This window comes from Micromonospora citrea (genome assembly GCF_900090315.1).
GTDB classification, from domain to species: domain Bacteria; phylum Actinomycetota; class Actinomycetes; order Mycobacteriales; family Micromonosporaceae; genus Micromonospora; species Micromonospora citrea.
The window spans coordinates 3531991-3645513 of the sequence record NZ_FMHZ01000002.1; the positions used below are offsets into that span (position 1 = coordinate 3531991).

Annotated in this window: 103 protein-coding genes and 3 pseudogenes (1 of these 106 only partly in view); 47 read left to right on the forward strand and 59 right to left on the reverse strand. The window is 73.7% G+C overall.

Translation table 11 applies throughout. The features are described from left to right. Positions 1-93 precede the first annotated feature (93 nt). The 9 genes and pseudogenes from rpmH to GA0070606_RS16225 all read left to right on the forward strand — a co-directional run. Positions 94-231 carry a 50S ribosomal protein L34 gene (rpmH, locus tag GA0070606_RS16185; protein WP_091100492.1) on the forward strand — a complete coding sequence of 46 codons (138 nt, stop codon included), beginning with the start codon at positions 94-96 and terminating at the stop codon, positions 229-231. A gap of 36 nt (positions 232-267) precedes the next feature. Then, the gene (gene rnpA, locus GA0070606_RS16190; RefSeq protein WP_091100495.1) at positions 268-684 is read left to right on the forward strand and encodes a ribonuclease P protein component; all 417 of its coding nucleotides are present in this window, start codon (positions 268-270) and stop codon (positions 682-684) included. 44 nt (positions 685-728) lie between these two features. Further along, positions 729-968, forward strand: coding sequence for a membrane protein insertion efficiency factor YidD (gene yidD, locus GA0070606_RS16195; protein WP_425413099.1), 240 nt, complete (start codon positions 729-731; stop codon positions 966-968). A 3-nt stretch (positions 969-971) separates the two neighbouring features. Further along, positions 972-1961: a membrane protein insertase YidC gene (gene yidC / locus GA0070606_RS16200; RefSeq protein ID WP_091100502.1), complete on the forward strand. Its 990-nt coding sequence runs from the start codon at positions 972-974 to the stop codon at positions 1959-1961. 214 nt (positions 1962-2175) lie between these two features. Continuing rightward, entirely contained in the window at positions 2176-2766 is a 591-nt protein-coding gene (locus GA0070606_RS16205) for a Jag family protein (RefSeq protein ID WP_091100505.1), read from the forward strand. A gap of 4 nt (positions 2767-2770) precedes the next feature. Beyond that, complete coding sequence (rsmG, locus tag GA0070606_RS16210; protein WP_091100509.1) at positions 2771-3631, forward strand: 16S rRNA (guanine(527)-N(7))-methyltransferase RsmG; 861 nt, start codon at positions 2771-2773, stop codon at positions 3629-3631. A gap of 273 nt (positions 3632-3904) precedes the next feature. Then, positions 3905-5209: a ParA family protein gene (locus GA0070606_RS33715; RefSeq protein ID WP_091100513.1), complete on the forward strand. Its 1305-nt coding sequence runs from the start codon at positions 3905-3907 to the stop codon at positions 5207-5209. Positions 5210-5236: 27 nt separating this feature from the next. After that, positions 5237-6256, forward strand: coding sequence for a ParB/RepB/Spo0J family partition protein (locus tag GA0070606_RS16220; RefSeq protein WP_091100517.1), 1020 nt, complete (start codon positions 5237-5239; stop codon positions 6254-6256). 1703 nt (positions 6257-7959) lie between these two features. Further along, positions 7960-8742, forward strand: a pseudogene (locus GA0070606_RS16225) (hypothetical protein); the annotation flags it as partial. A gap of 222 nt (positions 8743-8964) precedes the next feature. Here the strand turns inward: GA0070606_RS16225 and GA0070606_RS16230 are convergent. Then, positions 8965-9963, reverse strand: coding sequence for a D-alanine--D-alanine ligase family protein (locus tag GA0070606_RS16230; protein ID WP_091100521.1), 999 nt, complete (start codon positions 9961-9963; stop codon positions 8965-8967). Positions 9964-9970: 7 nt separating this feature from the next. After that, positions 9971-11284 (reverse strand): aminotransferase-like domain-containing protein, encoded by a 1314-nt coding sequence (locus GA0070606_RS16235; RefSeq protein WP_091100525.1) that lies wholly within the window; start codon positions 11282-11284, stop codon positions 9971-9973. Positions 11285-11577: 293 nt separating this feature from the next. Here GA0070606_RS16235 and GA0070606_RS16240 point away from each other — a divergent pair, with 293 nt between their 5' ends. Continuing rightward, positions 11578-12243, forward strand: coding sequence for a GNAT family N-acetyltransferase (locus GA0070606_RS16240; protein ID WP_091100528.1), 666 nt, complete (start codon positions 11578-11580; stop codon positions 12241-12243). Between the two features lie 46 nt (positions 12244-12289). Here GA0070606_RS16240 and GA0070606_RS16245 read toward each other — a convergent pair whose 3' ends face one another. The 7 genes from GA0070606_RS16245 to murJ form a co-directional block, all read right to left on the reverse strand. Further along, entirely contained in the window at positions 12290-13453 is a 1164-nt protein-coding gene (locus tag GA0070606_RS16245; protein WP_091100532.1) for an N-acetylmuramoyl-L-alanine amidase, read from the reverse strand. A gap of 150 nt (positions 13454-13603) precedes the next feature. Next, positions 13604-13927 carry a thioredoxin gene (gene trxA / locus GA0070606_RS16250; RefSeq protein WP_091100536.1) on the reverse strand — a complete coding sequence of 108 codons (324 nt, stop codon included), beginning with the start codon at positions 13925-13927 and terminating at the stop codon, positions 13604-13606. A gap of 32 nt (positions 13928-13959) precedes the next feature. After that, the gene (trxB, locus tag GA0070606_RS16255) at positions 13960-14913 is read right to left on the reverse strand and encodes a thioredoxin-disulfide reductase (RefSeq protein ID WP_091100540.1); all 954 of its coding nucleotides are present in this window, start codon (positions 14911-14913) and stop codon (positions 13960-13962) included. Between the two features lie 181 nt (positions 14914-15094). Further along, positions 15095-16072 (reverse strand): hypothetical protein, encoded by a 978-nt coding sequence (locus tag GA0070606_RS16260; RefSeq protein ID WP_091100543.1) that lies wholly within the window; start codon positions 16070-16072, stop codon positions 15095-15097. Continuing rightward, positions 16069-16905, reverse strand: coding sequence for an RNA polymerase sigma factor SigM (sigM, locus tag GA0070606_RS16265; RefSeq protein WP_091107803.1), 837 nt, complete (start codon positions 16903-16905; stop codon positions 16069-16071). Before sigM ends, GA0070606_RS16260 begins: the two co-directional genes overlap by 4 nt. A 43-nt stretch (positions 16906-16948) precedes the next feature. Continuing rightward, on the reverse strand, positions 16949-18559 hold the full coding sequence (locus GA0070606_RS16270) for a protein kinase family protein (RefSeq protein ID WP_091100547.1): 1611 nt from the start codon (positions 18557-18559) through the stop codon (positions 16949-16951). Between the two features lie 450 nt (positions 18560-19009). Further along, on the reverse strand, positions 19010-20761 hold the full coding sequence (murJ, locus tag GA0070606_RS16275) for a murein biosynthesis integral membrane protein MurJ (protein ID WP_091100550.1): 1752 nt from the start codon (positions 20759-20761) through the stop codon (positions 19010-19012). Positions 20762-20893: 132 nt separating this feature from the next. Here murJ and GA0070606_RS16280 point away from each other — a divergent pair, with 132 nt between their 5' ends. Beyond that, positions 20894-22354: a CCA tRNA nucleotidyltransferase gene (locus GA0070606_RS16280; protein ID WP_091100554.1), complete on the forward strand. Its 1461-nt coding sequence runs from the start codon at positions 20894-20896 to the stop codon at positions 22352-22354. 331 nt (positions 22355-22685) lie between these two features. Here GA0070606_RS16280 and GA0070606_RS16285 read toward each other — a convergent pair whose 3' ends face one another. The 4 genes from GA0070606_RS16285 to GA0070606_RS16300 all read right to left on the reverse strand — a co-directional run bounded on the left by GA0070606_RS16285 (position 22686) and on the right by GA0070606_RS16300 (position 28090). Continuing rightward, positions 22686-24203 carry a flotillin family protein gene (locus GA0070606_RS16285; RefSeq protein WP_091100557.1) on the reverse strand — a complete coding sequence of 506 codons (1518 nt, stop codon included), beginning with the start codon at positions 24201-24203 and terminating at the stop codon, positions 22686-22688. A gap of 28 nt (positions 24204-24231) precedes the next feature. Continuing rightward, positions 24232-24744, reverse strand: coding sequence for a hypothetical protein (locus GA0070606_RS16290; protein ID WP_425413052.1), 513 nt, complete (start codon positions 24742-24744; stop codon positions 24232-24234). A 213-nt stretch (positions 24745-24957) separates the two neighbouring features. Further along, on the reverse strand, positions 24958-27234 hold the full coding sequence (locus GA0070606_RS16295; RefSeq protein ID WP_091100565.1) for a S9 family peptidase: 2277 nt from the start codon (positions 27232-27234) through the stop codon (positions 24958-24960). A gap of 190 nt (positions 27235-27424) precedes the next feature. After that, on the reverse strand, positions 27425-28090 hold the full coding sequence (locus tag GA0070606_RS16300) for a DUF4097 family beta strand repeat-containing protein (RefSeq protein ID WP_091100567.1): 666 nt from the start codon (positions 28088-28090) through the stop codon (positions 27425-27427). A gap of 328 nt (positions 28091-28418) precedes the next feature. Here GA0070606_RS16300 and GA0070606_RS16305 point away from each other — a divergent pair, with 328 nt between their 5' ends. Both GA0070606_RS16305 and GA0070606_RS16310 read left to right on the forward strand, forming a co-directional pair. Then, the gene (locus tag GA0070606_RS16305) at positions 28419-28823 is read left to right on the forward strand and encodes a hypothetical protein (protein ID WP_091100571.1); all 405 of its coding nucleotides are present in this window, start codon (positions 28419-28421) and stop codon (positions 28821-28823) included. Positions 28824-28891: 68 nt separating this feature from the next. Continuing rightward, complete coding sequence (locus tag GA0070606_RS16310) at positions 28892-29371, forward strand: methylated-DNA--[protein]-cysteine S-methyltransferase (RefSeq protein WP_091100575.1); 480 nt, start codon at positions 28892-28894, stop codon at positions 29369-29371. Between the two features lie 82 nt (positions 29372-29453). On the opposite strand, the gene GA0070606_RS16315 is transcribed toward GA0070606_RS16310, so the two are convergent. Next, on the reverse strand, positions 29454-30533 hold the full coding sequence (locus GA0070606_RS16315) for an inositol-3-phosphate synthase (protein ID WP_091100579.1): 1080 nt from the start codon (positions 30531-30533) through the stop codon (positions 29454-29456). Between the two features lie 23 nt (positions 30534-30556). Continuing rightward, positions 30557-31195 carry a PadR family transcriptional regulator gene (locus tag GA0070606_RS16320; RefSeq protein ID WP_091100583.1) on the reverse strand — a complete coding sequence of 213 codons (639 nt, stop codon included), beginning with the start codon at positions 31193-31195 and terminating at the stop codon, positions 30557-30559. A gap of 174 nt (positions 31196-31369) precedes the next feature. Here GA0070606_RS16320 and GA0070606_RS16325 point away from each other — a divergent pair, with 174 nt between their 5' ends. From GA0070606_RS16325 to GA0070606_RS16335, 3 genes are all read left to right on the forward strand, one after another. After that, positions 31370-31837 (forward strand): DUF5318 domain-containing protein, encoded by a 468-nt coding sequence (locus GA0070606_RS16325; RefSeq protein ID WP_091100588.1) that lies wholly within the window; start codon positions 31370-31372, stop codon positions 31835-31837. A gap of 197 nt (positions 31838-32034) precedes the next feature. Continuing rightward, positions 32035-34908 (forward strand): transglycosylase domain-containing protein, encoded by a 2874-nt coding sequence (locus tag GA0070606_RS16330; protein ID WP_091100592.1) that lies wholly within the window; start codon positions 32035-32037, stop codon positions 34906-34908. Positions 34909-35026: 118 nt separating this feature from the next. Continuing rightward, a complete protein-coding gene (locus GA0070606_RS16335; RefSeq protein ID WP_091100595.1) occupies positions 35027-36526 on the forward strand; it encodes a glycosyltransferase family 87 protein in 1500 nt (499 codons plus the stop codon). 180 nt (positions 36527-36706) lie between these two features. Here GA0070606_RS16335 and GA0070606_RS16340 read toward each other — a convergent pair whose 3' ends face one another. Together GA0070606_RS16340 and GA0070606_RS16345 are read right to left on the reverse strand one after the other, a co-directional pair. After that, complete coding sequence (locus GA0070606_RS16340) at positions 36707-39154, reverse strand: hypothetical protein (protein WP_425413053.1); 2448 nt, start codon at positions 39152-39154, stop codon at positions 36707-36709. Beyond that, positions 39151-39942 carry a deoxyribonuclease IV gene (locus GA0070606_RS16345; protein ID WP_091100599.1) on the reverse strand — a complete coding sequence of 264 codons (792 nt, stop codon included), beginning with the start codon at positions 39940-39942 and terminating at the stop codon, positions 39151-39153. The genes GA0070606_RS16340 and GA0070606_RS16345 overlap by 4 nt, the downstream gene beginning before the upstream one ends. Before the next feature lie 639 nt (positions 39943-40581). Between GA0070606_RS16345 and rpsF the strand changes: the two genes are divergently transcribed. The 4 genes from rpsF to rplI all read left to right on the forward strand — a co-directional run bounded on the left by rpsF (position 40582) and on the right by rplI (position 42225). Continuing rightward, on the forward strand, positions 40582-40872 hold the full coding sequence (gene rpsF, locus GA0070606_RS16350; protein WP_076468436.1) for a 30S ribosomal protein S6: 291 nt from the start codon (positions 40582-40584) through the stop codon (positions 40870-40872). 80 nt (positions 40873-40952) lie between these two features. Next, positions 40953-41483: a single-stranded DNA-binding protein gene (locus tag GA0070606_RS16355; RefSeq protein WP_176737336.1), complete on the forward strand. Its 531-nt coding sequence runs from the start codon at positions 40953-40955 to the stop codon at positions 41481-41483. A 41-nt stretch (positions 41484-41524) separates the two neighbouring features. Further along, complete coding sequence (gene rpsR / locus GA0070606_RS16360; protein ID WP_007073789.1) at positions 41525-41764, forward strand: 30S ribosomal protein S18; 240 nt, start codon at positions 41525-41527, stop codon at positions 41762-41764. Positions 41765-41778: 14 nt separating this feature from the next. Further along, positions 41779-42225, forward strand: a complete 447-nt coding sequence (gene rplI, locus GA0070606_RS16365) for a 50S ribosomal protein L9 (RefSeq protein ID WP_091100601.1) — start codon at positions 41779-41781, stop codon at positions 42223-42225. A 72-nt stretch (positions 42226-42297) separates the two neighbouring features. Here the strand turns inward: rplI and GA0070606_RS16370 are convergent, their stop codons facing one another. Next, positions 42298-43806: a hypothetical protein gene (locus GA0070606_RS16370; protein ID WP_091100605.1), complete on the reverse strand. Its 1509-nt coding sequence runs from the start codon at positions 43804-43806 to the stop codon at positions 42298-42300. A 377-nt stretch (positions 43807-44183) separates the two neighbouring features. Here GA0070606_RS16370 and dnaB point away from each other — a divergent pair, with 377 nt between their 5' ends. Then, complete coding sequence (gene dnaB, locus GA0070606_RS16375) at positions 44184-46772, forward strand: replicative DNA helicase (RefSeq protein ID WP_245724709.1); 2589 nt, start codon at positions 44184-44186, stop codon at positions 46770-46772. Positions 46773-46789: 17 nt separating this feature from the next. After that, entirely contained in the window at positions 46790-47716 is a 927-nt protein-coding gene (locus GA0070606_RS16380) for a hypothetical protein (protein ID WP_141721707.1), read from the forward strand. A 31-nt stretch (positions 47717-47747) separates the two neighbouring features. Here GA0070606_RS16380 and GA0070606_RS16385 read toward each other — a convergent pair whose 3' ends face one another. The 5 genes from GA0070606_RS16385 to GA0070606_RS16405 form a co-directional block, all read right to left on the reverse strand. After that, positions 47748-48431 (reverse strand): maleylpyruvate isomerase N-terminal domain-containing protein, encoded by a 684-nt coding sequence (locus GA0070606_RS16385; protein ID WP_091100612.1) that lies wholly within the window; start codon positions 48429-48431, stop codon positions 47748-47750. A gap of 139 nt (positions 48432-48570) precedes the next feature. Next, a complete protein-coding gene (locus GA0070606_RS16390) occupies positions 48571-48993 on the reverse strand; it encodes a TFIIB-type zinc ribbon-containing protein (protein WP_091100616.1) in 423 nt (140 codons plus the stop codon). A 22-nt stretch (positions 48994-49015) separates the two neighbouring features. Continuing rightward, complete coding sequence (locus GA0070606_RS16395) at positions 49016-49648, reverse strand: phosphoribosyltransferase (protein ID WP_091100620.1); 633 nt, start codon at positions 49646-49648, stop codon at positions 49016-49018. 9 nt (positions 49649-49657) lie between these two features. Beyond that, the gene (locus tag GA0070606_RS16400; protein ID WP_176737337.1) at positions 49658-50959 is read right to left on the reverse strand and encodes a glycosyltransferase 87 family protein; all 1302 of its coding nucleotides are present in this window, start codon (positions 50957-50959) and stop codon (positions 49658-49660) included. Between the two features lie 44 nt (positions 50960-51003). Continuing rightward, a complete protein-coding gene (locus GA0070606_RS16405; protein WP_425413054.1) occupies positions 51004-53520 on the reverse strand; it encodes a putative bifunctional diguanylate cyclase/phosphodiesterase in 2517 nt (838 codons plus the stop codon). A gap of 727 nt (positions 53521-54247) precedes the next feature. Between GA0070606_RS16405 and moaC the strand changes: the two genes are divergently transcribed. From moaC to GA0070606_RS16425, 4 genes are read left to right on the forward strand one after another with little or no spacing between them, the layout of a single operon-like run. Further along, entirely contained in the window at positions 54248-54739 is a 492-nt protein-coding gene (gene moaC, locus GA0070606_RS16410) for a cyclic pyranopterin monophosphate synthase MoaC (RefSeq protein ID WP_091100624.1), read from the forward strand. Next, on the forward strand, positions 54736-55206 hold the full coding sequence (locus GA0070606_RS16415) for a MogA/MoaB family molybdenum cofactor biosynthesis protein (protein ID WP_091100627.1): 471 nt from the start codon (positions 54736-54738) through the stop codon (positions 55204-55206). The genes moaC and GA0070606_RS16415 overlap by 4 nt, the downstream gene beginning before the upstream one ends. 36 nt (positions 55207-55242) lie before the next feature. Continuing rightward, complete coding sequence (locus GA0070606_RS16420; protein ID WP_091100631.1) at positions 55243-56502, forward strand: molybdopterin molybdotransferase MoeA; 1260 nt, start codon at positions 55243-55245, stop codon at positions 56500-56502. Next, the gene (locus tag GA0070606_RS16425; protein WP_245724710.1) at positions 56499-56984 is read left to right on the forward strand and encodes a molybdenum cofactor biosynthesis protein MoaE; all 486 of its coding nucleotides are present in this window, start codon (positions 56499-56501) and stop codon (positions 56982-56984) included. Before GA0070606_RS16420 ends, GA0070606_RS16425 begins: the two co-directional genes overlap by 4 nt. A 15-nt stretch (positions 56985-56999) precedes the next feature. Here the strand turns inward: GA0070606_RS16425 and GA0070606_RS16430 are convergent, their stop codons facing one another. Then, complete coding sequence (locus tag GA0070606_RS16430) at positions 57000-58439, reverse strand: glycosyltransferase 87 family protein (RefSeq protein ID WP_091100634.1); 1440 nt, start codon at positions 58437-58439, stop codon at positions 57000-57002. 214 nt (positions 58440-58653) lie between these two features. Next, positions 58654-59199: a DoxX family protein gene (locus GA0070606_RS16435; protein ID WP_091100638.1), complete on the reverse strand. Its 546-nt coding sequence runs from the start codon at positions 59197-59199 to the stop codon at positions 58654-58656. 133 nt (positions 59200-59332) lie between these two features. Between GA0070606_RS16435 and GA0070606_RS16440 the strand changes: the two genes are divergently transcribed. Further along, entirely contained in the window at positions 59333-59878 is a 546-nt protein-coding gene (locus GA0070606_RS16440; RefSeq protein WP_245724711.1) for a GNAT family N-acetyltransferase, read from the forward strand. 141 nt (positions 59879-60019) lie between these two features. On the opposite strand, the gene GA0070606_RS16445 is transcribed toward GA0070606_RS16440, so the two are convergent. From GA0070606_RS16445 to GA0070606_RS33330, 3 genes and pseudogenes are all read right to left on the reverse strand, one after another. Next, on the reverse strand, positions 60020-61261 hold the full coding sequence (locus GA0070606_RS16445) for an ATP-binding protein (RefSeq protein WP_091100646.1): 1242 nt from the start codon (positions 61259-61261) through the stop codon (positions 60020-60022). Positions 61262-61413: 152 nt separating this feature from the next. Then, positions 61414-61842: an LppU/SCO3897 family protein gene (locus GA0070606_RS33885; RefSeq protein WP_091107814.1), complete on the reverse strand. Its 429-nt coding sequence runs from the start codon at positions 61840-61842 to the stop codon at positions 61414-61416. 638 nt (positions 61843-62480) lie between these two features. Then, positions 62481-62984 (reverse strand): annotated as a pseudogene (locus GA0070606_RS33330) (LppU/SCO3897 family protein); the annotation flags it as partial. Positions 62985-63421: 437 nt separating this feature from the next. On the opposite strand from GA0070606_RS33330, the gene GA0070606_RS16465 reads away from it, so the two are divergent. Continuing rightward, positions 63422-64348 (forward strand): EamA family transporter, encoded by a 927-nt coding sequence (locus GA0070606_RS16465; protein ID WP_245724713.1) that lies wholly within the window; start codon positions 63422-63424, stop codon positions 64346-64348. Positions 64349-64358: 10 nt separating this feature from the next. After that, positions 64359-65369: a prepilin peptidase gene (locus GA0070606_RS33335; protein ID WP_245724714.1), complete on the forward strand. Its 1011-nt coding sequence runs from the start codon at positions 64359-64361 to the stop codon at positions 65367-65369. 161 nt (positions 65370-65530) lie between these two features. Here the strand turns inward: GA0070606_RS33335 and GA0070606_RS16475 are convergent, their stop codons facing one another. From GA0070606_RS16475 to GA0070606_RS16500, 6 genes are all read right to left on the reverse strand, one after another. Continuing rightward, the gene (locus tag GA0070606_RS16475; RefSeq protein WP_091100656.1) at positions 65531-68731 is read right to left on the reverse strand and encodes a UvrD-helicase domain-containing protein; all 3201 of its coding nucleotides are present in this window, start codon (positions 68729-68731) and stop codon (positions 65531-65533) included. A gap of 87 nt (positions 68732-68818) precedes the next feature. Then, positions 68819-70063: a metallophosphoesterase gene (locus GA0070606_RS16480; RefSeq protein ID WP_091100661.1), complete on the reverse strand. Its 1245-nt coding sequence runs from the start codon at positions 70061-70063 to the stop codon at positions 68819-68821. A gap of 13 nt (positions 70064-70076) precedes the next feature. Next, the gene (locus GA0070606_RS33340; protein WP_176737546.1) at positions 70077-70274 is read right to left on the reverse strand and encodes a MoaD/ThiS family protein; all 198 of its coding nucleotides are present in this window, start codon (positions 70272-70274) and stop codon (positions 70077-70079) included. Between the two features lie 200 nt (positions 70275-70474). Beyond that, positions 70475-71488 (reverse strand): GTP 3',8-cyclase MoaA, encoded by a 1014-nt coding sequence (gene moaA, locus GA0070606_RS16490; protein ID WP_091100667.1) that lies wholly within the window; start codon positions 71486-71488, stop codon positions 70475-70477. Then, on the reverse strand, positions 71485-72399 hold the full coding sequence (locus tag GA0070606_RS16495; protein WP_091100671.1) for a fructosamine kinase family protein: 915 nt from the start codon (positions 72397-72399) through the stop codon (positions 71485-71487). Before GA0070606_RS16495 ends, moaA begins: the two co-directional genes overlap by 4 nt. 17 nt (positions 72400-72416) lie before the next feature. After that, positions 72417-73805 (reverse strand): MFS transporter, encoded by a 1389-nt coding sequence (locus GA0070606_RS16500; RefSeq protein WP_091100676.1) that lies wholly within the window; start codon positions 73803-73805, stop codon positions 72417-72419. A 167-nt stretch (positions 73806-73972) separates the two neighbouring features. Between GA0070606_RS16500 and GA0070606_RS16505 the strand changes: the two genes are divergently transcribed. The 5 genes from GA0070606_RS16505 (at position 73973) to GA0070606_RS16525 (ending at position 80126) form a co-directional block, all read left to right on the forward strand. Then, positions 73973-74554 carry an NADPH-dependent FMN reductase gene (locus tag GA0070606_RS16505; protein WP_091100680.1) on the forward strand — a complete coding sequence of 194 codons (582 nt, stop codon included), beginning with the start codon at positions 73973-73975 and terminating at the stop codon, positions 74552-74554. Between the two features lie 20 nt (positions 74555-74574). After that, positions 74575-75171: a DsbA family protein gene (locus GA0070606_RS16510; protein WP_141721709.1), complete on the forward strand. Its 597-nt coding sequence runs from the start codon at positions 74575-74577 to the stop codon at positions 75169-75171. An 11-nt stretch (positions 75172-75182) separates the two neighbouring features. After that, the gene (locus GA0070606_RS16515) at positions 75183-77876 is read left to right on the forward strand and encodes an AAA family ATPase (protein ID WP_091100687.1); all 2694 of its coding nucleotides are present in this window, start codon (positions 75183-75185) and stop codon (positions 77874-77876) included. A gap of 99 nt (positions 77877-77975) precedes the next feature. After that, entirely contained in the window at positions 77976-79016 is a 1041-nt protein-coding gene (locus tag GA0070606_RS16520; protein WP_091100691.1) for a DUF4192 domain-containing protein, read from the forward strand. Positions 79017-79169: 153 nt separating this feature from the next. After that, positions 79170-80126, forward strand: coding sequence for an acyltransferase domain-containing protein (locus GA0070606_RS16525; RefSeq protein ID WP_091100694.1), 957 nt, complete (start codon positions 79170-79172; stop codon positions 80124-80126). Here the strand turns inward: GA0070606_RS16525 and GA0070606_RS16530 are convergent. Further along, a complete protein-coding gene (locus GA0070606_RS16530) occupies positions 80123-80338 on the reverse strand; it encodes a DUF397 domain-containing protein (protein ID WP_091100697.1) in 216 nt (71 codons plus the stop codon). The genes GA0070606_RS16525 and GA0070606_RS16530 overlap by 4 nt on opposite strands. Next, positions 80326-81073: pseudogene (locus GA0070606_RS16535) on the reverse strand (DUF5753 domain-containing protein). The gene GA0070606_RS16530 and the pseudogene GA0070606_RS16535 overlap by 13 nt, the downstream one beginning before the upstream one ends. Before the next feature lie 218 nt (positions 81074-81291). Here GA0070606_RS16535 and GA0070606_RS16540 point away from each other — a divergent pair. The 3 genes from GA0070606_RS16540 (at position 81292) to GA0070606_RS16550 (ending at position 82569) form a co-directional block, all read left to right on the forward strand. Continuing rightward, positions 81292-81498, forward strand: coding sequence for a hypothetical protein (locus GA0070606_RS16540; protein WP_091100701.1), 207 nt, complete (start codon positions 81292-81294; stop codon positions 81496-81498). Continuing rightward, on the forward strand, positions 81495-81743 hold the full coding sequence (locus GA0070606_RS16545; RefSeq protein WP_091100704.1) for a flavin reductase: 249 nt from the start codon (positions 81495-81497) through the stop codon (positions 81741-81743). Before GA0070606_RS16540 ends, GA0070606_RS16545 begins: the two co-directional genes overlap by 4 nt. Before the next feature lie 115 nt (positions 81744-81858). Further along, positions 81859-82569 (forward strand): GAP family protein, encoded by a 711-nt coding sequence (locus tag GA0070606_RS16550; RefSeq protein WP_091100708.1) that lies wholly within the window; start codon positions 81859-81861, stop codon positions 82567-82569. On the opposite strand, the gene fdhD is transcribed toward GA0070606_RS16550, so the two are convergent. Beyond that, positions 82559-83413: a formate dehydrogenase accessory sulfurtransferase FdhD gene (gene fdhD / locus GA0070606_RS16555; protein WP_091100712.1), complete on the reverse strand. Its 855-nt coding sequence runs from the start codon at positions 83411-83413 to the stop codon at positions 82559-82561. The two genes, GA0070606_RS16550 and fdhD, sit on opposite strands and share 11 nt — an antisense overlap. 6 nt (positions 83414-83419) lie before the next feature. On the opposite strand from fdhD, the gene mobA reads away from it, so the two are divergent. The 3 genes from mobA to GA0070606_RS16570 all read left to right on the forward strand — a co-directional run bounded on the left by mobA (position 83420) and on the right by GA0070606_RS16570 (position 85616). Next, on the forward strand, positions 83420-84166 hold the full coding sequence (gene mobA, locus GA0070606_RS16560) for a molybdenum cofactor guanylyltransferase (RefSeq protein ID WP_245724958.1): 747 nt from the start codon (positions 83420-83422) through the stop codon (positions 84164-84166). Beyond that, on the forward strand, positions 84163-84429 hold the full coding sequence (locus GA0070606_RS16565) for a DUF6457 domain-containing protein (RefSeq protein WP_091107822.1): 267 nt from the start codon (positions 84163-84165) through the stop codon (positions 84427-84429). The genes mobA and GA0070606_RS16565 overlap by 4 nt, the downstream gene beginning before the upstream one ends. Positions 84430-84509: 80 nt before the next feature. Then, the gene (locus GA0070606_RS16570; protein WP_091100715.1) at positions 84510-85616 is read left to right on the forward strand and encodes a T3SS (YopN, CesT) and YbjN peptide-binding chaperone 1; all 1107 of its coding nucleotides are present in this window, start codon (positions 84510-84512) and stop codon (positions 85614-85616) included. A 79-nt stretch (positions 85617-85695) separates the two neighbouring features. Here GA0070606_RS16570 and GA0070606_RS16575 read toward each other — a convergent pair whose 3' ends face one another. Beyond that, on the reverse strand, positions 85696-87567 hold the full coding sequence (locus tag GA0070606_RS16575; protein WP_091100718.1) for a beta-propeller domain-containing protein: 1872 nt from the start codon (positions 87565-87567) through the stop codon (positions 85696-85698). Between the two features lie 76 nt (positions 87568-87643). Then, positions 87644-88102, reverse strand: a complete 459-nt coding sequence (locus tag GA0070606_RS16580; RefSeq protein WP_091100723.1) for an Lrp/AsnC family transcriptional regulator — start codon at positions 88100-88102, stop codon at positions 87644-87646. Positions 88103-88161: 59 nt separating this feature from the next. Here GA0070606_RS16580 and ddaH point away from each other — a divergent pair, with 59 nt between their 5' ends. Beyond that, positions 88162-88995 (forward strand): dimethylargininase, encoded by an 834-nt coding sequence (gene ddaH, locus GA0070606_RS16585; protein WP_342672167.1) that lies wholly within the window; start codon positions 88162-88164, stop codon positions 88993-88995. 63 nt (positions 88996-89058) lie between these two features. On the opposite strand, the gene GA0070606_RS16590 is transcribed toward ddaH, so the two are convergent. Beyond that, positions 89059-90255, reverse strand: coding sequence for an ABC transporter substrate-binding protein (locus tag GA0070606_RS16590; protein WP_091100730.1), 1197 nt, complete (start codon positions 90253-90255; stop codon positions 89059-89061). A gap of 80 nt (positions 90256-90335) precedes the next feature. Continuing rightward, entirely contained in the window at positions 90336-91133 is a 798-nt protein-coding gene (locus GA0070606_RS16595) for an alpha/beta hydrolase family protein (protein WP_091100733.1), read from the reverse strand. 83 nt (positions 91134-91216) lie between these two features. Here GA0070606_RS16595 and GA0070606_RS16600 point away from each other — a divergent pair, with 83 nt between their 5' ends. Beyond that, on the forward strand, positions 91217-91822 hold the full coding sequence (locus tag GA0070606_RS16600) for a bacterial proteasome activator family protein (protein WP_091100736.1): 606 nt from the start codon (positions 91217-91219) through the stop codon (positions 91820-91822). A gap of 55 nt (positions 91823-91877) precedes the next feature. On the opposite strand, the gene GA0070606_RS16605 is transcribed toward GA0070606_RS16600, so the two are convergent. Both GA0070606_RS16605 and GA0070606_RS16610 read right to left on the reverse strand, forming a co-directional pair. Then, a complete protein-coding gene (locus GA0070606_RS16605; protein WP_091100740.1) occupies positions 91878-92690 on the reverse strand; it encodes an HAD family hydrolase in 813 nt (270 codons plus the stop codon). Next, positions 92690-93511 (reverse strand): HAD family hydrolase, encoded by an 822-nt coding sequence (locus GA0070606_RS16610; protein WP_091100744.1) that lies wholly within the window; start codon positions 93509-93511, stop codon positions 92690-92692. The genes GA0070606_RS16605 and GA0070606_RS16610 overlap by 1 nt, the downstream gene beginning before the upstream one ends. A gap of 195 nt (positions 93512-93706) precedes the next feature. On the opposite strand from GA0070606_RS16610, the gene GA0070606_RS16615 reads away from it, so the two are divergent. Next, entirely contained in the window at positions 93707-94228 is a 522-nt protein-coding gene (locus GA0070606_RS16615; RefSeq protein WP_091100747.1) for a GNAT family N-acetyltransferase, read from the forward strand. An 836-nt stretch (positions 94229-95064) separates the two neighbouring features. Here GA0070606_RS16615 and GA0070606_RS16620 read toward each other — a convergent pair. Then, positions 95065-95823, reverse strand: a complete 759-nt coding sequence (locus tag GA0070606_RS16620; protein ID WP_091100751.1) for a hypothetical protein — start codon at positions 95821-95823, stop codon at positions 95065-95067. Between the two features lie 111 nt (positions 95824-95934). Between GA0070606_RS16620 and GA0070606_RS16625 the strand changes: the two genes are divergently transcribed. From GA0070606_RS16625 to GA0070606_RS16635, 3 genes are all read left to right on the forward strand, one after another. After that, the gene (locus tag GA0070606_RS16625; RefSeq protein WP_091100754.1) at positions 95935-96366 is read left to right on the forward strand and encodes an OsmC family protein; all 432 of its coding nucleotides are present in this window, start codon (positions 95935-95937) and stop codon (positions 96364-96366) included. Between the two features lie 105 nt (positions 96367-96471). Further along, complete coding sequence (locus tag GA0070606_RS16630) at positions 96472-96816, forward strand: metallopeptidase family protein (protein ID WP_176737547.1); 345 nt, start codon at positions 96472-96474, stop codon at positions 96814-96816. Between the two features lie 250 nt (positions 96817-97066). Continuing rightward, positions 97067-97789 (forward strand): AIM24 family protein, encoded by a 723-nt coding sequence (locus GA0070606_RS16635; RefSeq protein ID WP_091100760.1) that lies wholly within the window; start codon positions 97067-97069, stop codon positions 97787-97789. Between the two features lie 127 nt (positions 97790-97916). Here the strand turns inward: GA0070606_RS16635 and pheA are convergent, their stop codons facing one another. From pheA to GA0070606_RS16660, 5 genes are all read right to left on the reverse strand, one after another. Further along, the gene (pheA, locus tag GA0070606_RS16640; protein ID WP_091100763.1) at positions 97917-98873 is read right to left on the reverse strand and encodes a prephenate dehydratase; all 957 of its coding nucleotides are present in this window, start codon (positions 98871-98873) and stop codon (positions 97917-97919) included. Between the two features lie 9 nt (positions 98874-98882). After that, complete coding sequence (locus GA0070606_RS16645) at positions 98883-99395, reverse strand: hypothetical protein (protein WP_091107824.1); 513 nt, start codon at positions 99393-99395, stop codon at positions 98883-98885. A 154-nt stretch (positions 99396-99549) separates the two neighbouring features. Beyond that, positions 99550-99939: an ACT domain-containing protein gene (locus GA0070606_RS16650; RefSeq protein ID WP_091100767.1), complete on the reverse strand. Its 390-nt coding sequence runs from the start codon at positions 99937-99939 to the stop codon at positions 99550-99552. Positions 99940-100014: 75 nt separating this feature from the next. After that, a complete protein-coding gene (locus tag GA0070606_RS16655; protein WP_091100771.1) occupies positions 100015-100473 on the reverse strand; it encodes a hypothetical protein in 459 nt (152 codons plus the stop codon). A gap of 173 nt (positions 100474-100646) precedes the next feature. Further along, complete coding sequence (locus GA0070606_RS16660; RefSeq protein ID WP_091100775.1) at positions 100647-101387, reverse strand: hypothetical protein; 741 nt, start codon at positions 101385-101387, stop codon at positions 100647-100649. 160 nt (positions 101388-101547) lie between these two features. On the opposite strand from GA0070606_RS16660, the gene GA0070606_RS16665 reads away from it, so the two are divergent. Continuing rightward, the gene (locus tag GA0070606_RS16665; protein WP_091100778.1) at positions 101548-102789 is read left to right on the forward strand and encodes an arginine deiminase; all 1242 of its coding nucleotides are present in this window, start codon (positions 101548-101550) and stop codon (positions 102787-102789) included. Positions 102790-103008: 219 nt separating this feature from the next. Here the strand turns inward: GA0070606_RS16665 and GA0070606_RS16670 are convergent, their stop codons facing one another. The 10 genes from GA0070606_RS16670 to GA0070606_RS16715 form a co-directional block, all read right to left on the reverse strand. Then, positions 103009-103893 carry a DUF5926 family protein gene (locus GA0070606_RS16670; protein ID WP_091100782.1) on the reverse strand — a complete coding sequence of 295 codons (885 nt, stop codon included), beginning with the start codon at positions 103891-103893 and terminating at the stop codon, positions 103009-103011. A gap of 61 nt (positions 103894-103954) precedes the next feature. Then, complete coding sequence (locus GA0070606_RS16675; protein ID WP_245724959.1) at positions 103955-104371, reverse strand: ATP-binding protein; 417 nt, start codon at positions 104369-104371, stop codon at positions 103955-103957. 67 nt (positions 104372-104438) lie between these two features. Further along, the gene (locus GA0070606_RS16680) at positions 104439-105896 is read right to left on the reverse strand and encodes a sensor histidine kinase (protein WP_091100788.1); all 1458 of its coding nucleotides are present in this window, start codon (positions 105894-105896) and stop codon (positions 104439-104441) included. A 125-nt stretch (positions 105897-106021) separates the two neighbouring features. Beyond that, positions 106022-106813, reverse strand: a complete 792-nt coding sequence (locus GA0070606_RS16685; RefSeq protein WP_091100792.1) for a glycerophosphodiester phosphodiesterase — start codon at positions 106811-106813, stop codon at positions 106022-106024. Positions 106814-106823: 10 nt separating this feature from the next. Continuing rightward, complete coding sequence (locus tag GA0070606_RS16690; protein ID WP_091100794.1) at positions 106824-107159, reverse strand: rhodanese-like domain-containing protein; 336 nt, start codon at positions 107157-107159, stop codon at positions 106824-106826. A gap of 52 nt (positions 107160-107211) precedes the next feature. Continuing rightward, positions 107212-108150, reverse strand: a complete 939-nt coding sequence (locus GA0070606_RS16695; RefSeq protein ID WP_091100799.1) for an LCP family protein — start codon at positions 108148-108150, stop codon at positions 107212-107214. A 311-nt stretch (positions 108151-108461) separates the two neighbouring features. Further along, positions 108462-109655 (reverse strand): LCP family protein, encoded by a 1194-nt coding sequence (locus GA0070606_RS16700; protein ID WP_091100802.1) that lies wholly within the window; start codon positions 109653-109655, stop codon positions 108462-108464. Positions 109656-109889: 234 nt separating this feature from the next. Then, complete coding sequence (locus GA0070606_RS16705; protein WP_091100806.1) at positions 109890-111131, reverse strand: LCP family protein; 1242 nt, start codon at positions 111129-111131, stop codon at positions 109890-109892. Positions 111132-111209: 78 nt separating this feature from the next. After that, a complete protein-coding gene (locus tag GA0070606_RS16710) occupies positions 111210-112187 on the reverse strand; it encodes a UDP-glucuronic acid decarboxylase family protein (RefSeq protein ID WP_091100809.1) in 978 nt (325 codons plus the stop codon). A gap of 103 nt (positions 112188-112290) precedes the next feature. Continuing rightward, positions 112291-113523, reverse strand: the 3' portion of a protein-coding gene (locus GA0070606_RS16715) for a solute symporter family protein (protein ID WP_091100811.1). Its footprint extends 441 nt past the window's final position; the window shows 1233 of its 1674 coding nt (coding positions 442-1674); its start codon lies off the right edge, out of view; its stop codon occupies positions 112291-112293.

The following is a 113523-nucleotide window of genomic DNA, read 5'->3' on the forward strand; positions in this document are numbered from 1 at the left end:
AGCACCGATCGGGGGCCACCGTCGAGGTGGCCTGGACCGCCACACGACCCCGGCGACCCCTTGCCCGGGGCGTACGAAAACGGAGAGCCTGACGTGAGCAAGCGCACCTACCAGCCGAACACCCGCCGGCGCGCGAAGACCCACGGCTTCCGGCTGCGCATGCGCACCCGTGCCGGCCGCGCCATCATCTCGACCCGTCGCTCCAAGGGCCGCGCCCGCCTGTCGGCCTGAGGCCGACCGGGTCCGGTCCGGGGGACGTGGGCAGTCGTGCTGGGGGCCGCACAGCGCCTGCGGCGCAGCACTGACTTCGCCGCAGCGGTCCGGGGTGGCCGCCGCGCCGGCCGCGGCGCGGTCGTGGTCCACCTGAGCCTGCCGTCGACCCCCGACGCCGCGACAGCAACCTCGCCGGAGCCGGCGCGGAGCAACGGTGCGGAGCAACCCTCCGTGCCGGCCCGTGCCGGCTTCGTCGTGTCCAAGGCCGTCGGGAACGCCGTGGTCCGCAACCGGGTCCGACGCCGACTGCGACACCTGGTCCGCGAGCGGCTGGCGGAGCTGCCCCCGGGGAGCACCCTGGTCGTACGCGCGCTGCCGGCCGCCGCCGAGGCGTCGTACCCGCGGCTCGGCACCGACCTGGACGCGGCGATCGCGGCCGCGCGGGCGCCTCGCGGGCGGCGGTCCCGGTGACCGCCGGACCCGCCGCGCCGCGGCCCTCCACGATCGGTGCCCGGGTGCTGACCGGGCCCATCATCGCGTACCGTCGGTGGATAAGTCCGGCTCTGCCGGCCCGCTGTCGGTTCTATCCGTCGTGCAGCGCCTACGCCCTGGAGGCGGTGGGCCGACACGGCGCGATCCGGGGAGCTGGCCTGACGGTCCGGCGGTTGTTGCGCTGCCACCCCTTCCACCCAGGTGGACACGACCCGGTGCCGGAGCCGGGCGGCCGCCGCCGTGCCGATGTGACTGGAGCCTGAGAATTGAGTCTCGACTGGATCTACTACGCGATTTCGTGGATCCTGCTGGCCTGGCATGGGGCCTGGGACGCCATCGGGGTGCCGGACGCGGCGGTGATCGGCACCAACTGGGCCTGGATCCTCGCCATCGTCTTCCTGGTGGTCACCGTCCGGGTGATCCTCTTCCCCGTCTTCGTCAAGCAGATCAAGTCGCAGCGGGCGATGCAGGCGCTCCAGCCGCAGGTCAAGGCGCTGCAGGAGAAGCACAAGGGTGACCGGGAGACGCTCCAGAAGGAGATGATGGAGCTCTACCGGAAGGAAAAGGCCAACCCGCTCATGGGCTGCCTTCCGATGGTTCTCCAGATCCCGGTCTTCCTCGGCCTCTTCCACGTGCTCCGCCGACTCGACCCGGGAAAGAGCGAGAGCGGCAAGACCCTCTACGGCTGGACGGTCGGCCAGTTCGAGAGCGCGTCGGCCGCGAAGCTCTTCACCGCCCCGATCGCCGGCAAGTTCGGCTCGACCGCCGACGAGCTGGCGGCGCTGAACGCCAACGGCACCACCGTCAAGGTCATCGCCGGCATCCTGGTCTTGTTGATGATGGGCACGACCTACCTCACCAGCCGCCAGATGATCCTCAAGACCGGCTGGGCCGAGGACCCGCAGCAGCGGATGATCCAGAAGCTGATGCTCTACGGCATCCCACTGTCGCTGCTCATCTCCGGTGCCATCTTCCCCATCGGCGTGATCATCTACTGGGTCATCAACAACCTCTCCACCCTGGCGCAGCAGCAGTGGGTGCTGCGCAAGTTCCCGCCGCCGCCGAGCGCCACCAGCAAGCCGGGCACCTCGCCCCGCAGCCCGGTGCAGCCGGCCAAGACCGGCGGCCTGCTGGGCCGCGCCAAGCCCGCCCCCCAGGCCCCGGCCAAGCCCGCCGCGCCGAAGGTCGCCGGCCCGAAGCCGGGCGCCAAGCCGGTCAACCCCAAGAAGGGCCGCCCCGCCAAGCGGCAGGGCTGAGGACCTCCGGGCCGCCGTCGGGAGACCGGCGGCGGCCCGTTCCGCACCGCGCAGCCGCCGTACGGCCGGCGCCGGGCGGAATTGCCGCGCACGGCGCGGTCACGGGCGACACTGCCCGTACGACAGACGTGCCCGTGGGCACCGGCGACCTCCCGCCGACCCCGGGAAACCAGCGGACCCGACGGTCCGGCCGAGCGAGTACGGAGATGAGACCGTGACCGACACCAGCACCCCCCGCGCTGACAAGTCCCTGGACGACGAGGGGACCGAGCCGACCGCGGTGAACGGCGAGATCGAGGAGGCCGGCGAGGAGCCGGGCGCCAAGGAGAAGAAGGCCGTCGGCGAGAGCGAGCTGTTCCGGCAGAGCGAGATCGCGGCCGACTACGTCGAGGGTCTGCTCGACATCCTCGACTACGACGGCGACATCGACGAGCTGGTCTCCGGCGGCCGTCCCGTCGTCGAGGTGGTCGGCGGCCGGCTGCAGAACCTGGTCGGCCAGCGCGGGGCCACCCTGGAGGCGCTCCAGGAGCTCGCCCGCCTCGCCGTCTTCCGGCAGACCGGCACGCCGAGCCGGCTGCTGCTCGACATCGGCGGCTACCGGGCGAACCGCCGCAAGGAGCTCGCCGCCGTCGCCAAGAACGCCGTCGAGAAGGTCAAGGAGCACGGCGAGCCCGTGCGCCTGGAGCCGATGTCGGCGTTCGAGCGCAAGTGCGTGCACGACGTCGTCAACGCGATGAGCGGCGTGGAGAGCGAGTCCGAGGGCGTCGAGCCGAACCGGCGCATCATCGTCCGGCCGGCGGACTGACCGGGTGACCCACGACGACACCGCGGCCGGTGCCGCGGCCGGCCCGGGTGGCACGCCGCCCGGGCCGCCGCCTTTCCGGCCCGACTCGCCCGTACCCGCCGACGACGCCTCGACGGTCGTCGACGGACGCGCCCCCTCGCCGGCCGACGCGGTGCTGCCGCCGGAACTGGCCGGTGCCGCACGCACCCTCTTCGGCGACCGACTCGACCTGGCCGCCGCGTACGCCGAACTGCTGGCCACCGACGGCGTGGTGCGCGGCCTGATCGGGCCGCGCGAGGCGCCTCGGATCTGGGACCGGCACCTGCTCAACTGCGCGGCGGTGGCCGAGCGGATCCCCGAGGGCGCGACGGTTCTGGACGTCGGCTCCGGCGCGGGCCTGCCCGGCCTGGTGCTGGCGATCGCGCGACCGGACCTGACCGTGACCCTGATCGAGCCGCTCGCCCGACGCACCTCCTTCCTCATCGAGGCGGTGCAGCAGCTCGGGTTGGCCAAGATGGTCCGGGTGTTCCGGGGGCGGGCCGACGAGGCGGCCACCGGCTCGTCGGGCGTTGCCCCGCTGAGCGGGGACGTGGTCACGGCCCGCGCCGTCGCGCCGCTGGACCGGCTGTCGGCGTGGTGTCTGCCGCTGGCCGTGTCCGGCGGTCGGCTCATCGCCCTCAAGGGCGCGTCGGCCGCCGACGAGATCGCCGAGCACGCGGAGACGGTGGCGCGGCTCGGCGGCGGCGAGCCGCAGGTGCACCGCTGCGGCGAGGGCGTCATCGACCCGCCGACGATCGTGGTGGAGATCGTGCGGGAGCGGATGGTCGGCCCCGCCCGGCCCAAGGCGCCGAAGCGGTCTCGCGGTGGTCGGTCCCGGCGGCGCTGACTCCACTTCGGAGGCGGCGCCGGAACGGGCGTCCCGGCCGATGGTTGGCTCGTTGAACCGTGCGGGTGGACGGAAGGGATGTGAACCCGACGTGGACCGGCCGCGCCCGTGAGCCGTAGGCTGGCCGCGCGTCGATAGTGTGGAGCGGGCGGCAACGGACGTTCACCGGGTCCCGACCGCTCCCGCCGGGCCGTACGCTCCGCGGTGCGAGCGCACGTGCGGGCCGGTTGACGGGGATGCGGGCCGACCATCCGAAGCGGGCAGGGATGACAGGTGCATGACGACGGCAGGTACGACGATCCACGCGTGACCGGATCAGCGGGCGATCCCGTTTCACGTGAAACCGACTACCCGAGCTGGTCGCCCGCCGGGCCGTCCCGCGGCCCGTCGACCCGACCGCCGGACTGTGACCCGGTCGTCGGACGGGACAGCGGCCCGGCACTGCCCACCGCGCGGCCGGCTGCGGACGGCTCGACGCGCACCGGCAACTCGACCGGCCGGGTGATCCCCATCCGGCGCAACACCTCGGCTTCGGCGCGGTTCGAGCCCTCGGTGCCGCAGCAGCCGACCCCCGATGCGGTGCCGGACGTCGCTCCCGAACCCGTGCCCGTCACCGACACGCCCGCGACCCCGGCCGGAGCCTACGGGCCCACCGTCACCGAGGCCGCGTACGTTTCACGTGAAACCCCGACGCGCGAAGAGGATGACCCACCGTTGGCTATGGAGGCGATGCGCGCCGTGCAGATCCTGAATCCGAGTGGCGAGGTGACGATGCCTCGGCCGGAGCGGACCCGGGTCATGTGCGTCGCGAACCAGAAGGGCGGCGTGGGTAAGACCACGACCACGGTGAACCTTGCGGTGGCGCTCGCCCTGCACGGCAACCGGGTGCTGGTGGTCGACCTGGACCCGCAGGGCAACGCCTCCACAGGGCTGAACGTCCCGCACCACACCGGCGTGCCGGACGTCTACGACTGCCTCATCAACAGCGTGCCGCTGGAGGAGGTCGCCCAGGGCGTGGAGGGCATCCCCAACCTCTGGTGCGTGCCGGCCACGATCGACCTGGCCGGTGCGGAGATCGAGTTGGTGTCGGTGGTCGCCCGCGAGTCCCGGCTGGCCCGGGCCATCGCCGCCTACCCAGGCCACTTCGACTACGTCTTCATCGACTGCCCGCCGTCGCTCGGCCTGCTCACGGTGAACGCGCTCGTCGCCGCGCAGGAGGTGCTCATCCCCATCCAGTGCGAGTACTACGCGCTGGAAGGGCTGAACCAACTGATCAACAACATCAACCTGGTTCGGCAGCACCTCAACCCGAGGCTCGAGGTCTCCACGATCCTGCTCACCATGTACGACCGGCGTACGCGGCTGGCCGACGCCGTGGAGCAGGACGTCCGGAACCACTTCGGCGACAAGGTGCTCCAGGCCGTGATCCCGCGGAACGTGCGCGTCTCCGAGGCGCCGAGCTACGGCCAGTCCGTGATGACCTACGATCCGGGATCGCGGGGGGCCACGAGCTACTTCGAGGCCGCCCAGGAGATCGCCGAGCGCGGCGTCAAGGAGCCGGTGAGCCGGAATGCGTAGTGCGGAACAGTCGCTGGGAGGCGTGGCATGAAGAACCGTCCTCGGGGCGGCCTGGGTCGGGGCCTGGGGGCCCTCATCCCGACCGGACCGGCGCCGACCGCCACCACCACGGCTGAGGCGGCACCCGCCGCCGCCGCCGTCGACGCCTCGCCGGAGCCGTCGCCGCCGGTGGCCGGTCCGCCCGCCACGCCACCGGTCGAGCCCGAGCCCGCGCTCAGCCCGGTGCCGGGTGCCCGGTTCGCCGAGATCCCGGTCGACGCGATCGTGCCGAACCCGAAGCAGCCCCGGCAGATCTTCGACGAGGAGGCACTGGAGGAGCTGAAGACCTCCATCCAGGAGGTCGGCTTCCTCCAGCCGATCGTCGTACGGCAGCTCGACGACGAGAAGTACGAACTCGTCATGGGCGAGCGGCGCTGGCGGGCCGCGCAGGCGGTCGGGCGGGAGTCCATCCCCGCCATCGTCCGCGACACGCGGGACGACGCGATGCTCCGGGACGCGCTGCTGGAGAACATCCACCGGGCGAACCTCAACCCGCTGGAGGAGGCCGCCGCGTACCAGCAGCTGCTGGACGAGTTCGGTGCCACCCACGAGGAACTCGCCCGTCGGATCGGGCGGAGCCGCCCGCAGATCTCGAACACGATCCGGCTGCTCAACCTCCCGGCGCCGGTGCAGAAGCGGGTCGCCGCAGGCGTCCTGTCCGCCGGGCACGCCCGGGCGCTGCTGAGCCTCGACGAGCCGGAGGCGCAGGAGCAGTTGGCGCTCAGGATCGTCGCCGAAGGGCTCTCTGTCCGGGCGACGGAGGAGATCGTCGCCCTGGCGCTGAGCGACGGCCCGACGAAGAAGGAGACGGCACGTCGTCGTCCCAAGCCGCACGCACCCGCTCTGACGGATCTGGCTGACCGGCTATCCGACCGCTTCGACACCCGCGTCAAGGTCGACATCGGTCGGAGCAAGGGCAAGATCACCATCGAGTTCGCGACGGTCGACGACCTGGAGCGGATTGTCGGCATCATCGGCGTCGGCCAGGAGGAGGAGCCGGAGGCCTGAGCCCGGCACCACCGGCCGCGTGACCCATCCAGGTCGCGCGGCCGTGCCATGTGGCGATCGGACGCTCCTCCCGCCGGCACTGCCGTTCTGGGTATGGCGGTCGGGGTCCGGGTTTCGCTGGTGTTCGGACCTGGCGGCCGAGGTTCGGGTCGGGCTGTCGTTCCGGGTATGGCGGTCGGACTTCCTGTTGCGCTGACGGCCCGGGGCCGGGATTCGGGTCGCCCTGGTGTTCCGGGTCTGCCGGTCGGCACCGATCCCCTCCAGCTCCGTCGGTACGCGGCGATCGGGCGCCGAGCCGTTCGACAAGGGTGCTCTGCTCCGGATTCGGCTGTCGGTGCCGGGTGGACTGTCGCTTCGGAGCGGCGGTCCGTCACCGTCCGGCGGCCCGCCCCTGCTTGGCGGCCGCGACGTGCTGCCGCTGTGCTTCACGCCGGACGACTGCACCTCGTCGAACGGCGCGGGCCGGCCAGCCGCCCGCCGGCCCGCTCCCGGTGGCCCTCATTCGGCCGCTGACGATCCGTCTGCGACCGCCCCACTTCACCCGACACTGACGGCGCGTGTCGCCCCTGAGTGGCCGTAGAGAGGCGTTTCCGATGCATCTCTCCTGTGGGTCACTCGGTGGGGCGACGCGGGCCACGCCGGAATGACCGGCGGCTCCGTTTCTGGGCCTGCTCTTGTCGAGCAGCAGCACACCGCTCCGCCACGAGCAGATCGACGTTTACGCGGAACGAGCGTCGGGCGGCTTGGCCCCGGGGAGACGAGAGCTGTGATCGGAACGCGCCCTCGCGCACCTCGTTGGTGGGCGAAACCGTCGAGGCGTCGGCGTTTCACGTGAAACTGGAACCGCCCCCCTCTCGCCCTGCCGGGTTCGTGGTCCAGGCCGGGAGACCGCCGGTCATGCGGAGGCCACTTGCGCACAGGCCTCCGGAACCTGCCCCACGCGCCGCGCCCCAGCCACCCCAGTGCTCAGCCGACCCCTGTCCCGCCGACGCACGCGCTGCACCTGGACGCCCCACAGCCTCACCGATGCCACGAAGCACCGAAGGCCCGGCGGCACGGTGACTCAGGTGCTGAGGTGCTCGGCGACTCGGTGGCACGGCGGCGACTCGGCGGCGCAGCGAACCCGCAGCGCCTTGCCCGAGCTACTGACCGCGCGGCGGCACGGCGAACCAAAAAGCGTCGCGCCCCAGGCACTGACCGCACGGCGGCGCGGCGAACCCGCAGCGCCGCGCCCCAGCCACTGACCGCCGCATGGACCCTCCAGCCCGCGATCACAGGCCGTCCGCTCCCAGCGAAGCGAGCGGTCGGCGCGTGGGTGAGCAGGAGGCGCGAGGTTGACGGGTCGGCTGGGAAGAAGGCCCCGGCCGTGAACATCCAAGTTCCGACGAGGCGTCCCGCTTTTGGCAGGGAGGCGCCCTCGCCCATGGGCGGTCAGGCGGAACGGTTGTTTCACGTGAAACGGCGGGCGAGACTCCTCGGCGCCCCCGAAAAGTTATCCACACGAGTTATCCACAGGTCCACCTGGTTTCACGTGAAACCCCGCGTGAAACCAGGTGCCGACCTGTGGATGACGGGGTGTGGCGGGCGTCTCAGCAGCCTGTGGATGCCTGTGGAAAACGTGTGCGGTCCGACCGCTTGGACGGACTGGTCGGCCGATCTCTCGGGTAGGGACAGCAGTGCCGGAAGCGGTTAGTGTCAGCGGCGTGCGCGACACCCCTCCCTCAGTCCCGGACTTCACCCAGTGGCCGTCCTTTCCCTTCGAGGGCGACCTTCGTGTCAAGCAACTCGATGACCCGGTCCCCGTCGAACCGCCCCGCCGGGGCGAGGGGCACCGGGAATGCACCGCCTGCACCGCCCCCGACGACGCCTACATCTGGGTGGGCGAGCGCTGGCGGGTGCGCGCCATGGACCGCCCCACCGGGCTGCCGATGGTGCTGATCCTGGAATCACGTTCGCATCTGGATCTCGGGGACCTGCCGAACCTGCTCGCCGCCGAGCTGGGGGTGATGACCGTCCGCCTGGAGCGGGCGATCCGTTCCCTGGACGGGGTCGCCCGGGTCCACGTCAACCGTTGGGGCGACGGTTCGGCGCACCTGCACATGTGGTTCCTCGCCCGGCCCTACGGCCGGCTCCAGCTTCGCGGAACCTTCCTCTCCCTGTGGGATTCGATCCTGCCGCCCATCTCCGAGGCGCAGTGGCGAGAGAACCTCGCCCTCGTCGCCGCGTGGCTGGCGGAGTTCGGAGGGCGGCCTCTCGCCGAACCGTCGCGTATTCAGTGGCAGGCCCCGTCCAGCTTTACCGGACAGCTTTCCGTCGACCTAGAGGCGCCGGAAGGCGAGGCCGTTTCGGTGATCGGGTCCAGCGAGGAGACGCCCCTCCCGCCGGTCGAGCACCGGGCGGACGAGACCGCCGAGGACCGGGTCGACGGAACCACGGAACACCGGGCAGAAGAGACCGCCGCCCCGGACGGCCGACCGCCCGGCGACTGACGCGCCACGGGCGGCCGGGTTGCGGCCGGATGGAACGCCGGACGACAACTCGGATCCGGTCGGCCGTCCGGCAGGTGACGCGGCACGGGCGGCCGGGTAGCGGTCGGGTGGGATGCCGGTGCGGCCACCCCGCATCCGGTCGGCCGTCCGGCGAGTGACGCGGCACGGGCGGCCACCGGGGATCCGGCTGGCCGCCCGTGGCGGAGGAACGGGGTCGGGTCAGTCGTGGCGCTTCGCCGCGCGTCCCACGAGCGTGCCGATCAGCGTGCCGAAGTCCAGCCCGGCCGCCTGCACTGCGAGCGGCAGCAGCGAGGTCTCGGTCATCCCCGGCGAGACGTTGACCTCCAGCACGTGCGGCCGCCCCGCGGAGTCCACGATCAGGTCGACGCGACTGAGGTCACGCAGACCGAGCGCGGTGTGTGCGGCGAGCGCGACCTCGGCGACCGCGTCGGCCACCTCCGGCTCCAGCCGCGCCGGCGTGTGCCAGGTCGTCCGGCCGGCGGTGTAGCGGGCGGCGTAGTCGTAGACGCCGTTGCGGGGCACGATCTCCACCGCCGGCAGGGCGCGCGGTCCGTCGCCCAGGTCGACCACCGAGACCGCCACGTCCATGCCGGGCACGTACCGCTCGACCAGCGCCGTCTGGTCGTACGCGAAACAGCCGACCATCGCGGCCGGCAGGGACGCGGCGTCCCGGACCACGGCGGCGCCCAGCCCCGAGCCGCCCTGGGCGGGCTTCACCATCAGCGGCAGCGCCAACCGGTCGACGATCCGGTCCAGCACCGCCACCGCGCCCAGCTCGGAGAAGCGGTCGTGCGGGAGCGCCACCCAGTCGGGGGTGGGGATGCCGGCCTCGCGGAGCACCGCCTTGGCGGACGGCTTGTCCCAGGCGAGCCGGGAAGCGCGGGCGTCGCACCCCACGTACGGGACGCCGCACAGGTCGAGCACGCCGCGCAGCGATCCGTCCTCCCCGGTCGCACCGTGCAGGGCGATGACGACGGCGTCCGGCGGGTCGGCGCTCAGGGCCGGCAGCAGGCTCACGTCGGCGTCCCGCAGCTCGGCGTCCATCCCGACGGCGCGCAGGGCGTCGAGCACCCGACGACCGGACCGGAGCGAGACGTCACGTTCGTAGGAGAGGCCGCCGGCGAGCACCAGCACCCGCAGGTCGGCGGTGACGGCGGAGTCGGTCACGACGGAACGGTCGGCAGCGGTGGGAGCCATGCCGAAATCATGCCAAGTCGGGACCCGGGGCGTCCGAGCCGGCCTGCCCGCGCCGCGTCCCGGGACGGCCGACGGCGCCGAACACCCGCCGCATGGCGATGTCCTGCTCCATCACGCCGGCCAGCCGGCGCACCCCCTCGCGGATCCGCTCGGGAGGTGGGAAGGAGAAGTTGAGCCGCATGTTGCCGCTGCCGGTGCCGTCGGCGTAGAAGCCGGTGCCGGGCACGTATGCGACCCGGGCCGCGATCGCCCGCGGCATCATCGCCTTGGAGTCCAGGCCGTCGGGCAGGGTCGCCCAGACGAAGAGGCCGCCGCCCGGCGTCGTCCAGGTGGTGCCCGCCGGCATCAGGTCCTCCAGCGCGGCGAGCATCGCGTCGCGCCGCTCCCGGTAGACCTCGCGGTAGACCTTGAGCTGCTCCCGCCAGGGCATCGTGCCGAGGTAGGTCGAGACGGCAGCCTGCGCGTAGCCGCTCGGGCAGAGGATCTGCGCCTCGCTGGCGATGACCAGCTTGTCGCGGACGGCGTGCGGCGCGAGGATCCAGCCCACCCGCAGCCCCGGGGCGAAGGTCTTGGAGAAGGTGCTGAGGTAGAAGACGCCGTCGCGGCGGCGCGCGCGCAGCGGAGCCGGCGCCTCCCCCTCGAAGCCCAGTTGGCCGTACGGGTCGTCCTCGACGACCAGCAGGCCGGCCCGCTCGCAGATGTCGAGCACCCGCTCCCGGCGCTGCTCGGTGAGCGTCACGCCGGTCGGGTTCTGGTAGGTCGGGATGGTGTAGAGGAACTTCACCCGCCGGCCGGCGCGGGCCTGCTCGGCGATGGCCGTCTCGAGCGCCTCCGGGATCAGCCCGTCGTCGTCCATCGGCACGTGCACCACCTGCGCCTGGGCGGCCTGGAACACCCCGAGCGCGCCGACGTAGGTCGGGCCCTCGGCGAGCACCACGTCACCCGGGTCGAGGAAGAGCCGGGCCACCAGGTCGAGCGCCTGCTGCCCGCCGACGGTGACCACCACGTCCTCCGGGGAGGCCCCGCAGGCGGCGTCGATGCCGGAGAGCGCCATCACCTCGCAGATCCGCTCGCGCAGCTCTGGGGTGCCCTGGCCGATGCCGTACTGGAGGGTGGTGGCGCCGTGCTCGGCGCCGAGCCGGCCGAGCATCTCACCGACCGCGTCGAGCGGCAGCGCGGCGATGTAGGGCGCGCCGCCGGCGAGCGAGACCACCTCGGGACGGCTGGCCACCGCGAAGAGCGCGCGGATCTCCGAGGCGGTCATGCCCCGCACGCGGCGGGCGTACCGGTCGGTGTAGTCGTCGAGCGTCGTGCCGGTCATGACATCACCTCGATGGCTGCTCGGGTGGCTCCCGCCCCTGCGTGCCCGGGACACCGGCGGCCATGGCGACGCGGGACGCCGGATGTCGATCCTAGTCGCTCCTGACCAGGACAGTCGCCGCGGCGTGACCGGCGTCCACATCCCGGACCGTCGGTGGGTGCCCCGGAGGCGGGCATTCGCGCGTCCTCTCCCGTGGCGTCCGCAATCCGCGTACGATCGCTCGTCGGGGGCAGGAAGGCGGCGTTGTCGTTCCGTGCCGGTCTCACCTCCGAGCCTAATGTGGGGATGCGCCAATGTCGCGACGTCTGGTCAGCTTGACCCTCGACACCCTGGAGGATCTGCCTCGCCCGTGCCGGCAGTGCGTCTACTGGGAGCTTGATCCGGTCTCGGCGGACCGCGCCTGCGCCACGGGCGACCCGGGGCTGGAGAAGGAGGCGTGGGTCTCCCAGACGCTGCTGGAGTGGGGCTCCTGCGGCAAGTTGGTCTACGTCGACGGCATGCCGGCCGGGTTCGTCCTGTACGCCCCGCCGGCCTACGTGCCCCGCTCGATGGCGTTCCCCACCTCGCCGGTCTCGGCCGACGCGGCGCTGCTGATGACGGCCAACGTGGTGCCCGCGTTCGCCGGTGGCGGGCTGGGCCGGATGCTGGTCCAGGGGGTCGCCCGGGACCTCACCAAGCGCGGGATCAAGGCGATCGAGGCGTTCGGCGACGCCAAGTTCGGCGACGCGGCGGATCCGGCCGGCACCTGCGTCGCCCCGGCCGACTTCTTCCTCTCCGTGGGCTTCAAGACCGTCCGCCCGCACCCCCGCTTCCCCCGGCTCCGCCTGGAGTTGCGCACGGCGCTGAGCTGGAAGTCCGACGTCGAGTACGCGCTGGAGAAGCTGCTCGGCTCGATGAGCCCCGAGACGCTGCTGCGTCCCGTCCGCCCGGCCCCGGCCACCCGCTCCACCGCCGGCTGACCCGGCCACCGGCCACCTTGGGCTGCGGGCTCCGGGCGGCAGCGGCTCAGTCCACCACCGTGCCGGCGGCCACCACCGCCCGCAGCTCGCTCACGTCGATCGAGCCGGTGGGCACGTCCCGCTCGATCGGGAAGTACATCCGCTGCACCGCGGCCACGACCGCCTCGGCCACCCGGTCCCGGAACCGGGGGTCGACCAGCCGGGCCCGGTCGTCGGGCGAGGTGAGGTAGCCGACCTCGACGCGTACGGCCGGCATCCGGGTCAGCCGGAGCAGGTCCCACGCCTTGGCGTGCGTACGGCAGTCGCGCAGTCCGGTCCGCGCGACGATCTCCCGCTGCACGAGCCCGGCGAGCCGTTCCCCGGTCGCCGAGGTGACGCCGTTGTCGGTGCCGTAGTGGTAGGTCGCCACGCCCTCGGCCGCCGGGTTCGCGTGCCCGTCGAGGTGCAGCGAGATGAACACGTCCGCCCCCAGCGAGTTGGCCAGTTCCGCCCGCTCGACGTCCGGCAGGCAGGCCTCCGGGGCGGGACCGCGGGTGAGCTGCACCCGGACGCCGGAGGCGGCGAGGCGGCCCTCCAGCCGGCTGGCCAGGTCGTGCACCAGGTCCGCCTCGGTCCACCGCAGCCGCCCGTCCGGCACCACCACGCCCGGGTCGGTGCCCCCGTGGCCGGGGTCGATCACCACGGTCCGCCCCACCAGCGTCGGGCCGGACTGCCGGATGGCGTCGGACTCGCGCAGCCACTGCGGCCGCCCGCCGACGACCTTGCGTCCGAGCCGGCGCAGCGCGTTCATGGTGTGCGGTCCGCACGAGCCGTCGGGGGTCAGCCCGACCTCGCGCTGGAACTGGGCGACCGCCCGGGAGGTCCGTACGCCGTAGATGGCGTCCGCGCGCCCCACGTCGTACCCCATCTCCAGCAGCCGCTCCTGCAGCGACCGGACGTCCTCGCCGGTGAGCGGCTCGGGGACCGCGTGGTAGAGGGTGCGGGCGCCGAGCCGCCAGCGGGCGGCGTCGAGGGCCCGCCAGGTCTCCGCACCGACCCGGCCGTCCACGCTGAGCCCTCGCGACTGCTGGAAGGCCCGTACGGCGCGTTCGGTGTGGGCGTCGAACTCGTCGGCGTCGGGTGCCGCCGGCGGGAGCAGGTCGAGGCCGGTCAGCACCGTACGGATCTCGGTGACCGCCGGTCCACGGTCACCGGGTCGGATCGGACGCACGCACGACCCCCTCTGCACGGACGCTGGCTGGCCGGGCGGCCCCGGGTTGAGGCTATGCGCTCCCGGGGCCCGAGGTGCGGGGTGCCGGGAAAAAGACGTCGACCCCGCACCCGGCGGACCGGCTACGGGGTCGACGTGTGAACGCCCTGTTCAGAGTGCCGATTCGATGAGCTTGACCAGCTCGCCCTTCGGCTTGGCGCCGGCGATCGACTGCACCGGCTCGCCGTTCTTGAACACGGTGAGGGTCGGGACCGACATCACCCGGTAGGCACGGGCGGTCTCCGGGTTCTCGTCGATGTTGACCTTGACGATGGTGACCTGGTCGCCCATCTCGCCGGCGATCTCCTCCAGCAGCGGCGACACCTTGCGGCACGGCCCGCACCACTCGGCCCAGAAGTCCACCAGAACCGGCTTGTCGGACTTCAGCACGTCCGCGGCGAAACTCGCGTCGGTGACCGACTTCGTTGCTCCCACTATGACCCTCCTCCGGAATGTGTTTCGGTTGTTCAGCCCTGCAGCGTGGCGATGAAGCGCTCGGCGTCCAGCGCGGCGGCGCAGCCCGTACCGGCGGCGGTGATCGCCTGCCGGTAGGTGTGGTCCACCAGGTCGCCGGCGGCGAAGACGCCGGGCACGCTGGTCCGGGTGCTCGGCGCCTGGACCTTCACGTAGCCCTCGTCGTCCAGCTCCACCTGACCCCGGAAGAGCTCGCTGCGCGGGTCGTGGCCGATGGCGACGAAGACGCCGGTGACGTCGAGGACCTTCGACTCGCCGGTGTGCGTGTTGCGCACCCGTACGCCGGAGACCTTGCCGTCCTCGCCGAGGATCTCCTCGACCACCGTGTTCCACTCGACCTTGATCTTGTCGTTGCCCAGCGCCCGCTCGGCCATGATCTTGCTGGCGCGGAAGGAGTCCCGGCGGTGGATGATCGTGACCGACTCGGCGAACCGGGTGAGGAAGCTGGCCTCCTCCATTGCCGAGTCACCGCCGCCGACGACCACGATGTGCTGGTTGCGGAAGAAGAAGCCGTCACAGGTCGCGCAGGACGAGACGCCGTGGCCGAGGTATTCCTGCTCGCCGGGGACGCCCAGCGGGCGCCACGCGGAGCCGGTGGCGAGGATGACGGCCTTGGCCCGGTAGGCGGTCTGACCCACCCAGACGGTGCTGACCGCGTCGGAGCCCACGCTGCCGGTGTCGGTCAGCTCGACCCGCGTCACGTCGTCGGTGAGGAATTCGGCACCGAACCGCTCGGCCTGCTTGCGCATGTTGTCCATCAGCTCGGGGCCGAGGATGCCGTCGGCGAAACCGGGGAAGTTCTCCACCTCGGTCGTGGTCATCAGCGCGCCACCGGACTGCACGCCCTCGATGATGAGCGGCTTGAGATTGGCGCGCGCCGCATAGACCGCCGCCGTGTAGCCGGCCGGCCCTGAGCCGATGATGATCAGGTTGCGGACCTCGTCCACTGCCGTCTCCCGATAGTGTTGTTCGCCATCGGCGCGCACCGATGCCGATCCGATGCCGGTGCCCCTTCGCGAGTGCCGGCAGCCTGATGTGCAGAACGTCATCGTACGAACCGGGGATTCCCGAGCCGGTCATCCGGTGGGTCAGGTCACGTGGACGGTCGAACGCCCCGTGGCCGCGGATTCACCCTACCCGCGTGCGGTAGCGGCTGTCCGAGCCGGATCCGGGGACGCCGCACTCCGGCCCGCTCGCCCACGCCCAGCGCGCGCCGGCGGCGTCGGTGAACCGGACGACCAGCGCCGGCAGGCCCTGGAACCGGGCGTACTCCACCACGTCGACGACCAGCGGCCCGCTGCCGTGCTCGGCGCCGATCTGGCGGATGCAGGCGCCCAACGCGGCGGGATCGGTGAGCCGGTCGAGGCCGGCGGCGCTGCCGGGCAGCCGCCCGCCCTCCGCCTGGACGCCGGGCTGCGAGCCGGGCGTGAACTGCCCCGCCTTCCTCGTCGGCGACAGCTGGGCCAGGGACTGTGGCGTGTAGTCCGTCTCGCTGCGCACCGTGGGCTCGCCGGCCCGGAACGGCGTGGCGGCGGGGCCGGCGGGGCCGGGATTCGTCGGTCGCGACATCGCCGTGTCCGCGACGCCGCTGTCGGCCTGCTGCTCCCGGGTGAACTGGTTGACGCCGAGCCCGACCGCCGCGATCGACACCGCGGCGAGCGCGACCGGGCCGGCCACCCGGGACCAGCGGCGGCGCCGTCGGCCCGGCCCCGTGGTCCCGCCACGGCCGGGATCCGCCCGGGGTACGCCGGCGGGACGTCGCCCGGTCCCGCCGAGCGGCTGTGTCGGCACCCCGCCCGGCGTGCCCGCCCCCGGCTCGGCCGGTATCGGGTCGTCACCCGGGTCGGGCAGGGGGGCGGTCGCCAGGGCCGCGAGGAGGCGGTCGGTGACGTCCGCGGGCATCTCCGGCGCGGGCGCGGCCCAGGCGGCCAGGTCGGCGCGTACGCCCGCCACGGCGGGAGCCAGCAGCGCGTACGCCGCCGCCCAGGCCTCGTCCTCGTCGACCAGGCGGGCCACGACCGCCTCGTCCGGGGTGCCGTCGAGCGCCCCGCCGACATAGTCGGCGAGCAGGTCGTGGTCGACCTCTCCGAACCCCCGGGCCGTCACGCGTCCTCCTGGTGGGCACCCTGCCGAGACCGTCCCGACCCTGATCGGACGCCCTCGGGCGGCCCCGGGTTCCCTCGGGTGACGGCCGGCACGTCCGGACCCGCCGCCGGGGCGGGCTGTGACGCCGTCCGTTCCCGCGACGACTCCTGCTGTTGCGGTGAACCCTGCTGTTGCGGCGACTCCCGCCGCTGCGGTGCGGCTCCGGGACGGAGGTGTCCGAGCTGCGCCGCCAGGCGGGCCCGGCCCCGGGCGCACCGGCTCTTGACCGTCCCCTCGGCGACGCCGAGGATCCTGGCCACCTCGGCCACCGGATAGCCCTGCACGTCGACCAGGATCAGCGCCGCCCGCTGCTCGGCCGGCAGCCCGGCGAGGGCCTGGCGGACGACGAGCGCCGTGTCGTGGTCCTGGACGGGCGCCGCGGGCTCCACGCCCCCGGTGGCGGAGTCCGGACCGCCGTCCCGGACCCCGTCCGGCAGCGGCACCGTGGGATGCGCCTGCCGGCGGCGGATCCGGTCCAGGCAGGCGTTCACGACGATCCGGTGCAGCCAGGTGGTGACCGCAGACTCGCCCCGGAACCGGCCGGCGGCGCGGTGCGCGGACAGCAGCGCGTCCTGCAGGGCGTCGGCGGCCTCCTCGCGGTCGCCGAGCGTGCGCAGGGCCACCGCCCAGAGCCGGTCGCGGTGCCGGTGGAAGAGCTCGGTGAAGGCGTACCGGTCGCCGGCCACGTGGGCGTGCAGGAGCTCGACGTCCGTCGCAGGCACCGACGCCGCGACCGGTGGGCCGCTCGCTCCGCCCACCGGCCCGCCGGTCGTCCGTCTGCCGCCTTCGCCCATCACCACGTCCGTCGGACGGGGTGGCCGGGGCGTGGCGGTCGGCTCACGACCCGTGGACCGTGATCTCCTGGACGCCGAGCTTGTAGCCGCCGTCGCTCGGCGGCAGCTCGGTGATCCAGAACAGCAGGTAGCGGTATTTCGTGTCGGCGTCGAAGCCGTTGAAGGTCATCTTGGTGCCGTCGTGCTCCTCGAACGGCTGTCCGATCAGATTGCCCTTGTATGCGGCGTAGAGCTGGCCGTCGCCCTTGGACGAGGAGGGCGGGTTGGACGTTCCGGTCAGCAGCCGCGCGGAGGCGCCCCGGGCGGAGAGGAGCACCTGCACGGACTTGACGGTGTGCTCGCCGCCGAGGTCGATCCAGACCCCCATGCCCTGCTTGATGTTGCCGAAGTTGGCGTGCCCGACGTAGGTCTGGGTCTCCCAGCCCTTGTCCTCGTCGCCGTCGTGCACCCGCTCGGCGTTCCGCAGCTCCTCCCGATCACCCTTCGGATCGTCGATGATCCGCGCGGCGCTGATCTTCAGCTCCCGGACCGCGGCGGCGGCCGGCGTCGCCCCGTCGGCCGGCGGGTTGGACGAGGGCGCGGCGACCGGGTTGGTCCGCGGGCTCTCGTCGCCGCCGCCGCGCAGGGCGCTGATGCCGATCAGCAGGCCGACCAGGGCCACCGCCAGCAGGCCGGCGATGCCGATGGCGACCTTGCGGCCGCCGGCCGCCGCCAGCGGGGACGGCTCGTCGCCGGTGTCGGCGGCGAAGCGCAGCGGGCCGCTGTTGTCGAGGAACTGCTCGTCGGCCGGCACGTCGAGCCGGGCCAGCTCGGCGGCGAGCACGTCCGACGAGGGCGGCGCGATCTCGGCGTCGAGCAGGTCCATGGTGAGGTCGTCGAGGTACGCCGGCACGCCCGCCCGGACCTGCCGGGGAGCGGCGATCCTGCCGTCGGCGTCGCGGACGGCGTCGGGGATGGCGGCCCGGCCGTGGCCGGCGGTCGCGCCGCGCAGCGGAGCCTCGGCGTGCGGCCAGTGCCCGGTCAGGGCGAAGTAGAGGATCCCGCCGACCGCGCGGACGTCGCTCTGCTGGGTGTCGTCGCCGTCGGTGCGCGCGTCGGCCAGCACGACCCGGCCGTCATCGCTGATCATCACCGTGCCGGGGTGGACGTTGCCGTGCACCATGTCGGTGGCGTGCACGGCGGCGAGGGCGCTGGCGACGGCGTTGCCGATGGTGGTGGCCCGGGCCGGGTCCAGCGGGCCGTCGGCGGCCAGCTCGCGCAGGGACTGCCCGTCGACCCACTCGCGCACCACGTACGCCCGATCGGCCTCGTCGATCGCGTCGTAGACGCCGACCAGGTTGGGGTGGATGACCCGGCTGGCGGCGACGGCCCCCTGGAGCATCTCGGTGGCGGAGTCGCCACCCGGGTAGCGCAGCACGACCGCGACAGGGCGGCGCAGGATGACGTCGACGCCCCGCCAGACCAGCCGACCCGCGCTGTCGTTGTTGATGTGCTCGACCAGCTCGTAACGCTCGGCGAGGATCTCACCGGCCGTGGGAGCACCGAAGGTCATGACCTGCGGAGCGCTCTCCTCCGCCTCCTGACCCTCGCCGACCTGGGTCACCCGTCCTCCCTCGGTGATCGTGTCGATCGATGGACCCGCGCTGCTGGGCATGTGGCTTCCCGCTCTGCCTTCGAAGGAACCGGCCGACCGGTGTCGACGCGGAGCGTCGGCGCCTGCCGTACCCGTCGAGAGCGACCTTACCCGGGTTGGCCGTCTCCCCGACATGTCATCTTCGCGCCGCTCTCGGCCCGGGCTGCCGGCAGGTGATCGACTTGTCCGGTTACGACCGTTGTCAGCCACGTTGCTGGCACATGTACTAGCCAATCTAGAGGTTGACCGCAAGTGCCCGCCGGTGGGGCCGGGCCGGTGTGCCGGCGACGCCGACGTCCGCCGGCTTTCCCCCCGGCCGTGCCGCCCATACTCAGCCGTACGGCTGGTTATCCACAGGGCCGTCCGGCGGCTGAGCGGCGAATCGCGAAGTTATCCACAGGCGCATCCCCAGGCTGGTGATCCTCGTTCACAGAGCGTGTGGACCATCCACCGGGCCGCCGGCGGCCTCCGTCAGCGGCCCAGCCGGCGGCGGACCATCCCCACCACCTCGGTGATCTCGCCGATCCGCAGCGCCATCGCCAGCCCGAGGTACGTCCCGCCGATCACCGCGCCGCCGACCACGAGCTGGACGATGGCCTCCAGGCGGGTCGGCGTGTCGTCGCCGGGCAGCAGCTTGACCACGATCAGGCCCGCCACCGCCGCGCCGAGCGCCGCGACCACCACCCGGCCGAGGGTACGCATGATCCCGCCGAGCCCGATCCGGCCGACCCGGGGCCGGAGCAGCCAGGCCGAGGCGATCGCGGCGGCCACGTACGAGACCGTGTTTCCGATCATCATGCCGGCGCCGGCGAAGCTCGCCGAGAAGGCCACGAAGAGCACGACCTGCACCCCGATGCGCAGGGCCACCACCGGAATGTTGATCAGCGCCGGCGTGCGGGTGTCGGGCAGCGCGTAGAAGGCGAAGGTGAACAGCTGGCTCACCGCGAAGGGCACCAACGCCAGCGCGGCGGCCAGCAGCACCACGGAGGTGGCGGCGGCGTTGTCCTCGTTGAAGGCGCCGAACCGGAACAGGGTGAACGCGATCGGGGTGGCGAGGACGGCGTAGCAGACCGCGATCGGCGCGAGCACCGCGGTCACCGTCCGGGTGCCCCGGGACAGGTCGGCGGCGAGGTCGGCGTACCGGCCGTCGGCGGCGGCGGCGCTCATCCGGGGCATCAGCGCGGTGATGATCGAGACGGCGATGATGCCGTGCGCCATCATCAGCAGCAGGAAGACGTTGTTGTAGATCAGCGGGCCGGCGGCGTTCTCCCGGCCGGCCCGGTTCAGCAGGTTGAACAGCACGATCAGGCCGATCTGGCTGACCGCGACGTAGCAGAACATCCAGGCCCCGAGCCGGCCCAGCTCGCGCAGCCCGAGCTCCCGGAAGTCGAACCGGAACCTCCACCGGAAGCCGACCTTGCGCAGCGCCGGCAGCAGGCCGGCGACCTGGATCGCCACGCCGAGCAGGGTGCCGCCGCCGATCAGCAGGATCCGCCCGGCGGTCATCTCGCCCGGCTGCACGATCTCCGCGCCGAAGACCGCGATGTAGAGCCCGGCGGTGGCGATCACCACGAGGTTGTTGAGGATCGGCGCCCACATCGGGGCGGCGAAGTGCCCCCGGGTGTTGAGCACCGCGCTGATCAGCGCGCTGAGCCCGGAGAAGAAGATGATCGGCAGCATCAGGCGACTCAGCGCCGTGACCAGAGCCGAGTAGTCGTTCGTCGACTCGCCGCTGCCGTAGAGCCAGGTCAACTGCGTGGCGAAGAGGACGGCGAGCAGGGCCGCCGCGCCGAGCGCGAGCACCGCGAGGGTGAGCAGCCGCTGGGTGTACGCCTGGCCGCCGTCGGCGTCGGCCTTGCGCCGGCGCACCAGCACCGGGATCAGCACGCTGGTCAGCACGCCACCGAGCAGGAACTCGTAGACCATCCCGGGCAGGATCTGCGCCGTGGTGTACGCGTCACCGACCAGCGCGCCGCCGAGCGCCGCCGCGATCACCAGGTTGCGCAGGAAGCCCGTACCCCGGCTGACGAGGCTGCCGATGGCCATCACCGCGCTGTTGGTCGCGGCGCTGGCCTCGCCCACCTGCTCCTGCGGCGGCGCGGTCGACTCCATGGCCGGCTGGTTCAGCGGCTCGGCGGAGATGAACGTGGCGCCGTCCGACGGCCGGCCGGGCGCGGCGCCGCCCTGTGCGGCGTTCGCGCTGCGGTAGAGACCGCCGCTCATCTTGCGCCTCCAAGGCAGAGGGGTAGGTCCGAGCCGGGCACGGCCCGCACGTCACAGACGATAGTCAACGGCCACCCGTTACCCGCGCCCGGCGGACCGCATCCCCGCCGGGACCGATAGTCTGGCGCTCCCATGTCCGAAGCCTCCGCTCCCCACGCCGCCGACCGCCGCGAGCTCACCGCCGCGCAGCGCAACGCCGTCGCCGAACTGCTCCGCGTCTCCCCGGTCGCCGACGAGCTGGGCCGCCGGTTCGCCCGGGCCGGCCACGAGCTGCACCTGGTGGGCGGCTCGGTACGCGACGCCCTGCTCGGCCGCCTCGGCGACGACCTCGATTTCTGCACCGACGCGCACCCCGACGAGACCCTGCGCGTCGTGCGCGGCTGGGCCGAGTCGATCTGGGAGACCGGCCGCGAGTTCGGCACCATCGGGTGCCAGCGCGACGGGCTGCGGCTGGAGATCACCACCTTCCGCGCCGAGTCGTACGACCAGGTCAGCCGCAACCCCGTCGTCGAGTACGGCACCGACCTCGCCGAGGACCTGCGGCGGCGCGACTTCACCATCAACGCGATGGCGGTCAGCCTGCCCGAGCACCGCTTCACCGACCCGCACGGCGGCCTGGACGACCTCGCCGCGAAGGTGATCCGCACCCCGGGCACCCCGGCGGAGTCGTTCGGCGACGACCCGCTGCGGATGCTGCGCGCGGCCCGGTTCGCCGCACAGCTGCGCTTCGCGGTGCATCCCGAGACGTACGCGGCGATGACCCGGATGGCCGGCGACCTGGACCGGATCACGGCCGAGCGGATCCGTGACGAATTCACCAAGCTGCTCTGCGGCGCCGACCCGATCACGGGTCTGCGGCTGCTGGTCGACACCGGTCTCGCCGAGCGCTTCCTGCCCGAGCTGACCGGGCTCAAGCTGGAGATCGACGAGCACGCCCAGCACAAGGACGTCTACGAGCACACCCTCACGGTGGTCAGCAACGCCGTCTCGTACGAGACGGAGGGGCCGGACTTCATCCTGCGGATGGCCGCGCTGATGCACGACGTCGGCAAGCCGGCCACCAAGGCGGTCGGCACGGACGGCCGGGTCAGCTTCCACCACCACGAGGTGGTCGGCGCCCGGCTGACGAAGGCCCGGATGAAGGCGCTGCGCTACCCGAAGGAGATCACCTCCAAGGTCACCGCACTGGTCGCACTGCACCTGCGCTTCTACGGCTACGGCCGGGGCGAGTGGACCGACTCGGCGGTGCGCCGCTACGTCGCCGACGCCGGCGACCTGCTGCCGCGCCTGCACAAGCTGACCCGTTCGGACTGCACGACCCGCAACCGCCGCAAGGCGGCCCAGCTCGCCGCGGACTACGACGCGCTGGAGGAGCGGATCGCCCGGATCGCCGCCGAGGAGGACCTGGCGAGGGTCCGGCCCGACCTGGACGGCAACGCGATCATGGAGCTGCTCGGCGTGCCGCCGGGGCCGGTGGTCGGCCGGGCCTGGAAGCACCTCAAGGAGCTGCGACTGGAGCGCGGACCGCTGGACCGCGACGAGGCCGAGGCGGAGCTGCTGCGCTGGGCCCGCGACGAGGGCATCGTCGGCTAGTCCGGGCCGTGGTGGCCGCCGAGCCGGGGCTCGGGCGGAGGGTCGTATGACGACGCTGTCGAGCTGAGTCGTCTGTGACATCAGGCATCGTCCGGGCCGCTCCGGCACCGGCCGGCGGTGAATCGTCTGCGACATCAGCTCGACAGCGGCCCCGAGTGTGGATCCTCGCCGACGGACACCGTGACGATCCTGGTTGCGCCAGCGGTTACCCGATCATCGGTTGAAGACGAAGCACTGGGTAGGTCCGACCCAACCGTACGAGCAGGGCGCCGCCCTATGGCGGGGACGGCGCCCTGTCGTGCTCAGCGGACCGACCGCTGCCCGGGTGGCGTCAGCGGGTCTCGACCGCCGTGCCGTCGACCGGCGGCTTGCCGTTGCCGGGAGCCGACGCCGCCGAGCCGAGCTTCGCCAGCAGGCCGGCCAGGTCGATGCCGGTCAGGTCGCTGCCGAGCTGGAGCCCCTGGGCGACGTTGCCCGCCACCGACTTCGTCAGGGACGAGGCGCCGTCGGTCGAGATGACGGTCATCTTGTCGATCGCGCCGATCGGGGCGCTGGCCGCCTCGACGACCTGCGGCAGCACCTTGACCAGCAGGTCCAGCACGGCGGCCTCGCCGTACGCCGCGAAGGCCTCGGCCTTGCGGGCCATCGCGTCGGCCTCGGCCTGGCCCTTGGCCAGGATGGCTGCGGCCTCGGCCGCACCCTCCCGCTCGACCGCCTCGGCGATGGCGGAACGCCGGCGCTGCTCGGCCTCACCCTCCTTGGCGCCCTCGATCGCGTTGGCCTCGGCCAGCGCGGCCCGGCGGGCCCGCTCGCCCTCACCGGTGAGTTTGGCCTGCTCGGCGGCGGCCTGGGCGGCCGCGATGACGGCCTGACGTTGCGCGTCGGCGTTCAACACGGCCGCGTTGCGGGCCGCCTCGGCCTCCTGCTCCACCTTGTAGCGGGCGGCGTCGGCCGGCTTGCGCACCTCGGTGTCGAGCTGACGCTGCTTGAGTTCGGCGTTGCGCTCAGCCACCTTCTGCTGCTCGGAGAGGATCGCCTGGTCCCGCTCGGCCTGGGCGAGCGGCCCAGCCGCCGCCGACCTGGCCTTGGCCGCGTCGATCTCGGCCTGGATGGCGGCCTGCTTGAGCGACAGGTTCCGGTTGGCCTCGGCGATGGCCTCCTCGGCGAGCAGCCGCTCCTGCTCGGCCTGCTGGCGGGCGCGCGCCTCGGCGATCGCCGCGTCCTTGAGCACCCGGGCCGCCTCCGGCCGGCCCAGGTCCTGCAGGTAGGAGCCCTCGGTCAGGATGTCCTGGAGCTGGAAGGTGTCCAGCACCAGGCCCTGGTTGGTCATCGAGTGCTCGGCCTCCTCGGCGACCGCGCTGGCGAACGCAGCCCGGTCTCCGATGACCTCCTCGACGGTGAGCCGGCCGACGATCGAGCGCAGCGCGCCGGCGAGCACCTCCCGCGTGAAGTCCTCGATCTCGTCCTGCTGGTGCAGGAAGCGCTGGGCGGCGGCCCGGATCGCGTCCTCGGTGCCGCCGACCTTGACGATCGCGACGCCGTGCAGGTCGGCGCGGATGCCCTGCTTGCTGACCGCGCCGTGGATGTCGACGTTGATCCGGCGGCTGGACAGGTCGAGCGACTGGAGCTTCTGCACCACGGGCAGGACGAAGACCGAGGCGCCGAGCACGACCTTCTGCCCGGACATGTCGGTCGACCTGCCGCCGTCGGCGGTCTGGGTGGTGCGGCCCTTGCGGCCGGTGACGATGAAGGCCTCGTTCGGGCCGGCGACCTTGATCCGGGAGAGCACGAAGAGCACGAGCAGGAGGACGAGGAGGACCGCGCCGCCGATGGCGATGAGCAGGGGCATGTGACCGTCCTGTGTTCTATGAGGGGGTTCAGTAGGTTTCGACGTGCACGCTGGTCTCGCTGAGCGCCTCGACCACGAAGATCTGGGCGCCGACCGGGATCGGCCGGTCGGCGCGGGCGTTGAGCTTGACCGGCTGGCCGGCGACCCGGACCCGGACCTCGCCGTAACCGTCGGCGGGGACCGGGGTGACGACGAGGCCGAGGGCGCCGACCAGGTGGTGCCGGGTGGGGGTGGGGTCGGTGCGCATGTCGCGGGCCGCCCGGCTCAGCCGGGACGCCGCCCACGCGGTGGGCACGCCCGCGACGACGCCGCCGGCCACCGCCGCCGCGATCATCGCGGGGGTACGCCCACCGAGCAGTTCGTTGACGATCGCGGCGCCGAAGCCGAGCGCGCCCGCGAACCCGGCGACCGCCTCCACCGACACCGGGCCGTCGAAGTCCGGGTTGCCGAGGTGGAACAGCTCGGTGCCGAGCAGGGCGAACGCGAGCACCGCGACGCCCGCTCCGCCGATGATGAGGAAGATCAGTGTCCCCGTGGCCACGCCCGGCACGGTATCGACACCGCGCAACGTGCCATCACCGAACCGCAGGTGAGCGCGCTCGGGTCCCGCCGACGGCGCCTACCTCGTGGGCGGGCCGGCCGGTGCACGCCGACGGGGCGGCGCAGGCCGACGCGGTGTCGGCGTGCGCCGCCCCTGGGCGGAACGAGCTGCTGGAGGGGCGTGGCGCCCCTCGGCGTGCCAGCGGTGTCGCGCTCAGGCGAACATCTCGCCGAGCATCTCGGGGTCGATGGCGATGGGAGCGGGACGGTATGCGGGCGGCTGCGCGCCCGTCAGCTCGCGTACCAGGAAGTCCCAGGCGCGCTTGCGGACGTAGTGCAGGCAGTCGATGAAGGTGTGTTCGGCGCCGGGCACGATGAGCAGCTCGAAGTCCTTCTCGGCGGCGATCAGCCGGTCGGCCAGCCGCAGCGTCTGGTCCGGGTGGACCTGGTCGTCCAACGCGCCGTGGACGAGCAGCAGCCTGCCCGCCAACCGGTCCGCCCGGTCCACGTTCGAGGAGCGGGCCCAGGCCTCGGGGTTGTCCGCGCCGTCATAGGCCTCCACGAAGCCCAGGTTGAAGTGGCGGGCGTCGTGCGAGCCGGCGAGGGCGACGCCCGCCTTGTAGACCTCGGGGAAGTCGAGCATCGCCCGTACGGCGGCGAACCCACCGCCGGAGTGGCCGAACGTCCCCACCCGGTCCAGGTCCATCCACGGGCGGGTCCGGGCCAGCTCCCGCAGCGCCGCGACGTGGTCGGCCAGGCCGCCCGCGTCGGCCAGGTGGCCGTACGAGGCGTCGTGGAAGGACTTGCTCCGCCCCGGGGTGCCTCGCCCGTCGAGCGCGATCACCACGAAGCCCAGGGCTGCGAGAGGCTCCGCGTCGAGGCCCATCCCGCCGGGGTCGAAGCCGGGGGCGACCCGGGCGACCTGCGGGCCGGGATAGAGGGTGTCCACTACCGGGTAACGCCGGGAGGGGTCGAACCCCCGCGGCCGGTACAGCACCCCGTAGACGTCCGTAACCCCGTCGGCCGCCTTGACGCGGAACCGTTCCGGCGGCGTCCAGCCGGTGGCGGCGAGCCCGGTGATGTCGGCGCGCTCCAGCTCGACCAGCACCTGCCCGGTCCAGTCCCGGACGCGGGACACCGGCGGGGTGTCGACCGAGGAGGCGGAGTCGATGAAGTACCCGGCGTTCTCCGGCATCGTGACGACGTGGTCCAGGCCGTCGTCGGTCAGCGTGGCGAAACCGGAGCCGTCCAGACCGACCCGGCACACCGTGCGCCGGTACGGGTCCTCGTCGACCAGCCCGGAGGCGGTGAAGTAGACGACCCGCCGGGCCTCGTCGACGTGCAGGATCTGCCGCACCGCCCACTGCCCGGCGGTGACCTGCCCGAGCAGCGCCCCGGTGTGCAGGTCGTAGCGATAGAGGTGACCCCAGTCGTCCCGCTGCGAATACCACAGCACCTCGTCGGCCAGCACCCGCACGATCGGCGGCTCGTACGCCCACTGGTTGGGCTCCACGCGGGTGGGGCCGGTCTCGCTGATCACGGTGGTGACCTCGCCGGTGCCCGGGTCGAGGCGGCGCAGGGTGAGCGTGCGTCGGTCGCGGGGCTGGTCGAGGTAGTACACCGCCGAGCCGTCCTGAGCCCACCAGGCCCACCTGGTCGCGATCGGCGACATCTGCGGCATGAGCAGCGGCTCGGCCTGTGCGCGGACCATCGTGCCCTCGGCCACGTCCAGCACGACCAGTTCCGCCCGCGGCACGTTCTCGTCCCCGGGGTACGCGTACCGCTGGGTGCGCAGCAGGGGCGCGTCGCCGTCGGCGGGCCTGGCCTCGACGAGGTGGGTCTGCCGGACGCCGCGTTCGTCGGTTCGATGCGTCAGCACCTTGGTCGAGTCGGGCGACCAGGCCACCACGGGCGGCAGGTGCGGCAGGCCGAACTTGCGCAACAGCGTGCCGTTGCTCGTGCAGTCCGGTCCGGAGCCGTACCGGTGGTCGGGCTCGCCGTCGGTGGTCAGCGCCCACTCGCGGCCGTCGACCAGCGAGCGCGCCCAGAGGTCGTGCCCCCGCAGCGACACCGCGACCTTGCGGTCGGGTGAGGGCACCTCCAGCGGGTTGCCCGGCGGCGTGGCCTTGGCCCGCTCGCAGGAGTAGCCGTCCAGCTCGCAGCGCCAGTGCTCGCCGTACGCGTCGAACTCCACGGCGTTTCCGGCCAGCTCGATGGCCATGAACGGCAGGGCCTCCGGGTCGACCTCCTGCCCGGTGGCGGTGGCGAGAGCGGCGGCGAGCCGGGCGTGGTCGAACGCCGGGCGGCGGGTGCCCGCCGTCGGGTCGACCAGCACGAACCGCCTGCCGACGCCGTTGCTCACGGCGTACCAGAAACGGGCGCCTCCGTCGATCCATCGCGGTCTGACCCTGTCGCCCACGACGAGTTCGCCAGGGCGGGCGGACCGGCGCAGGAGCCGCTCGGCGGCCTGATAGTCCTGGCTGGTTGTCATCTGGTTGTCCTTCCTCAGGTCGGTGCGGGCACGGGGGGTGCCCGGTGGTGCCGTCACGGCTGATGTGACGAGGAGGCGGCGTGAGCGAGGTGCCGGGCGTCGTGCGGGCCGGCCGCTGTCCGCGCGGTCAGGGATCGGGCGAGGGGTGTCGCCGTCGTCGTCGTGGACCCTGGCGGTCGGGGCGTCGGCTTCAGCGGCTGCGGGCGGTGATGTCGCCGACGGCGGTGGTCGCGTGGATGGTCAGGTCGGCGGCTCCGCCGGTGTTCGTGAGCGCGTTGTGGATCCGGCCGAGGGTGGTGCCGGCGTCCAGGGCGGCGGAGACGCCGTGGGCGGCGTCGACCGACACGTCGCCGGCCTGGGTGCGCAGCACGACCGTGCCGCGCACGGCCTCGGCGATCCGGATGTCGCCCTTCGCGGTGCTGATCTCCCCGGGGCCGTTGAGGCGGCCGATCGTGACGTCGCCGGCGGAGGTGGTGAGGCGTACGCTGGCGGCCTCGTCGATCTTGATCGCGCCGTGCGCGCCCTCGAAGACGACGTCGCCGAACCGTCCGACGGCCCGGAACTCGGCGCTCGCCGCCTTCGCCTCGATCCGGGAGTCGGCGGGCAGCTGGACCGTCACCTCGACGGATCCGGTGTTGCCGAGGATCTGGTTCTTGGCCGGCGTCACGATCCGCAGGACGCCGTCGCCGTGTTCGACCCTGGTCTGCTCCGCCGCCTTCACGTCGCGGCTCTTCGCCGGGTCCGCGGGCAGCACCTCGACCGTGGTGTCGGGTCGGTCGGCGGCGATGAACCGGACGTGCCCGGCAGGGATGTCGAGGACGGCGGAGACGGGGGTGGGGGTGTCGAACGTCTGCATCGTGTGCTCCTTCGGGCCTTGTTTCCGATGTGCGAAACGCTACGTTGCGTTCGGGGATCGGGCAACAGCTTCGTTGCGAACAACCGATGTAATGCCAGGTAGAAGCCTCGAAATCGTTGCAACAGTTCGGAATTCAAGGCAACGAGCCGGGAAGGTTTCGTTGCATTGACCTCGCGATGAACGCTATGGGGGTGGTGTCGGCGACGGCCGTCGGTCCGCCTGGTCCGCTCATGGTCGCGCCGTTGCCGGACGGCGCGCCGACCGAATCTTGCTGTTGACAAGATTGGCCCCACCGGCCAATCTTGACACCGACAAGACGGAGGTGCCCATGTCCTCGGCGACCCTGACCACCGCCGGCATCCTGCTGATCACCGTCGTGACGGTGGCGTACGGCGGCCTGACCCTGCTCATGCACCTGGCCCGGCGCAAGGCCGGCTACCTCGACAACCCCGTCCGCCGGGGACTGTGGACCGCCGGCCACGCGCACGCGGGGGTGCTGGTCCTCTTCGCGCTGGTCGTGCTGCCCTACGTCGACCACGCCGACGCGTCCGGCGGCATCCGCACGCTCATCCGGGCCCTGTTCGTGGCCGCGCCGATCCTGATGCCGCTCGGCTTCTTCCTCTCGGTGGTCCGCCCGCAGGACACGAAGCCCAACAGGCTGATCTGGCTGGCCGTGGCCGGCGGCGCCAGCCTCAGCGCCGGCGCCCTGCTGCTCGGCTTCACCCTGCTCTGAGCCGCCGGCACCGATCGGGGCGCGCGAGGCTCGGGCGGCGGTGTCGGCCCACCGGGGACAATGGATGCATGCGCTGGACCGTGCTCGACTCCCCGATCGGTGAGTTCTCCGTCGCCACCGACGGGGCGAACGTGTGCCGCACCCGCTTCGGCCGGGTCGAGGGGGCCGCCGAGGAACCGGGCGACGAGACGGCCCGACAGGCGGTGACGGAGCTGCGGGCATACTTCGCCGGCGAGCTGACCGAGTTCGCGGTGCCGCTGGCGGTGCCGGGCGGCTCGGCCTTCGAGCGCGGCGTCTGGCGGGAGATGACCCAGATCCCGTACGGGGAGACGCTCACCTACGGCGAGGTGGCCCGGCGGCTCGGCGATCCCGGCGCCGCCCGCGCCGTCGGGGTGGCCTGCAACCGCAACCCGATCCCGGTGATCGTGCCCTGCCACCGGATCGTCGGGGCGGGCGCCAAGCTGGTCGGCTTCGGTGGCGGGCTGGAGCGCAAGGTCACCCTCCTGGAGTTGGAGGCCGGCGTCGCCCTGCGGCGCGCGTGGTCCTGACGCCGCCGGGCACACGACGACAGACGCGCCGAGGGCCAGGTCCCCGCGGACCCGGCCCTCGGCGGTGCTGGTGGTCAGCGCGTCAGCGCTCGACCTCACCGGCGATGAACGCCTCGACGGCGGCGTGCGCGTCGTGGTCGGCGTACTGCACCGGCGGGGACTTCATGAAGTACGACGAGGCCGACAGGATCGGGCCGCCGATCTTCCGGTCCAGCGCGATCTTCGCGGCGCGGACGGCGTCGATGATGACGCCGGCCGAGTTCGGCGAGTCCCACACCTCGAGCTTGAGCTCGGCGTTGAGCGGGGTGTCGCCGAAGGAACGACCCTCCAGGCGGATGTACGCCCACTTGCGGTCGTCCAGCCACGGCACGTGGTCCGACGGGCCGATGTGCACGTCGCTCTTGCTCATCTCGTGCGGGATCTGGGACGTCACCGACTGGGTCTTCGAGATCTTCTTCGAGACCAGGCGGTTGCGCTCCAGCATGTTCATGAAGTCCATGTTGCCGCCGAAGTTGAGCTGGTACGTGCGCAGCAGCTCGACACCGCGGTCCTCGAAGAGCTTCGCCAGGGCGCGGTGCACGATCGTGGCGCCGACCTGGCTCTTGATGTCGTCACCGACGATCGGCAGACCCGCGTCCTCGAACTTCTTCGCCCACTCGGGGTCGGAGGCGATGAAGACCGGCAGGGCGTTCACGAACGCGCAGCCGGCGTCGATCGCGGCCTGGGCGTAGAACTTGTCGGCCTGCTCGGAGCCGACCGGCAGGTAGGAGACGACGACGTCGACCTGCGCGTCGCGCAGCGCCTGCGCCACGTCGACCGGGGTGGCGTCGGACTCCTCGACGATCTCGCGGTAGTACTGGCCCAGACCGTCGAAGGTCGGGCCGCGCTGGACGGTGACGCCGGTCGGCGGCACGTCGCAGAGCTTGATGGTGTTGTTCTCGCTGGCGACGATCGCCTCGGCGAGGTCCATGCCCACCTTCTTGGCGTCCACGTCGAACGCCGCGACGAACTGCACGTCCGAGACGTGGTAGTCGCCGAAGGTGACGTGCATGAGACCCGGGACGCGGTCGTTCGGGTCGGCGTTCCGGTAGTACTCCACGCCCTGTACGAGGGACGAGGCGCAGTTACCCACACCGACGATGGCGACGCGGACGGAGCCCATAGCGTCTGCCTCCTTCTTCTTCATCACGGCCGCTCTTTCCTGGACTCTCCAGGCGGAGGCGGGCTGTTGTCTTCTCGTCGGCCGCCGGCCGTCCCGGTTGCCGGGACCGTCGGGGCACGGCCGGAGCGCTCGTTGGCGATGAGCTCCTCCAGCCAGCGGACCTCGCGCTCACAGGCTTCCAGGCCGTGGCGCTGCAGTTCCAGCGTGTACGCGTCGAGGCGCTCGGCCGCCCGGCCCAGCACGTCGCGAAGCCCTTCGCGACGCTCCTCGATCTTTCGCCGGCGACCCTCGAGGATGCGGAGTCGGGTCGCCTGGTCGGTGCGGGCGAAGAACGCGAAGTGCACCCCGAAGCCCGTGTCGTCGTACGTCTCGGGCCCGGCCTGTGCGATGAGTTGGGCGAAGCGTTCCTTGCCCTCCGCGGTGATTTTGTAGACCACCCGACCTCGTCGGCTGGTCAGCGCGGGAACCTCCTCGGCGGTGGCGGGTGTCTCGGCGGCCTCGGCGATCCACCCCGCCGCCTGCAGCCGACGCAGGGTCGGGTAGAGCGAGCCGTAGCTGATCGCCGCCCTGATCGCGCCGAGCTTGGCGGTCAACTCCTTGCGCAGCTCATAGCCGTGCATCGGAGACTCCTGCAGGAGGCCGAGGATGGCGAGTTCGAGCACGGGCCATCCTCTCTGTACCCTCTACGCGGAGCGGTAACCGCCGCGATGTATCGGACCGATACATCGCACGCTAGCGGATCACTGTGATCAGGGCAAACCCCCGCTCCGAGGTCCTGTCGTCACTCATCGTCACCGTGGTCGCCTCGCCCGGCGAGACGGCGTACCCTTCTGCGCATGCGTACGCAGCGCCAGGTGGTCGACTTCTCGCTCCGGAGGAGAGCGGTGCTGCGCGAACTCCTCGCCGGCCGGGTCGGCACGTACGACGTCTGCGACGCGTCGCCGTACCTGAAGAACGCCGCTCGCTTCCACGGAGAGCCCACCGACGAGCGGTGCCCGATCTGCCGGAGCGAGAACCTGACGCGCGTCCACTACATTTACGGCGACGAACTCAAGCAGTCGGCCGGTCAGGCCCGGACGCTCGCCGAGTTGCCCGTACTGGCGATGACGCTGCGTGAGTTCCAGGTCTTCGTGGTGGAGGTGTGCCTCGGCTGTGACTGGAACCATCTCGTCGAGCAGTACCTGCTCGGCCGGGACGGGCTGGCCGGGGACCCGGAGGACGGGTCGGAGCAGGGCGCGGTGGGCGGCGCGGCCGCCTCGGGCACCGGCGGGGCCGGTCGACGGAGGCGAGAGGCGCAACGGTGATCCTGGCTGGATCGGCCGCCCCCGGTCAGCACCCGCACGCCCGGGGTGACCGACGGCTCGTTGGTCTGACAGGCCCGATTGATTCGTACATGACCCCGGTCGGTCGGCACGGACGTGCCGCTACTGTCGGGTGTCCCATCTCACGGCAAACCGGTGGCGGCGCAGCCGCGTCCCACCGCGACGGCAGGGTGTGAGGAATGAACTCGTACGGCGATCCCAGTTCCCCGCGCGGGCGGGCCCAGATTCCGGGCCAGCACGGCGACCCCGGCGGTGACGCCCGCGGGGGCGGCTGGTCGGCTGCCCAGGAGGGTACGGCACCGGCCGGCCGCGCCTCGGTCTCGCCCCGGGCTTCCGGTGGGCGCGCCTCGGTCGGCGGTTCGGCGGCCGTGCCACCGCGCGGCGGCTCGGCCTCGGCGGCCGTCCCGCCCCGTGCCGGCTCGGCCGCCGGTTCCGCCTCGGTGGGTTCCGCCTCCGTCGGTCGGGCCGCCCCCGGCCGGGCCTCGGCGCCGGTCTCGCCGGCGCCCGGCGCGGGCCGGGCGGGCGCGGGCCGCGCGTCGGTGCCGGTCTCCCCGGCCGTCGGCGGACCGGCCGGTCGGGCCTCGGTGGGTTCCGCCGCCGTGGGCGCCGCCTCGGCGGGTCGGGCGAGCGTCGGGTCGGCCGCCGTCGGTGGTGCCAGCGGCCGGGCCTCGGCGCGGGCGAGCGTCTCGCCCGTCTCGGGTGGCCCGGGCGGGCCCGGCGGGCCGACCGGTCCCGGCCGGCGCGGGCGCGGCGCGGGCGACCCGGCCAACGCGGCGCGGGCCAAGAAGCGCAAGCGGATCAACATGCTGATCGCCAGCTTCGCCGTCTTCATCATGCTCGCCGGCCTGGGCGTGGTCGGCTTCACCTACTACTCGACCAACGTCACGCTCCCGGACGAGGTGCCGCTGCCGCTCTCCACCACGATCCTCGCCAGCGACAAGAAGACCCAGGTGGCCCGGCTCGGCAACGAGAACCGCACCTTCGTCACGATCAAGGACATCCCGGAGTACGTCCAGCACGCCGTGGCGGCGGCCGAGGACCGCAACTTCTACAAGCACTCGGGCGTGGACTACAAGGGCATCGCCCGCGCGGCCTGGAACAACCTCACCGGCGGCGACAAGCAGGGCGCCTCGACGATCACCCAGCAGTACGCCCGCAACGCCATCGAGAACCTGAAGGACGACACGTACGCCCGGAAGGTGAAGGAGGCGATCTTCGCCTCGAAGCTGAACGAGAAGTACAGCAAGCCCGAGATCATGCAGCACTACCTCAACGTGATCTACTTCGGGCGCGGCGCGTACGGCATCGAGGCGGCGGCGCAGACCTACTTCGGCAAGTCGGCCAGCAAGCTCACGGTCGCCGAGGGCGCGGTGCTCGCGGCCCTGATCAAGCAGCCGGTGAAGAGCGAGACCCACCTGGGCTACGACCCGGCCGTCAACCCCGAGCAGGCCAAGGACCGGTGGAATTACGTGCTCGGCGGCATGGTCGAGGAGGGCTGGCTCAACGCCGCCGACCGGCCGACCGCGTACCCGAAGGTGCTGGCGCCGAAGAAGGACGGCAACGGCTTCGGCGTGAAGAGCCCCCGGGGCAACGTCGTCAACTACGTGCGCCAGGAGATGGAGCAGTGGGGGATCTGCTCCGACTCGGGTAAGCCGGGCAAGCCGACCTGCGTCGACGAGCTGCGTACCGGCGGTTACCGGATCGTCACCACGATCAACCCGAAGATGCAGAGTGCGCTGGAGGCGGCGGCCCAACCGGACCGGAAGGGGTCGGTGCTCAAGGGGCAGCCGAAGAACCTGATGGCCGCGGCGGTCTCCATCGAGCCGAAGTCCGGCCGGGTCCTCGCCTACTACGGCGGCGACAGCGGTGCCGACTTCGACTACGCGGGCAAGAACACCAACGCCAACGGCGACATCGTCGGCGGCCACCCGCCGGGCTCGTCGTTCAAGGTCTACACGCTGGCGGCTGCCATCGAGGCCGGCATCTCGGTCAAGTCGCGCTGGGACGCCACCCCGTTCAAGCCGGAGGGCTTCGCGAACAAGGTGCAGAACGCCGGCCGCGACGTCACGAAGACGTGCAACAAGTCCTGCACGCTGGAGGAGTCGACCATCCGCTCCTACAACGTGCCGTTCTTCCATCTCGCCGAGAAGATCGGTCCCGACAAGGTGGTCGCCATGGCGCGGCAGGCCGGCGTGAGCACGATGTGGACGGTCGACCCGCCGAAGCCGTACGACCTGGTCAAGGAGAAGCCGGAGAACCTCGCCCCGAGAAAGTTCGACCGGGTGGTCGGTTACGGCCAGTACCCGATCACCGTGCTCGACCACGCCAACGGGCTCGCCACCCTCGCCAACGACGGCGTCTACAACAAGGCGCACTTCGTCATCAGCGTGGAGAAGCAGAACGAGGACACCGGCAAGTGGGTGAAGGTGCCCGGGACCGGTGAGCAGCGCAAGCCGCAGCAGCGCATCAGACCGGAGGTCGCCAAGGAGGTGACCGCCGTGCTGAAGGAGATCCCGGAGGAGAACAACGCCAACCTGGCCGACGGTCGGGACGCGGCCGGCAAGACCGGTACCTGGGAACACAACGGCACCCCGCGCAACGCGCACGCCTGGATGGTCGGCTACGACGACAACCTCGCCACCGCCGTCTGGATCGGCAGCCGCGACCCGAAGAAACCGACCATCGTCGACGGTAGAGGGAACGACATCGGCGGTAGCAGCTTCCCGGCGGAGCTGTGGAAGCGGTACATGGACGACGCGCTGAAGGGCAAGGACAAGTCGGACCTGCCGAGCGTCACCGGCATCGGTGACGACAAGGCCGGCAACGGCGAGGCTCCGCCGCCGCCGGATCAGCCGGAACAGCCTGGTGGCCGGCCGGACTGCGGGCCGCTGGAGCTGCTCTGCCCGCCGGGTGGCAACAACGGCGGCGGGAACAACGGCGGCGGCACCGGCCCGGGTGGTGGCCCGACCGGACCCGCGACCCCGAACGAGCCGAGGCCGGGTGGCGGTGGCGGGCTGCTACCGAGCATCACCCCACGCCCGAGCGACGACTGAGCCACGAACGCCGCCGGCGGCCGGACGCCCTGTCCGGCCGCCGGCGGCGTTTCGCGTGACCGACGTGTCGGCTCCGGGACGGGACGCGGAGGCCGGTCGTACGGCAGGATGCACCTTCATGAGCACGCAGCCGACGCGAGGCATCGACGACGCCGGTGCCGCCGACCACCCGTCCCGGTCCGACGGCTTCGTCCGGGGCGTCTCCGGCCTCATCGGTGGTCCGCTGGGCGACCACGCCACCGCGCTCGACCGGCCCGCCGGGCGCGAGAACCGCTTCTGGACGGCGGCCCGGATCGTCCTGGCCCTGGTCTGCCTGACCCTGGCGCTGCACTGGGTGCAGAAGTCGCCCTGCCAGGACGGCGCCTGGCAGAACAACGTGCAGTACACCCGGTTCTGCTACACCGACGTGCTGGCGCTCTACTACGCCGAGCGGCTCAACGAGGGCGCGGTCCCCTACCGCGACCACCCCGTCGAGTACCCGGTGCTCACCGGGTACTTCATGGGCGCGCTCGGCCTGCCGGTGCACGCCCTCGGCGAGAACGACCCGGGGCTCAACCAGGCCATGTGGTTCTACAACCTGAACGCGCTGGTGCTCGGCGCGCTGGCGGTCGCCACGGTCGCGGTGATCCTCGCCCTGCGCCGCCGACGACCCTGGGACGCCGCGCTGTTCGCGCTCGCTCCCGCGCTGATGCTCACCGCCACGGTCAACTGGGACCTGCTCGCCATCGGCCTCGCCGCGTTCGGCCTGCTGGCCTGGGCACGCAGCCGGCCGTTGCCGGCCGGCGTCCTGCTCGGCCTCGCCGGGGCGGCCAAGATGTGGCCGTTGTTCGTCCTCGGCCCGATCCTGGTGCTGGCGCTGCGCGCCGGCCGGCTCCGCGCCGCCCTCACCGCCCTCGGCGCGGCCCTGGCGTCCCTGATCGCGGTGAACCTGCCGGTCGCCATTCCGTACCGGGAGAACTGGGACCGGTTCTTCGAGCTGAACTCGGAGCGCGCGATCGACTGGGGCACCCTCTGGTACATCGGGCGTCACCTGGACGGGAAGATCGGCAGCCCCGCCGACCCCGGGCCCTTCGAGTGGCTGAACGTCAACATTCCGACGCTGAACGCCCTGTCGTACGCCCTCTTCGGGCTGGCGTGTCTCGGCGTGGCCGCGCTGGGCCTGCTGGCGCCGCGCCGGCCGCGGCTCGCCCAGCTCGCGTTCCTGGTGGTCGCCGCGTTCCTGATCTTCAGCAAGGTGTGGTCGCAGCAGTTCGTGCTCTGGCTGCTGCCGCTGGTGGTGCTCGCCCGCCCGAGGTGGGGCGCCTTCCTGGCCTGGCAGGTGGCCGAGGTCGGCTACTTCGCGGCCTTCTACGGCGAACTGCTCGGCGCGTCGACCGGCCGGCCGGTCTTTCCGGAGGGGGTCTTCGTGCTGGCCGCCACGCTGCGCCTGACCACCGTGGTGGTGCTCTGCGTGCTGGTCGTACGGGAGATCCTGCGGCCGGAACTCGACCCGGTGCGGGCCACCTACGCCGACGATCCCGACGGCGGTCTGCTGGACGGCGCGCCGGACGCGCCCTGGCTCGACCGGTGGCGACGCAGGCCACTGGAGCCCGCCGAGCCGGCACCCGCCCCCGCCTAGCAGCCGCGCGGGGCCCGGTTCCCCGGGCTCCGCGAGCCGGCCCCGTCCTCTGGGCTCCGGGATCCGGCCGGTCCCCCTCGGACTCCGGCCGGTCCCCCTCGTGGCTGCGGGAGCCGGGCCGGCCCGCGCCCCGTCGGGCCCGTGCCGGCCGCTCCCCCCAACCCCTCGCTGCCGGCCGGGTCAGAGCCGGTAGACCACCACCTGGCCCATCTCCTCGCGGGTGATGCCGAGACCGTCGACCGGCGCGTCGATCGTGACCTCCCACGGCGTGCCGGCGATCTGGTCGCGCATCAGCAGCACGTTGCGGACGCCGAGGACCCGAAGGTAGTCGACGCTGGTCTGGTCGGGGAACGAGAGCGACACCCGGCGTACCTCGTCGAGCTGGCGCGGCGTGAAACCGCTGCCGCCGTTGACGATGTCCTGGAACTTCGTCGTGGACCAGAGCATCACCGGCTGGTCGTGGCTCTGGCTGCTCGGCAGCACCAGCAGCGGACCGGCCACGGTCCGCATCGCGGCCGGCTGCTGTGGCACGACCGGGTGCGGCGTGGTGTTCAGGCCCTCGGCGATCACCAGGACCAGCGGCAACAGGGTGGCCAGCCGCAGCCACGGGCTCGGCCAGGAGGGGATCCGCTCGGCGGAGATCTCCCGCACCCGGGCCGCGAACGCGCTGACCGCGCCCGCGGCGAGCAGCCCGAGCAGCAGCGTGGTCCAGAGCATAAGCCGACCCGGCGTACGCAGGCCGTTCCATCCCGGCACGTGCTCGAAGAGCGGCACGTAGGTGAACGTGCCGTCGAAGAACCGGGTGCCCATGGCGAGCACCATGGTCACCACCACCCCGGCGAGCAGCAGCAGCCGGTGCCGCAGCTTCCACACCGAGAAGAAGAGTCCGCCGGCGGCGAGGGCGTAGAGCACGAAACCGGGCAGCAGGGTCATCTCCGGGTGCCACGGCAGCGCCGCCCGCGCGCCCTCGTGCAACTCGCCCCAGACGCGCGACTCGCCGGGCGCCGTGAAGAAGCCGCTCGCCGGCGGAGAGAAGATGGCGATGTCGCCGATCGTCCGCTCCGCCTGCGGGTGCAGCTCCGCCACCTTGAAGTACGGGATGGCCATCAGCGCACCGACACCGGCGAAGATCAGCCCGCCGACGAGGTCCGCGAGCAGCAGCCGGCGGCCGAACGGGCGCTTCACCGGCCGGATCACCCAGCGCCGCAGGAAGAAGGTGACGGCCGCCACCAGCACGGCCCCGCCGAGGAAGTACGCGAACGGCAGCCCGATGCCGAAGCCGAGGCTGAGCTGCCAGGCCGCCACCAGCCAGCCGGCGTAGACCCAGCCGTCGTGCCGGCGTTCCGGCCGGTAGCCGTGGCGGAGCGAGTATCCGTGCCCACGGGCCAGCATGGCCAGCGCCAGCGGGATGCCGCCGTTGGAGATGACGTGCAGGTGCCCGGCCTGGGCGAGCAGCCACGGCGCGTAGGCGTAGCTGACCCCGGCCACCGCGCCGCCGATCCGGCCCGCGCCGAGCTGGCGGGCCAGCGCGTACGCCCCCAGCGTGGCGAGCGCGTGGGCCAGCACGAACATGATGTTGTAGCGCAGCACGGCGGCCTCGGGGCCGTTGCCGATCATGCCCGCCGGGGCGTATCCGAGCAGGGTGTCCGAGAAGGCGAAGCTCCAGTCCTCCGGGAAGAACGCGTTCGACTGCCACAGCTGCGCCGGGTTGGTCAGCAGGATGTGCCCCGACCAGGCCATCTGCCACGCCTGCAGGGTGGGGTCCCAGTAGTCCTGCGGGATCGTGTGCAGCGGGTAGCGCAGGGTGGGCCAGGTCAGCAGGACGGCCAACACCAGCGAGCCGACCGTCGCCAGGGTCCACTCGTGGATCAGCAGGCGACCGACCCACCGGGCGGCGCGGCGCGGCCTGCCCGGTACGGCCTCGGGCGCGGGCGCGAACGCCGCCCACCGGTCGGGCTTTCCGGCCTCCTTGCCGTCGCCGTCCTTGCCCTCGGTGGTCTTGCCCTCGGTGGTCTTGGCGTCGGTGGTCTTGGCGTCGGTGGTCTTGGCGTCGGTGGTCTTGGCGTCGACGCTCTTGCCCTCGGTGGTCTTGCCGTCACCGTCTTTGGCGTCGGTGGTCTTGCCGTCGGCGCTCTTGCCCGCGGCGGCCTTGCTCCCGCCGCTCTCGCCGGTTCTGCCCTCGTCGCCCTTGCCGTCGGCTCCCTTGTTTCCGCCGTGCTTGCTCTCGCCGTTCCCGGCCAAGGCTCCCCCGCCGTCCCTGCCGGCGTCGGCCTGGCCCGTCGGGCCCCCGTCCGTTGCGGCAGCCCTGTCCGTCGTGGCCCGGCCCGGCTCTGTCCCGGCCCTGTCCGTCGTGGTCCTGCCGGGCCTGGTCGCAGCCCTGTCCGGCCCGGTCCCGGCCTTCTCCGGCCCGGTCACAGCCGTGCCAGGCTCGGTTCCGGCCTTGTCCTTCCCCTGCTCCCCTTCAGCGCCGGCCCGGGCCGGCGCTGACTCGCCCGTGGTGTCTCCCGCCTTGGGGGAGCCGGCGGCCCGGTCGGTCCGCGCTTCGTCGCCGGTCGTCTCCGACGAGGCGGGGGCGCCTGCGGGGCCGCCGGAGTGCGGGCCGCCGGCGGCGGACTGGTCGGTCGTCATGCCGCGGTGTTCTCCGTGCCGAGTCGGTCGCGCAGGAAGGCGATGTCGGCGCCCTGGCCCTCGATGCCGCCCGGGGTCTCGACGATCACCGGCGCCCCGGCCGCGCGGATCACCGCCACCAGCAGCTCCGGGTCGATGGTCCCGCCGTCGAGGTTGTCGTGGCGGTCCTGGCCGGAGTTGAACGCGCCCTTGGAGTTGTTGGCGTGCACCAGGTCGATCCGCCCCGTGATCGCCTTGACCCGGTCGACCAGGCCGAGCAGTTCCTCACCCCCGGCGTGCGCGTGGCAGGTGTCCAGGCAGAAGCCCACCTCGTACTCGCCCACGGCGTCCCACAGCCGGGCGAGCGCGTCGAGCCGCCGGGCGCACGCGTTGTCGCCGCCGGCGGTGTTCTCGATCAGGACGGGCAGGCCGAAGCCGCCGGAGTCCGCCGCGTACGCGAAGGTCTTGCGCCAGTTGTCGAACCCCACGGCGACGTCGTCCCCGGCGTTGACGTGCCCGCCGTGGACGATCAGCCCTTTCGCGCCGATCGCGGCAGCCGCCTGCGCGTGCCCGAGCAGCAGCTTGCGGCTGGGGATCCGGATCCGGTTGTTCAGGGTGGCGACGTTGACGACGTACGGCGCGTGGACGTAGAGGTCGACGGCCGCGGCCCGCAGCCGGTCCGCGTCCTCCCGGGGCTTCGGGGCTTTCCAGCCCTGCGGGTCGGAGAGGAAGAACTGCACGGCCCCGGCCTCCCGGGCCGTCGCCTCCGCCAGCGGGTCGGTCGAATCGACGTGGGCTCCGATACGCATGCGTGGGAGCCTACGTCGCCGCGCCGACAGCCGGGGTGACGGCGGCGGGGAGTGGGATCCGTCGCGCGTCACCTCCCGGCGGCGGCGGTCGTTGATGCGAGTGGGATCCACGGTCGGTGCTTCCGGGCGAGGCGAACGCGCAGGCCGGCCCGCCGGGGAGCGACAGAGCCGCCCGGGAAGGCCGGGGCACCCCCGTCGCGCGGCCCGGCGCGACGGGGGCCGGTTACGGCAGTGCACCCCGGCCTCAACAAAATTACGGAGAAATCCGCCATTTCCCCCGACAAGGGTCAAGAGCCGTTGTAACGTCAGGTAACAACACGATAAAGCTCCGCGGGGCGTTCCCGGTCCAACCTCATCGGTGTGGTCGTTCCTCCCCAGGTCCCACCCAAGGAATGCGGACGGGACGCCCCGCGGCCTCGTGCACGGGGGCTCGCATCGACGCCGACGTCGACGCGGGCCCCCGTCGCCTCTGCCCGGCGCGGGTCGACCGACCACCCCGGGCATGATCGTCCGGACCGGGTATCCTGGTCCGGTTGTCCGCGTCCGGCCGGGTTCCCCCGCAACCGGCGTGGGCCACGACGCACGACCTCCTGCCACGGAAGGACCGTGGCCGCTTAGCCCACAGGAGGTGAGCACGTCTTGCGTCATTACGAGATCATGGTGATCCTCGACCCCAGCCTCGAGGAGCGCACCGTCGCCCCGTCGCTCGACACGTACCTGAACGTGATCCGGACCGCGGGTGGCTCGGTGGAGAAGACCGACGTGTGGGGCCGCCGGCGCCTCGCGTACGAGATCAACAAGAAGGCCGAAGGCATCTACGCCGTCATCGACCTGCAGGCGACGCCCGCGGCGGTGGCCGAGCTGGACCGTCAGCTGCGGCTCAACGAGTCCGTGCTGCGCACCAAGGTCATCCGGCCGGAGATGCGCTAAGCATTCAACCCGGTTCACCCGGATCAGCCTCACCAGCACTGTCGGAGGGCTCTGAGAGCCTGTAACGGCAGAACTGATGAGTGCGCGAGGAGATGGTCATGGCAGGAGACACCACCATCACGGTCATCGGCAACCTGACCGATGACCCCGAGTTGCGGTTCACCCCCTCCGGTGCTGCGGTCGCCAAGTTCCGGGTCGCCTCGACGCCCCGGTTCATGGACAAGGCGTCCGGCGAGTGGAAGGACGGCGAGCCGTTGTTCCTCTCGTGCACCGTCTGGCGGCAGGCCGCCGAGCACGTCGCGGAGTCGCTGCAGCGCGGCGCCCGCGTGATCGTGTCCGGCCGGCTGCGCCAGCGGTCCTACGAGACCCGTGAGGGCGAGAAGCGCACCGTCATCGAGCTCGAGGTCGACGAGATCGGCCCGTCGCTGCGCTACGCCACGGCGAAGGTGCAGAAGATGTCCCGCTCCGGCGGCGGTGGCGGCGGCTTCGGTGGCGGTGGTGGCCAGGGCGGCGGCGGAGGCAACTTCGACGACCCCTGGGCCTCGGCCGCTCCGGCACCCTCGCGCGGCGGTTCGGGTGGCGGAAACTTCGACGAGGAGCCCCCGTTCTAATGGCGCCGAGCGCCCGCGATCGCAAACCAGGAGCACGAGCAATGGCCAAGGCCGCTGCACTTCGCAAGCCGAAGAAGAAGGTGAACCCGCTCGACAAGGACGGGATCACCTACATCGATTACAAGGACACCGCGCTGCTGCGCAAGTTCATCTCCGACCGCGGCAAGATCCGCGCTCGGCGGGTGACCGGCGTGACCTCGCAGCAGCAGCGGCAGATCGCCCGTGCGGTCAAGAACGCCCGTGAGATGGCGCTCCTGCCGTACACCGCCACGGCCCGCTGAGAGGAGGCACCGATATGAAGATCATCCTGACTCAGGAGGTGTCCGGCCTCGGTGCCCCAGGCGACATCGTCGAGGTCAAGAACGGCTACGGCCGTAACTACCTGCTGCCGCAGGGCTTCGCGATCGCCTGGACCAAGGGTGCGGAGAAGCAGGTCACGGTCATCAAGCGGGCCCGCTCGGCCCGGGAGATCCGCGACCTCGGCCACGCCAACGAGGTGAAGGACCAGCTCGAGGGCCTCAAGGTCAGCCTGAAGGCCCGCGCCGGTGACGGTGGTCGGCTCTTCGGCTCGGTCACCCCGGCCGAGATCGTCGACGCCGTCAAGGCCGCCGGCGGCCCGGTCCTCGACCGTCGTCGGCTGGAGCTGCCCGGTCACATCAAGTCGACCGGCTCCTACCCGGTGCGGATCAAGCTGCACCCCGAGGTGACCGCCAAGTTCGACCTCAACGTCGTCCAGGGCTGACACCTCACAGAGCACCACGACAGGGCCCGCACCCCCCGGTGCGGGCCCTGTTCGCTGTACAGCGCCGCCGCGTCAGCCGATCGGCTGCCCGGTCACCACGCTGATCATGACCGTCGACAGACCGCCGCCGACCACCGCCGAGGCCAGCGCCACCGTGGCCGGCCGCCAGGTGGTCCCGACCCGCCGCAGCAGCATCGCCACGACCAGGCTGCTGGCCAGCGCCAGCCCGAAACGCGGCAGGCCCGACGCCAGGGAGCCCAGCGCCCGCGACCGCGGCGAGTCGCAGCCCTCGCCGTTGATGTCGGTCACGCATCCCTCCGGCACCTGCCCGTCGAGGGTCAACAGCCAGAAGAAGATCAGCACCGCCGGCACCAGATAGCAGGCGACGGTGTAGAGCAGCGGCCGCCACCGCCCGCCCGGATCGGGATCGAGCAGGTCGTCCTCGATGCGGCGGGCCAGCCCTCCCGCCGCGGCGACCTCGCTCCGACGGCGTACGGGTGCCGCGGTCGCGCCCCGCGACGGACCGACCGGCTCGGCCGCCCGCCGTCGCGGCGCCGTACGCGGTCGCGGTGCGGTGTAGGAGACCGCCGGCGAACGCGGAACCGACGCCGGCGGATCCATCCACCGTGGGTCGTCGCCCGCCAACCGGGTGCCCCACCAGAAATCCCCGTCGGGGTCGTCCCGTCCCGGCCAGGGCCACCCCTCGGCGGCACCATCCCCCGAGCGCGGCGCATCAGACGGCTCCCAGCCGTCGCCGTCGGCGTACCTCTCCCACTGGCCCGTGCCGTCCGGCTGGTGCCACCGTCCGGACGCGTCGGTCCGGTCCCACCGGCCGGCGTCGCCCGAACCGCCCCACCGGTCGACCTCGCCGACGGGCCGCCACGCGTGCACGCCGGAGGCGTCCCACGGATCGAACTCGGGGCGATCGGCGGGCTCGGCCCGCCGCGCCGGCCGGTCCCAGCGGTCGACCGCCGGCCCGTCCTCGGCCGTCCACCGGCCGGACCGATCGCGGTCCCAGACCGGCGTCGCCCTGGCCGCGTCGCTCGGCTCCTCGAGCCCGGACCAGACGACCTGCGGGCGGTCGGACGGAGAGCGCCTCGGCCGGCCCTGCGGCGGCGCCCCGGAGACCGGGTCGTCATCGGCGCGGCGGCGCCCCGAGTAGCCACCCTCCCGCGGCCCGTCGAACGTCCACTCCCCGGTGTGGTCCGACTCCGGCGGCGCCGCCGGGATCTCGCGCCCACCGGCCTCGCCCGCCCGGTGCCAACCGCGCGCGGTCTCCGTGGCCCACCGTCCGCCATCGGGCCGGGGGCGGTCGGCGTCGTCCTCGTCGTCGGGCGCGGCGTGCCGGCCGCCGCCGTCCGGGCTGCGTACGCCGGACTCCAGCGCCCACCGCGGCAGGTAGGGGTCGACGGGCTCCCGCTGGCCGCGCTCGGCGGCGCGACGTCGGCTCGGTGTGCGGAACTGCCCGGCGTCGTGCTCGTAGGGATGGACGCGTGACGGGGCGGCGGGAACGTCCCAGGGAACGACCGGCTGTCGCTCGCGCGGATCATCCTCTCCGCGTGCCCAGTCCCGGTGATTCACGGCGGCAGCGTGACCCTTCTCGACCGATGGCGCAATCCGCTGTCCAGGTGTAGCCGTTCGCTGGAGATAGTACGGGACGTTCGACCGGCCAGTTCGACCGAAAACTTGTCCTCCACAGGCTGGGGATTACGTTTCCGCAGCTCAGAGGCGCGGGAGGCGGAATTCCCCAGCGGTTGTCCACAGCCTGTGCACACCCTGCGCACATGCTTGTCCACCGGCATCCACAGGTTGTCCCGAGGCTCGTCCACCGCCGTGGTTGAGGGTCTGACCTCGGATTCCGTAAGGTGGGCCCCCGACCGGCCGTGCGATGACCCCCGATCGACCGGCAGGTCGAGGTTGTCGTACCCCGGCGCTACAGCTGGTTCTGATCCGACGCAGTGGAGGGGGGACCCGTGTCGGTCACCGACGACATGCGGGCGGACTCGCGCTCCGGCGGCGGCCAGGCGTCCCCGCCGCCCCAGCGGGACGGCCAGTTCGACAAGACCCCGCCGCAGGACGTCGCCGCCGAGCAGTGCGTCCTCGGCGGCATGCTGCTCTCCAAGGACGCCATCGCCGACGTCGTCGAGATCCTCAAGACGAACGACTTCTACCGGCCGGTCCACGCCACGATCTTCGACACCATCCTGGAGATCTACGGCCGAGGTGAGCCCGCCGACTCGATCACCGTGGCGGCGGCACTGGCCGACTCCGGTGACCTGGTCCGCATCGGCGGCGCCCCCTATCTGCACACGCTGATCGCCAGCGTGCCGACCGCCGCGAACGCCGCCTACTACGCGCGGATCGTCAGCGAGCGGGCCGTCCTGCGGCGCCTCGTCGAGGCCGGCACCAAGATCGTGCAACTGGGCTACGGCACGGCCCAGGGCGGCAGCCGCGACGTCGACGACATCGTCGACCTCGCCCAGCAGGCGGTCTACGACGTCACGGAGCGCCGCGTCAGCGAGGACTTCGCCGTGCTCGCCGACATGCTTCAGCCGACGCTCGACGAGATCGAGGCGGTGGGCGCCCAGGGCGGCATGATGACCGGCGTCCCCACCGGCTTCACCGACCTGGACCGGCTGCTCAACGGCCTGCACGCGGGGCAGCTCATCATCGTGGCCGGAAGGCCCGGTCTGGGTAAGGCGCTCGCGTTGGACACTCCGCTTCCCACGCCGACGGGGTGGACCACCATGGGGGAGGTCGAGGTCGGCGACGAGTTGCTGGGCGCCGACGGTCTGCCCACGAAGGTCACCGCCGCGTTCGAGGTGCGGCACGACCGGCCGTGCTACGAGGTCGAGTTCTCCGACGGGTCGGTGATCGTCGCCGACGGCGAACATCTGTGGAAGACCACCACGCGGGCAGGTCGCCGCGCTGCCCCCGCCAGCCGGCGCGACCACGGGTCCCCCGAGACCGTCGGACGCCTGCGGCAGGCAGCCCTCGGTGAGGGCGGCACGATCACGGAACTGGCCCGTGTGCTCGGTCCGGAGTTCACGCACACCGCGCACCGGGCGGCCCGCGACATCGCCGACGACTCGCCCGTCGTCATGCGCAGGCGCCCGCGTGTGCGCCCGGCCAGGGCCTGTCCGGCCCGCCGCCACCGCCGCCTGTCGGCTCTCGTCGAGCAGTGGTCGGACGCCCTGACGGCTCCGGAGTCGCCGGGCGTGGTGACGACGGAGCAGATCCGGGCGACCCTGCGTACGAACACGGCCGACCGGCGGCTGAACCACGCGGTCGAGAACGCCGCCGCGCTCCGCCTCCCGGAACGGGATCTCCCGCTCGCGCCGTACACGCTCGGGGTGTGGCTCGGCGGCGGCCACACGGCCGAGGGAAGGATCCCGCGCGCGGCGGGTGTCCCGGACGACAAGCGCATCCCCACGGCCTACCTGCGGGCCTCGGAGGCGCAGCGGCGAGCGCTGTTGGCCGGGCTGCTCGACGCCGACGGCACGGTGACCGTCAGCGGGGACGTGCAGTTGACCACAACCTCACCCCACCTCGCCGAAGACGTGTACGAACTGATCGTCAGCCTCGGGTACCGCTGTTCGGTCGCCCGGAGGACCGTCGAGGGGCGTACCGCCGGAAGCTCGAACGCCTTCGACCTGAACTTCACGGCCAGAGACGAGGTCTTCCGCCTGCCGCGCAAGCGGGAGGCACACCGTCTGCGGCGCCGGAGCGAGAGCAACTCCCGGACGGACAGCCGCTTCATCGTCGACGTCCGGCCGGTCCCGAGCGTGCCCGTCCGGTGCGTCACCGTGGACAATTCCGACCACCTCTACCTCGCGGGTCGGGCGATGATCCCGACCCACAACAGCACGGCGAGCATGGACTTCGCGCGCAACGCCGCGATCAGGGCCAACCAGGCGTCGGCCATCTTCTCGCTGGAAATGAGCAAGGTCGAGATCGTCATGCGGCTGCTGTCGGCCGAGGCGCGCGTGCCGCTGCACGTCCTGCGCAGCGGCCAGCTCTCCGACGACGACTGGACCAAGCTCGCCCGCTGCATGGGCGAGATCAGCGAGGCGCCGCTCTTCGTCGACGACACGCCCAGCATGAACCTGATGGAGATCCGGGCCAAGGCGCGTCGGCTCAAGCAGCGGCACGACCTCAAGCTGATCGTGGTCGACTACCTCCAGCTGATGACCTCCCCGAAGCGCACCGAGAGCCGGCAGCAGGAGGTCGCGGACCTGTCCCGTGGCCTGAAGCTGCTCGCCAAGGAGGTCGAGTGTCCGGTCATCGCGGTGAGTCAGCTGAACCGTGGCCCGGAACAGCGCACCGACAAGCGACCCCAGTTGTCCGATTTGCGTGAAAGTGGCTCAATTGAGCAGGATGCCGACGTTGTCATCCTGCTGCACCGCGACGACTACTACGACAAGGAGTCGCCGCGGGCCGGGGAGGCGGATTTCATAATTGCCAAGCACAGAAATGGTCCGACCGACACGGTGACGGTGGCGGCGCAGCTGCACCTGTCGCGCTTCGTGGACATGGCCATCGTGTGAGGCAGACAGGGGCCCGGATGGCGGAGGCTGCGAGGGCCGACGCCATTGCGCGCGCGCTCGCCGGCGAGAGTCTCACCAGCATCGCCCACTCGAACGGCGTGTCTCGGCAGGCGATTCGTGGCCTTTTGCGGCGTCGAGGGATACCGGCGAGAATCGTCGGCAAGCTGACGGAGGACCAACGCTCCGAGGTTCTCCAGCGTTACCAGGCGGGAGCGTCGTTAGGGCAACTCGCCATGGCGTACGGCATCACCGAGCCTGCCGTGCGCGGTCTCGTCACCCGGCGGGGTGTGCCTCTTCGGCGTGTCGTCCACACTCTCCGGCACGAGGCATTCGACGAGTTGACTTCCGATGCCTGTTACTGGATCGGCTTCCTGTTCGCCGACGGGTCGATCAGTTACCGGCCGAAGCACATCCCACAGATCTCGGTGGGGCTCGCGGAACGCGATCGAGCGCACCTGGCCAAGCTCCGTACCTTCCTCGGTTCCACAAGCGCCATCTCGGCGCCCAACCCGGCCCACCACTCGTGCCAGTTCTCGGTCCGTTCCCACCAGTTGGCTGACCGGCTCGTCACGTTGGGGCGGTACGAGGGGCCGACCGACGCTCGGCTGGTGGAGTCGCGTGACTTTTGGCGGGGTGTGGTCGACGGGGACGGGTCGATGGGCCTCTACCGCCGATCGCGATCTGCTCCGGCCACCATGCCTCAGTTTCGATTGGTGGGCCGACAGCATGTGCTCGAGGAGTTCCTCGGCTTCCTGAGGACCCAGGGGACGAGCGGTCTGTCGGTACGACCGCACAAGTCGATACACACCGTGGGGACCACGTGTGGCCCGGCGGAGAGGATCGTCACGCTGCTCTACTCCGGTGCCACCGTCGCACTTGCACGCAAGGCAGAGATGGCCGAGCGGATTATGGCGGCAGCTGCCAGCTCGGAGCGGCGAAGCTGAACGACCGCCGCCCCGGCAATACCGGAACCGGTCAGCCCAGCAGGGGGAACCAGCCGGCGACCTCGCCGAGTTCGAGCTTGTCGTGATCGGTCAGCGGCACCCGGCCGGTCGCCTTGAGCAGGTACTCCGCGTCGCTCCACGCGGCCGGGCGGACGGCGTCGTCGCTGAGCATGCCGTCCACCGTGGCCACCGCGACCCGCGTGGCGAGCACCCCGGGCAGGGGCGCGTCGGGCAGGTCGAGGACCAGGTCCAGGTGGTGAACGACGGCCTCGGTGGTCAGCGTGGCGAGCAGGTCCGGCACCCGCAGCACGTGCCCCTGGGTGGTCACGCAGCCGTCCGGGTCGGCGCGGGCCGCGGCGCGTACGGCGGCGGGGGCGGTGTCGGTCCAGAGCCGGACGATCCCGCTCGGTCGGTCGAAGGCGGCGGCGGAGCGGCGGGCCCACCAGGCGTGCCGGGCGGCGGCCCCGTCCTGGCCGCCGGGCGGGAACTTGCGCCAGTAGCTCACGTCGTCCACGTCGGGCGGGCCCTCGACGGGGCTGGCGAGCGCGACCAGTGCCCGCTGGGCGTCGCAGAGCACGTGGAAGAGCAGGTCCGCGACGAGCCAGCCCCGGCACCGGGTGGGCCGTTGCAGGTCGGCGTCGTCGAGGTCGGCGACGACCCGGGTGACCCCGTCGTACGCCTGCGCCAGCGCGAGGTGCTGCCCGTGGTGCGTCATGGGGTGCAGCGTCGCACGACCGCCGCGAGCCGGCACGGCGGCACCGGCCAAGCGGTGGCGCGGCGAAGCGGTGGCGCGGGGCACGGATGCGGCCACGGGTGACCGGGCCGGTCGAGGCCGGCCCGGTCGACGGAGTGGCTCAGCCGAACATCTCGTCCAGGAAGCTCTTGTGCTTCTTGCGCTTGTAGTGCCCGTGGTAACCGTGGTGCTGCTGACCGTGCCCGTAGGCGGGGGCCGGCGGGTAGCCGTGCGCCGGGGGCGGCGGCGGGGGGACGGCGCCGTAGCCCGGCTGGTGCGGGGCGGGGGCGGGCGGCGGGGGCGGCGGGGGCGCGTAGCCGCCCTGCTGGTGACCCGGCTGGCCGGGGTAGCCGCCCTGCTGGTGGGTGGGCTGCGCGGGGGCGCCGCCCTGCTGACGGTTCCAGTTGGCCTCGGCCTCGAACAGCTTCTCCAGCTCGCCGCGGTCGAGGAAGATCCCCCGGCACTCGCCGCACTGGTCGATGACGACGCCGCTGCGCTCGTACTGGCGCATTTCTCCGTGACACTTGGGACAGGTCAGGCTCATCCTCCGACCGTACCCGCTCCGGTCACGCGGTCGCTGTCAGCGCTTCGGTGACTTCGGAGTCGGCGACCTCGTGGAAGTCCTCGTAGTAGGCGCTCACCGCCATGAACTCCGGCGGGTGTTGCGCGCAGACGACCTGGTCGGCCTCGGCGGACAGCATCTCGTACGCCTCCTGCGAGCCGACCGGGACGGCGACAACGACGCGGCGGGCGCCGAGGTGGCGGGCGACCTGGACGGCGGCGCGGGCGGTGGCCCCGGTGGCCAGACCGTCGTCGACGATCACGGCGGTGCGCCCGGTCAGGTCCAGCGGCGGCCGTCCGGCGCGGTAGAGCTGTTCCCGCCGTTCCAGTTCGGCCTGCTCGCGGCGGCGCACCTCGGCGATGTCGTCGGCGCCGAGTCGGCTCGCCACGACGTCGTTGAGCACCTGCACGCCGCCGGGGCCGAGCGCGCCGAAGGCCACCTCGGGCGCCCACGGCATGCCGAGCTTCCGGACGACCAGCACGTCCAGGGGCGCGCCGAGACGCTCGGCGACCACCCGGGCCACCGGCACGCCGCCGCGTACCAGCCCGAGCACGATGACTTCCGGTTCGCCGACGAGGGCGGTGAGCCGGTCGGCGAGCGTCCGGCCCGCCTCTTCGCGGTCGCGGTAGGTGGTCATGCCTCAGGTCTACGCCGTGTCGCCGTCCTTCGCCCGCCAGTTGCCGGAACCGGGGTGCCTTAGCGCGGCGGCCCAGACCAGGAGGGCGAGCGGGTAGAGCAGGTAGCCGAAGCGGGTCGAGGGCATCAGCAGAATCGCGGCGAGCAGCCCGTACCCGCAGATCAGCGCGGCGGCGACGGCGGTGCGGGGCGGGCGGCGGGCGAGCCGGACGGCGATCGCCAGCCCGGCGGCGAGCAGCAGGGCGGCGGCGACGGTGCGGCCGGCGGGCAGCGTGGTGGCGATCAGATGGCCGGGGAACGGCGACTGCGCCGGGCTGGTCACCAGGCCGTGTCCGAGCGGGAAGCGGAGCACGTTCTCGACCAGCGCGTCGCGGTCGACGAGCAGGGCCGGGAGGAGGGCGGCGGCGGGCAGGCCGAGCGCTCCCGCCGCCACCCGCAGGCCGGCTCGCCGGGTCATGCCCCAGATGATCAGCACGAGGGCGACCGGCCAGGCGAAGAGCTTCAGTGCCCCGGCCAGGCCGACGGCGACCCCGGCCCGGCCGGGGCGGCCGGTGGCGGCGAGGGCCAGCGCGAGCAGGCAGAGCGCGAGGACGGGCAGGTCGTCGCCGCCGGTGGCCAGGGTCAGCGCGCAGACCGGCAGCACGGTGGCGGCCTGTACGCCCCGGAGCACGGCGGCGCCGGTCGTGTCGTGGCCGGCGGGGCGGTCGCGGCGGGCCAGGGCGCGGACCGCCAGGAGCAGCGCCAGCGCGGTGCCGACCGCGAACCAGACGCGGGCGTCGGTCCACCAGGCGTCGACGGCGGCCCGGGGCAGCCCGAACAGGGCCATCCCCGGTTGGTAGGGGGTGTAGCCGAGCAGTTGCTCGCCGGGTGGCAGGGCGGCGATGGCGTCGTGCCCGAGGTACGGCGTGCCGGTGTCGACCAGCCGTCGGCCGGACTCCTCGACGACCAGCACCTCCTCCTGCGCGCGGTCGGTGCGCCCGCCGGCCCGCTCGACGCTCTGCCAGGCCAGGGGCAGGAGGGCGGTGGCGAACCAGGCGAAACCGGTGACCGCCCAGCGGGCCCGCAGGCCGGTCAGCGGCGCTCGGGGGTCGCGTCGGCGCAGCAGGAGTTGGCCGGTCGCCGCGAGGGCGGCGACGAGGTACCCGATGGCGGCGACGCCGCCCCAGGCCCGGTGCGGGACCAGGGTGGACGTGGCGGCGGTGATCGCGGCGAACGCGGCCGACACGGCGTACAGGCCGAGGTCGAGGGCGAGGCCGCCGGCGGCGGAGTCGAGGGCCCGCCAGCCGCGGCGGGTGGTCGGGGCGGCGGTCACGCGGGCCAGTCTGGCAGACCCGGCGCTCCGGCCCGGGGCGGCGGTCAGGCGGGCAGGTGGCGGTCGGTGCGGCCGCGCCCGCCCTGCCGGCGGCCGGGGGCGAGCCGGATCACCGCGCCGGTGTCGTGCAGCGGTGGCGCGAGCGCGCCGGGGCTGCCCCCGGAGCCGCGCCGGAACGCCGTGAGGAGCGTGCCCGCGGGCATCGGTCGGGCGAAGAGGTGGCCCTGGCCGGCGGTGCAGCCCAGCTCCCAGAGCGCCCGGCGCTGCGGCTCGCTCTCCACCCCCTCGGCCACCACGTCGAGGCCGAGGCTGCGGCCCAGGTCGAGGGTGGATCGGATGACGGCGGCGGCCTCGGCGGAGCTCTCCATGGCGGTGACGAAGCTGCGGTCGATCTTCAGTTCGTGCACGGGGATGCGGGAGAGCAGGGACAGTGAGGAGTAGCCGGTGCCGAAGTCGTCGAGCGCCAGCCGGATCCCCTCGTCCCGCAGCCGGGTGAGGACCCGGTCGACCACGTCGAGTTGGCTGAGCGTGAGCGTCTCGGTCAGCTCCAGCACCAGCCGGTCGGGGGGCAGGTCGTGGGCCCGCAGCCGGGCCAGCACCGACCCCGGGAACCGGGCGTCGAGCAGGCTGCGCGGGGAGACGTTCACCGCCACCGGCACGTCGAAGCCGGCGTCGCGCCAGGCACGCGCCGCGATGAGCGCCTGGTCGAGGATCGCCTCGGCGAAGGCCGGCAGCAGGCCCGAGCGTTCCACCGCCTCCAGGAAGCGCAGCGGATCGATCACGCCGTGGACCGGGTGGCGCCAGCGGGCCAGGGCTTCCGCGCCGGTGACCAGGCCGGAGCCGAGGTCGACGATGGGTTGGAAGTTGACGGTGAACTCGTGGTCGGCGACGGCGCGGGGCAACTCCCCGCCGAGGGTCAGCCGGCCGAGGTCGGCGGTGTCCCGGGTCGGGGCGTACGTCGAGATCCGCTGCCCGGCCCGTTTCGCCTGGTACATCGCCACGTCCGCGCGGCGCAGCAGCTCCGCCACGCCGCCGGTGGCGGGCGCGGCGGCGATTCCGCCGCTCGCCTCGACGCTGATCCGCATGCCGTCCAGGTCGAAGGGCTCGTGCAGGGCGGCGAGCAGGGTCTCCGCGCGGTGCGCGGCCACCGCCGGGGCCGGCAGACCCCGCAGGAGTACGGCGAACTCGTCGCCGCCCAGCCGGGCCACCAGGTCGCCCTCCTGGGCGGCGGCGCTCAACCGCTCGGCGACCTGCACCAGGACCTGGTCCCCGGCGGCGTGCCCGAGGGTGTCGTTGACCTCCTTGAAGTGGTTGAGGTCGATCAGCACCAGCGCGGTCACTCCGTCGGCGTGCCGGGCGTGGAGGTGTTCGGTGCCCTGGTCGAGCAGGTGGCGGCGGTTGGCCAGCCCGGTCAGCGCGTCGTGGGTGGCGGCGTACGCGTGCTCGTCGGCGATCCGGGCCAGCTCGGCGTACGCCCGGGCGTTGCGCACCGCCGTGCACAGCGCCGAGGCGAAGGTGCGCAACGTGTACTGCTCCCGCTCGGAGAGCCGCACCGGCCCGCGGAAGCGCAGGCGCAGCACGCCCACGTCGGCCGTCCGGTCGTGCCCCTCCAGCGGGGTCGGGACCACGGTGCCGTCGACCGTGGTGGGCTCGCCGGCCGGCCCGTCGTGCGTGATGCCGCCCGCCCCGCCGCGCACGGTCCGGCCGTCGCGCAGCTCGACCTCGACCTCGTCGGCGGAGAACAGCTCGGCGGCCTGGGTGACCGCCGTGGTGAGGACCTCGTCGAGGTCGACCACGTTGAGCGCGTCGGTGGTGCGGGCCAGCCGCTGCCACGCCTGCTGCTCGGTGCGGGCCTTGACCCGGTTGGAGTAGAGCAGGTGGAGGCTGAGCACGAGGGGCGGCACGGCGAGCAGGAGTCTGGGGTCGGCGCGCAGGATGAAGAGCGTGGTCACGATGAGGGCGAAGCGCGCCACCATGCTCGTCAGCCGCATCCCCAGGTCCTCCCGGAAGAGATGCGCGAGCCCGGTGCCGGTGGCGAGCGCGATGACCGGGAGGGTCAGCAGCTCGTCCAGGACCACGGCGACCGCGTAGGCGAGCCCGATCAGCCCGACCACACGGGTGAGGTCGGCGGGCGCCGGTGGCCATCCGGCCGCGTGGAGCGTCACCCCCGCGCCCGTTGCCAGCAGCATGCTCTTGGCTACTCCGAAGGCGGCCTTCAGCGGTGGGAGCTTGATGAGCACGAGGGCGATCGCCACTCCGACGCCGGTGGTCAGGACGACCAGCGGCGTCGGCGCGACCGCCAGGCTCAGGATGATCGCCGTCTCGCTCCAGGAGATGGCGTGGACGGTCGCGCGGATCCGGATGCGCCACTTGATCGTCACACCCAGGGCGGCCATGAAGATCAGGCTGACGCTGAGCGCCAGGTCTTCACCCGACAGGTCGAGTCGCGTCAGCCTGTGCAGGGAGACGACCGCCGCGGCCGTGGCCACAACGCAGACGAGGCCGAGGTGCAGCGTCAGCCGCCGCTCGGCCTCTGTCTCGCCCGCGTTCGGTCGTGTCACCGCACCCCCGACTGCCGCCCGCCCTCTGTGGGCAGACGCAAAGGCTACCTACGGTCACTCGACGACCACAATCCTCTTACTGCCACTCGTGTGCCGACATGGCCTTGTCCCTCCTGGTCGAAAACCCAACTCAGCTACGGCTACGGGCACAGCCTAGGTGTGGTTAAGGCAATTTTGGAGGGATATATGTAACTATGAGCAATGGATGAGAATCGCGAGACTTGTCGTGACTTTCTGTTTCCGTATCGGGACGCAGTGCTGTACTTCTAACTGCCTCCGGTTAACACCAGATAATCGCTCAGTGTCCGCCTCCGCGCTTCGAAACCGAAGAGCCCGCAGACCCGATCATGGTCGCGTCGCGAACCGGCCGGCGCTGCCTCGACGCGTTCCGTGGCGGCGTAATTGCTCGCGTTGTCCGGCAGCCCATATCCCATGGGTGGCCCGCCTTGTCGTCGTTGCCGTCATTGCCGCTCGACCAGCGCGAACCGACGCGCATCGGTCGGGGGGATTGTGTCATTCATCCGGGACCGCTAAGTGTCCTCCGTTCGATCGGTCGCGACTGTTCGTTCATATGTTCGGGCGAGGTCGCTCTCGGTAATGAGCTTCTCGCCCGGTGGTGCCGTTCGCCTTACGTATTCGGTCGTGTCCCGTCGGCGTCGAGAGCCGGACCGAAGCCCAGGAGCGTCGGCGGGCGACGATCCCGCCGTACGGCGATAGGCTCGCGGCCGTGACCGATTCCGCGCAGCTCACCCACGTCGACCACGCCGGCGCGGCCCGGATGGTCGACGTCTCCGCCAAGGCGGTCACCGGCCGCCTGGCCGTCGCCGCCGGCCGGCTCCGCACCACGCCGGAGGTGATCGAGTTGTTGCGCCGCGACGGTCTGCCCAAGGGCGACGCGCTGGCGGTCGGTCGGCTCGCCGGCATCATGGGCGCCAAGCGCACCCCGGACCTGATCCCGCTCTGCCACCCGATCGCCCTGCACGGCGTGACGGTCGACCTGACGCTCACCGACGACACCGTGGAGATCGCCGCCACGGCGCGGACGGCGGACCGCACAGGCGTGGAGATGGAGGCGCTGACGGCGGTGGCCGTCGCCGGGTTGGCGCTGGTCGACATGGTGAAGGCGGTCGACCCGGCGGCGAGCGTCGACGCCGTCCGGGTGCTGCGCAAGGAGGGCGGCAAGACCGGCGGGTGGGTCCGCCCCGAGGACCGGCAGTGATCCGGGCGCGGGTGGTGGTGGCGTCGAACCGGGCCGCCGCGGGGATCTACGCCGACACCAGCGGCCCGCTGCTGGTCGCCGGGCTGCGCGAACTCGGCTGCGAGGTGGACGGGCCGGTGGTGGTGCCCGACGGCGATCCGGTGGGCGAGGCGCTGCGGGCGGCCCTGACCGACGGCGTGGACGTCGTCGTGACCAGCGGCGGCACCGGGATCAACCCCTCCGACCGCACCCCCGACGTGACCCGGGCGCTGCTCGACTACGAGGTCCCCGGCATCGCCGAGGCGATCCGGGCGCACAGCCGGGACAGGGTGCCCGCCGCCGCGCTCTCCCGGGGCGTCGCGGGCGTGGCCGGCCGGACGCTGGTGGTCAACCTGCCGGGGTCGACCGGCGGCGCGCGGGACGGACTGGCCGTGCTGGGGCCCGTCCTCGCCCACGCCGTCGACCAGCTCCGCGGCGGCGACCACTGACCCTTCCGTCCGCGCCGCACCCGCTAGGCTCGGCCGGTGAGCACGGAAACCGCACCGGCCGCCGAGCCGGCCGTCGCGCCGCCGCCGGCAGGCTGGGAGGAGGCCCGGTCCCGGGTGTACGCGGTCGGCCTGGCCGCCGCGCTTCCCGCCGTCAGCCGGCCACTCGCCGAGGTCGACGGCCACACCCTCGCCGAACCGTTGACCACGCGTACCGACCTGCCCGCCTTCCCCACCTCCAGCGTCGACGGCTGGGCGGTGCGCGGCACCGGCCCGTGGCGTCCGGTGGGGCGGGTGCTGGCCGGCAGCACCCCGGCGCCGTTGACCGACGACGGAACGACCGTCGAGATCGCCACCGGCGCGATGGTGCCCGAGGGCGCCACCGCCGTGCTGCGCGTCGAGGAGTCCCGGCGTACGCCGGACGGCCGGGTCGAGGGCACGCCGCGGCCGGCACCGGAGTGGCGCGAGCCCGGCGAGGAGGCGTACGCCGGGGAGGAACTGCTCCCCGCCGGCACGCCGGTGGACCCGGCGCTGATCGGCCTGGCCGCCTCGTGCGGGCACGACAGCCTGCGGGTCCGGCGGCAGCCGCGCGCGGCGCTGCTGGTCTTCGGCGACGAGCTGCTGACGGCCGGCCCGCCCGGTGCCGGCCGGGTGCGCGACGCGCTCGGGCCGGCGGTGCCGGCCTGGCTGCGCCGCTACGGCTGCCAGGTGCGCCCGTCGGACGTCGTCGGGCCGGTGGCGGACACCCTCCCCGCGCACGTGGCGGCGCTGCGCGCCGCGCTGGCCACCGCCGACCTGGTCTGCACCACCGGCGGCACGATGCACGGGCCGGTCGACCACCTGCATCCCACCCTGGAGGCGCTCGGCGCCGACTACGTGGTCAACACGGTCGCGGTGCGGCCCGGCTTCCCGATGCTGCTGGCCCGGCTGGCCGACGCCGACGGGCGGGTCCGGTTCGTCGCCGGGCTGCCCGGCAACCCGCAGTCCGCCGTCGTCGCCCTGGTGTCGCTGGTCGCCCCGCTGCTGGCCGGCCTGTCGGGTCGCCCGATGCCGGTGCTGCCGCACGCCACGCTCGCCGAGCCCGTGCGCGGCCGGGGCGGCTACACGCACCTGGCGCTGGTCCGGCTGGACCGGGTCGCCGGCACCGCCCACCCCGTCCGGCACGTCGGCTCGGCGATGCTGCGCGGGCTGGCCGGCGCGGACGGGTTCGCCGTCATCCGCCCCGGCACCTCGGGCGAGCCCGGCGACCGGGTGCCGGTCGTGCCGCTGCCGCTGCTGCCCGGGGAGCGTGCCTGGTGACCGCGCCGGCCACCGACGCGTCGAGCCGATCCGCCGACGCCTCGGGCCACCCGGCCGACGACCGGCCCACCGTCCACGGCGAGGTCACCGACCGGCCGCTCGACCTCGCCGCCCACGAGGCGGCCGTCGGGGACCGGCGGGCCGGCGCGGTCGTGTCGTTCCAGGGCGTCGTCCGCGACCACGACCACGGCCGCGCGGTGACCAGCCTGGAGTACGAGGGCCACCCGAGCGCCGAGCGGGTGCTGCGCGAGGTGGCGGCCGAGATCGCCGCCGACCCCGACGTGTACGCGGTCGCCGTGTCGCACCGGATCGGCCCGCTCGCCATCGGCGACGTGGCCCTGGTCGCGGCGGTCAGCACCGCCCACCGGGCCGCCGCGTTCGCGGCCTGCGCCCGGCTGGTCGACGAGGTCAAGGCGCGGCTGCCGATCTGGAAGCGGCAGGTCTTCGCCGACGGCACCGAGGAGTGGGTGAACTGCCCCTGACGCCGGCCGGCCCGGTCAGCGACGGGCGAGCGCGGCCTGCCGGCTGACCCGGTCGCCGTAGAAGGCCGGCTCGGCGCCGGGCCGCCACGGCAGGGCGGCGACGAGCACGATCAGCGCCAACGCCAGCGAGTTTTCCATCAGGGCGCCGAAGAGGCCGTCCTGGTAGTGCGACACCTCGGGGAGCTGGTGCTCGTAAGGCCAGATCGGCGAGACCAGGAAGAGCAGGTAGAGCCCGACCGCCGCGACGCCGTGCCGGAGCCCGGTGAGGGTCGGGTACCAGATCGGCGGGCGCAGCCCGTTGACGCCCGGCAGCCCGCCGTACTGGCCCTGGCCGGAGCGCTGCGCCGGCCCCCGGCTGGCGTCCCGTCGGCGTACGGCGGCGTCGGCCAGCACGATGATCGCCGGGATGACCCAGACCAGGTGGTGCGTCCAGGAGATCGGGCTGATCACGTTGGTGGTGAGGCCGACCAGCGTGAACGCCGTCAGCTCGTCGCCGTCGGCGCGCGCGTTCGCGGCCCGGGACAGACCGAGCGCCAGCATCAGCACGGCGAAGGACAGCCAGAGCAGGCCGGGCGTCTCGATCGAGTCGTAGAGCCGGGCCAGCAGGCCGGCCAGCGACTGGTTCGGCGTCATGTCGGCCGCCCCGACCCGCTCGGTCTGCCAGAGCACGCCGCCGAAGTAGGCCCGGGACTCGGTGCCGACGACGGCGAAGGAGCCGATGGTCACGGCGACCACCGTGCCGACCGCGGTCGCCGCCGCCCGCCACTGCCGCGTGATCATCAGGTAGACGATGAACAGGGCCGGGGTCAGCTTGACCGCGGTGGCCAGGCCGATGCCGACGCCGGCCCACGCGCCGCTGTAGACGAAGCGCAGCAGCGGGCCGTCGGTCTCGGCGGCGTCGGCCCCGCGGCGGGACCGCCAGCGCAGGCCGATCAGATCGGCCATGATCAGTGCGAAGAGGAGCAGGTTGACCTGGCCGTAGCCGAGGGTCTCGCGGGCCGGTTCGATGGCGACCGCCAGCGGCGTCGCGATCGCGACGGTGTACCAGAGCGGCCAGCCGAGCCGGTCGACGATCGGGCGGAGCAGGCCGGCCAGCACGATCGCCAGGGCGGCGATGCTGGCGAGAGCGTTGACCGTCCCGGCCAGCTCGACCGGCAGGTGCGCCATCGGCAACATGACCAGACCACCGAACGGTGGGTAGGTGAAACCCAGGGTGGTGCCGGGTGCGATGAACTCGTAGAGCTCGTGACCGCTCGCCCACCACACCACCGCGCCGTGGTAGATCTTCATGTCGAAGAAGTTGTACGGCCGCCCGAAGGCACCGATGGCGAGCCATGCGGCGAAGGCGACTGCGGCCACGATGCCGGTCCGTACGACTGTCCTACGATCGATCCCACGCGTTACGCGACGGACTGGGGCGAGGCGGCCCACCCGTCTTCCGACGGTCGCCGGCATGGCGTGGCCACCCCCGTACCAAGGTCGTCCTACCCGTCCAGGTCCTGCACGGAGCCTAGAACGGCGCCTCACGTTAATGCCTCCCGCGTTATGCGACCGTGTCCGATCCCACACATGTTTTTGACATTTCCACCGCGTTAACGCCTACCGGGTGGTTCAGGTGATTCGTGGGCGTTGGCGGGTGGGACCGGCGGAGGGGAGGAATAGACGCAGGTCAGCCGGGGAGTCGTCGGGCCGTCGCTGCCGATCGTACGGCGATTCGGGCCTCTCTGCGGGCGGTACGGACAGCCCGGCGCACGGAACGTCGGGAATGGCCGATCCGGTGACCGGTCCGCCACCGCAGGCCTGGCTTGCCGCCGGTGTCCGCCGCCGCGAGCAGCAGCCCGCCGAAGAGGCCGAGGTTCTTCAGGAAGTGGATCTGGTTGTTGTTGCGCGCCGCGGGGTCGTCGGTGTTCCAGAAGGGATGCCCGGCGATGGTCACCGGGACCAGCGTGCCGGCGAGCACCAGCGCCGCCGGCCGGGCGAAGCGTCCGGTGGCGAGCATCAGGCCGGCGCCGACCTGGACGGCCGCGTTGACGCGGATCAGCGTCTCGGTGTCGGTGGGGATGCGCGGGTCGGCCCTCTCCAGCAGGGGCGTGACCCGGTCGGTCACCGGCTTGGCGGCGGGGACCAGCCGTCCCGGGTTCTTGAAGTTGTGGAACCCGCTGACCACGAAGATGCCGCTCAACATGGCGCGGGCGAGGGAGCGCACGGGTTTCATGGATCAGTCATACCCCGTCACCGGCACGACTACCCCCGCAACCGCCGATCCGGATCGGTCGACGTGGACATCCGCCACGCCGATTCGAGCGACCGTCGCTGATGGACCGGTGACGAGGGGTAACGTCCCCGGCGTGACGACGTTGCGGCTGCGACCCGAGGACCCGGCCGACACCGGCGCGGTCCGTCGGGTGCTGGCCGCCGCTTTCGCCCGGCCCGACGTGGCCACGCCGCCCGAGGTGGAGCTGGTCGACGAGTTGCGCGGCGGCGACGCCTGGGTGCCCGAGCTGGCGATGGTCGCCGAGTACGGCGGCGAGGTCGCCGGCTACGCCCTGTTGACCCGGGTGCGGGTGAGGTCCGACGACGCCACCGCCCCCGCGTTGGCGCTCGGCCCGGTGGCGGTCGCGCCGCACCGGCAGCGGATCGGGCTCGGCGCGGCCGTGGTCCAGGCCGCGCTGGACGCGGCCACCGAGCTGGGCGAGCGGCTGGTGGTGGTGCTCGGCGCCCCGTCCTACTACCACCGGTTCGGCTTCGGCAGGGCCGACCGGATGGGCCTGACCAGCCCCTGGTCCGGCCTCGGCGACCCGTGGCAGGCCCTGGTGCTCCCGCCGACCACCAGTGGCGAGGGCCCCCCGCCCCGGGGCGAGGTCATCTTCCCCCCGCCCTGGTCCAAGGTCTGACCCTCGCGCCGGTCGGGCTCCGGCCGGTCGGTCCGCTCCACCGGGGTCGAGGGTTGGCTGGCGACGCCGGTCCCGGCCCGTCCCACCGGCTCGCCGGGTGGCGCGCGACCGAGGCTGGTCGCGGCCCATCCGACGGCGGAGTCAGGCCGGCTGGGTGCGCAGGTAGCGGCCGAAGTGGGGGACGGTGAAGGCGACCGTGCCGCGTTCGCCCGAGTAGATCAGGCCCTTCTTGATCAGCGCGTCCCGCGCCGGGGAGAGGCTGGCCGGCTTGCGCCCGAGGGCGCGGGCGATCTCCGCCGTCGGCACTGCCGCGTCCATGTCGTCCCGCCCGCCGCCGTCGGTCTCCCCCTCCACCAGGGAGAGGGTGGCCATGACCCGCATGTACTCGCGCTCGGCCGGGGTGGCCCGTTCGAACCGGGAGCCGAAGAAGCCGACCGCCAGCTCGGCCTCCGCCTCGGGCGCGGCGACCCGCACGTCGGCGGCGGTGATCGGCGAGCGGGGCGCGTGGTCCCAGGTCGCCTTCCCGTACGCCTGGACGAAGTAGGGGTAGCCGCCGGACTTCTCGTAGAGCAGGTCGAGGGCCTTCGGCTCGTACTCGACCTCCTCGCGCTCGGCCGGCGCGCAGAGCGCCTGGTCGGCGGCGATCCGGTCGAGGCGGTCGATGCGCTGGTAGCGGAAGAGCCGCTCCGAGTAGGACTTGGCCGCGCTGAGCACGGCCGGCAGGTGCGGCAGCCCGGCGCCGACCACGATCAGCGGCGCGCCGAGCTGGGACAGCTCGTGGCAGGCGGCGCAGAGGGCGGAGACGTCCTCCGGGCCGAGGTCCTGCATCTCGTCGATGAAGATCGCGATGCCGGTGCCGACGTCGGCGGCGACCGCGGCGGCGTCGGTGAGCAGCTCGACGAGGTCGATCTCGATGTCGCCGGAGTCGGCGCGGCCGCTGGCGGCGGGTACGTCGATGCCGGGTTGCCACCGGTCGCGCAGCTTCGGGGCGGCGTTGCCGCGGCCGGCCGGCGCGGTGCGCTGGGCGAACGCCCTGAGCACGCCGAGGAAGGTGTCGATCCGGTCGGGGGCGCGGTGGCGGGGAGCCAGCTCCCGGACGGCCATGTGCAGCGCGGCGGCGATCGGGCGGCGCAGCGACTGGTCCGGCCGGGCCTCGATCTTGCCGCTGCCCCAGAGGTGGTTGATCGCCTGGGAACGGAGGGTGTTGAGCAGCACCGTCTTGCCGACGCCGCGCAGGCCGGTGAGCATCAGGCTGCGTTCGGGCCGGCCCCGGGCGATGCGCTCCAGCACGACGTCGAAGACGTCCAGCTCGCGCCCCCGCCCGGCCAGCTCGGGCGGGCGCTGGCCGGCGCCCGGGGCGTACGGGTTGCGGACCGGATCCACGCATCGCACAGTATCGGGCCGTCTAGCTGCGGGGCTAGACATCCGTAGATGGGGGAATCGGCGTGTCGGGCCGTCGTCGGAGACCCGGGATCGGCGTCGAGACAAAACTAGGGCTGTCTAGCGTCCATGCTAGACAGCCCTAGTTTTGGCGATCAGCGCTTCTTCAGGCAGAGCACGTAGTCCAAGGCGTTGATCGAGTTGTTGTGCACGTAGTTCGCCGTCGACTCCGGCGCCCGGGTCTTGCACCGGTCCCCGTCGGTCGTGCCGGGGATGCGCAGCAGCACCTCGTACGTGTTCGGGCCGCAGGGCACCTTCCGCAGCTCGGCGTCGGTGGCGGTGCCGTCGTTGACCACGCAGTCGCCCTTGGCGAAGTCGTCGTCGTCATCCTCGGACGGGCTCGGCTCGGCCGAGCTCGGCTCCGCGCTGGGCTCGTCCGTCGCCCCGGTGCTCGGCGTGGCGGAAGCGCTCGTCGTCGGCGCCGTGACCACCGGCTCGTCCTCGTCGCCGGCCTGCCAGACCGCCCAGCCGGCGATCCCGAGACACGGGCAGAGCAGGAGCACCACCACCAGGCCGATGATCAGGGCGATCTTTCCCCCGCCCTTCTTCGCCGGCGGGGCGGGGGGCACAGTGCCGTAGCCGCCGGGGGGCGGCGGCGCGCCCCACTGGTCACCGGCCACCGGCGCGGGCGTCGGCCCGGCCGGCGGGAACGGCCCGGCCGGCGGGTAGCCGCCCTGCTCCGCCGACGGCTGACCGCCCGGGGGCGGGTATCCGGCACCCGAACTCGGCGGCGGGTATCCGGGACCAGAGCTGGGCGGCGGCGGGTAGCCCGAGCCAGAGGTCGGCGGCGGCGGGTATCCGGCACCAGAGCTGGGCGGCGGCGGGTAGCCCGAGCCGGAGGTCGGCGGCTGCGAGGGCTGGCCCCAGGGCTCGGCGCCGCCCGACGGCGGCTGGCCCCACTGCGGTGCTGCCGGCGGCTCGGCGCCGCCCGACGGCGGCTGGCCCCACTGGGGTGCGGTGGGCGGCTCGTTACCGGGCTGCGGCTGCCCCCACTGGGGTGCGGTGGGCGGCTCCGCGCCGGCCGCGGGCGGCTGCCCCCACGGCGGCGGGGCCGGGTCGCCGGGCGGCGGACCGCCCGGCGTGCCGGGTGGGCGCTGGTAGTGGTCGTCCGGCTGTCCGGGTGGTCCGTAGATTGTCATCTCTTCCTCAGGGGTGCGGTGGCTCAGCGCTGCTTCAGGCAGAGCACGAAGTCGAGGGTGTCCAGCTCGCTGTCGAAGAAATACCAGTTGGTGTAGCCGGCGACCTTGGCGCATTTGGCCGCGGCGTCCTTCTCGCCGCTGGTCGCCCCGTCGATCCGGCGCAGCACCTCGTACGTCTGCGGGCCGCAGTCGCTGATCAGCAGCTTGGGTTTGCCGCCGGCCGGGCCGTCGTTGCGGACGCACTGGCCGGCCTTCACGAAGCGGGGGTCGGCGGAGGATTCGGGAGCCGGGGCGCTGGGCGCCGCGGTCGGGGTGCTCGCCGGTGCCTCCGGCACGCCGGTCCCGGCCGGCACCGGCTCGCTCGGCGTGGCCACCGGCGCCTCGTCACCCTGGCCGAGCAGGTAGTACACCGCCGCGCCGCCGCCGAGGACCAGCACCGCCACCGCCGCCAGCACCGCGACCAGCGGCCCCCGGCCGCGTCGGCGCTCCGGCGGCGGGGTGGGACCGCCGGCGTACGGGGAGGGGGGCGTCGCGGCGTCGGGCCAGGGGGCGTACGGCTGCCCTGCGGGACCGTAGGCGGGTGGCGGCTGCCGGTACGGCCCCGGATCGTCCCGCCGGTAGGGCTCCGCACCGTAGCGGGGCTCCGGCGGCGGGTACGCGGCGTGCGGGTCGTCCCATCCGCCGCGACCGTAGGAGCCGGCTGAGGTGCCGTACGCCTCGTCGGGCTGCCGCCCGCGCCACGGTTCCGGATCCCCCCGACCCGGTGGTCCGTAGTTCGCCATGCACGTCTCCCGCGTGAGTGGTGAGAGGCCGGCCACCAACGAGGGACGCCGACGCCCACGTCACCGTAGCGTGTCCACCGATGAGACCACGCTCACCGAGTGCGTCACCCTCGACCGACCCGCCCGCAGGGACCGGGCCGAATCCCGGGGGCGGTCGGGCGGCCGCCGCCACGCCGACGCTGGTGTGGACCGCCCTGCTGCTCGTCTACGTCCTCTGGGGCTCCACCTACCTCGGCATCAGGATCGCCGTGGAGTCGATGCCGCCGCTCGGCTCGGCGGCCCTCCGGTTCGCCGCCGCCGGCCTGGTGCTGGCCGTCGTGCTGCGGCTGCGCCGGGGCGCGGGCGCGCTGCGGGTCGACCGGCGGCAGCTCGGCTCGGCCGCGCTGGTCGGGGTGCTGCTGCTGGCCGGCGGCAACGGGCTGGTGGTGCTCGCCGAGTCCGGTCCGCCGGGCGTCGCGGTGCCATCCGGGATCGCCGCGCTGCTCGTGGCCACCGTCCCGCTGCTGGTGGTGCTGCTGCGTACGGCCACCGGCGACCGGCCCCGGTTCTGGACGCTGGCCGGGGTGACGCTGGGCTTCGTCGGCCTGGTGCTGCTCGTGCTGCCCAGGGGCGGGACCGACGCCGTACCGCTCGCCGGGGCGTTGACCGTGGTCGCGGGAGCCGTGAGCTGGTCGGTCGGCTCGTTCCTCTCCGGCCGGATCCGGATGCCCGCCGACCCGTTCGTCGCCACGGTCTACGAGATGTTCGCCGGGGCGGCGGCGCTGGCCGTCCTCTCGGCGGGCCGCGGGGAACTGCGCGGCTTCGACCCGGGTGCGGTGACCACCCGGTCGTGGCTCGCGCTCGCGTACCTGATGGTGGCCGGCTCCCTGGTCGCCTTCACCGCGTACGTCTGGCTGCTGCACCACGCGCCGATCTCGCTGGTCGCGACGTACGCCTATGTCAACCCGGTGGTCGCGGTGGCCCTCGGCGCGCTGATCGTCGCGGAGCCGGTCACCGCGCAGGTGCTGCTCGGCGGCGCGGTCATCGTCGCCGGCGTGGCCCTGGTGGTGAGCACCGAGAGGCCCCGACGTCCCGCATCGGGTACCCCGCCGGAGCCGCCCCGCCGGTAGCGTCCGGCCCGTGTCGAGCGGGTCGGTGGTGTGCGCGGCGCTGCTCGGCGGCCTCGCCGGTCTCGCCGCGCCCCGGGCCGGCCGCCGCTGGACGCCCCGGCCCGCCCCCACTCCTCCCGCACCGACCGTCGCGCCGGTGCCGGGGCTGACCGCACCGGTTTCCTCGGCGTCGGCCGGCTCCGTGCCGCCCGCCGGCGCGTCGGCCGGCTCCGTGCCGCCCGCCGGCGCGTCGGCCGGCTCCGTGCCGCCCGCCGGCGCGTCGGCCGGCTCCGTGCCGCCCGCCGGCGCGTCGGCCGGCTCCGTGCCGCCCGCCGGCGCGTCGGCCGGCTCCGTGCCGCCCGCCGGCGCGTCGGCCGGCTCCGTGCCGCCCGCCGGCGCGTCGGCCGGCTCCGTGCCGCCCGCCGGCGCGTCGGCCGGCTCCGTGCCGCCCGCCGGCGCGTCGGCTGGTGCCGTGCCGTCGCGGGCGACGGGCGGACCGTTGGTCGCCGTGAGCGGGGCGTCCGCCGGTGCCGGGGCGGCGGTGGGGGCGGTCGTGTTCGCCGGGCTCGCGGCGGCCCTCGACAACGATCCGGCCCTGCCGGCCTTCCTCGGGCTGGCGGCGGTCGGGCTGGTGCTCGCCGTGGTCGACCTGGCCTGCCTGCGACTGCCCGATCCGCTGGTGGGCGCGGCGGCGCTGGTCGTCGCCGTCGGCCTCGCCGGTGCCGCACTGCTGACCGGTGCCCCGGAGCGCCTGTTCGGCGCGATGGCGGGGGCGGCGCTCTCCTTCGCCGCGTACGTCCTGCTGGCGTTGCTGCCCGGCTCGCGGCTGGGCTTCGGCGACGTGAAGCTCGCCGGCGTGCTGGGCCTGCCGCTCGGCTGGCTGGGGTGGTCGCCCCTGGCGCTCGGGCTCATCCTGCCGCACCTGCTCAACGGCGTGGTGGTGGTCGTCCTGCTGGCCGCGCGCAGGGTGCGCCGCGACACCCCCCTCCCGCTGGGCCCGGCCCTCCTGACGGGCGCCTGGCTGACCACCCTCCTCACCTGACCGCCCCCACCCCCCGCCCCCGCCGCTGGTCCTCGGCGATCTCGCACTTCCTGCCCCCGACTTGCGACGAATGTCCATCATGTCGGGGCGCAAAGTGCAAGATCGCCGAGGGCTGGAGAGGGCTGGAGAGGGCGGGAGGGGGAGGAGGGGAGGGAGGGGAGTCAGATGAGGCGGAGTTGGCGGTCCCTGGGGCGGCGGGGTTCGGCTTCGCCGAAGCGCTCGAAGAGGCCCGGGTCGATGGCGTCGAGGAACGGCGACGGGGCGCACTCGCGTTCCGTCCCGTGCCGGCTGCGGCGGGCGGCGTGGCTGACGTACAGGCGGTCCTGGGCCCGGGTCAGCCCGACGAAGAAGAGCCGCCGCTCCTCGGCGATCGCGTCGTCGTCGGGGGTGCTGCCGGGCCAGCGCAGCGGGAGCAGCCCGTCCTCGGCGCCGACCAGGAAGACCACCGGGAACTCCAGCCCCTTCGCGGCGTGCAGGGTGAGCAGGGTGACCGCCTCGGCGCGCGGGTCGAGGGCGTCCACCTCCGCGCCGGTGGCGAGCTGGGACAGGAACGCCGGCAGGTCGTCGCCGCAGCGGCGGGCCAGCGGGGTGAGCAGGTCGACGGCCGAGCGGACGTCCTCCGGGCGTACCGCCCCGGCGCCGTCCAGCGTGGGCACCGCGAAGCGCTCCGCCAGCACCTGACCGGCCAGCCGGACCCGGGCGGCCAGCGAGCCGTCCAGCCCGTCGGCGTGGCGCAGCTCGCGGGCGATGGCGGACACCCCGGGCCGGTCCCGCAGCCGGTCGTGCGACCGCTTCTGCACGGGGATGTTCGCCCGGGCGAGGGCGTCGACGATCGGTGCGGCCTGCGCGTCGGTGCGGTAGAGCACCGCGATGTCGGAGAAGGAGAGCGAGGTGGACCGGCCGTCGATCCGCCCCGAGTCGAGGGAACGGTGGGAGAGGCCGCCGACCAGCTCGTCGATGGTGCGTACGACGAAATCGGCCTCGTCGGCGACGGAGCTGGCGGGATAGCGGCCCACCAGCGGGGCCTCCGGGTCGAGCCGGGCCGGGTCGAGCCGGCGGCCCCGCACCAGCGACGACGGCGCGATGGCCTGGACGGCGGCGGCCAGGATCGGGGCCGACGAGCGGTAGTTGCGGTTCAGCCGGACCAGCCGGGCGTCGGTGAAGTCCTGCGAGAAGCGCAGGAAGTAGCCGACGTCGGCGCCCCGGAACGAGTAGATCGCCTGGTCCGGGTCGCCGATCGCGCAGAGGTTGCCGTCGGCGGGGCTGAGCAGGCGCAGCAGCTCGTACTGCACCTCGTCGACGTCCTGGTACTCGTCGACGAAGATCCACCGCCAGCGCTCCCGGTACCGCTGCACGAGCTTGCGGTCGGCCTTCAGCAGCGTGACCGGCAGGGTCAGCAGCTCGTCCAGGTCCACCAGGTCCTGCTTGCGCAACAGCGCCGCGTAGGACGCGTCGTCGTCGCCGGCCTCGGCGCGGGCCTCCGCCCGCTGGGCGTCGTCGGCGATCCGGAAGTCCGCCGGCAGGCCGACGGCGTCGGCGTTCTCCCGCAGGATGGTCAGGCCCAGCGAGTGGAAGGTGCCGACCGTGACGTCCTCGGCGACCGGCCCGAGCAGGCCGTCGAGGCGGTGCCGCAGCTCCTCCGCGGCCCGCCGGGTGAACGTGATCGCCAGGCACTGCTCGGGGAAGACGTTCAGCTCCGCGCAGAGGTAGGCGATCCGGTGGGTCAGCGTCCGGGTCTTGCCGGTGCCCGGCCCGGCGACGATGAGCAGCGGCCCGCCCGGCGCGGAGGCCGCCACCCGCTGCATGGCGTCCAGCCGGTCCAGCAGGCCGGTGCCGACCTCCTCCATGCCGGCGAGCATCGGCTCGAACGGCTCGTGCGGCGAGGGCGCCGGCGCGATCGGGGGTGGTGGCGCGGGCGTCACGGGCTTGCGCTTCGGCTCGGCCTTGGCCTTTGCCGCCGCCGGGCGTCTGGCCCGCGGCTTGGGTGCCGGCTCCGTCGGGGTGCGCTGCGCCGGCACGGGTACGTCGAAGAGGGTCTCCTGCGCCGTGCCGGCGTCGCCGCCCAGCTCGGCCGGGTCGAAGAGGGTGATGACGCCGTACTCGCCGTCGTAGCCGGGCACCCGGCGCACGTCGCCCCGGCGCAGCCGGCCGATGCCCTCGGCGAGCAGTTCCCCGCCGACCCGGCCGATCTCGTCGAGCGGGGTGATGGTGAGGATCTCCAGCTCCGGGCCGAGCGCGGCGACCAGCTCGTTGAGCTTCCCCTCGACCCGCTTCGACCGCGCGCCCACCTTGTTGATCTCACCGAGGATCTCGGCCAGCGGCACCAGGTGGGTGACGTCGCGGGCGTGCGCCGGCCGGTGGCCCGCCGGGCGGTCGGCCAACTCCTCGACCCGGCTGAGCACGCCTACGGTGAGCGGCTTGCCGCACTCCGGGCAGCGACCGCCGGCGGCCCGGGTCCGCTCCGGGGGCCAGTTGACGCCGCAGAGCCGATGCCCGTCCGCGTGGTACTTGCCCTCCTCGGGGAAGAACTCGATGGTCCCGGCCAGCCCGTCGCCGGTGCGCAGCGCGTCCCGGATCGCGAAGTAGTCCCGCCCGGTGGCGAAGACGGTTGCCTCCCGGGCCAGCGCCGGCGGCGAGTGCGCGTCGGAGTTCGACACCAGTTGGTAGCGGTCCAGGCTGCCGACGCGCCAGTTCATCTCCGGGTCGGACGAGAGGCCGGTCTCCACCGCGAAGATGTGGTCGGCGAGGTCGGCGTAGCAGTCGGCGATCGCGTCGAAGCCCGACTTGGAGCCCAGCGCGGAGAACCACGGCGTCCAGATGTGCGCGGGCACCAGGTAGCCGTCCGCGCTGGCCTCCAGGGTGATCTCCAGCAGGTCCCGGGAGTCCAGGCCGAGGATCGGCCGGCCGTCCGAGCCGAGGTTGCCGATCCGCCCGAGCGCGGTGTTGAACCGGGCCACGGCGTCCAGGTCGGGCAGGTAGATCAGGTGGTGCACCTTGCGGGTGCGGTCGTCCCGCTTGTAGATCGTGGAGATCTCCACGCTGAGCATGAACCGGACCGGGTCCGCCTCCGCCTCGCTGGCCAGCCGGGGCGGCAGCCGGCGGGCGATGTCCCGCTCCGCCTCGGGACTGAGCCGGTGCAGGCCGGGCTCGGCGGGGTGCAGGGTCTCGCGCAGGTGGTCGTACCAGGCGGGGTGGGTGAAGTCGCCGGTGCCGAGCACGGCGATGCCCTTGCGCCTCGCCCACCAACCGAGGTTCGGCAGGGTGAGGTCGCGGCTGCACGCGCGCGAGTACTTCGAGTGGATGTGCAGATCCGCGACGAACGGCGGGAGGCCACCGGAGGGTGCGGCGCTGAACGGAGGCACGCCGCATCCTGTCACGAGCCGGATGGCGCCCGTCATCCGCCACGCGTGAAGGTGAGGTGCGCAATCGGCGGGACCGCCCCGTCCGGGTCAGGCGCTGCGCAGCTCCACCAGGGTGATCTGGGGTTCCGCGCCGACGCGCACCGGCGGGCCCCAGAAGCCGGCGCCGTTGGTGACGTAGACCTTCGTGCCGTCGACCTCGCCGAGACCGGAGACCACCGGCTGCTGGAGCTTCACCAGCAGGTTGAAAGGGACGATCTGCCCGCCGTGGGTGTGCCCGGAGAGCTGGAGGTCGACGCCGAACTTCGCCGCCTCCACGGCCGCCACCGGCTGGTGGGCGAGCAGCACCACCGGGCGGCTCGGGTCGCGGTCGCCGAGGGCCGCCGCGTAGTCCGCCGGGGCGGCCAGGCCGGTGCCGGCGGCGGTGACGTCGTTGACCCCGGCCAGGTCGAGCACGCCGCCCCGGGCCTGGATCTCGGTCCGCTCGTTCTGCATGACCCGCAGGCCGAGGCGGTCCAGCTCCTGGACCCACTCCTCGACCCCGGAGTAGTACTCGTGGTTGCCGGTGACGAAGTAGCTGCCGTGCCGGGAGCGCAGGCCGCGCAGCGGCTCGGCCGCCTCGCCCAGCTCGGCCACCGAGCCGTCGACCAGGTCGCCGACGACCGCGACGACGTCCGCGTCGAGGCGGTTGATCGCGGCGACGATCCGCTCGGTGTGCGCCCGGCCGCGCAGCGGACCGAGGTGGATGTCGGAGACCGTGGCGATGCGCAGGCCGTCCATGCTGCGGGGGAGCTTGGCCAGCGGGATCTGCACGCGGTCGAGCTGCGGGGGGCCGAGGGCGGTGCGGATGCCGTAGCCGGTCAGGCCGGTGGCGGTGAGCCCGGCGAAGATCGCCGTCCCGCGGGCGAGCAGCAACCGGCGGGAAGGGTCGTGGTCGGGCTGCGCGACGGCGTCGGCGGCCGGCGGGTCGGCCGGACCGGCGGCGCCGACCAGGGCGGGCTCGGGCGCGGCGGCGGTGGGCTCGGCGGCGGCGACCCGGCGGCGCAGCACCAGCTTCGCCACCGCCATCGGCACCTCCAGCGCCACGAGCAGGACCAGCAGGTAGAACATGACGGCGAGCCAGAGGTAGCCCGGCCACGCCAGCCAGTAGAGGCCCGCCTGGGTGCCGACCATGGTCGCCGGTACGAGCAGCGCAAGCACCAGGGCGGTGATGCCGCCGATCCGTCGCCAGCGCCCCGGCGTGGTGGTGTCCCGTACCAGCCGCTTCCAGAGGTAGAGGTGGATCAGGCCGGTGATCAGCGCCAAGGTGGCGACGAACGCCAGTGCCGGCAGCATGTGTGCGCCTCCCTCAGCCGCCCGCGAAGGGCGGCAGGACGTCGATCGTGGCCCCGGCGGGTAGCGGTGCCCGACGATCATGACAGGTCACGCCGTCCACCAGGAAACTCGCCACCCGCAGCACGGCGGCGAGTCGCTCGCCGTGTCGGGCGGCGAGTTCCCCGAGGAGTTCGTCGAGACTGCCGCCCGCGGATGCGGTCTCCTCGGGCAGCCCGGCGGCGGCCCGCGCCCCGGCGAAGTAGCGGACGGTGAGGGGCGGCCCGGCGTCGGCCGGCGGAACCGTCTGCCCGGCGTGGTCCGGCGGCCCGGCGTGGTCCGGCGGCCCGGCGTGGTCCGGCGGCCCGGCGTGGTCCGGCGGCCCGGCGTGGTCCGGCGGCCCGGCGTCGGCCGGCCGCGTCGGTTCGGTCACGGTCATCCTCCGATGGCCGACATCGGCCGGACGGGTTGCAGGAAGGCGGGGTCGTCGATGCCGTGCCCGGCCCGCTTGCCCCACATCGCAACCCGCCAGCGCCGGGCCAGTTCGTCGTCGTCCGCCCCGGCCCGCAGCGCGCCGCGCAGGTCGGACTCCTCGGTGGCGAAGAGGCAGGCACGGACCTGCCCGTCGGCGGTGAGCCGGGTGCGGTCGCAGTCGCCGCAGAACGGCCGGGTGACGCTGGCGATCACGCCGACCCGGGCCGGACCGTCGTCGACCAGCCAGGTCTCGGCCGGGGCGGCGCCGCGTTCCGCCGGGTCGGGGGTCAGGGCGAACTCGTCGCGCAGGCGGGCCAGGATCTCCTCGGCGGTGACCATGGTGTCGCGGTCCCAGCCGTGCTGGGCGTCCAGCGGCATCTGCTCGATGAACCGCAGCTCGTAGCCGTGGGCGAGGGCGAAGCGGAGCAGCGCGGGGGCCTCGTCGTCGTTGATCCCGCGCATGAGGACGGAGTTGACCTTCACCGGGGTCAGGCCGGCGGCGGCCGCGCCGGCGAGCCCGGCCAGCACGTCCGCCAGGCGCGGGCGCCGGGTCAGCCGGGCGAACCGCTGCGCGTCCAGGGTGTCCAGCGAGACGTTCACCCGGTCGAGCCCGGCGTCGCGCAGCGCGGGGGCCAAGCGGTCGAGTCCGATGCCGTTGGTGGTGAGCGAGATCCGGGGGCGCGGCTCCAGCGCCGCCACGGCGGCCACGATGCCGAGCAGGCCGGGCCGGATCAGCGGCTCCCCGCCGGTGAACCGCACCTCGGTCACGCCGAGCAGGCGCACCGCGACCCGGACCAGCCGGACGATCTCCTCGTCGCCGAGCAGTTGCGGGCCGGGCAGCCAGGGCATCCCTTCCGCGGGCATGCAGTAGGTGCAGCGCAGGTTGCACTTGTCGGTCAGGGACACGCGCAGGTCCCGGGCGACGCGGCCGTACCGGTCGGCGAGGACGCCGTCGGTCGGCGGGGCGGCGTTCACCCGTCGACGGTAGCGCGCGCCAGCCCGGCCAGGGCCGCGCGGGCGGTGCGGGCGACCGCGTCGCGGTACGTGCCGCCGAATAGGGCGGTGTGCACCAGCATCAGGTGGAGCTGGTGCAGCGGCACCCGCTCCTGCCACCCGTCGGCGGGCGGCCACGCCTCCGCGTACGCGGCGAGGACCCGGTCGAGGTGCGGCACGCCGCCGAAGAGCGCCAGTTGTGCCAGGTCGGTCTCCCGGTGCCCGCCGTGCGCGGCCGGGTCCACCAGCCAGACCCGGTCGTCGGCGCCCCAGAGCACGTTTCCCGGCCAGAGGTCCCCGTGGATCCGCGCCGGCGGCTCGTCCCCGCCGAACTCGCCGATCCTGTCGACGACCTGCTCGACCAGCCCGGCCTCCGCGCCGGTGAGCGCGCCGCCGTCCACCGACCGGCGCAGGTACGGGACGAGCCGGCGCCGGACGAACCAGCCCGACCACGGCCCCTCGTCCGGCGTGTTGTCCTGCGGGAGCGCCCCGACGAACCCGGTCCAGTCGGCGCCGAACGTCGGCGCGCCGGCGCGGTGCAGGGCCGCCAGCTCCCGGCCGAACCGTTCGGCCGCCGCGGGCGTCGGCTCGCCGGGCTCGACCCAATCGAGCGCCAGCAGCTCGGGCAGTGCCACCACCACCTCGGGCACCGCGACGGCTCCCGCGTCGCGCAGCCAGCGCAGGCCGGCCGCCTCGGCGGCGAAGAAGCCCTCCGGCAGCGGCCGGCCGGCCCCCTCCGGCCAGGTCTTGGCGAAGATCGAGTGGCCGTCGTCGAGGGTCAGCCGGGAGGCGGCGCAGATGTCGCCCCCGGCGACCGGCGTCTCCCGGATCCTCTGGTGGGTCAGGAAGGTCGGCAGGTGCTCCGGGTGCGCCCGCAGGTACGCCAGATCCATCCGCGCACGGTAACCCGTCACGCGGCGTCGCGGGCGGGCGTCGCGGTGGCGCCCCGCCGGCGGGCGCCCAGCAGCGCCACCACCCCGGCGGCCTGGATCGCCGTGAGCAACACCAGGGCGGTACGGAATCCGGCCAGCCCGCCACCGCCGGCGGTCCAGCACAGCGCGGCGACGGCGGGCGCGAGGGTCGTCGAGATCATCCGTACGGTGCCGCTGACCCCGCCGGCGGCGCCGGTGGCGCCGGCGGGCGCCGCCGCCATGACCGCCGCGATGATCGGGGTGTTGAACAGGCCGAACCCGACGCCCAGCACCGCGATCTGCCACCCGACGTGCGCCAGCCCGGCGTCGGCGGGGAGCGTGACCGGCAGCAGCGTCGCCCCGGCGACAAGCGTGGCACCCGTCGCCGCCGCCGGCAGCGCGCCGATCCGGTCGGCGAGCCAGCCGGCGACCGGCGAGACGACCGTCATGGCGCCGATGTTGACCAGCAGCAGCATCCCGGTCACCTCCGGGCCCTCGTGCAGCACGTCGGCGAGGAAGTACGGCAGGAGGAAGGCCGTCAGCGCGATGTTGAAGCACACGAGGAAGAGCCCGAGGGTGGTGAGCCCGAAGCGACGGTCGCGTACCAGCGCGATGACCGGTCGCGCGGCGGGCAGCCGGGCCCAGGCCAGGCCGAGTCCCACGGCGAGCGCGCCGAGCCCGGCGGCCACCGCCGGCCGCGCCGTGATCTCGTCGACCGCGACGATCACCGCGGCGACCGTGCCGCCCAGCAGCACCACCTCGCTCAGCAGCGGCAGGCCGGGCACGGGCAGTCCCCGGCCGTCGCGGGGCAGCGCCCGCAGGCCCAGCCAGAGCGCGGCCGCGACGAGGGGCAGCTTCAGCAGGAACACCGCGCGCCAGCCGAACGTGCCGGCGACCAGCCCGCCCAGCGACGTGCCGGCCATCCCGCCCACGGTCATGATCGTCACCACCGTGCCGATCGCGCGGGCCCGCTGGTCCGCCCGGACGGACGCCGCGATCACCGGCAGGTAGACCGCCAGGGTGAGCCCGCCCGTGACGCCCTGGAGCAGCCGTACGGCCAGCAGCGCCCACATCGTCGGCGCGACGGCGGCGAGCACGCTGGTGACGCCGATGCCGGCCATGGACCCGGCGAAGATCAGCCGGGGATCGGCCCGGTCGGCCCAGCGGCCGGCCGGGATGGAGACGGCGGCCATCGGCAGCGCGTACGCCAGCAGCACCCAGGTGGTGGCCGTCGGATCCGCCCCCAGATCCGCGCCGATGGCGGGCAGCACCACGCCGGCGATGCTCATCTCCGAGGTCACCACGAGCATGGCGAGGGCCACGGCGGCGACGGGGGCCCAGCGGGTCCGGGCGACGGGCGGCGGCTGCGGTGCGTGGGTGGTGGTCATGGGCGCCGACGGTAGGGACGTGCGCGTCCACCGGGCATCTGTCGAACGACCGTACCGGGCGCCGGGGTGGGGCCCGGGCCCGTGACCGGTCGGTTGACAGATGGCGGGCCCCCGCCGGCTGCCTAGCGTGGTCGGCACCCAACCCCGACCGACCTGGGAGAACATCCATGACCACGCAGCAGTTGCGCCTCGCCGTCATCGTGGCAAGCACCCGCCAGGGGCGCTTCGGCCCGGTGGTGGCCGACTGGTTCGTCGACCGGGCGCGGCGGCACGGCGGCTTCGACGTCGACGTGATCGACCTGGCGGAGGTCGCCCTGCCGGCCACGCTCACCGACTTCGGCGCGCCCCAGCCGGCGGCGGTCGACGCGCTCGCGCCGCGGCTGGCCGGCGCCGACGCCTTCGTGGTGGTCACGCCGGAGTACAACCACAGCTATCCGGCCACCATCAAGATCGCGATCGACTGGTACCGCGACGAGTGGCGCGCCAAGCCGGTCGGCTTCGTCTCCTACGGCGGGCTCTCCGGTGGCCTGCGCGCCGTGGAGCACCTGCGCACGGTCTTCGCCGAGGTGCACGCGACGACCGTGCGCGACACCGTCAGCTTCCACGGCTGCTGGGACAAGTTCGACGAGTCCGGCGCGCCGGTGGAGCCGCAGGGCTGCGACAGCGCCGCCAAGACCGTCCTGGACCAGCTCGGCTGGTGGGGGCGGGCGCTGCGGGAGGCCCGCGAGCGCGTCCCGTACGCGGCCTGACGGGAAAGGGGGTGCAGACGATGGACGTGGAGTTCGTCTTCGACGTGCCGTGCGTGTGGTCGTACTTCGCCTACGCCCGGTTCCAGCGCGCGGCGGCGCGGATCCGCGCCGAGGGCGGGCAGGTGGCCGTGCGGTTCCGGCCGTTCCAACTGGACCCGCGCGCCACGGCCGACGGGGAACCGAAGATCGACGTGCTGCGCCGGGCCTTCGGCGTCGAGGCGGACGACGCCGTCGCCGGCATGGAGTCGAAGGCGGCCAGCGAGGGGCTGACGTTCCGGCACCGCCACGCCGTGTGGAGCGACACGCTGCCCGCGCACCGCCTGATCGCCGTGGCCGCCGGGCAGGGGCGGGGCGAGGCGATGGTGGAGCGGCTGTTCCGCGCCCACCACACCGACGAACTCAACATCGCCGATCCGGTCACGCTGCGCCGGCTCGCCGACGAGGCCGGCGTCGCCTCGCGGGACGGCGGCGACGAGGACGTACGCGCCGAGCTGGCCCGGGTGCGCGCCGAGGGCGTACGCGGGGTGCCGGTGTTCCGCCTCGCCGGCCGTACGCTGCACGGCGCGCTGTCCGAGGAGACGCTGTACCAGGCGATGAGCGCGACGGTGGCCGCGTAGCCTTGGCTCCTGTGCTGCACGGTCGGACCGACGAGATCGCCCGGATCGACACGCTGCTCCGGCAGGCGCGGGCCGGGCGCAGCGGGGTGCTCGTGCTGCGGGGCGAGGCCGGGATCGGCAAGTCCGCGCTGCTCGACCACGCCGCCCACCTGGCCGGCGACATGCGGGTGCTGCGCACCGACGGGATCGAGTCGGAGGCGGGCTTCCCGTACGCCGGCCTGCACCTGCTCCTCGGCCGGGAGACCGGCCGGCTGGACGCCCTGCCCGCGCCGCAGGCCCGGGCGCTGCGGGCCGCGCTCGGTCAGGAGGCCGGCGGCGACGACAACCGGTTCCTGGTCGGACTGGCCGTGCTGAGCCTGCTCGCGGAGCTGGCCGAGGAGCGCCCGCTGCTCTGCCTGGTCGACGACGCGCACTGGCTCGACAGGGCCTCGGCGGAGGCGCTGCTCTTCGCCGTGCGTCGGCTCGACGCCGAGGCGATCGCGGTCGTCGTCGCGGCCCGCGCCGACGAGCAGTCCCCGTTCGACCCGGCCGGCCTGCCGGAGCTGCCGATCGGCCCGTTGGACGAGGCGGCCGCCGCCGCCCTGGTCGCGCAACGGCCGGAGCCGGTGCCCGGCTACCTCCGTTCCGACCTGCTCGCTGAGGCGCAGGGCAACCCGCTCGCCCTGCTGGAACTGCCGCTCGACGGCGAGCCCCGGCGCGTGCCGTCCTCGCGCTACCAACGGCTGCACCAGGTCTTCGCCGAGCGGGTACGGCGGCTGCCCGAGGCGACCCGGCGGCTGCTCGGCGTCGCCGCCGACGCGTCCACCGCCGACGCCGCCGTGGTGCTCCCGGCCGCCGAGCGCCTCGACTGCACCCGCGCCGACCTCGCCCCCGCCGAGCAGGCGCAGCTCGTGCGGCTGGCGGAGGGCCGGCTGGTGTTCCGCCACCCGCTGGTGCGTACGGCGGTGCGGGAGACCGCGGAGGCCGGCACCCGGACGGCGGCGCACGAGGCGCTCGCGGCGGTCTACGCGGCCCGGGGCGACACCTGCTCGTACGCCTGGCACCGGTCGGCGATGGCCGTCGGTCCGGACGAGGAAGCGGCGCTCGCTCTGGAGGCCGCCGCCCGGACGGGGACGCCCCGGGTGAGCGCGGCGGCCTCGGCGATGTACGAGCGGGCCGCCGCGCTCACCGCCGACCGGGCGCGGCGCGGGCAATGGCTGACCACCGCCGCCGAGGCGGCCGCCGACGCCGGCCAGCTGGACCGGGCCGCGGCGCTGGCCGACCAGGCCGCCGACTACGTCGCCGATCCCGTGCAGCTGGCCGACATCGCCCTGGTCCGCGCCACGGTGCTGGACTCGCGGGACCGCCCCAAGGAGGCCCACCGGCTGCTCTCCGACGCGGCCCTGGCGGCGGCCTCCCTCGACCCGCGCCGGGCCGGTCACCTGCTCTTCCGCGCCGGCCGGGCGGCGGCGCACGCGGACGACCTCGACGCGCTGGAGCGCACCGCCGCGCGGGCCGAGGAACTGGGCGTGCCCAGCGCCCACCTCGTCACCGCGCTGTCCCAGGTGTTCGCCGCGCAGCACGCCCTCTCCGACGCCTCCGTGGAACCGCTGCGGGTGCTGGTCGGGGAGACGACCGGCTGCGCGCAGCACCTGGAGCTGCTCGACATCGGCTGGTGGCACCTGATGCTGGCCGACCTCGACAGCGCGTACGACATCGCGGCGCGCCTGGCCGACACGGCCCGCCAGCAGGGCGCCGCCGGCCTGCTGGCCTCGGTGCTCCCGCTGCTCGCCCGCACCCAGCTCATGTCGGGCCGGCACGACGACGCGGAGGCCAGCGCAACGGAGGGGCTGCGGATCGCCGCCGACACCGGGCAGCGCCGGCACGCGGTCTACCTGGACACGGTGCTGGCCGCCCTGGCCGCCATGCGGGCTGACGAACAGCGGTGTGCGGAGCTGACCGCGGAACCGATCGCGCGGGGCGTGACGCCGGGCAACGTCCACGCGGCGGGCGCGCTGAGCCTGCTGGACCTGGGCCTCGGCCGGTACGAGTCGGCCTTCGCCCGGCTCTCCGGTGTGTTCGCCGCGCGGCACCGGGGCGGCGCGATGGCCAGCCTTCCCGACCTGGTGGAGGCCGCGGTGCGGGTCGACCGGCCGGCGGACGCGCTGCCCGCCGCCCGGCGGTACGCCGAATGGGCCGCGCACGTCCGGCAGCCGTGGACGCGGGCGGTCGCGCTGCGGTCCGAGGCGCTGCTGACCGGCAACGCCGACGACCGGTACGCCCAGGCCGTCGCGCTGCACCGGCAGGGCGGCCCGCCGTTCGAACGGGCCCGCACCGAGCTGCTGCACGGCGAGTGGCTGCGCCGCGCGCGCCGGATCAGCGAGGCGCGGATCGTGCTGCACTCGGCGCTGGAGATCTTCGACCGGCTCGAGGCCCGCCCCTGGAGCGCGCGGGCGCGCGCCGAGCTGCGCGCCGCCGGGGAGAGCGTCCGGGCCGCCGACACGGACGCGGTGCGGCGGCGGTTGACCCCGCAGGAGCACCAGGTGGTGCAGTTGGCGGCCCGAGGGCTCAGCAACCGGGAGATCGGTGCGCAGTTGTTCCTCAGCCCCCGCACGGTCGGCTACCACCTCTACAAGGCGTACCCGAAGCTGGGCGTCGGCTCCCGAGGCGAGCTGGCGTCGCTGGTGGCGGACCGGCCGGAGCACGTCTCGCCCGTGGAGGCGTGAGCGGTCCGAGCTGGGGCGTCACGCTCCGTGTCTGTGGATAACCCGCGTGTCGTCCACAGGGGCGGCGGGCGGCCCGCCCCGGGTCGCAGGCTGCCAGCCATGACCCCGACCGACCGCCCCCGCCTCACCGTCCGCTCCCCGGCCGACCTCATCGCCGCCGTGCCCTACCTGCTGGGTTTCCACCCGGCCGACAGCGTCGTCGTGGTGGCGATGCGGGCCCGCCGGATCACCTTCGCCGCCCGGGCCGACCTGCCCGACCTCGCCGACCCGGGCGACGCCGCCCGGCACCTCGCCGGCGTCGTCGCCCGGCAGAGCGCCGAGACCGCCACGGTCCTGGGCTACGGCCCGGCCGCCCGGGTCACCCCGGCGGTCGACGCCGTGCGCGCCGCGCTGACCGGGGCCGGGTTGCCCGTGCTCGACGCCCTCCGCGTCACCGGGGGCCGCTACTGGTCGTACGTCTGCACCGAGCCGGAGTGCTGCCCGCCGGAGGGCAGGCCCTTCGACGCCGGCGCCAGCGAGGTCAGCGCCGCGGCCGTCTTCGCCGGCCAGGTCGCCCTGCCCGACCGGGCCGCCCTCGTCGCGCAGGTCGCCCCGGTCACCGGTCCCGCCCGCTCGGCCGTACGCCGGGCCACCGCCCGCGCCGAGCGGCGCCTGGCGGCACTGCTGCACAAGGCCCCGGCGGCCGACCTGCGCAGCGGGCGGGCGGTCCGGGCCACCGGGGCTGCGGCCGTACGCGGCGCGCTGCGCCGGCACCGGCGGGGGCAGCCGCTCGGCGACGACGAGGTGGCCTGGCTGAGCCTGCTGCTGACCCACGTGCCGGTGCGCGACCACGCCTGGGAGCGCACCGACGGGCGCGACGAGGACATCGCGCTCTGGGCCGACGTGCTGCGCCGCGCCGAGCCGGAGCTGACCGCCGCGCCGGCCGCGCTGCTGGCGTTCGCGGCCTGGCGGGCGGGGCAGGGCGCGTTGGCGGCGGTGGCCCTGGAGCGGGGCCTGGCCGAGCACCCCGACTACCCGCTGGCGCTGCTCCTCGACGACCTGCTGCGCCGGGGCGTGCCACCGTCCGAGCTGGACGGCTGGCCGGCAGTCGGCGCGACGGGCGTCGTGCGCCGCAGACGCAGCCGGGGCGGCCCCCGGTGAGCCGGCAGACGTGCTCGGCTCGACGGATTGTTCGCCTCCTACCCGTGCTCGATCGACCGCAGGAAGTGGTGCATCCCTGAAGCCGGATTGCCGTTCGGAAAGACGAGCGGCACGGGCCGTCGAAGACACCGACCGGCGGGTAGGGTCGGCCGGGTGGACCTGGACGACACCGCCGCCCGGCTCGGGGTGCCCGTCGAGGACGTCGAGCGGGTGCACCGGCTCGCCGGTGACCGGCCGTCGGCCCCGATGCCCGCCAAGGCCGATGCGCCCGCGCTCCTCGACCGGCTCGCGGTGCGACCGGACGACGCCGCCGAGATCATGGCGGGCTGGCCCGACCCCGACTCTCCACTGTGGATGCCGGAGCTTCGCTGGCTGCTCGACCGCTCGATCGCGCTGGTCCGCGCCGACCTCGGGGGCCACGCCTGGCTGCCGCCCGGCCCCGCGCTGCCGCGCGACCGGAGCCCCGCCTGGCGGCATCTCTACGTGTACGCGTACCTGGCCCTGGTCGACGTCGTCAGGGGATACCACCGCGACCACGGCATCCCCGACGCCGTGTCCTGGGCGACCCTCGCCGACCTGGGCCGCAACCTCGCGATCGACAGGCGGATGCACCGCGAGGGCTGGCCGGTCATGCAGAGCTGGCTCACGCTGCACGCGCGCGGCGGCCTCTACGAGCTGGGCCGGTTGCAGTACCAGCGCGGCGGCACCGCCCTCGACCTGCACATCCCCGAGTCGGGGCCGATGACCCCGGAGGCGGTCGCGGCGTCGCTCGACGAGGCCCGCGCCTTCTTCCCGCGCCACTTTCCCGACGAGCACTACACGGCGTTCGCCTGCGGCTCCTGGCTGCTCGACCCGCAGTTGCTGGAATACCTGCCCGAGGATTCCAACATCGTCCGGTTCCAGCGGATGTTCGAGCTGGAGCCCTACGAGGAGCCGGAGGGGTTGGACGCCGACGTCGAGGTGCTGCGGTTCGTGTTCCGCAGCCTGACCACGCCGCTCGACCAACTGCCGCGCCGCACCGTGCTCCAGCGCGCGATCATCGACCACCTCGCGGCTGGGCGGCACTGGCAGATCCGCCGGGGCAGATTCCCGATCCGGCCCCGCCCTTAGCTCGACTGTCGGCTCGGCGAGAGGCACCGATCCAGCCGGGTGACGAAGGCGCGCCACGCCGCCGGCGCGAGGGTGAGGGCCGGGCCGGACGGGTCCTTGGAGTCGCGGACGGCGACGACGCCAGGAAGATTGCCCGCGACCTCGACGCAGTTGCCGCCGTTGGAGCTGCTGCGGGTGCTCTTGCGCCAACGGGCGCCGGTCAGGTCAGCCATGCTCGCGCTCTCAGGAAGTCGATGGACTGGTCTCGCGGAAGCGCTACCGACCTCACGGTATCCCAGACCGCCCGGAGCGGAGCAACGTCGTTTGTGATGCGCCCGGCAGCCTGGTCGTCCAGATAGCCGACATCTTCGCCATCCATCGTGGTGGCTATGACGAACGGTCCGGCCTGGCCGGGATGCAGCCCCGCGCCGAGCGGGATGACGTGCACCATCACGTGCGGTCGCTGAGCCATCGTCGCGAGGTGATCAAGCTGCGGATGCATGATGTCGGGGTCCTCTCGGCGCAGGGCCGCCTCGTCGATGACGAAGACTGCCAGCGGCGAGCGGGAGCGCTCGGAGACGGCGGCCTGTCGCCGTAGGCGCGTTTCGACGTAGGTGGTGGCGTCCGCGATCAGCGGACCGCTCATGAGGACCGCGCGGGCGTAGGCCTCTGTCTGTAACAACCCCGGGATGACGGATGACTCGTAGCACCGAAGGCCGACCGCCTCGCGCTCGATGTCGGTCCACGGCCGGAACCATGCTGGTTCGCGTGGCCGCAGAACGTCCGGCCAAAGCTCGACAACGTCCTTCCTGAGGATCGCGGCCACCTGGGCCCGATGGCGGGTCTGGGGAATCCGTTCCGTGACTTACCCACCGCGCGGCGGTCTTCGGATCGACACCGATCTGAGCAGCGAGGCTCTCAGCCGTCTCGCCCACCTCGGCCATGGCTGCCCGTACCGCCTGGTTCATCCCTTGCCTCTCATCGAACGTCCCGAACATCCGAAGCACATACCGCAACGCAGTGTGTTCGATCCACAACCCTCGGCAAGGTGGGTGGCGTGGCGGCGCGGTCGGTGGAGGCGATGACCCGGTGGCCGCGTCAGCGGGGGTCGTCTCGACAGGGAGGGCGGGGCGGCCCCACTCCGACGCACGAGGGAGGGTCCACCGTGGTGCACCTGGCGGCAGGCATGACGATCCGCGTTCCCGAGGACGCGTACCGCTTCGGCACCGGGCCGCTGACCCTGGCCGTCACCGAGGTGATCAGCAGGGGCCCGTTCGAGGGGCACGAGTGGGCCGAGCTGCGCGGGCACGGCGTACGCGAGGACGGCACGCGGGCCTCCCGCGAACGCTTCGCGTTCGTCCGCGTCGACCGGGTCCGGGTGGTGGACCGGTGAGCCGTCGGCGCGAGCACCTGCCCACCCGGCCCACCTGGCGGTGCGCGGCCTGCGGCATCGCCTGGCCGTGTTCGGCGGCGAAGCTGCGGCTGCTCGCCGAGTACCGGACGGACCGGCCGGGGCTGCTGGTCCACCTGGCGGCCCTTCAGGCCGAGGCGGGCGAGCAACTCGCGGCGCTGGACCGCGCCCCGACGCCGGGCGACCTTGCCGAGCGCTTCATCTCCTGGGCGCGGGCGCGCGGGTAGCCGGCGTGGCGCGGGTCCGTCGAAGGATGTAGCCGACGTTCGTCCCGTGGGGCGACCTGACCGGCTCCGCGCCGCCCGAGAATGATCACATGCCGCTACTCCTGCACGGTCCGGCATGAGCGTCGCACTGCTGCTCTCGCTCGCGGGCCTGGCCCTGGTCGACAGCACCAGCATCGGCACGCTCTTCATCCCGGTCTGGCTGCTGCTGGCTCCGGGCAGGGTCAGCGTCCGACGGATCCTGGCCTACCTCGGCACCATCACCGCGTTCTACTTCGCCGTCGGGCTGCTGCTGGTCCTCGGCGGCGCCCGGCTGGCCGACGTCCTCGGCGGGGCGCTGGACAACCGGCCGGTGCTCTGGGCGCAGCTCGCCCTCGGGGTCGGCCTGTTCGCGCTGAGTTTCCGCTACGACGGCAAGCGCCGCCCGCGCGGCGGCGGGGTGCTGCGGTGGCGGGACCGGGTCGCCGGCGGGGACTCCTCGGTGCGCTGGCTGGTCGGGCTGGCACTGCTCGCGGCGCTCGCCGAGGTGGCGACGATGCTGCCGTACCTCGGCGCGATCGGCCTGCTGACCACCTCCGGGCTCGGCGCGGGGAGCGTGGTGGGCCTGCTCGCCGGCTACTGCCTGGTGATGGTGCTGCCGGCGGTGCTGCTGCTGGCCGCCCGGGTGGCCTGGCCGAGGCTGGTCGAGCCGGTGCTGGCCCGGCTCAACGCCTGGATCGTGCGTAGCTCCGGCGGCATGCTGGGCTGGATCTTCGGCATCGCCGGGTTCCTGCTGGCCAGGGACGCCGCCGTCCGGCTGGGCTTGTTCGACACGTGGATCAGGTTGTGACCCGCCGCGGGTGGGCGTAGACGTTCATGGCCCGGTCGCGCAGGAAGCCGACCAGGGTCAGCCCGGCCTCCTCGGCCAGCTCCGCCGCCAGCGTGCTGGGCGCGGAGACCGCCGCCAGCAGCGGCACGCCCGCCATCCACGCCTTCTGGGTCAGCTCGAAGCTCGCCCGCCCGGAGACCAGCAGCACGTGCCCGGCCAGCGGCAGCCGCCGCTCGCGGACCGCCCAGCCGACCACCTTGTCGACGGCGTTGTGCCGGCCGACGTCCTCGCGCAGCACGACCAACTCGCCGTCGGCCGTGAACAGGCCCGCCGCGTGCAGCCCGCCCGTGCGGTCGAAGCCGCGCTGCGCCGCGCGCAGCCGCTGCGGCAGCTCGACCAGGACCGCCGCCGGCACCGTCAGCGGGTCGTCGCCGACCGCGAAGAGCGATCGGGTACGCACCGCGTCGATGCTCGCCTTGCCGCACACCCCGCAGGCGCTGGTGGTGTGGAAGTTCCGGGTCGGGTCGGCGGCCGGCTCGGGCACGCCGGGCGACAGCACCACGTCCACCACGTTGTACGTGTTGGGCGTCTCCGCGCCGGCGCAGAGCTGCGCGGTGTGCACGTCGTCGGCGGAGCGGACCAGCCCCTCGGTCAACAGGAAGCCGATCGCCAGGTCGAGGTCGTCGCCGGGCGTACGCATGGTGACGGCGAGCGGCCGCCGCCGGCCGGGACCGGGCGGGCCGACGCGGATCTCCAGCGGCTCCTCGACGGCCAGGCTGTCCTGCCGGCGTACCGAGGTGCGACCGGTGGCCGCCGCGTCGAGGTCGACGCGGAGCACGCCGCGCCGGTCAGTAGCCCGTCCCATCCCGCCATCCTGCACCCCGCACCTGGGCCGTCGCACGGCTACCGTGGCCGGGTGGACGCGTACGCGGCGGTGGTGCTGGCGGGTGGGGCCGCCCGCCGGATGGGGGGCCTGGACAAGCCCGCCCGGCCGGTCGGCGGTCGACCCATGCGGGACCGCGTGCTGGCCGCCGTCGCCGATGCCGCCTCGCGCGTCGTGGTCGGCCCGCCCGCGGCGGTGCCCGCCGGGGTGCGGGTGACCCGGGAGGAGCCGCCGGGCGGCGGGCCGGTCGCCGCCGTCGCCGCCGGGCTGGCCCTGGTCGACGCCGGTACGCCGGTGGTCGCCCTGCTCGCCGCCGACCTGCCGCTGCTCACCCGCGCCGCCGTCGGCGTGCTGCTCGACCGGCTCGACGCCGGTCACGACGGGGCCTGCTTCGTCGACGACGAGGGACGCCGGCAGACGCTCTGCGGGGTGTGGCGGGCGGCCCCGCTGCGGGCCGCCCTGGCCCGCCTCGCCGCCGGGCTGGCCGCCGGCGGGAAGGCCGTCGAGCGCGCCGAGCGGGCCGCCCCCGGGAAGGCCGTCGAGCGCGCCGGGCTGGCCGACGGCGGGAAGGCCGGTGGACGGGGCGGCGCCGCGCCGCTCGCCGGAACCTCGATCCGGGCGCTGCTCGCCGGGCTGCGGGTCCGCGAGGTGCCGTGGACGGGTGCCGGCCCGCCGCCCTGGTTCGACTGCGACACTGACGAGGACGTACGCCGGGCGGAGGAGTGGGCGCGATGACGGTGATGTACGACTGGGTGACGGCGGCCTGTGCCGAACTGGGCCTCGACCCCGCCCAGGTGCCGGTGCCGGCCGTGCTCGACCTGGCCAAGGACGTGGCACACCAGGTGCTGCGACCGGGCGCGCCCGTCACCGCGTACCTCCTCGGGCTCGCGGTCGGCCGGGGCGCGGACCCGGCCGGCGCGGCGGCCCGGCTCAGCGCGCTGGCCGCCTCCTGGCCGGTCGAACTCGGCGGCGAGCGGCCCGGCGAGGGCCCCGCCTGACCGCCGTTGTCCGATCGGTGTCGGCCTGATTCGTCCCCCGGCTTCCGTGGGTAGGGTGACCTGGACGGACGGAGGCGATCATGACGGCAGACCACCCCTCGGCGCCGCACGGTGACTCGCCCGGCACCCTGCCGGCGCACCACGAGCCGATCCTGCTCGACGAGCCCACCACGGCTGACCTGCGGGCGAAGGTGACCCAGGCGTGGCGGGAGTTCGCGCGGGCGCTGGCCGAGCGGTTGGGTGCGCTGCCGACGGGCACGCACGTCGAGCTGACCCTCGACCCCACCGCCTCCGGCACCGGCGACGCCGTCTATTCCGTCAGCATCGACGTCGGCGAGGGCGGCAGGCTGGCCGCCCGCGCCGTCGGCAACGCCACCCTGCCGCAGGGCTACCGGCTGGACCGGGCCGCGGTGGCGGACATGATCGCGCTCGGCTGGTCGCCGCCGGGCGTGGTGGAGGGCTCCGGCGAGCACTTCGGGCTTGACGGCAGCGTCGCCGACGCCACCCGGCTGGCGGCCCTGCTCACCCGGACGCTGCGCGACGTGTACGGCGCGCCGCACCCCGCGTTCCTCGTCTACCTGATCCACGACGCCCAGGGCGAGCCGCTGCCGGTGGAGCCGCTGGGCACCGCGCGCAGCGAGTTCGGGCCGGACCGCGACGTCGAGGCCGACCTCGACGAGGCGCTCGCCGCGGCCGCCGCCGCCCAGGCCCCCGAGGGCGACGTGGCCGCGCTCGCCGAGCGGGTGCGCACTGTCGTCTCGACCATGCTCAAGTCGGAGCCGGACCGGTTGCAGGTCGACTCCGACGGCGACATCAACATCCGCGCCGGCTCGGCGATGGTCTTCGTCCGGGTCCGCGACAATCCGCCGCTGGTGGACGTCTTCTCCCCGGTGCTCACCGAGGTCGAGCCGACCGAGCGGCTCTACGTGAAGCTCTCCGAGCTGACCAACCGGATGCCCATCGGCCGCCTCTACTGCGCCGACGACACGGTGTGGGCGTCCATCCCCGTCTTCGGCCGCAACTTCCAGGCCACCCACCTGATGCTCGCCGTGCAGGTGATGACGGGGCTCGCGGACGAACTGGACGACCGGCTGCACGGGGAGTTCGGCGGGAAGCGCTTCTTCGGCGAGGGCGACAAGCCGGTCCGGCGCGACCAGGGCGAGCACCGCACCGGCATGTATCTCTGAGCTTCCCCCTCCCGCGATGGGGGGCGGGTGGGGCCCGGAAACCCCGAGAAACCGGGCCCCACCCGCCGGGGAGGGAGGATCAGGTCACGGGGAGCCAGTCGAGGCTCCGCGCGGTCGTCGGGTCGGTGGCCCGCAGGCCCGCGTCCGAGACGGTCCAGAGCACGTCGCCCACCAGCAGCGACCGGGTCACCGCGCCCGGGTCGCCCGGGTGGGACACCGTGCCGATCTCGCTGATGTCGGTCCCGGTCACCCGCAGCAGGCGTACGTCGTCGCCGACCGGGAGGGCGACCAGCCCCGTCTCCGGGCGGTGCAGGAAGGCGTGCGAGTCGTACTCCAGCGCGGAGTAGGCCCGGGGCACGTGCCACTGGTCGAGTCGGGTGGGCCGGGCCGGGTCGCGCACGTCGAACAGCGAGACCTGGACGCCCTGCGTCCGCCCCCGCCGGTCGGCCTCCTGGCCCACGCCGAGCAGCCGCCCCTCCGGCAGCGGGTGCAGGTACGCCGAGTATCCGGTGATCTTCAGCTCGCCGGTGACCCGGGGCGCGGCCGGGTCGGTCAGGTCGACCGCGTAGAGCGGGTCGGTCCGCCGGAACGTGACCACGTACGCGGACCCGCCGAGGAACCGCACCGACCAGATCCGCTCGCCCGGGCCGAGGCCGCCGACCGAGCCCGTCCGCACCAGGGTGTCGCCGTCGCGGCGCAGCACCTGCACGCCGGACTCGGAGTTCGGGCGGGCGACCCAGGGATCGCCGGTGGTGGTGGCGACCCGCAGGTGCCCCTGCCACTCCGAGAGGGCGTACTGGTTGACGAGCGAACCCGGCACCGTGCCGGCGGCGACGTAGCGCGGGCGCCCCGGCGCGCCGGTGTCGAACTGGTAGATCTCGGTGACCTGCGTAGGCGTGCGCCGGTCCCAGCGCGGCGAGCCGGGGCGGCGGGTGGTCGGCCGCTCACCCGCGAGGTAGAGGCTCGTGCCGGTGCCGTAGACCGTGGTGGCGTCGGCGGCGACGCTGACCGGGTCGCCGTCGCCGAGCCGGTCGGCGGCCAGGTCGAAGCTCAGCACGGTCAGCATCGACGTGCCGGTCCACGCGGGCGGGCGGCTCAGCCGGTCGCAGCCGACCCGGCCGGTGTGCCGCTGGTCGCCGGACGTCCACTCGTACGCCGGCAGCCACGCCGCCACCCCGGCCCGGTCGACGACCTGGCGGTTCGCGGCCGTCCGGGTCTCGTCGGTGCCCCGCCGCAGGTGCGGGAACTCCAGCCGGGGCCGGCTGCGGACCACGACGCGCGCGGTGGTGCCGCCCTGCCGGGCGTCGACCAGGTCTCCCTCGATGCGGTAGGTGCCGAGGACGTGCGGCGCGCCCGCGAGGTCGACCAGGGTCAGGTGGGACGCGGCGGCGCCCTCCGGCATCCGCCGCCCCGGCATGGGCATCGCCGGCTCCCGGATCGCGCCGGCCCGGGTCAGCACCAGGGCCCGGTCGCCGTGCAGCAGCAGCTTCTGCTCCCCCCACCCCGGATCCGGCAGCGCCCGGGCGAGGTCGACGCGACCGGTCTCCCGCCGGGCGGCCGGGTCCACCACCCGCAGCACCCCTCGGCCGACCGTGACGATCCGCCGGCCGTCGGTCTTGACGAGGTCGGGCTCGTCCGCGCCGACCTCGTGGTTGTTGGTGGTGGAGTGCTCCGGGGCGGCCGCGGCGGACACCCGCGCGCCGGACTCGGCCTTGGGCAGGCCGCCGAACGCGGTGCGCCAGCCGTCGGTGAAGCCCCACGGGCCGACGGACGCGCGGGCGGCGGCCCGCAGCCCGTTCAGCGCCTCGGCGCAGGAGTCGAAGGCGACCAGCCGCGGTGTGAACGGCCGGTGACCCGGCGGGGGATCGCCGGGCGACGGGACGGCGCTCCCGCCGAGCAGGGTGAGGGCGGCCAGCGTGCCGCCGGCCAGTAGGTGCGCTCCCCGTTTCATGGCCGGTTCGACGCGTCGGCCCGGCGCGCGGTTCCGCCCCGTCCGGAGCTTTCCGACCCGGTCCCCGGCGGCCCGGTCAGCCGGTGGACGGCCCGACGCCCGGGGACTCGACCAGGCGGGACAGCACGATGGTGCTGCGGGTGGAGGTCACGAAGGGCTCCGCACGTAGCCGCTCCAGCGCCGCCTCCAGGTGCGCGATGTCGGCCGCGCGCAGGTGCACCAGCGCGTCGGCCTCGCCCGAGACGGTGTACGCGCCGACCACCTCCGGGTGCCGGCGGGTCGCCACCCCGATCTGGGCCGGCGTGGTCCGGCCGGCGCAGAACAGCTCGACGAACGCCTCGGTGGTCCAGCCGACGGCGGCCGGGTCGACGACCGCCGTGAAGCCCCGGATCACGCCGGCGGCGCGCAGCCGGTCGACCCGCCTCTTGACCGCCGGAGCGGACAGCGAGACCCGCTGCCCGATGTCCGCGTAGGAGGCGCGGGCATCCGCGACGAGCAACGCAATGATCCGCTGGTCTACGGCATCTATCTGCAACGTTCCGCCTCTGGGAAGCAACGGTTGTGGCTGTTACCAAAGTTCCACGGTACCTACCCTTGGTCACCGTGAACCAGCAGCGAGTCCCGCGAAAGCGGACATATCTCATGTGCTCGCCCGAGCACTTCGCGGTCGAGTACGCGATCAACCCGTGGATGGACGTGACCACCCCGGTCGACCCGGAGCTGGCGGTCAAGCAGTGGGACCGGCTGCGGGAGACCCTCGTGGGTCTCGGCCACGAGGTGCACCTGCTGACGCCCGAGCCGGGCCTGCCCGACATGGTCTTCGCGGCCAACGGCGCGTTCGTGGTCGACGGCGTCGTCTACGGCGCGCAGTTCAAGCACGAGCAGCGGACCGCCGAGGCCGCCGCGCACCGGGCGTTCTACGAGTCGCAGGGCTGGCGGTTCATCGCACCGAGCGAGACCAACGAGGGCGAGGGCGACTTCGCGTACCTGCCGGAGGCGCACGGCGGGCTGGTCCTCGCCGGGCACGGCTTCCGCACCGAGCTGCCGGCGCACGCCGAGGCGCAGGAGGCGATCGGCCGCCCGGTGGTGTCGCTGCGCCTGGTCGACCCGCGCTTCTACCACCTGGACGTGGCGCTCGCCTCGATCGACGACGAGAACATCGTCTACTACCCGGGCGCCTTCTCGGCGGCCAGCCAGAAGGTGCTCGCCCAGCTCTTCCCCGACGCGGTGGTCGCGGACGACGAGGATGCGCTGGCCTTCGGCCTCAACCTGGTCAGCGACGGCCTCAACGTCGTGCTCAACAGCGAGGCGACCCGGCTGGCCGGGAAGCTGAAGGCGGCCGGCTACCACCCGCTCCCGGTCGAGCTGGCCGAGCTGAAGAAGGGCGGCGGCAGCGTGAAGTGCTGCATCGCCGAGCTGCGCCACTGAGCGTACGACGAGGGGGCCGGCCGCCCGGGGGGAGGCCGGCCCCCTCTCGTCGTGGTGGCGCGCTCAGCCCAGCGTGGCCAGCTCGGTGACCAGCACGTTCGACAGCACCTGGCCGTCGAGCTGGACCTCGCGCAGGTACCACTTCTGCTGCGGCGTGCGCGGCTGGTTGAACTGCCACACCCCGCGCGGGCTGTCGATCTGGCCGATCTTGCCGAGCGCCAGGTTGACCTGCTGCGGGTTGGGCGCGTCGCCGGCGACCCGGATCGCCTGGTCGAGCACCTGCGCGGCGTCGTACGAGGCCATCGCGTAGGTGGTGGGCGAGGTGCCGTGCTTCTTGCGGTAGGCGGAGGCGAACCGCCGGTTGGCCGAGTTGTTCAGGTCGGCCGAGTAGTTGAGGGCGGTCTGGATGCCCATCGCATCCTCGGCCTTGACGTCCCCCAGCACCGCGCCCTCGGTGAGGAAGCCCGGGGCGTAGACCTTGCCCTTGAAGCCCTCGATGCGCAGCTGCTTGATGAACTCGACGGCCGCCGGCCCGGCGTAGTAGCAGAACACGGCGTCGGGGTTGCGGCCCAGCGCCTTGCGGATGTCCGCCCGGTACGCGGACTTCGACGGGTTGGTGAAGACGCCCGTCCAGGTCACCGGGTCCTTGATGCGCGGGTCGTTCTCGCCGAACTCCTGCCTGAAGCCCCGCACCACGTCCTGGCTGCCGGCGTTCTCCGGCACGATGATCGCCAGCCGCGCCGACGGGGCGAGCTGCTCCCGCAGGTAGCGACCCAGCGCCCGGCCCGCCTCGTCCAGCACGTACGACGTCCGCCAGATGTAGACGACGCTCTGCAGGCTCGTCGGCGAGGCGTTGGAGCCGATCAGCGGCACCCGGGCCTGCTCGACGGTGTCCCGGACGCCGAACATGACGTTCGAGTCGACCACGCCGGTGAGAGCGAGCACGCCCTGCTTCAGCAGCCCCTCGACGGCGGCCTTGCCGGTCTTGACGCTCTCCCCCTCGTCGGCGGTGAGCAGGGTGACGGGGTGCCCGCCCAGGCTGTTGTCGTTGAGGTCGAGGAAGAGCTGGAAGCCCTGGGTGATCTCGTCGCCGATCGCCTTGAGGCCGCCGCTGGTCGGCGCGACGAGGCCGATCTTGATCGGGCTCCGCTGGCCTCGCGGTTCGCCCTCGGCGGCGTCGGAGCCGCAGCCCGCGGCGAACCCCGCCGTCCCGAGCGCGGCCAGCATCTGGAGTGCCCGCCTGCGGTTCATCTGCGACACCGAGTTCCTTCCGGGGGAGCGTTGCAGGGCGGATCACGCCCCCCCGGCGTTCTACCGGGTCCGCGACGCTGCGTCAATGCTTAGCGATCTTCCAGCAGAGATCGAAAAGCAGCCGTGACCTGCGGCCATGCCACCGACTCCGGATCGATGAGCCCGAAATGCTCGCATTCCGGCAGCTCAACCAGGCGGGCTTCGCCGCCGGCCGTCCGGTCGGCCGCGACGAACGCCCGACTCATCGCCACCGGCACCTGCTCGTCCCGCGCGCCGTGCACGACTACCGTACGTGTCCGAATGGGCACCAACGATCGTGGATCGGTGGCGGCGTACCGGTCGGGGAACTGCGCCGGGCCGCCGCCCAGCAGCGCGGCCACCGCCCCCGCGTCCAGATCCCGCCGGTACGCCTCGGCGAGGTCCGCCACCGGCGCCAGCGCCAGCACGCCCCCGACGGCTCCCGGCGCGGTCGCCGCCACGTACAACGCCAGGTGCCCGCCCGCCGAGTGGCCCACCAGCAGCGGCGGCCTCGCGGCGACGTCCCCGGGCAGCGCCTCCGCCGCCAGCCGGGGCAGCTCCGTCACGCCGGCCAGCACGTCGGTGAGCGTCCCGGGCCAACCGCCGCCCGGCTGCCCCGTCCTGCGGTACTCCAGCTGGGCCACGGGGTGGCCGAGGGCGGCCAGCGCGGCGGCCAGCGGGCCGGTGTGCCGCCGGTCGTACTCGGCCCGCCAGAAGCCGCCGTGCACCACCACGACCAGCTGCCGGACCGGACCCGACCCGACGGGCCGGCGCAGGTCGGCGACCTGGTCCGGGTGGTCGCCGTAGGAGACGGTCACGTCGGGGGCCGGAGCGGGACGGCTGAGCACGGCGCGTGGGTCGGCGGGCATGGCGCGACCGTAGCGCGGATCACCCGCCGATCCGGCGTCGGGGATCGGTCCCGAGGCGCACGGTCGACTGCGGCTGGGTAAAGATGGGTCCCATGACCGAAGCGCACTCCACTGGACAGAACGACGAGCCGGGCCAGGAAGGCGCCGGCCGCTCCGGAACGGTGGTGGTGGTCGGCCCGGACGGCCGGCCGGTCGGCACCGTGCAGACCGACGAGGCCGCCGGCGAGGACCCCACCCGACTGGTCGAGCAGCCGGCCAAGGTGATGCGGATCGGCAGCATGATCAAGCAGTTGCTGGAGGAGGTCAAGGCCGCCCCGCTCGACGACGCGAGCCGGCACCGGATGCGGGAGATCCACGAGCGGTCGATCGTCGAGCTGAAGGAGGGCCTCGCCCCCGAGCTGCGGGACGAGCTGGAGCGGATCTCGCTGCCCTTCACCGAGGAGAAGGCGCCCAGCGAGGGCGAGCTGCGCATCGCGCACGCCCAGCTCGTCGGCTGGCTGGAGGGCCTCTTCCACGGCATCCAGGCGGCCCTGGTCGCCCAGCAGATGGCCGCCCGGGTCCAGTTGGAGCAGATGCGCTCCGGTCGGCCCGCGCTGCCCAGCGGCCCCGGCGGCGTGATGCCGGGCATGCCGGGCATGGGCCAGCCGCAGGGCGGCAGCGAGGGGCACAGCACCGGCCAGTACCTCTGACCCGTGCCGGCCGGCACGGTCGACTGAACGGCCGGCCGGGCCCCGGCCGGCCCGCTCAGTCCACCCCGAAGACCTTCTCCAGATACGCGGCCACGCCGTCCGTCGAGTTCGCCGAGGTCACCTCGTCGGCGATCGCCAGGACGGCGTGGTGCGCGTTCGCCACCGCCACCCCCCGCCCGGCCCAGGTCAGCATCGGCACGTCGTTGGGCATGTCGCCGAAGGCCAGCACGTCCCGGGCGTCGATCCCCAGGCGCGCGCAGTACCACGCCAGCCCGGCCGCCTTGGTCACGCCCGCCGCGGAGATCTCCACCAGCCCCGAGTACGACGAGTGGGTCGCCTCGGCCAGCCCCTCCAACGCCCCCGCGACCAGCGCGACGAAGGCGTCCGGATCCTGGTCGGCCGCCCGCGCCAGGAGCTTCACCGCCGGCGCCGACAACAGCTCCTCGGGGGTCTCGACCGCCCGGATCGCGTCGTGGTCGGCGTCCCAGCGCAACGGGTAGTGCGCCTCGTGCCGCATCTGCCGGCTGTCGACGATCTCGACCGCGAAGCTGACGTCGGGCACCTCGGCGCGCAGCCGCCGGGCCACCTCGGCCAGCAGCTCCGGGGCGAGCGGGTCGGCCCGCAGCACCTCGTCGGCCACCGGGTCGTAGACCACCGCGCCGTTGGCGCAGATCGCCGGCAGGGGCTCGGCGAGCTGGTCGTACACGAGCTTCAGCCAGCGGATCGGGCGGCCGGTGACCAGCACGACCGGCGTGCCCTGCGCGGAGATCCGCGCGAGCACGTCCGCGGTGTGCGGGCTCAGCGAGCGGTCGTCCCGTAGCAGGGTGCCGTCGATGTCGGTGGCGATCAGCCGAGGTGCCTCTCCCATCAGCGGGACAGTAGCCGATCGAGATACACCGCCACCCCGTCGTCGTCGTTGCGCAGCGTCACCTCGTCGGCGGCGGCGCGGACAATCGGGTGCGCGTTGGAGACGGCCACCCGGGCCCAGCCGGCCCACGCGAACATCGGCAGGTCGTTGGGCATGTCGCCGAAGACCAGCACTTCGGCCGGGTCGACGCCGAGCCGCTGCGCCACGACGGTCAGCCCGGTGGACTTGTCCACCCCCGGTGGGCAGATCTCGACGAAGCCCAGCCCCGCCTGGGTGAGCGTGGCGACCTCCGGCGGGACGATCTGCCGGGCGACGGCGAGCAGCTCGTCGACGTGGTGGTCGGCGGTCCGGACGAACGCCTTGATCACGTCGCAGGAGAGGCAGTCGGCGCGGCTGCGCGCCTCGAACGCGTCCTGGTAGGGCCAGCTCGGGTGGTAGTCGCCCCAGAGCGGCGCGTCGTGCTCGTCCGACGCCTCGACCATCACCGTCAGCGGCCCGACCGCCGCCTCCAGGTCGGCCAGCAGTGCGGCCAGCACGTCGGCGGGGAGGCGCTCGTCGCGCAGCACCATCGGCCCGGCGGGGTCGCTCTGGTCGACCACCCGCCCGCCGCCGGCCATCACCAGGAAGTCCGCCGCGCGGATGTCGTTGCGGGTCAGCTCGGCGAGCCGGGGCCCGCGGCCGGTCGCGCCGACCACCGGGATCCCGGCGGCGCGCACCCGGTCGAGCACCTCGTGGGTGTACGCGGAGACGGTCTCGTCGCTGCGGACGAGCGTCCCGTCGAGATCGGTGGCGATCAGCTTGGGCAGGCCCGGGCGGGTCATCGTTCCTCCTTCGCCCGCCGCCGTCGCAACCAGCCGTTTCGGTCGTCGGTGCCTCGACCCTGAGTGACGGCGGGCAGCAACCGTACCTCGCGCGACGGGACACAACCATTGCCTTTCGGCGAATGCGGTGCCAACGGACGACGGCCCGGCGGTGTCCTCGCCCGGGGGCCATGCGGCGGGCCGTACGGTGGGCGGATGGAAGAGCGGGACTGGCCGACGGCGGAGATCATCGGCACCGAGCGGCTGGTGCTCGAACCCCTCCGCGTCGACCACGCCGAGGAACTCGCCCCGCTCCTGGACGACCCGGCCCTGCACGACTACATCGGTGGCAGCCCGGCCAGCCTGGACGAGCTGCGGGAGCGCTACCGCCGGCAGTCGACCGGGCGGTCCCCCGACGGCCGGGAGGGCTGGCTCAACTGGGTCGTCCGGCACCGGGACACCGGCGACGCGATCGGCACCGTGCAGGCCACCCTGCGGCTCGACGGCGACCGACCGGTCGCCGAGCTGGCCTGGGTCGTCGTGGCACCCCACCAGGGCCGCGGCTACGCGGGCGAGGCCGCCGCCGGCATGGTCGGCTGGCTGGCGGAGCAGGGCGTCGGCGCGCTGGTCGCGCACGTGCACCCCGACCACCGGGCCTCCGCCCGGGTGGCCGAGCGGCTCGGCCTGCGGGCCACCGACGAGATGGCGGACGGCGAGGTCCGCTGGGCGGCCCTCTGACGGGTGACGTACGGCTCCGACGGGCCGGGCTGGCGGGTTGGTGGGGCGTGGCTGGCCGGTCCCTGGCGTGGTTGGCCGGTCCCTGGCGTGGTTGGCCGGTCCGTGGCATGGCTGGCCGGTCCGTGGGGCGTGGTTGGCCGGTCCGTGCGGCGCGGTTGACCCGATCCTGAGGAGAAGCCTCAGCGCACGGAGCAGGGATGCTCATCCACCCGCTTTCGAGCTGAATCGTTTACGACATCATCGGCGAGCGCGGTGGGCCGGCGCGGTGGGTCCGGGCGGTGGATTCGGGGCGGAAGGTCCGGGCGGTGGGCCGGGGCGGTGGGTCCGGGGCGGTGGATTCGGGGCGGAAGGTCCGGGCGGTGGGCCGGGGCGGTGGGTCCGGGGCGGTGGATTCGGGGCGGAAGGTCCGGGCGGTGGGCCGGGGCGGTGGGTCCGGGGCGGTGGATTCGGGGCGGAAGGTCCGGGCGGAGGATCCGGGGCGGAAGGTCCGGGCGGTGGATCCCGCGCGGAGGGCCCGCGCGGAAGTCCGGGCGGACGGGGCGGACGAATCGTTTACGACATCAGCTCGACAGCGCCCCCTCGCCCTGCTGGCCGTGCCGGCCGCCCTGCGAACCTCCGCCGACGTGCCGTGTGCATCGGCCCTGCGCCATGCTCGGGCTGCCAGGCCCGACGAACAGTGCGTTCCACCGGCCGGAGGGGCTCTGCACAGCCTGCGCGGCCCTGCAACAGGGCGATGCGGTCCCGGTCGAGCAAGCGGCCCTGTGCGGCCCGGCGGGAGGCTGCTGGCGACCGGTCAGCCCGGGGCCGGTGGTCGTCGAAGGGCGACCGGTGACCGGTCAGTCCCGGGGTTCGGGGCGGGCGAACGGGATGGCCGGCCCCACGGTGAGGTCCGCCGGGGCGGGCAGCCCGCCGTCCTCCTCGCCCCGAACCCCTTGGCCACGCAGGCGCCAGCCGCCCGGCTCCGCCGCGTCTCCCTCGCCCGCCTCGTCCGCTGCCTCGTCCGTCGCCTCGTCGGCGGCGGGGGACGCGCCGGCCGGGGCCAGCTTCAGCGCCGCCGCGAGGAGCGCGCAGGCGACGAACGCCGCCACCAGACCCCGGCCGTACTCGACCCGGAACCCGTCGTCGGCGGAGTAGAAGAAGACGCGCTGGCCCGCCTCGTCCAGCGACGCGGCGGTCGCGGCCAGCAGCGCCAGCAGCGCCACGGCGAGGGTGAGGCCGGCGACGCGGACGTTGCGCCGCACCACCGCGGTGCCGCGCAGCGCCAGCGCAACCGCGCAGACCAGTGCCATCAGCCCGACCAGGTAGCCGACCCCGAAGCCGCCGATGTCGGACACCCCGCCGGGCACCCGGACCGGCGTGTTCCCCTGCGGGCCGGCGTTGGGAATGGTCATCACCTGCCACTCCCCGAGCAGCGAGGCCATGGCGGCCACCGAGCCCAGCGCCGCGAGCAGCAGCGGGAGCCGGCGGTCCCGGCGCAGGCCGGAGAGCGTACGCCCGAACCGCCCCGGCGGGGCCGCCTCCGCCCCGCCCCACTCCACGACGGCGGTGCCGTCGGACCGGTTGTCCTGGCGGGGAATGGGGAGATCCTGGGACATCGGCCACCCTTCCGCGTTCGCGGGCCTGGGTCGAATCATGACACAGCACGCACCCGGGGACGCGGAGCGTGAACGGTCGCCGGGCGGTGCCCTTTCGGATAGCGTCGGGTAATGCCTATCCGTACCGCTTCCGCACGTTGGCAGGGCAACCTCACCGAGGGGTCCGGCACGGTCCGCACCGGCAAGGGCGGACTGGAGGGGAACTACTCCTTCAAGTCGCGTTTCGAGGAGGGTGAGGGCACCAACCCCGAGGAGCTGATCGGCGCCGCGCACGCCGGCTGCTTCTCCATGGCGTTCTCCAAGGCGCTCGCCGAGGCCGGCTCGCCGCCCACCTCGGTGGAGACCACCGCCAAGGTCCACCTCGACAAGACCGACGCCGGGATGACCGTCACCCGGATCGAGCTCGACACCGTCGGCGACGTGCCGGGCATCGACGAGGCGCAGTTCACCAAGCTCGCCGAGACCGCCAAGGAGAACTGCCCGATCTCCCGGCTGCTCTCCCCGGGCGCGCAGATCACCCTGACCGCCCGCCTCGCCTCCTGACCCGCCTGCGCACGCCTCCACGGGGAGCCACGCTCCCGGTGGAGGCGCGCCGATCTTGACCGGGCCGCGCGGGCCGCGCGCGGGGGGCAGAATGGGCGGGTGCCGGTGGAGATGAGCCGCGAGCGCTTCGAGGAGCTGGTCGGCGAGGCGCTCGACGAGGTGCCCGAGGAACTGCTCGCCCTGATGAGCAACGTGGTGATCCTGGTCGAGGACGACCCGCCCCCCGGCGAGGACCTGCTCGGTCTCTACGAGGGCCACGCCCTGACCGACCGGGGCTGGGACTACTCCGGCGTGCTGCCGGACCGCATCCTCATCTACCGCAATCCGATCCTGCGCATCTGCGACGACGACGAGGACGTGGTGGACGAGGTCGCGGTGACGGTGGTGCACGAGATCGCCCACCACTTCGGCATCGACGACGAGCGGCTGCACGAGCTGGGCTGGGGTTAGTCGGCGGGACGACCGGCGCGGCCTCCGGTCGGGTTCCATGTCGGGCTCGGGGTGCGCCGACCGGCGCGGCCTCCGGTCGGGTTCCGCGTCGGGCTCGGGGTGCGCCGACCGGCGCGGCCTCCGGTCGGGTTCCGCGTCGGGCTCGGGGGTGCGCCGACCGGTGGTCGGTGCGGGCCGGTCGGCCGGTGGTCGGCGGTTGCGGCCGTCGCCTACGGTCGGTCCAGGCATCGCGATTTCAGGAGGCACTTCCATGCGTAGCGAGCTCTTCTCCGCGGAGAACCTGGAGAAGGAGTCCGCGCAGCCCGGCATGCGGCTGCAGAACTCCAAGATGTTGAAGATCGAACTCAACGGCGAGGCGATGGCCCGGGTCGGGTCGATGGTCGCCTACCAGGGGCAGGTGCAGTTCCAGGCGCTCGGCTCGGGCGGGCTCGGCAAGTTCCTCAAGCAGAAGCTGACCGGCGAGGGCGTCCCGCTGATGAAGGTCACCGGCCGGGGTGACGTCTTCCTCGCCGACTTCGCCAAGGACGTGCACATCATCGACCTGGAGCCGGGCGACGCGCTCTCCATCAACGGCTCCAGCGTGCTGGCCTTCGACTCCACCCTCCAGTACGACATCCGCATGGTGGGCGGGGCCGGCATGGCCTCCTCGTCGGGCCTGTTCAACTGCGTCTTCAGCGGCCACGGTCGGATCGCCATCACCACCAAGGGCGCGCCCGTGGTGCTCAACGTGGACGCCCCCACCTACGTCGACCCGCAGGCGGCGGTCTGCTGGTCGGCCAACCTCCAGACCGGCTACCACCGCGCGGAGCAGCTCGGCCTCGGCACGCTGCTCGGCCGGCGCACCGGTGAGGCGTTCACGATGAGCTTCGCCGGGCAGGGCTTCGTCGTCGTCCAGCCCTCCGAGGAGCCGCCGATCATGGGCAGCGGCACCCAGGAGCAGCAGGGCGGCCTCCTCGGCGGTCTGCTCAGCTGACGCGGGGCCGGCTCGGCCTGACGCGCGTCCTGCTCAGCCTGACCCGCGCCCCGCGCGCGTACCGCCCCCGCCCGCGTCGGCCCGGCCCCGCCCGCGTCGGCCCCGCCGCGGCGGGGGCGTCGTCGTGTCAGCCGAGGTCGCCGGCGCGCAGGCGGGCCAGCCAGGCGGCGGCGTCGGCGTAGTCGGCGTCCGACAGGCCGGGCGGGGCGGGGACCGGCCGGTCGCCCGCCGTCGGGGTCCAGCGGTGCCGGGGGTACGACCCCAGGAAGCGCACGTCGGCGCAGACCCGGCGCAGCCCCTGCAACGCCTCCCCGAGCCGTACGTCCGCCACGTGCCCGGCGCAGTCGAGGAAGAAGACGTACCGGCCGAGCGCCTCCCCGGTGGGGCGGGACTCGATCCGGCTCATGTTGACGCCCCGGACGGCCAGCTCCATCAGCACCGCCAGCAGCGCGCCCACCCGGTCGTGGGCGATGTAGACCGCCAGCGACGTCACGTCGTCGCCCGTGGGCGGCGGGGGCGGGCCGGGGCGGGACACCAGCGCGAAGCGGGTCACCGCGTCCGGGTGGTCGGCGATCTTGTCCGCGAGCACGGTGAGCCGGTGCCGGGCCGCCCCGATCGGGGCGCAGATCGCCGCGTCGTACTCGCCGGAGGCGGCGCCGGCCGCGGCCGCGCCGTTGGAGAGCACGTCGACCACGACCGCGTCGGGCAGGTGACCGCGCAGCCAGCCCCGGCACTGGGTGGACGCCTGCGGATGGGCGGCGACGCTGCGCACCTCGGCCAGCGCGGTGCCGGAACGGGCGGCGAGCACGAACTCGACCGGCAGGATCACCTCGCGGGTGATGACCAGGGGTTCCCCCTCGGCCAGCTCGTCCAGGGTCACCCCGACCGCCCCGCCGATGGAGTTCTCCAGCGGCACCAGGGCGGCGTCCGCCTCCCCGGCCCGTACGCCGTCCAGCGCCTCGGGGACGCTGCGCGCCGGGGTGCGGCTGCCCCGCTCGGCGGCGGGGACGGTGTTCAGCGCCTGCTCGGCGAAGGTGCCCTCGGGGCCGAGGTAGACGAAGCGCGTCGGCGGTGTTCCCGGCATGGCGACAGCCTACGCACCCGGTACGCCGACCGACCCGCCGTCGCAGACCAGCGTCCGGATGCCGGGCGGCCCGGCGGCACGCACCTCGGCGGTGCAGACGTCCGTGCCGGCGGAGACCAGTCGCGGGGCGCCCGGCCGGCCCTCGGTGACCACGTGGAGTTCCTCGTGCCCGGTCACGTCGAGCACCGTGTAGTGCCACCCGCCGGCGCAGAGCGGACCGGTCCGCACGCGGACCCGCGCGTCGCCCGGGAGCACCCCGCCCCGGCCGCGGACGAGGTCGATCACCCGCCTGCCGGAGGGGCCGTCCGGGCAACGGACCGCCACGAGGCCGGCGTCGGCGGTCGGGGTGCCCGCCCCGGGCAGCCCGGTGGCGGGCGGCGGGATCGGCGCGAAGGTGGGCGTGCCGGTCGGGGTCGGCACGGTGGCGCGGGTCGGGGGGACCGTCGGGGCGGCCTGCCGCAGCTCGGGCGGGGTGCCGCAGCCGGCCAGCGGCAGCGCGGCCAGCAGCACGGCGGCCGCCAGCCGGCCGCGCCGGGCGGGGATGCCGGCCGGGCGGTCGGGGGCGGCGTGGCGCGAGGGGGTGGGCGGCACGGGCCGATCCTCGGGACATCGGGAAGCATCACTGCGGCCGGGAGGCCGAGCCCATCCTAGGAGGAAACCGGCGGCCCGGTGAAGATCAGGCGAGGACCCGGTGGCCGGCCCGTTCCAGCGCGGTGGTCGCCTCGCCGAGGCGCACCGCCGGGACCAGCAGGTAGTCGGTGTCGTACGTGGAGAAGACGACCACGCTGACGCGCGCCGCGGCGAGCGGGTCCACCAGGGTGGCGAGGGTGCCGCTCACGGCCAGGTCGAGCGGCCCGGCGACCCGCAGGCAGCGCCAGGCCGTCTCGACGGCGACCCGCTCGGGCACCCGGTCGGCGGGGCAGATCAGCGAGATCCCGTCGGCGGTCCAGCTCACCGTGACGACGTCACCGTCGCTCAGCCCGCCCGGCAGGTCGGGCGGCAGGGCGGAGCCGGCGGCCATCCGGCACACGGCGTACTCCCCCGGCAGCAGAGCGATATCGAGCATGAGGGCACCTTACGGCCTCGGCGACGACCCGCCCCAGATTCGCCGGGTGCGGCGAACGCCACATCCCGCCGCAGGTCAGACCTCGGAGAAGAACGTGAGGGAACCGGCGACCGACCCGTCGGTGAGCACCGGTGTGGAGATGGCGTCCACGGTCGCGTCCGGCGCGTCGGCCGACGCGGCCTGGACCCGGAGCAGCCCGCGGGCCAGGCGCCCGGAGGAGAGGGCCAGCAGCGGCGGGATCTTGTCGAGCTCCTGCTCGGTCAGCTCGCGCGGGTTGGCGGTGAAGTCGAGCAGCCGGAGCCCGCCACCGAGCAGCGGCAACCCGACCACGTCCTCGGGCGCACCGAGGCAGAGCAGCTCGCAGCCGGCGGCGGAGACGGCCACGACCCTCGTCTCGGCGTCGATCAGCAGGCACGGCTCGTCGGCGTGGGAGACGGTCGACGACCACTGCCCGAAGTTGTCGGACCCCTGCTCTGTCGATGTCCCCGCCGTCGGCACGAACACTTCAGAGAGCGAGAGTTCGACGTGGGCCACCGCGCCTCCTATGTACAACGACGGTCTGTCCACGCTAGCCGGTCGTCGCGGAAGTCGCCTAGCTAGCTGCGGTCACCGGGCCGTCGGTGGTGGTGGCCCGGGCCGGGCGACCGGCGACGGCGCGGCCGTCGGGCACCGACCGGCGCCCGGGCCGCGTGGCGTCGCCGGTGACGTTACCGCCGGACGGCCGGCTTGTCAGCGGCCGTTCGGCCGTCCTCGTACCACCGGTAGTCGGCGGCCGGCCGGTAGGCCCCGTTCATCCAGGTGCCCGGGTGCTGCGCGACCCGGGACAGCTTCTCGGCCGTGGCCGGGCTGATCCGGCTGCCCCCGGCGACGAGCAGGCGGTCCAGCTCGCGGTGGGTGGCCATGAGGCAGTCCTTCGGCAGGCCGTAGACGCTGATGACGCCGGAGCCGACGAACGTCAGCACCGGCGTCACCGGGATCGGCAGCCCCACCGCGTCGGAGAGCGCCTTGCTGGCGCGCTTGGCGTCGCGGCGTGCCTCCGCCACGTAGGGCGGTCGCTTGCCGTTGATCTGGACCACGTCGCCGGCGACCAGCACCCGGGCCCGGCCGTGGTCGGCGATGGTGACCGCGAAGAGGCCGCTCGGCCCGATGGCGAGGAAGCCCGCGCGTTCGTCGCGCTCGTGGTCGAGCAGGAGGTCGGAGACGTCGGTGCGAGGCCACTCGATGACGTGCCAGGCGGGCCCGAGGTGGTCGAGCTGGCCGAGCGCCCGCGCACCGGCCGCCTCCAACCGGCGAGCGCCCCGTTCCGCCCGCCGGCGGCGGGCCCATTCCAACGGGGACGGACGAACCGGCGCGAGCACCCCCGGCGACTCCACCCGGGGGTGTGGCACCGCCGCGGGCGGCAGTGCCCGGGCGGACGGTACGGCTCGACGAGCGGGAAAGACAGTCATCGCGACCTCCGGCAAAAGGTCCCTCGAAGTTATGTCCTCACTACCCTACGTTGCCAGTCCCCTGTGTCGGCAAGTTGGAACGCCGGAGTGAGTGCGGATGAATGCCATATTCATCCACCCCCGTTTTATCGGATGCCGCCAAACCCTGCCCTACGCTGCGATGGTGACCCACTACGTGGACAGCGAGGTCGGTCGGCTCGGCACGGTGCTGCTGCACCGTCCCGGCCCGGAACTCGCCCGGCTCACCCCGCGAAACAACGACTCGCTGCTCTTCGACGCCATCCCGTGGGTCGGCCGCGCCCAGGAGGAGCACGACGCCTTCGCCGCCGCCCTGCGCGAGCGCGGGGTCGAGGTGCTCTACCTCGCCACCATGCTGGCCGAGACGCTCGCCGTGGCCGACGCGCGGGCCGAGCTGACCGAGGAGGTGCTGCGCTCGCCCCGCCTCGGCGACTCGCTGCGCGCCCGGGTCGCGGACCACCTCGCGTACCTCGACCCGGTCGCGCTCGCCGACGTGCTGATCGCCGGGCTGGCCCACGAGGAGCTGCGGGTCAGCCGGGATCGGCCGGGCGGCCTGGTCTACACGCTGATGGACCGGCACGACTTCGTCATCGACCCGCTGCCCAACCTGCTCTTCACCCGCGACTCCTCGGTGTGGATCGGCGACCGGGTCGGGGTTACCAGCCTGGCGATGCCCGCCCGGCGGCGGGAGACCACGCTCACCGACGCGATCTACCGGCACCATCCGCGCTTCGCCGGCACCGAGTTCGTCTACCACCCGGAGCTGGAGCACCTGGAGGGCGGCGACGTGCTGCTGCTCGCGCCGGGGGTGCTCGCCGTCGGGGTCGGCGAGCGGACCACCCCCGCCGGCGCGGAACGCCTCGCCCGCCGGGTCTTCGCCGCCGGGCTCGCGCACACCATCCTCGTCGTGCCGATCGCCCAGGAACGGGCGACCATGCACCTGGACACCGTCTGCACCATGGTCGACGTCGACGCCGTGCTGATGTACCCGAACATCGCCCACACCCTGTCGGCGTACACGGTCATCGCCGGGGCGGACGGCGAGGATCCGCGCGTGGACGGGCCGGCGCCGTTCCTGCGGGCCGCCGCCGACGCGATGGACCTGGCCCAGCTCCGGGTGATCGACACCGGCCTGGACCCGGTCACGGCCGAGCGCGAGCAGTGGGACGACGGCAACAACACCCTCGCCCTCGCGCCCCGGCTCTGCGTGGGCTACGAGCGCAACACCGAGACCAACGCGCAGCTGGAGCGGGCCGGCATCGAGGTCATCCCGATCGCCGGGTCGGAACTGGGCTCGGGCCGGGGCGGGCCGCGCTGCATGTCCTGCCCCCTGGTCCGCGAGCCGCTGGGCGGGGCGCGGACACCCCCCGCCGGCCTCCGGTAGCCGCCCCGGTCCCGTACTGGCGCGGCTCGGTGCGGCCGGGCCGGGGGGACGGGCCGGCCACCGGGCCGGGGACGGACCGGCAGCCGGGCCGGGGGGACGGGCCGGCCGCCGGGGGACGGACCCGGTCCGCCCCCTTCGGGGCGGCGGGGCGCGGTCGACATCGCCACCAACGGCGACGTGCCCGGTCCGCCCCCGCCCGGTCGGCGGGGGCGCGGCGACTCAGCGCAGGGTGAGCTGGCGGCCGAGCAGGCCGTGGCGGGCGCGCCGGCCGGCGGCGTCCAGCGGGGCGGAGTCGGCGAGCGCCTCGGCGTACCGCTTCGCGAAGTCGGCGACGGGCTGCTCCCAGTCGGCGGCGGGGACGTCCTCCGGCAGGTCCCAGACCGGCACCAGCCGGCCGTGCGCCCGGAACATGCCGGCGAACCGGGTGTTCTCGCCGAGGGTCAGCGTGCCCGCCACGCTCAGCCGGGCCAGCGCGTCCAACGCGGCGTCCTCGTCGTCGGGCAGCACCCAGCGCACGTGCGCCTTCTCCGGCACCTGGCACCAGTAGGCGGCCCGGGCGGCGGCCAGTCGGACGGTCGGGTAGATCGCGGCGTTCGCCCGCTCCAGGGACGCCTGCACGTTGGGGTCGTCGCCCGCCCCCGGGTCGAGCCAGAACTCGAACCCGTCGTGCATCGTGATCTCCAGCGGGCCGTCGCCCAGGACGTCCTGCAGGCGGGGGCCCGGCCCCGGCAGCGGCGGCACGGACACCGGCGCCCCCGGCTCGGTCCGCAACGCGCAGAGCAGCGCCTCGGCCAGGTCCCGGGAGACGTCGCCGGACTGCTGGTGGCGCTGGAGCCCGATCAGGACCCGCCCGTCCGGCTTCGTCACCGCCGGGGCCGCCATCGGCAGCACGGTGGCCAGGACGACCTCGCGGTCGCCGAACTCCTCGGCCAGGGCGGGGGCGAGCCGTAGCGGCGCGGAGGCGGCCGGCACCAGCTCGCGCAGGGCGATCCACTCCGGCTCGTCGGTCAGCCCCTCGAACGGTCGGGGCACGAAGATGTCGCGCACCTTCTCCCGCTTGGGGGTGGCTTCGGCGGCCCGCTGGCTCTTTCGACGCTTGCTCACGGCGAGACAGCCTAGAGGCCCGGGCCGCCCGGTGGGGGCGGGACCCGCCTGTCGCGGCCGGTCAGCCGGCCACGGCCAGGTCCGACCGGGTGACGTCGGCCGGGTCGAACTCGGCCCAGACGCTCTGGCCGAGGCCGTCGCGCTCGACGCCCCAGCGGTCGGCCAGGCCGGAGACGATGTGCAGGCCACGGCCGTCGACGGCGTCCGTGCCGGCCGTCCGCATCCGCGGGTCGCCGGCGGCGCCGCCGTCGGTGACGCGGAGCTGCACCTGTTGGCCCGCCGCCGAGGTGCGCAGCCGCCAGGCCACCCGGACCACCCCGCCGGGCAGCGGGTCGGCGTGCCGGACGGCGTTGCCGACCAGTTCGGCCAGGACCGCGACGAGGTCGGCCAACAGCGGCGGGGGTACGACGTCGGTCAGCTCGTCGGCGAGCCGGTGCCGCGCCAGCCGCGCCCCCGTGGCGTGGTGGGGCACCACCACGCACCATGCCCGTTCGGCAGCTCCCGTCGACACCTTCGCCCCTTCGCACCCCGCTACCCGTCGCCGGTCACCCGCGGGGCAGCCGCACCTCTGCGACCGTACCGCCACCGGCCCTCGGCCGGAGGAATACCCAGCCATTCTGCTGTTCAACGATCCGGCGGACGAGATAGAGGCCGAGGCCGGCCCCCGGATAGCGCCGGCGGTCGCCCGACTCCCCCTGCCAGAACCGGTCGAACGCCCGCTCCACGTGCTCCGGCCGGATGCCGATGCCCCGGTCGCCGACCCGGAGGCAGACGGTCGCCGCGTCCGCCGCCGCGCTGATCTCGATGGGGGAGTCGGGCGGGGAATACTTGCCGGCGTTCGTGCACAGCTCCGTCAGCACGGTGGCCAGGCTCGGCCGGTGGCCGAGCGCCCTGGGCAGGCCGGGCGGGAGGTCGAGGACGAGCCGGTGCCGCAGCTCCGCCGGCAGGTCGGCCACCGCCGCGCGCAGCGCCCCGGCGAGGTCGTACGGGGCGGGTGGCTCGTCGCCCGGCCCCGCCTCGGCGGCCGAGGAGAGCAGCCGGTCGACCAGCCGGGCCAGCTCGTTGGCGCGCTGCCCGATCACCCGTGCGGCCTGCCTCCGGTCGGTCTCGGTCAGCGACTCCCAGTGGTCGGTGAGCGTGTCGGCGTAGCCCTTGATCACGGTCACCGGCGTACGCAGCTCGTGGCTGGTCACCGCGACGAAGAGGTCCCGGTCGTGGTCGCGCCGCTGCTGGTCGGTGACGTCGCGGAAGGTCACCACGTGCTGGGTGCCGGGACCGGGCAGCTCCCCCGAGGTGATCCTGAGCCAGCGGCCGTCCGGTAGCCGGTGGTCGAGCACCTGCCCGGACGGCGGCAGCGGGAAGGGCAGCGGCCGGTTGAGCGCCTCGGCCGGGGAACGGCCGATGACCTGGGCGGCGGCCGGGTTCCAGAGGCGCACGTTGCCGTCCCGGTCGACCACGGCCAGCCCGTCGGCCAGCGCGGCCACGACGGGGCCGTCGCCGTGCACGGGCAGCCCGCTCTGGTCGCCGTACAGGTGCGCGATGCAGGAGGCGGTGTAGCTCATCACGTCGTGCGAGGCGGTGTCCCGCGCGTCGGTCCCGCCCGGGTCGAACGCGTGCAGGCTGCCGACGGTCAGCCCGCCGACCTCCGCGCGGGAGACCACCATCCGCAGCAGGCCGCGGCCGGCCAGCTCACCGGCGAGCTTGCCGGCGAGCTGGTCGGTGCGGACCTGGCACGCGCGAGGGCCGGAGAGGAGGCAGCCGACGGTCGGGTCGTCGGGCGGGACGGGGCGGCCGATGGTCCACTCGGCGGCGCCGGTGGCGGCGATCACCCGCCCTCCGGCAGGCGTGAACTCGACGAAGGCCATGCCGGCGGCGTCGAGCGCCGACTGGACCACCCGGAGCAGCCGGGTGAGGACGGGGACGCCGGCGTCGCCGGAGTTGACGGACTCGATCACCGCGGTGTGGCCGGCGATGAGAGCGGAGAGATCGGTGCGCTCCGGCATGCCCCGAGTGTGCCCCGATGGTCGCCTTCCGGACACCCCTGCCCGGCGGGATCCCGCTCACCGGTCGCCCGCGCCGCGATTCCCGCTCGCGTCGGCCCGGCAGCCCGGCAGCCGGCGGTCAGCGGTCAGCGGCCCAGCCGGGCCAGCGCCTGCGCCGGCCGGTCGGTGATGACGCCGTCCACCCCGGCGGCCAGGACGAGGTCCAGGTCGGCCGGTGTGTTCACCGTCCACACGTAGACCTGGTTGCCCGCCGCCCGCAGCGCGGGCACGAGCTGCGGGCGGGCCCGCACCAGGGCGACGCCGGGCCCGGCGATGCGGGCGCCGAACGGCAGCCGCCCCAGCCGCAGCCAGCGCGGCAGCACCTCCAGCAGCAGCACCGTGGGCAGCGCCGGTGCCAGCTCCCGCGTCCGGCGTACGGCCAGCGGAGAGAACGACATCACGGTGACCTGTACGGGATCGTCCGCTTTCGGCTCCGTCAGGCCGTACCGGCGCAGCATCGCGACGAGCTTGCGCTCGACGTCGCCGCCGTAGCGGGAGGGGTGTTTCGTCTCGATCAGGAGCCGGACCGGCCGCCCGGCGGCGAGCACGGCGTCGAGCAGCCGTTCCAGGGTGAGCAGCCGGGTGTGCGAGTCGTCCAGCACCTCGTCGCCGTCGGCCGGCACGCAGCCGGGGTGCCAGGAGCCGAAGTCCAGCGCCTCCAGTTCGGCGAGGGTACGCGTGCTGACCAGGCCGTGGCCGTTGCTGGTGCGGTCGAGCCGGCGGTCGTGCACGCAGACCAGGTGCCCGTCCCGGGTCAGCCGGACGTCGCACTCCAGCCCGTCGGCGCCCTCGTCGAGGGCGCGCAGGTAGGCGGCCAGGGTGTGCTCGGGCAGGTCGTACGACGAGCCGCGGTGCGCGAAGACCAGGGGGTCGCCCATGCCGCCCGCCCTACAGGACCCGGCCCGGCTGCCCGTTCTCGCCGACGACGGGTCGCCCGGCGGCGGCCCATTCGCCCATCCCGCCCTCGACGTTGCGCACCTGGTCCCAGCCGTTGCGCATCAGGTAGGCGACGACCTGGGCGGAGCGCCCGCCGGAGCGGCAGATGACGGCGACGTCGCGGTCGGCGGGCACCTCGGCGATCCGGGCCGGCAGCTCCATCATCGGCAGGTGGTGTGCGCCGGGGGCGTGGCCGGCCGCCCACTCGTCGTCCTCCCGGACGTCGAGCAGGTAGGTGTCGTCGGCGATCTCGGTCACGGTCACGGTGGGAACCTGGGGTCCGAACACGCGCCAAGCGTAGATCCTCGTCCGGCCGGCCGTCGGGGGGCCGTCCGGGACGTCACAGTGGCGTGACCCACCGGGGGTTGGCCCGGGCCCACTCGGGGACGCGGGTGCCGCGTACCGCCTCGAACAGCCCGTTGCCGCCGTTGTCGAGGACCACGTACGACACCTGGTCGATCATCTGCGGGTGCGACGGGACCTGCACGCCGCGCAGCGCGTCGGCCGGCAGGTCGCGCAGGGCGAGGACGAGGTCCTCCAGCGGTACGCCGTTGGTGTCCACGGTCAGCGAGCCGCCCACCGCCCGGATCACCTGGTCGAGCTTGACGGGATTGCTCCGCAGCGACGTCTCGCTCGTGCGCTCCAGCACGGCCCGGAGCAACTGCTGCTGGTGCCGTTGCCGGTCGTAGTCGCCGCCCGGCAGGTCGTAGCGCTGGCGGACGTAGTCCAGCGCCTCGCCGCCGTCCATCTGCTGGCAGCCGGGGTGGAAGACCCGGTCGGTGTGGATCGAGCGGACCTCGGTGTCCACGCACATGCGTACGCCGCCGAGCAGGTCGATGACCTTGCGGAAGCCGGAGAAGTCGATCAGGGCCGCGCCGTCGAAGCGGATTCCCGTCAGCCGGGCCAGGGTGGCCGAGAGCAGCCGGGTGCCCGGCTGGCCGCCCCCGCCGTGCTCGTACGCCGAATTGATCTTGTCCTGGCCGCCGCCGAAGCCGTTGCCCGGCGGAATGGTGACCAGCAGGTCGCGGGGGACGGAGACGAGGTACGCCTCCCGTCCGCCGGCCGGCACGTGCACGATGAGGATGGTGTCCGACCGCCGGTCCGCCGCGCTGCCGCTCTGCCACCGGTCGGTCCCCACCAACAGGTAGTTCAGCGGCCCGTCGGGGTCGGTCCGCGCCCGGCGGGCGGTGGGGTCGAGCAACTGCTCCCGGACGACCGTGCGTTCGTACCGGTCGGTCAGCGTCCGCAGGCCCACCACGGCGAGCCCGGTCAGCAGCACGAGGGCCAGGCCGAGGCCGAGCAGGACGCGGGGCCAGCGGGCACGGCGCGGCCGGGCGGCCCGGGCGTCGGCCCCGGTCCGTGCCCGACCGTCGCGTGCCGATCTGGACGTGGCTCCTCCCCGTGGGCCCGTACGTGAATCCTTCTCACGTCAGGCTAGGGGGCCGACCGGCCGGCCGGGGCCGGTTCGCGGGGATCGCCGCGGGCCGGCCTGCTGACCGGCCCGCTGATGCTGGCGGTCATGCGCGCCCGCCCGGACCGGTGCGCCGCCGGAGCCGCTCCCGTCGAGCCGATGCGTCGCTGCGGCGGGCGCTATTCCCGGCTGGAGATCACTCCGGGGTTGGCGAAGACGAATTCGGCCAGTTTGTCCCGCTTGACCGCCTGGAACATCTCCATCGTCTGCGGGCTCAGCGTCTCCCGGACGCCGTCGCCGTGGAAGGTGCCGCCGTTGGTCTTGAGCATGACCAGGTCGTTGCCGGTGACGCCGCGCATCGTGAAGATGAAGTCGGCGATCGGCACGCCGCCGGTGTCGAGGATGAACGCCTTGCCGGCCGCCTTGATCAACTGGTTGAGTTTGAGCGGGTTGGTCAGCGTGCCGTCCTGGGTGGCCTTCTTGGCCATCGCCTTGATCAATTGCTGCTGGTTCTGCTGCCGGTCGTAGTCGCCGTTCTTGAGGGACTTGCGCTGCCGGGAGTAGTCCAGCGCCGCCCAGCCCTCCATCTCCCGGCAGCCCTTCTTGTGCACGACGGGCGTCATCTTCTTGCCGGTCTTCTTGGCGTCCGCGTTCCACATCGGCTTGCCGTCGACGTACGACATGTGGATCGACTTGACCTCCTGCTTGACGCAGATGCGCACCGTGCCGAGGGTGTCGATGACGTTCTTGAAGCCGCCGAAGTTGATGATCGCGGCGCCGTCGAAGCTGACGCCGGTCATCTTCTTGATCGTCTTGGCCATCAGCTGCGCGCCGCCCTCCCAGCCGCCCCCGTTCCGGGCGCCGAACTGGAACGCGGCGTTGATCTTGTCGGTCCCGTGGCCCGGGATCTCCGCCGCGGTGTCTCTGGGGATCGAGATCAGGTAGGCCTGGTCGTGCGTGGCCGGGATGTGCAGCACGATGATGCTGTCCGCCCGGACGTCGTCGGCCGCCCACCGCTCCCGGGCGTCCACGCCGAGCAGCAGCATGTCGATCGGGCCGTCCAGCGTGGCGCCGCCCTCGGCATCCGACTTGCCCGCGTCGCCGAGCAGGTTGCGCTGGGCGATGTTGCCGGTGGCCTCGCTGATCAACGCCTTGCTGCCGACGATGGCGACGCCCGCGAGCATCATCAGCACGGCGCCGAAGACCAGGGTGAGCCGGGCCCAGAGCGGGTCCTTGCGGCGCGGCCGCTTCTTCGCGGGCCCGCCGCCCGTCTTTCCGCCCTTCCCCGGCTGGGTCGGGATCGTCGGTGCGACCCGTGCGGGGCCGCGGGTGGACTCCAGCGCCGGAGGGCGACGGCTGGTCTGAACCGGCATGCGTGCTCCAGCTCGCGTGATGAAGGGGCGGGATCACTTTACGGACGCTTTTTCGTCCTGGGTAGTTCGTCCGGCCGCCAATTGCCGTTGTCCCGGCCGTCATCCAGGGAAACTGACCGAACGTACAAATCGATACGACCGGTCGGCGGTTGGCTCACAGGAAACCGAAAGCCGGCCCCCGACCCGGGACGACGACTGTCGATCCGGGCGGGGGCCGGCCTGTGCCGCCGCTGCTCAATTTCCCTTGCCGCCGTCGGCCTTCTGGTTGGCCTCGACCCACGCGGTCATGGTGTCGGCGGACATCGCCTTGTACATCGCCAGCGCCTTCTCCTTGTCGGAGACCACCACCGATTCCCCGTTGATGGTCTGGCTGCCGACGTGCGGGCTGGTGACGAAGGTGAGGTTCTCGCCCCGCAGGTTGCGGAACTGCACCGCCATGTCGACCAGCGAGAAACCCTGGTCGACGGTGACCGCGGCGGTGACCGACTTGAGGAAGTCGTTGAGCTTCTTCGGATTGGTGAGCGTGCCGGTGCTCGCCGCCTTGTCCATCAGGGCGCGCAGGAACTCCTGCTGGTGGCGCATCCGGGCGAAGTCGCCGTCCGGGAACTGCTTGCGCTGCCGGATCCAGTCCAGGGCCTCGGCGCCGTTCATGTGGTTGGTGCCCTTGGTGAACGTCCGGTACGGCTTGTGGATCGAGGTGATCGTCCGCTCGACCTTCAGGTCGACGCCGCCGAGGGCGTCGGTGACCTGCTTGAAGCCGGCGAAGTCGATGGCCATCACGTGGTCGAGCCGCACGTCGGTGAAGCACTCCACCGTCCGTACGGCCAGCGGCAGCCCGCCGAACGCGAACGCGCCATTGATCTTGCCGCGCTGGCCGGACCCGCACTCCGCGTTGGCGCTCTCGGGGATCGGCACGTAGAGGTCGCGGGGGATGGAGACCAGGTAGGCCCGCTGATGGTCGGACGGGATGTGCATCACGATGATCGTGTCGGCCCGCCACTTGCTGGACTGGTCCACCGGGGCGTCCGGGTCCCGCGAGTCGCTGCCGACGAGCAGGATGTTCAGCGCGCCGTCCACCGCCTTGGCGGGCCGCCCCCCGGTGATCTCCGAGAACGGGTCGGTGCGGGCCAGGTCGTCGTTGAGGCTCCGGGCGTAGAACCAGGCGCCGGCCCCGCCGAGCAGCGCGAGCACCAGCACGGCCACGCCGGCCACCAGGCCGATCCGGCCCCACCGGGGCCGTGCGCCGCCCCGCCCCGGGCGGTCGGGACCGCCGGGGCCGCCGAACCGACCGGGACCGTCCGGCCCCGACGGGCCACCCGGCCCGCCGGCCCGGGGCTCGTCGGCCGGCGGGTACCAGCGGGTCTCGGCCGACCGGGCGCGGCCGGTGGCGTCCCGGCCGGAGCCGGGCACCGACGCGCGCCCGGCGCTGCGGTGCAGGTACGGGAGCGGAACACCGGCGGGCGTGGTCGCTGACATGTAACTCAGGGTACGTACGTCAAGCCACTGTCGCCTCCAGGCGCAGCCGGCGTTTGGCGGCGACGCCCGGGCGAGCGGTTACCCTAGCCGCTCGCGGAAGTACTCGATCGTGCGCCGGAGACCGTCTTCGGGCGCGACGGTCGGCTCGTAGCCGAGCAGTTCGCGGGCGAGGGTCAGGTCGGGGCGGCGCATCTCGGGGTCGTCGGCGCTGCGGGTGATGTAGGTCACCTCGGAGCTGCTGCCGCAGAGCGACACGATCGTCTCGGCGAGTTCCCGCATGCTCATCTCGTGCTCGGTGCCGCAGTTGATCGGCCCCGTCTCGCGGGAGTCGAGCAGCAGCAGGATGCCGCGCACGAGGTCGGCCACGTAGCAGATCGAGCGGGTCTGGTTGCCGGTGCCGTGCACGGTGATCGGCTCGCCGCGCAGCGCCTGGGAGATGAACGTCGGGATGGCGCGGCCGTCGTCCGGCCGCATCCGCGGGCCGTACGTGTTGAAGATCCGCACGATCGCGGCGTCCAGCCCTCGGCTGCGGTGGTAGGCCATCGTGGCGGCCTCGGAGAAGCGCTTGGCCTCGTCGTAGACGCTGCGGATGCCGATCGGGTTGACGTTGCCCCAGTACGTCTCGCGCTGCGGGTGCTCCTTCGGGTCCCCGTACGCCTCGGAGGTCGACGCCATCAGGAACCGGGCGCCGTCGGCGACCGCGCGGTCCAGCAGGTGCAGGGTGCCCACCGAGCCGACCCGGAGGATCTCCACCGGCAGCTTCTCGAAGTCCGTCGGGCTGGCCGGGGAGGCCATGTGCAGGATGGCGTCGAACCGCTCGGCCAGGGCCGGGTGGTGGGTCGGCAGCCCGTCGGAGATGTCGGCCTCGACAAGCGTGAACCTCGACTCGTCCACCAGGTGGGCGACGTTCTCCTTCGACCCGGTGACGAAGTTGTCCAGCGCGACCACCGTGCAGCCGCGGGCGATCAGCGCGTCCACCAGGTGTGACGGTACGAAACCGGCGCCGCCGGTGACGAGGATGCGGTGACCGGGGCCGAAGCGCGCAGCAACGTTCATGCCGGTCAGCCTACCCATCGCCCCGACCCCGCACCGGGCGTGGCGGGAGGGGCCCCCGGGGTGTCGGGAGCCCCTCCGTCGGATGGGATCAGTCGGGCGGGGATCAGTGGGCGCCGGCGCCGGTGAGCGCGCGCACCTCCAGCTCGGCGTACTTCTCCTCGTCCCGCTCCTTCGACAGCACGGTGCCGAGCCAGCCGCAGAGGAAGCCGAACGGGATGGAGAGGATGCCCGGGTTGGACAGCGGGAACCACTGCCAGTCCTGCTCGGGGAACATGGACGTCGCGGCCCCGGAGACCACTGGCGAGAAGAACACCAGCAGCACGGCGGAGAGCAGGCCGCCGTAGATGGCCCAGACCGCGCCCGAGGTGTTGAACCGCTTCCAGAACAGGCTGTAGAGGATCGCCGGCAGGTTGCCCGAGGCGGCCACCGCGAAGGCCAGCGCCACCAGGAAGGCCACGTTCAGGTTCTGCGCGAAGATCGACAGTACGATCGAGATCGCGCCGATCACCAGGGCGGAGACCCGGGCGACCCGCACCTCCTGCCGCTCGGACGCGCTCCCGTTCTTGATCACGTTGGCGTAGAAGTCGTGCGCGAGGCTGGACGACGACGCCAGGGTCAGGCCGGCCACCACGGCCAGGATCGTGGCGAAGGCGACCGCCGCGATGATCGCGAGCAGGGTCGCCCCGCCCAGGTCGCCGCCGAGGAAGTCGACGCCGAGCGCCTCGGCGAGCTGCGGGGCCGCCGTGTTGCCGGCCTTGTCCTGGGCGGTGATCGCCTCGCTGCCGACCAGCGCCGCCGCGCCGAAGCCGAGCGCCAGGGTCAGCAGGTAGAAGGTGCCGATGATGCCGATCGCCCAGAGCACGCTCTTGCGGGCCGCCTTGGCCGTCGGGACGGTGTAGAAGCGGATCAGGATGTGCGGCAGGCCGGCCGTGCCGAGCACCAGCGCGATGCCGAGCGAGAGCAGGTCCATCTTGTTGTAGAACGTCTGCGTCGGGTTGCCCGCGACCTCGACGCCGTAGCGCAGCCCGGGTTCGAGGAACGCGCTGCCCTTGCCGGAGGCCGAGGCGGCGTCGCCGAGCAGCGACGACAGGTTGAACTTGTACTTCGCCAGCACCAGCAGGGTCATCACCAGCGCGCCGCCCATCAGCAGGAACGCCTTGACGATCTGCACGTAGGTGGTGCCCTTCATGCCGCCCACCGTGACGTAGATGATCATCAGGGCGCCGACCATGATGATGGTGGCGACCTTGGCGGTGTCCGCGTCCATGCCGAGGAAGGTGGTACCCGGCTTGATGCCGAGCAGCAGCGCCACCAGCGCGCCGGCGCCCACCATCTG

What these genes read in the sequence shown, in the direction of transcription:
- GA0070606_RS16305 (WP_091100571.1), top strand. Translation starts at nt 28,419, where the DNA reads ATGTCCTCGGCGACCCTGACCACCGCCGGCATCCTGCTGATCACCGTC.
- GA0070606_RS16430 (WP_091100634.1), bottom strand. Translation starts at nt 58,439, where the DNA reads ATGCCGGCGACCGTCGGAAGACGGGTGGGCCGCCTCGCCCCAGTCCGT.
- GA0070606_RS16500 (WP_091100676.1), bottom strand. Translation starts at nt 73,805, where the DNA reads ATGACCACCACCCACGCACCGCAGCCGCCGCCCGTCGCCCGGACCCGC.
- GA0070606_RS16540 (WP_091100701.1), top strand. Translation starts at nt 81,292, where the DNA reads ATGACGATCCGCGTTCCCGAGGACGCGTACCGCTTCGGCACCGGGCCG.
- GA0070606_RS16505 (WP_091100680.1), top strand. Translation starts at nt 73,973, where the DNA reads ATGACCACGCAGCAGTTGCGCCTCGCCGTCATCGTGGCAAGCACCCGC.
- GA0070606_RS16605 (WP_091100740.1), bottom strand. Translation starts at nt 92,690, where the DNA reads ATGGGAGAGGCACCTCGGCTGATCGCCACCGACATCGACGGCACCCTG.
- GA0070606_RS16325 (WP_091100588.1), top strand. Translation starts at nt 31,370, where the DNA reads ATGCGTACGCAGCGCCAGGTGGTCGACTTCTCGCTCCGGAGGAGAGCG.
- GA0070606_RS16620 (WP_091100751.1), bottom strand. Translation starts at nt 95,823, where the DNA reads ATGTCCCAGGATCTCCCCATTCCCCGCCAGGACAACCGGTCCGACGGC.
- GA0070606_RS16520 (WP_091100691.1), top strand. Translation starts at nt 77,976, where the DNA reads ATGACCCCGACCGACCGCCCCCGCCTCACCGTCCGCTCCCCGGCCGAC.
- GA0070606_RS16680 (WP_091100788.1), bottom strand. Translation starts at nt 105,896, where the DNA reads ATGCCGGAGCGCACCGATCTCTCCGCTCTCATCGCCGGCCACACCGCG.
- GA0070606_RS16435 (WP_091100638.1), bottom strand. Translation starts at nt 59,199, where the DNA reads ATGAAACCCGTGCGCTCCCTCGCCCGCGCCATGTTGAGCGGCATCTTC.
- GA0070606_RS16530 (WP_091100697.1), bottom strand. Translation starts at nt 80,338, where the DNA reads ATGGCTGACCTGACCGGCGCCCGTTGGCGCAAGAGCACCCGCAGCAGC.
- GA0070606_RS16280 (WP_091100554.1), top strand. Translation starts at nt 20,894, where the DNA reads ATGTCCGAAGCCTCCGCTCCCCACGCCGCCGACCGCCGCGAGCTCACC.
- GA0070606_RS16335 (WP_091100595.1), top strand. Translation starts at nt 35,027, where the DNA reads ATGAGCACGCAGCCGACGCGAGGCATCGACGACGCCGGTGCCGCCGAC.
- GA0070606_RS16495 (WP_091100671.1), bottom strand. Translation starts at nt 72,399, where the DNA reads ATGGATCTGGCGTACCTGCGGGCGCACCCGGAGCACCTGCCGACCTTC.
- GA0070606_RS16395 (WP_091100620.1), bottom strand. Translation starts at nt 49,648, where the DNA reads ATGACCACCTACCGCGACCGCGAAGAGGCGGGCCGGACGCTCGCCGAC.
- GA0070606_RS16625 (WP_091100754.1), top strand. Translation starts at nt 95,935, where the DNA reads ATGCCTATCCGTACCGCTTCCGCACGTTGGCAGGGCAACCTCACCGAG.
- GA0070606_RS16665 (WP_091100778.1), top strand. Translation starts at nt 101,548, where the DNA reads ATGGTGACCCACTACGTGGACAGCGAGGTCGGTCGGCTCGGCACGGTG.
- GA0070606_RS16575 (WP_091100718.1), bottom strand. Translation starts at nt 87,567, where the DNA reads ATGAAACGGGGAGCGCACCTACTGGCCGGCGGCACGCTGGCCGCCCTC.
- GA0070606_RS16600 (WP_091100736.1), top strand. Translation starts at nt 91,217, where the DNA reads ATGGGTCCCATGACCGAAGCGCACTCCACTGGACAGAACGACGAGCCG.
- GA0070606_RS16385 (WP_091100612.1), bottom strand. Translation starts at nt 48,431, where the DNA reads ATGACGCACCACGGGCAGCACCTCGCGCTGGCGCAGGCGTACGACGGG.
- rpsR (WP_007073789.1), top strand. Translation starts at nt 41,525, where the DNA reads ATGGCCAAGGCCGCTGCACTTCGCAAGCCGAAGAAGAAGGTGAACCCG.
- GA0070606_RS16240 (WP_091100528.1), top strand. Translation starts at nt 11,578, where the DNA reads ATGTCGCGACGTCTGGTCAGCTTGACCCTCGACACCCTGGAGGATCTG.
- GA0070606_RS16595 (WP_091100733.1), bottom strand. Translation starts at nt 91,133, where the DNA reads ATGCCCGCCGACCCACGCGCCGTGCTCAGCCGTCCCGCTCCGGCCCCC.
- GA0070606_RS16610 (WP_091100744.1), bottom strand. Translation starts at nt 93,511, where the DNA reads ATGACCCGCCCGGGCCTGCCCAAGCTGATCGCCACCGATCTCGACGGG.
- GA0070606_RS16570 (WP_091100715.1), top strand. Translation starts at nt 84,510, where the DNA reads ATGACGGCAGACCACCCCTCGGCGCCGCACGGTGACTCGCCCGGCACC.
- GA0070606_RS16230 (WP_091100521.1), bottom strand. Translation starts at nt 9,963, where the DNA reads ATGGCTCCCACCGCTGCCGACCGTTCCGTCGTGACCGACTCCGCCGTC.
- GA0070606_RS16330 (WP_091100592.1), top strand. Translation starts at nt 32,035, where the DNA reads ATGAACTCGTACGGCGATCCCAGTTCCCCGCGCGGGCGGGCCCAGATT.
- GA0070606_RS16270 (WP_091100547.1), bottom strand. Translation starts at nt 18,559, where the DNA reads ATGCCCAGCAGCGCGGGTCCATCGATCGACACGATCACCGAGGGAGGA.
- GA0070606_RS16235 (WP_091100525.1), bottom strand. Translation starts at nt 11,284, where the DNA reads ATGACCGGCACGACGCTCGACGACTACACCGACCGGTACGCCCGCCGC.
- GA0070606_RS16510 (WP_141721709.1), top strand. Translation starts at nt 74,575, where the DNA reads ATGGACGTGGAGTTCGTCTTCGACGTGCCGTGCGTGTGGTCGTACTTC.
- GA0070606_RS16390 (WP_091100616.1), bottom strand. Translation starts at nt 48,993, where the DNA reads ATGAGCCTGACCTGTCCCAAGTGTCACGGAGAAATGCGCCAGTACGAG.
- GA0070606_RS16300 (WP_091100567.1), bottom strand. Translation starts at nt 28,090, where the DNA reads ATGCAGACGTTCGACACCCCCACCCCCGTCTCCGCCGTCCTCGACATC.
- GA0070606_RS16345 (WP_091100599.1), bottom strand. Translation starts at nt 39,942, where the DNA reads ATGCGTATCGGAGCCCACGTCGATTCGACCGACCCGCTGGCGGAGGCG.
- sigM (WP_091107803.1), bottom strand. Translation starts at nt 16,905, where the DNA reads ATGGGCGAAGGCGGCAGACGGACGACCGGCGGGCCGGTGGGCGGAGCG.
- pheA (WP_091100763.1), bottom strand. Translation starts at nt 98,873, where the DNA reads ATGCCGGGAACACCGCCGACGCGCTTCGTCTACCTCGGCCCCGAGGGC.
- GA0070606_RS16650 (WP_091100767.1), bottom strand. Translation starts at nt 99,939, where the DNA reads ATGCTCGATATCGCTCTGCTGCCGGGGGAGTACGCCGTGTGCCGGATG.
- GA0070606_RS16565 (WP_091107822.1), top strand. Translation starts at nt 84,163, where the DNA reads ATGACGGTGATGTACGACTGGGTGACGGCGGCCTGTGCCGAACTGGGC.
- fdhD (WP_091100712.1), bottom strand. Translation starts at nt 83,413, where the DNA reads ATGGGACGGGCTACTGACCGGCGCGGCGTGCTCCGCGTCGACCTCGAC.
- GA0070606_RS16660 (WP_091100775.1), bottom strand. Translation starts at nt 101,387, where the DNA reads ATGACTGTCTTTCCCGCTCGTCGAGCCGTACCGTCCGCCCGGGCACTG.
- GA0070606_RS16705 (WP_091100806.1), bottom strand. Translation starts at nt 111,131, where the DNA reads ATGTCAGCGACCACGCCCGCCGGTGTTCCGCTCCCGTACCTGCACCGC.
- GA0070606_RS16310 (WP_091100575.1), top strand. Translation starts at nt 28,892, where the DNA reads ATGCGCTGGACCGTGCTCGACTCCCCGATCGGTGAGTTCTCCGTCGCC.
- GA0070606_RS16380 (WP_141721707.1), top strand. Translation starts at nt 46,790, where the DNA reads ATGGCGGAGGCTGCGAGGGCCGACGCCATTGCGCGCGCGCTCGCCGGC.
- GA0070606_RS16315 (WP_091100579.1), bottom strand. Translation starts at nt 30,533, where the DNA reads ATGGGCTCCGTCCGCGTCGCCATCGTCGGTGTGGGTAACTGCGCCTCG.
- rplI (WP_091100601.1), top strand. Translation starts at nt 41,779, where the DNA reads ATGAAGATCATCCTGACTCAGGAGGTGTCCGGCCTCGGTGCCCCAGGC.
- GA0070606_RS16285 (WP_091100557.1), bottom strand. Translation starts at nt 24,203, where the DNA reads ATGCCCCTGCTCATCGCCATCGGCGGCGCGGTCCTCCTCGTCCTCCTG.
- GA0070606_RS16550 (WP_091100708.1), top strand. Translation starts at nt 81,859, where the DNA reads ATGAGCGTCGCACTGCTGCTCTCGCTCGCGGGCCTGGCCCTGGTCGAC.
- GA0070606_RS16480 (WP_091100661.1), bottom strand. Translation starts at nt 70,063, where the DNA reads ATGCTGCCGGCACTGGCGTTCGTCGCCACCTTGGCGCTGATCACCGGC.
- GA0070606_RS16710 (WP_091100809.1), bottom strand. Translation starts at nt 112,187, where the DNA reads ATGAACGTTGCTGCGCGCTTCGGCCCCGGTCACCGCATCCTCGTCACC.
- GA0070606_RS16220 (WP_091100517.1), top strand. Translation starts at nt 5,237, where the DNA reads ATGAAGAACCGTCCTCGGGGCGGCCTGGGTCGGGGCCTGGGGGCCCTC.
- GA0070606_RS16700 (WP_091100802.1), bottom strand. Translation starts at nt 109,655, where the DNA reads ATGCCGGTTCAGACCAGCCGTCGCCCTCCGGCGCTGGAGTCCACCCGC.
- GA0070606_RS16685 (WP_091100792.1), bottom strand. Translation starts at nt 106,813, where the DNA reads ATGGGCGACCCCCTGGTCTTCGCGCACCGCGGCTCGTCGTACGACCTG.
- GA0070606_RS16615 (WP_091100747.1), top strand. Translation starts at nt 93,707, where the DNA reads ATGGAAGAGCGGGACTGGCCGACGGCGGAGATCATCGGCACCGAGCGG.
- GA0070606_RS16340 (WP_425413053.1), bottom strand. Translation starts at nt 39,154, where the DNA reads ATGACGACCGACCAGTCCGCCGCCGGCGGCCCGCACTCCGGCGGCCCC.
- murJ (WP_091100550.1), bottom strand. Translation starts at nt 20,761, where the DNA reads ATGAGCGGCGGTCTCTACCGCAGCGCGAACGCCGCACAGGGCGGCGCC.
- GA0070606_RS16295 (WP_091100565.1), bottom strand. Translation starts at nt 27,234, where the DNA reads ATGACAACCAGCCAGGACTATCAGGCCGCCGAGCGGCTCCTGCGCCGG.
- GA0070606_RS16635 (WP_091100760.1), top strand. Translation starts at nt 97,067, where the DNA reads ATGCGTAGCGAGCTCTTCTCCGCGGAGAACCTGGAGAAGGAGTCCGCG.